The organism is Caloranaerobacter ferrireducens (genome assembly GCF_001730685.1).
Classification (GTDB): Bacteria; Bacillota; Clostridia; order Tissierellales; family Thermohalobacteraceae; genus Caloranaerobacter; species Caloranaerobacter ferrireducens.
Window position 1 is genome coordinate 461,371 of record NZ_MDJR01000001.1, and the last position, 115,343, is coordinate 576,713.

Genomic DNA, 115,343 nt, shown 5'->3' on the forward strand with positions numbered 1-115,343 from the left:
TGGTATAATGAAATTATTAATATCTAAGTAAGGATGATGGTTATGTTTGTGGATGTTGCAAAGATCTTTGTAAAAGGTGGAAATGGAGGACACGGAGCAGTTGCGTTCAGAAGAGAAAAGTATGAGCCATCTGGAGGACCAGCAGGTGGAGACGGTGGAGATGGTGGGAATGTTATTTTAGAAGTCGATGAGGGAATAAGGACATTAATGGATTTTAGATATAAACGTCATTATAAGGCAGAAAATGGTGAGAACGGAAAATCTAAAAAACAGTATGGTAAAAAAGGTAAAGATTTAATTTTAAAAGTTCCACCAGGCACTATAGTAAAAGATACAGAAACGGGTATTGTTATAGCAGATCTTACTAAAAAAGGAGAAAGATTTATTGTTGCAAAAGGAGGACGTGGTGGTAGAGGTAATGCTAAGTTTGCTACATCTACAAGACAGGCCCCTCGTTTTGCTGAAGCAGGTGAAAAGGGAGAAGAAAGATGGATAACATTAGAACTAAAACTTTTAGCAGATGTAGGATTAGTAGGATTCCCTAATGTAGGTAAGTCTACGTTGTTATCCACTTTAACTGATGCAAGACCTAAAATTGCAAATTATCATTTTACAACTTTGACACCTAATTTGGGTGTTGTTAGAATTTCAGATGATAATAGTTTTGTTATAGCAGATATTCCAGGTTTAATTGAAGGAGCACATATGGGTATAGGTTTAGGACATGAGTTTTTGAGACATGTTGAGAGAACGAGATTATTAGTTCACTTAATAGATGCATCTGGTTTAGAAGGAAGAGATCCAATTGAAGATTTTCATAAAATAAATGAGGAATTAAAAAAATATAGTCCTAAACTTGCAGACAAACCTCAAATTGTAGTTGCTAATAAAATGGATTTACCTCAGGCAAGAGAGAATTTTTCTAGGATTAAAGAAGAAATGGATAAACTTGGTTACGAATTAATTCCAATTTCTGCTGCTACTTCAAAGGGATTAGATGAGCTTAAGTATGCAATATGGAATAAACTTAAGGAAATTGGAGATCCAGAACCAATAGTTGAAGTTGTGGAAAATATTAATTTTTATGAATTAAATAAAAATAAAAATAAAGTTATTGTAAAGAAAGAGGGAGATAAATATATAGTAGAAGGAGATCCAATAGAGAAACTAATTAATTCAACTAATTTTGATGACTTAGATTCATTAAGGCATTTCCAAAAAGTTATGAGAAAGAGGGGAATCGTTGATGAATTGAAGAAGTTAGGAATAAAAGATGGTGAAATAGTTAGTATATGTGGTTATGAATTTGAATTTTTTGATTAAAGAGATGGAGGGGCAATAGAATAAATGGAGTGTTTTAACTGTGGAAATTGTAAGTTAAACGAATCAACATATTATTGTATAGCAAAAGGAGAAATAGTAATCAATTCTAATTACAAACCACAAGAGAAAGTTAGAAGTGGCTGGAAAAAAGGTAACAAAGATTATGAAATTCATAGAAGAAAGTCAAAGAAGGAAATAGAAGTATAAGGAGTGGTTTGGTGCTTACAGGCAGACAAAGAAGTTATTTAAAAAGTATAGCAAATGGTTTAGACCCAATTATTCAAATAGGTAAAAATGGTATATCTGAAAATTTAATAAAACAAATAGATGATGCTTTAGAAGCTAGAGAAATTATTAAAGTTAAAATTTTAAATAATAGTTTATTAGAAACAAAAGAGACAGCTAATGAAATTGCGAGATTAACTAATTCAGAGTTTGTACAGAGTATAGGAAATAAGTTCGTTTTATATAGAGAATCTAAAGAAAACAAAAAAATTGAGCTTCCATAAATATGAATAAATATATATAACCCTGGATAAAATATTGAAAAAACGGGAGGGTTATATATGGATAATAGAATGGATAAGAAAAATTACGTAAAGAAAAATACTGTTGCAGATAATGCAATAAAGGAAGCTCAAAATATTACAGGTGTTGTTGTAGGCGAGTTCCCAAATACACCTGGATTAATAAGTAAAAATATAGGAAACATGAATGACAGTGGAAAAGGGAGATTGGAATAATAAGCCAATCTCTTTGCTTTTTTATGAAAGGAGTGATAATATGGAAAAAAGAAATTTAAAACAATTAGAAAGGTTATTTGATAGTGGCTTCAAGTGTATAAAATATGAAGATGGAGAAAATGGCGAATTTAAGGCATATTTTAAGAATTTTGAAACGGAAAAAATAGATACAATAATTTCTAACGATAAAAATGAAATAACGAAGATGAAAGAGTTAATTGATGAAAATAGCTTGTATTAAAAAGGTACCTTTAATATGGTACCTTTTTTTTGTTTTTGAATAAGATATATTGAGAAGATATCATAAAAAGTTTAAAGGTGATGGTATGAGGAGATTTAAACAATATACTATAGAGCAAATTGAAATATTTTTAGATAAATATGAATTCAAAAGACAAATTTATGAAATACATTTTCATCATACGTGGAAACCAACTAAGAAAGATTATTTACAGGCGGAAGATAAAGAAAAGATTATTTTAGGCATGTGGAAATATCATACTGAGGTAAGAAGATTTACAGATATAGCACAACATTTTACTGTAGCACCAGATGGAACAATATGGGATGGAAGAGATTTGGAGAAAAGTCCTGCATCAATATATGGCAGAAATAATGGTGCAATATCTATTGAACATATTGGTAATTTTGATGAAGAGAAATTGGAAGGTATACAGTTAGAAGCAAGTATTAGACTAATTGCTGCAATAATTAAAAATATAAAAAATAAACAGGGTAGAGTACCAACTTTGGTATTTCATAGAGAATATAGTGATAAAACATGTCCAGGGCTTTTAGTTGATAAGGGCGAAATACTAAAACTTGTTAATGAAAGGTTGAAGTATTATGATATGCCATTTAAGGATGTAACTCCTGATATGTGGTCATATGAATATATTAAAAGGGCAGCAGAATTAGGCTTAATTAAAGGTGATGGTGAAGGTAATTTTAAACCTAAGGACTACTTGACTAGAGAACAAGGTGTAGCATTAATTATGAGATTATATGATTTGTTAAAGGGGGAAGATTAATGGAAACACTAATAATAATTGTAATAACATTTATAGCTGGAATTGCAGTTGCTAAGTTAATACCTTATATAAAAGATTTTAGAGTTACTTCTGAAGAAAAGGCAAAAGTACAAGAAATATTGATTGATACTGCTAAAAACATATTAGAAGTTGCTAATACAAAAGATAAAGAACAGCTTATATTGGCTATAACAAATATAACATATAGAGAACTTGAAAAAGAAAATATAAAAGGTTTTACTAAGAAAGATATTGAACTTATGGCTAGGATTATAGTAGATAAATTAGAAGCTTTATTTAAAACTAGGAATTAATATTCCTAGTTTTTGTTTATAATCCATAGGAAATTATACTCCTTATTAAACTGTAGATAAATTTATATATAATTTCCGTTTATGGATTTCAACAAAATTTTCCTTGATTTATTTAGATCAAAGATTTAGTTCAATAATTGCAATAAGAAATATTTGACTTATGTGTTTATTTAAAATAATATATAATATCATAACTTAAATAAGAGGTGTAACAAATGAATATTGATACACTTATTGAGTTAGCGCTTAAAAAAGAGAATAAAGGAAAAAGCATAGAATGTAAAAATCTTAAGAGAATTGGAATAATGGGAGGAACTTTTGATCCAATACATATAGGTCATTTAGTTATAGCAGAAGAAATTAGAAATGAGTTTAAATTAGATAAAGTGATTTTTATACCTGCAGGAAATCCTCCTCATAAAGATAATAAAAAAATAACTTCAGCTAGACACAGATATATAATGACGTTATTAGCTACACTTTCAAATCCTTATTTTGAAGTATCTACTATAGAAATAGAAAAGAAAGAAACTACATATACTATCGACACTATCAAAACATTAAGGAAAATATGCAATAATGTAGAGTTATACTTTATAACTGGAGCAGATTCTATTTTTGAACTTCATACTTGGAAAAATGTTGGTGAATTATTAAAGCTATGCAATTTTATAGCAGCAACTAGACCAGGATTTGAAATGGTTAAGCTTGAGAGGAAAATACAAGAAATAAAAAATGAATATGGTGTAAGTATTCATACTACGATGGTGACAGCTTTGCAAATATCATCTACTGAAATAAGGGCTAGAATAAGAGAAGGTAGAACTATTAAATATCTTTTGCCAGAAACGGTAGAGAAATATATTTATAAAAATAATTTGTATAGGTAAATAACTACAGGAGGGATGTATTATAATACACGAAATAAAGAAAAAGCTAAAATCCTATATTAATGAAGAAAGATTTATACATTCTATCGGGGTTATGGAAACAGCAGAAAAACTTGCTGATGTTTATGGATGTGATAAAAACAAAGCACGACTTGCTGGTTTGATTCATGATTGTGGGAAACTTAAGAATGATAGAGAATTATTGAAAATGGCATTTGAATTTGGTATAATTCTTGATGATGTCAAAGATGTTAATATTGCTTTACTTCATGCTCCTCTAGGTGCAGAAATAGCAAAAAATGAATTTGGGATTAAGGATTTGGAAATATTAAATGCAATAAGGTATCATACTACAGGTAAAGAAAATATGAGTCTATTAGAAAAAATTATTTATATAGCAGATTACATTGAACCTAATAGAGATTTTCCATCAGTAGAGGTATTGAGAGAATTAGCTTTTCTAGATTTAGATAAAGCAGTACTAATGGCAATGGATAATACGATAAAATATGTTGTAGATAATGGATGGATATTAGATATTGAAACTATAAAGGCAAGAAATTTTCTACTTAAGAAAATCCAAAGAGAAAGTTAATAAAATACATAGATTATAACAGCTAGGAGGTTTGAGGTAGTGACAAATATAGATAATAGAATATCAGTAATTTTAGAAGCCGCAGACAACAAAAAAGCTTTTGATATTAAACTTTTAGATATATCAAATATAACAACAATAGCAGATTATTTTATATTTGCAAGTGGTAATAATGAAAGACAGGTTATAGCGATAGCGGACGAAATTGAAGATAAAATGTATCAATTAGGATACGATGTAATCAGTAAAGAAGGGTATAGAGAGGGTAGATGGATACTACTTGATTTTGGCGATATAGTAGTGCATGTTTTTCATAAAGAAGACAGAGAATTTTATAATTTAGATAGATTGTGGATAGATGCTAAAGAAATAGATATTGACAATATAATCTAAATTTATCTATAATAGAGTAAATAGAATAAGGATTAAATAAAGAGTAGTAGGTAAATTAGGTTATTTCAGAGAGCCAGTGGTTGGTGTGAACTGGTATAACCGTTTACTGAACTTGCTTTATGTGAAAATGGTTGGTCTCCGTTATAGGACCTATGAGTGGGCTTACAAGCCAATTAGGGTGGTACCGCGGGATAACTTCTCGTCCCTAAGCAATTAGGGATTAGAAGTTTTTTTATTATATTATATAGTTTGTTATATAGGTATAGGTGTTAACTAGTAGCCTATAAGCTAAAAGTCATTAGCTGTCAGCAATTTTAGAATAAAAATTTTCAATAGTTTAAATAATAAAGGGTTAATTTGTTTCTTATTGTAGAAAAGAACAATAATGAAGGAGGGGTATGATGGCTTACAATTTTAGTAAAATCGAGAAAAAATGGCAAGAAATATGGGAAAGTAATAATGCTTTTAAAGCTAGTGAAGATGAAGCTCAAAAATACTATGTACTAGAAATGTTTCCTTATCCATCTGGTAAAATACATATGGGCCATGTACGCAACTATTCAATAGGTGATGTATTTGCAAGATTTAAGAGAATGAGAGGGTTTAACGTATTACATCCTATGGGTTGGGATGCGTTTGGTCTACCTGCTGAAAATGCGGCTATAAAACATGGTATACATCCTAACAAGTGGACATTAGAAAATATTGATGAAATGAAAAAACAACTAAAGAGATTAGGTCTTAGCTATGACTGGAATAGAGAAGTAACTACTTGTTTACCAGATTATTACAAATGGACACAGTGGTTCTTTATACAATTATATAAAAGAGGATTAGCTTATAAGAAAAAATCAGCTGTAAATTGGTGTCCTTCTTGTGAAACTGTATTGGCTAATGAACAGGTTGTTAACGGAGCTTGTGAAAGATGTGATACACCTGTTGGAAAAAAAGAATTAGAACAATGGTATTTTAAAATTACAGATTATGCAGAAAGATTACTTGAAGATATAAAAGAGCTTGATGGTTGGCCTGAGAAAGTTAAAATAATGCAGAAAAATTGGATTGGCAAGAGTGAAGGTGCTGAAATAGACTTTGAAATTAAAGATTTTGATAAAAAATTAAAGGTCTTCACTACTAGACCAGATACAATCTATGGCGTAACTTATATGGTAATGGCACCAGAACATCCATATATAAATGAATTAGTAAAAGGTACAGATTACGAAGAAGAAGTACTTGAATTCAAAAAGAAAATGGAATATATATCAGAAATTGACAGAACTTCAACAACTGCAGAAAAAGAAGGAGTTTTTATAGGAAGATACGCTGTAAATCCTGTTACTAAAGAAGAAATACCTATTTATATTGCCAATTATGTATTAATAGACTATGGAACTGGTGCTATTATGGCCGTACCAGGTCATGACCAAAGAGACTTTGAATTTGCTAAGAAATATAACATACCAATTAGACCTGTAATAAAACCAGTTGATGGAGATTTTGATGAGGATGATTTAAAAGAAGCATATACTGGCGAAGGTGTAATGATAAATTCTGATAAATTCAATGGTCTAGATAATAAAACTGCTAAAACCGAAATAACAAAATATATTGAAGAATTAGAAGTTGGAAAAGCTACTATAAATTACAGGCTTAGAGACTGGTTAATTTCAAGACAGAGATATTGGGGTACTCCAATACCTATAATATATTGTGATGACTGTGGGATAGTACCTGTTTCAGATGCTGATCTTCCAGTAAAGTTGCCAACAGATGTAGAATTTACAGGCAAAGGACAGTCGCCTTTAACTACAAGCAAGGAGTTTATGTACACTACTTGTCCGAAGTGTGGTAAAAAAGCAAGAAGAGAAACCGATACTATGGATACCTTTGTTGATTCATCATGGTATTTCTTAAGATATACTGATCCAAAGAATGAAAATGAACCATTCAATAAAGATAAAGCGAATTATTGGATGAAAGTAGATCAGTATATAGGTGGAGTAGAACATGCTATATTACACCTTCTATATTCTAGATTCTTTGTTAAGGTATTATATGACATGGGACTTTCACCTGTAAATGAACCTTTTAAAAATCTACTTACACAAGGTATGGTGCTTAAAGATGGGGCAAAAATGTCTAAATCTAAAGGCAATGTAGTAAGTCCAGAAGAAATAATTTCTAATTATGGTGCTGATACAGCAAGATTATTTGTATTATTTGCAGCTCCACCTGAAAGAGATTTAGAGTGGAGTGACCAAGGAGTAGAAGGATGTTATAGATTCTTAAACAGAGTATATAGGTTAGTAGAAGAGCTAAAAGAAGTATATAATAATAAGTGCGAAATTAATATTGATCAATTAAGTAAAGCTGATAAGAATTTAAGATATGTTTTACATTCTACAATTCAGAAGGTAACTATTGATGTAGAAGATAGATTTAACTTCAATACAGCTATAAGTAGCATTATGGAACTTGTTAATGAAATATATAAATATAAGGATAATGCAGAATCCAATGACTATAAGAATGCTATCCTAGCAGAAGCGATTGATAATTTAATATTATTACTAGCGCCTTTTGCTCCACATCTAGCTGAAGAACTTTGGAATTTAGTTGGCAATGAAGGAAGCGTACATCAACAAAAATGGCCTGAGTATGATGAAAAAGCTATAGTTAAAGATCAAATAACAGTAGTAATTCAAGTGAACGGAAAAGTGAGAGATAAAATCGAAGTTGATGCTAATATTGATAAGGAAAGCTTAGAAAAATTAGCATTAAATAGCGAAAGAGTTAAGAACTTTATAGAAGGTAAAGAAGTTAAAAAAGTTATAGTTGTACCTAAAAAATTAGTTAATATAGTTGCAAAATAACAAAATGGATTATAAAAAAACAATAAAGAGGAGGAGAGAAAATGGATAAAAAAGTAATTTCAACAGATAAGGCACCAAAAGCTATTGGACCATATTCTCAAGGAATAGTAGCAGGTAATATGATTTTTACATCAGGTCAATTAGCTATTAATCCAGAAACAGGTGAGCTTGTACAGGATGATATTCAGAAAGAAACTAGGCAAGCTTTAGAAAATTTAAAGGCTGTACTTAAAGAAGGTGGCGCAACTTTAAATGATGTAGTTAAAGTTACTCTATATATTAAAGATATGAATCAATTTAGTAAAATAAATGAAGTATATGAAGAGTATTTCTGTGAAAATAAACCAGCAAGATCTTGTATTGAAGTTGCTAGACTACCTAAGGATGGAAATGTTGAAGTTGAAGCAATTGCAATAATTTAATACAAAAAATATTAGAAGCTGCGTATTAAGCAGCTTCTAATATTTATAACGGTTACTATAGCTAAAAGTAATCTCTCTTCTTAATCTTCTTCTTTTTGCTCTCTTATATCTTTTATAACCAATAAATATTCTCCATATTATAAACATTACAATAAACCAAAACCACCATTTTTTAAATAATGATTTCCCATCTGTTGTTTCAACAACTCTTATAATTCCTTTTTGATTTATTTCCATTGCAGATACAATATTGGCAGCTGCAATTACTTCACCATCCAATTTATATTCTACCCTTCCAATTACTTGGTCTTTTGTAATTGGAGCAGTAATTTTATCAGGTAAAATTATATCTTTTACTATATCATTTTCTCTTCCTTTAGGAATTATAGAAAAAACAGATTTATTTATTATACCAGTAACAAAAGGCTTGTCCCCTTTTATAACATCAATATTTTTTATAAATTCATTTTTGAAAGATAATTGTTTTGTAGTAAAGTTATCAAAACCATAATTCAAAAGCTTATGTGTATCTACATAAACATTAGTTCCTACTGCATGAAGGACTACACTGATTAATCTTAAATTCCCTCTTTTTGCTGTTGCAACGAGGCATTGTTGTGCTACATATGTGTATCCTGTTTTAATCCCATCCGCTCCGTCATATTTTATATTTACTGTTTTACCATCTACAACTATTTTATTACCAGAGCCTGTTCCATATAGTAGTCTGTTAGCTGACTTCAAATATCTAGGCTCATCTTTTTTATTTGTAGGTGGTATTGTATATTTATAGTTCTTTACAATGCTTCTAAAAGTATCATTTTCCATTGCATATTTAGCCATCATTGCTAAGTCATACGCTGTAGTTGTATGGTTTTTATCTGGTAGTCCATGAGGATTTGTAAAATGAGTATTTTTAGCACCAATTTCTTTAGCTTTCTTATTCATTAAGTCGGCAAAATTTTGGGTAGAACCTGATATGTGCTTTGCAATTGCTGTTGCAGCGTCATTAGCAGATTCTATTAACAATGCATATAATAGGTCTTTTAAAGTTATCATTTCTCCAGGTTCTAATGCTATGTGGCTTCCACTAATTTCATAGGGCGTTTTATCATCAATAACTACTGTATCATCAAGATTTCCATACTCTAAAGCTAAAATTGCTGTCATAATTTTTGTAGTACTAGCTGGAAACATTGGTTTATGTGCATTTTTTTCATACAATATTTTACCAGTATTAGCATCGATTAATATAGCAGCTTCAGCCGAAATATCTAATTTTTTATTTGCGTAAGATAATGCAGGTATATTTATTAGTAAAAAGATGGTTACAAATAGTGCTATGATTTTTTTCACGTATATCACCTCTACTTGTGTTTTTTAATTACGTTTTAATCAACTATATTATAGTATAGCAGAAATTTTGTTCTTTTTTAAGGCATACGCTATTTTAAAATATATAATTTTACTTTTTAGGACTTTAGCAGTAGAGTTACATTGTAATATATGGGAAAAATGAAATATACAAAATAAAAAGGATTTTTTTAGAATATATAGAATAAGATATTATTAATTTAGTTTTTTAACAGTTAAATATAAAACATATATGATAGGAAATGGGGGATGTGGTTGTGAAAAAATTTCTTGTTTACCTATTAACTATAATTTTTATTTTATCAACATTAACGGGGTGTGGTGGTGTTACTAGTACAGACTCTGAAAAAATTGATAAAAGCATGACTGGAATGAGAGATTATTCTCATAAAGTATTGTATGGAGATGAAGTTGTAGTAGTTTATGGAACAATAGGCAGTAAACAAGATACTGCTGTTTTGTATAATTTAGCTAAGTCATATAGTCAGGGATTTCAAAAAGAAATTAGAGACAGATTTATTATTAAAAGTGATGTTGAAGTTAATGAAGATGATATAAAAAATAGGCATATCATTATATTAGGAAATCCTGAAACAAATCAACTTTTTGCAAAAATAAATGAAAAGCTTCCTATGAAAATAATAGATGGAAGTCTTGTAGTTGGTGATAAAGTCTTTAAAGATGAATCTGTTATTTTTAAGTATCTTATACCTAATCCTTTAAATAAGAAGAAATATTTGATTGTTAATGGAGCGTTGAATAAAAAATATATGCCTTACATTTTGTATGTAACAACACCTTCGAGAAACGCAGAATATGTTATTAAAGTAAATAAAAACGAAAAATATATAGGAATGTTTAATAAAACTGATACACAGTGGCTTATAAATAAGATTGGCGAAAATTCTTGGAAGGATGATTTTAAAACTAAAGAAAGTGAACATTTTATTTTCCATTATAGTCCGTTAAATGATAACGTAGAGAAAAATATTAATAAAATAATTGAAGAAAGAGAAAAGGCTTATGAAGAAATATCTAGTAAACTTAATATTAGTTATGATGAGAAGATAGATTACTATCTTTTCATGAGTGATAAAATAAAGCAAATTTATAAACAGTGGGATTTTGATTTTTGGCTAGGGAATATTTATGAAGTTTATAATAAAGAAAATAAAGATAGTTTTTATAAATATTTTATATATAAGGTATTGATAGATAAATCAGGATTACCATTAAGTAAATTTACACAATTAGGACTATATGGTGCTTTAGATATAGATTCAAAATATAGTGGGATAAATATTAAGGATGTTGTAAATTCTGATGATTATGTACCGTTAGAATATTTAACTACAGGTTTATTAATAGATCGTAGTTTTAACAGAGATATAGTTTATCCTGAAATATTTTCTTTTGCAAAGTACCTTGTAGACAAATACGGTTTTGATAAATATATGGAATACTACAAAACTAATTTATATGAAGAAACTGATAAAGCACTTTACAGTGTATATAAGAAGGAATTATATGAATTAGAAGGAGAATGGCTTGATTACATAGAAGGTATAGAGGGTGAAAATAGTGAAAAATAATTATAAATTTATAGTTTTAATTATAACTTTAATTATATTTTTAACAGGATGCGGGTCGTATATTGACCCGTATAATTTTAATAAAGATAATGCATACAAATATATAGCTGAACTTTCATCAGATAAGTATGAAGGAAGACTGCCTGGTACAGAAGGAAATAGAATGGCACAGGAGTATATAGCAAAAGAATTTGAAAAAATAGGACTTGAGCCAATAAATAGTAATGGGAGTTACTTTCAGACATTCAAGATTATTTCACCTTTTTTAAACAAACCAGTAAAATTTGAGGTTTTAGATAGAGAAGGTAATGTTATTAAGAGATATAAATTAAGAAAAGATTTTATTGAAAATACAAGAGACTACTCAAAAGGCGGTCAAGTTAGCGGCAAAATAAAATATATAGGTTCATTAGATGATATTGAAACAGGTAAAGATAATATAGTACTATTCTATGACGACTTAAGAGATTTGGAAAAAGCCAAAATGTTAGTTAAAAAAGGTGTTAAGGCTGTAATAAGACCAACAACTATGGATTTAAAAGGAAAAGAAAAAAATTTATTAATAAAAACTGTTTATATTGGGGAAAAGGCAGATAAAAAGGTCGAAGGTAAATTTATTGATATAGTAGTAAGACAAGAAGTATTTAAAGAATTAGTTGATTTTAGTAATAAAGGATATAGTGTAAATATAGATATTAATTTAGTGTTTAAAGAAGTAGAAGTTTCAAATGTAATAGGTTATATTCCAGGCAATGATGAAAAGCTAAAAAAAGAAGTTATTCTTATAAGTGCACATTTTGACCATATTGGTACTGACCCTGACGGTTCAGTATTTAATGGAGCTTTGGATAATGCTTCAGGAACTGGTATGCTTTTAGAGCTAGCTAGAGCTATAAAAGAAAGCGGGAAAAAGCCAAAGAGAACTATCGTTTTTGCAGCATTTAATGGGGAAGAGAGTGGACTTCAAGGGTCAAAATACTATGTATTTTCACGTCCATTTCCACTTATGGGTACTAAAGTTTTTAACATAGATATGATAGGCTCTAAAGAAAAAGTGAAACTTGAGATTGATACTTTTCCTTCGCAACAAAGAGGAACAGTAGGACAGCTTGTAAGTAGCGAACTAGTAGACAAAATAGCTCAGGTAGCAGAGAAACGCGGGATAGAGTGCAGTGTTGATTCATTTTCGAGTAATAGTGACCACTTAAGCTTTGATCTTAGAGGAGTTCCAGCTGTTACTATAACACATCCAGCTGACAATTTAATACATACCGTTGAAGATGATATTTCCAATATTGATAAGGAAAGATTAGGAGAAGCTGGAATGCTAATGCTTAGCTTAATAAATTATTTTGCTTTCAGTACAAAGGATATAAGCAAAAATGTTATTTCTAAAGAACAGTTATATGCATTAAAAACTATACCTATTTATTTTTCAGCTATTTTCTTAATAGGTCTAGTATTTATATTTGCAGTTAAGTCAATAAATAAAAATGAAAAGTTAAAAGAGAAGTTTAGTGGAAGACCAATATTTACATCAATCTTAATAGTGATAATGCTATTATCTATATTGATATACAATAGCAGCTATGAAGCAGAAGAAACAATTGCTGTAAAACCTCTTTCAAAACCTTGTGAAAATCAAGTAAAGGTTACAGGTGAAAATATTGAAAAAATATTAGATTTTCAAATTGATGATAATATTAATGTTTTAGTAAAAGATAAAAAAGGAATTAAAATTATTGTACTAGATAAAGATGGCAAAGTTAAAGATGAAAAGCTTTTAAAAATTCCTTATGAAAAAAATAATAAATATGTGTTAAACTCAAATAAAGTTTATTATGCTTATGAAAAAAATCTGTTTTGTTTGACTAATGAATCTGAAAGAGCAGAAAAAGTATTAGAAAACATAAATGATTTTACTATATTAGAAAATCAGGGTAAAAAGTATATCATTGTAAGTAGTGAAGATGAAATTATTGTAAAGTCTGAACAATGGGAAAAGAACATCAAAGATAAAAATATTTTAAACGTTTTAGCTCAAGTAGATTATAAAGACAGGATATTTATTTTATATAAGCAGAAGAATAAAGGGAATATTTTAATTAAATATGCTGCATTAAATGCTGATGGGGAACTTAGTAATCCAGTTAGACTATATACTTTAAAAGAGGATTCTCAGCTAGCTTTTGGAATAGATAAAGCTAAAGGGTATATATTTTTTAAAGAACAAGAGGATTATTACTATTTAACTTTTTACTTAAGCAATAGAAAGAACAACATAGTCAAAAAAGAAAAAATAGAGTTACACGATGCAGGAGGAGCTATAGCAGAAATTAAGGAAGTACCTACTATAGTTAATAATAAAGAAATAGATGGTATTGATTTATATATGAGTATAAATGCTGAAAATCACCTGGGTAAAAATTATATATATTTCCTAAGCTTTTTTAATGGGAAACTTAGAAAAACTGATTTAATTTACGAAACTAAGAATAATAAAGTAACAAATTCAGTTATAGATACTGATAAGAAAGACATATATATTGCTTGGTTAGAAGGTAAAAATAAAAATATTTTAAAGGTATCAAGTTCAAATGAGTATTTTGGATTTAACAGTTTTAAAAATGAATTTTTAGTAAGATCAAGCAGAATAATTAAAAACCTATTTTTAGCTTTTATTGTATTGCTGACAAAATTACATTGGGTAATACCAGGAGTTTTACTTTTGATATTATTTAAGATTTTTAAGAAGGATGAATGGCTAGCTAATGGTAAAGCTATTTATATAGCTGTTTCACTTAATTTTATCTGTCAGATTGCTACATTTAAAATGCCAAATTTGATAGGAATAAGTTATGAAAGTATAATAGTTACATTTTTTATAGGAATTATTGCATTAGGTTTAGTGTTGTTTTATAGATACGAAAAGGGCAAAGCTTCGTTTTTAAGATTATTTATAATATTTACAATTATAAACATGATATTTATTTCAACTTTATATGCACCATATACTCTAAAAGGTGGTTTGGAAAGACTAAATAGGACAGAGATGTTTAATAAAGAAGAATACTAAAATTATAGAAAAGATAATGTTAAAATGATATGAGGTGATTTAATGGTTTCCTTTACAAAAAAGGAACAAATAGTTATACTAATACTAGTTGTATGTATTATTTCAGTTGTTTCGATAAAATTAATAAGAAGTAATGAAATAAAGATAGATGAAGTAGGACAAGATATTAATAATATAGAAGATACAGAAAATGTTAATACTTCAGAAAAAAATATTGAAGAAGAAAATATAGATAAAACTATAATGGTTCATATAAGTGGTGAGGTTTATAGACCAGGGTTAGTTATTTTAAAAGAAGGCGATAGAGTTATAGATGCTGTTAATGCAGCAGGAGGATTAAAGGAAGAAGCAGATTTAGACAGAATAAATTTAGCTAAAAAACTTGTTGATGAAGAGAAGATATACATACCTAAAAAAGGTGAAGAAAGTTTTACTAGTAATTCTCAAGAAAACGTTGTAGCTAGTACAAATGTAAGTACTAGTAAAATAGATATAAATAATGCAAGTCTTAATGAACTTATGGATTTACCAGGTATAGGCAAGGTATTAGCAGGTAGAATTATCGAATATAGAACTAAGAATAGATTTAATGATATAGAAGAGATAAAAAATGTTTCTGGAATAGGAGAAAAGAAGTTTGAAGCAATAAGAGACTTAATAACAGTTAACTAGTTAGGAGGATAAAAATGGCAGAAACACTTAAAAGGCTTACTGAGTTAACTAGTAGTTCTGGCTGAGCTGCTAAAATAGGTCCTGAGACCTTGGCACAGGTTCTGTGTCAATTACCTAAAACGTATGATGATAACCTAATTGTAGGTATTGATACATCTGATGATGCTGCTGTATATAAAATTGATGAAAATACAGCTATAATTCAAACAGTTGATTTTTTTACACCAGTAGTAGATGATCCATATACTTTTGGGCAAATAGCAGCGACAAATTCATTAAGTGATGTATATGCTATGGGTGGAGAGCCAAAATTAGCTATGAATATAATTTGCTTTCCAAATTGCCTACCTCCTGAGGTTATGACAGAGATTTTAAAGGGAGGATATGATAAAGTTAAAGAGGCAAATGCACTTTTAGTTGGAGGACATACTGTAGAAGATAATGAACCAAAATATGGTCTATCAGTAACTGGTTTTATTCATCCAGATAAAGTAATAAAAAATTGTAATGCAAAAGCAGGCGATTTATTAGTTTTAACTAAACCAATAGGTTTAGGTATAATAAATACAGCTATCAAAGCACAGATGGCAGATCAAAAAACATACAACGAGGCAGTAAAGGTTATGACTACGCTAAACAAAATTGGAAAAGATGCTATGATGAAAGTCGGTGTAAATAGCTGTACTGATGTAACAGGTTTTGGTTTAATAGGTCATGCATTAGAAATGGCTTTAGGTAGTGATGTTACAATAAAAATATTTAGTAATAAAGTTCCTATTTTAGAAAGTGCGAAAGAGTATGCTAAAATGGGACTAATTCCAGAAGGGGCATATAAAAACAAAAGTTTTGTAAATGATAGAGCATACATCAATAAAAATATTAAAGAAGAAATAAAAGATATATTGTTTGATCCACAGACATCTGGAGGTCTTTTAATTTCAGTAGATAAAGCAAAAGCAGAGATGCTTATAAAAGAACTTGAAAATAATCCAGTAGATTATGCAATAATTGGAGAGGTTATTAGTAAAGGGAAATATCCAATAATAGTTGAATAAAGCTATAATATTTAGGAATGGATGGTGTATTATGAATAACAAAATCAACTTGTTTTCAATGCTTCCAAAAGTTGATGAATTATTATCTGATAATAAAATAAATAGTTTGATGGATGAAATGTCAAGGGAATATGTTATTGAAGCTATTAGAGAAGAACTAGATATTATTAGAGAAGGCATAAGAAATGGAAAATATAATGTAAATACTCTAAAAGAAGAGATAAAAAAATTACCTTTATACATAGCGAAAAGAGCAACTAATAAGGCTAAACCAAATCTTAAAAGAGTAATAAATGCAACAGGGGTAGTTATTCATACGAATCTTGGCAGGTCACTTATAAGTAAGAGTGTTCTTAATAACGTTGTTGAAGTTGCAAGTAATTATTCAAATTTAGAGTTTGATTTAGACAAAGGAATGCGAGGTTCTAGATATAGCCATATAGAAGAAATTCTTACTAAAATTACAGGTGCTGAAAGTGCATTAGTTGTAAATAACAATGCAGCTGCAGTAATGTTAGTTTTAAGTACATTGGCAAAGGATAAAGAGGTAATAGTTTCTAGAGGTGAGTTAGTGGAAATAGGTGGTTCTTTTAGAGTACCAGATGTAATGCTGCAAAGTGGTGCTAAGCTAGTTGATGTTGGCACAACTAATAAAACTCATCTATGGGACTATGAAAATGCTATAAATGAAGAAACAGCCGCACTATTAAAGGTTCATACAAGTAATTACAGAATCTTAGGATTTACTTCTAGTGTAGAATTAGATGAACTAGTTGAATTAGGGAAAAAATACGATATACCAGTAATTGAAGATTTAGGAAGTGGTGTTTTAGTCGACCTATCAAAGTATGGATTATGTTATGAACCTACAGTTCAAGATTCAATTAAAAAGGGCGTAGATGTTGTAACTTTTAGTGGAGATAAACTTTTAGGAGGACCACAAGCAGGAATTATAGTAGGTAAAAAGATTTATATTGACAGAATGAAAAAAAATCCACTAACTAGAGCGTTTAGAGTGGATAAATTTACCCTTGCAGCATTAGAGCCTACTCTTAGTCTTTATCTTGATGAAAATGAAGCTATCAAAAAAATTCCTACACTTAATATGATAACTATGTCTGAGGACGAGCTTAATGAAAAGGCTAAGATTCTTTTTGATAAAATAAAGGCAAATATTAATGATAAGTTAGAAATTAAAATAGTTGACCAGTTTTCACAAGTCGGAGGAGGTTCATTACCTCTTGAAAAATTACCGACTAAAGCGATTGAAATAAGCTCATGTTTAATAGGTACTTCTGAGCTTGAAAAAAGTCTTAGAATGTATGAAACCCCTATAATATCAAGAATATACAAAGATAAACTCTATTTAGATGTACGAACAATACATAAAAATGAATTTGATATAATTGCTACTGCATTAAAAGTTATAGCCGATAATTTATAAAGGGGTGTTTATATGAAAAACGTTATCATAGGTACTGCTGGACATATAGATCATGGAAAAACAACTCTAATCAAAGCATTGACAGGCAGAGAAACTGATAGATTAAAAGAAGAAAAAGAAAGAGGAATATCTATTGAGCTAGGTTTTACATATTTTGATTTGCCTAGTGGAAGACGAGCAGGAATTATTGATGTTCCAGGACATGAAAAATTTATTAAAAATATGCTAGCAGGCGTAATAGGTATGGATATTGTAATTTTGGTTGTGGCAGCAGACGAAGGTGTTATGCCTCAGACTAAAGAGCATCTAGATATATTGAATTTGCTAGATATTAAAAAAGGCTTAGTAGCAATTACTAAAGCTGATTTAGTAGATGAAGATTGGCTAAGTCTTGTAATAGATGATATAAATAATCAGCTTAAAGGTACTTTTTTGGAGAACAGTCCAGTTATACCTGTATCTTCAACAAAAGGAATAGGAATTCGTGAACTTATAGAAACTATAGATAAGCTTACAGAAGAAATAGAAGAAAGAGATATTACAGAAACTCCAAGGTTACCAGTTGATAGAGCTTTTACAATATCAGGTTTTGGAACAGTAGTAACTGGCACATTAATATCTGGTAAATTTAAAGAGGGAGATGAAGTTCAAATTTTCCCTGGAAATAAAACAAGTAGAATTAGATCTATACAGGTGCACGGTAAGAATACTAGTGAAGCTTATGCTGGTCAAAGGGTAGCAATAAATTTAGCTGGTATAAAGAAAAATGAAGTTGATAGGGGAAATGTAATAGCTCCTATAGGTTCTATGAAATCTACAATGATGTTAGATGTAAAACTACATTGTTTAAAAGATTCTAATAGAACTATAAAAAATCGTGCGAGATTGAGGTTATATCTAGGCACTAGCGAAATATTAACAAGAGCAGTATTACTTGATAGAGAAGAATTATATCCAGGAGAAAGTTGCTATGCTCAATTAAGGCTAGAAGAAGAAACAGTAGCTAAAAGAGGAGATAAATTTATTATTAGATTTTATTCACCTATGGAAACAATTGGAGGTGGAGAAATATTAGATTCAAATCCACCAAAAAGAAAGAGGTTTGACGAAGCTATAATAAAGGAATTTGAATTAAAAGAGAAAGGGAAGCCTATTGATATAGTTGAAAATTTTGTACATGAAAATAGCAGAGAGTTCCCTAGTATAACAGATATAGCAAAGAATACTGTTATTCCTCAGGATAAAATAGAATTACTAGTAAATGAATTACAAGAAAAAAATAAAGTAGTTAGATTTAGCTTATTAAATGATAAACACGTGATTCATAAGGATTATTTCTCTAAGCTTACTAAAGATGTTATTGAGGAATTAAATACATATCATAAAAATAACCCATTAAAATCAGGGATGCTAAAAGAGGAATTAAGAAGTAAATTACTAGGACATATTAAACCTAAACTAGGTGATTTGGTGATAAATAAATTGAGTGAAGATGGTATAATTAAAATTATATTTGATAAAGTTGCGTTAAAGGATTTTGTTCCTGAATTTAATGACTTGCAAAATGAAATAAAAAATCAGTTAGAAAGCATATATATAAATGGAAAGTATGCACCTCCTAAAAAAGATGAAGCAATATCTCAATTAAAATACAAGAAAGAAGAAGTTATACAAGTATATGATGCAATGATAGATCAAGGAATACTTGTTAAAGCAACTGATGAGATTGCATTTCATAAGAAAGTATATGATGAATGTCTAGAAAAACTTAAAAAGTTTATTGAAGATAATGGTTCAATAACGTTGTCTCAATTTAGGGATTTATTAGGAACTAGTAGAAAGTTTGCCGTAGCATTATTAGAAGATTTTGACAGAAAGAAGATTACTAAACGCATTGAAGATAAGAGAGTTTTACTGTAAAATAGATAAAAAGACAAAGAACAAAATCTTCGATTTAAATAAATTATATAAGGTAGATTTTGCCTATATCCATTACGGAAATTATATTTAAAATTATCCATAGTTTAATAAGAAATATAATTTCCTATGGATTATAAAAGAAGGATTTTTGATGAATTTTGTAGAATTACTTGAATACAGATTGATTATAAATAAACAATTTGAGGTGATAAGATGGGCAATCATATTTTAATAGTAGACGATGAGCCCTTAATGGTTAAAGGTTTAAAATATAGCTTGGAACAGGATGGATATAAAATAGATACTGCTTATGATGGTAATGAAGCTTTAAAAAAAGCATTAGACAATAGTTATGATTTAATCATACTAGATTTAATGCTTCCAGGAATTGATGGGCTCGAAGTATGTCAAAAAATTAGAGAAAAATCACAAGTACCTATTATTATGTTAACAGCTAAAGGTGAAGATATAAATAAAATTTTAGGACTTGAATATGGTGCTGATGATTATCTTACAAAACCTTTCAATATTTTAGAGTTAAAAGCAAGGATAAAGGCAATTCTTAGAAGAGTAGTAGCTAGAGAAACAAAAATAGGTGACCAAGTTATTAAAGTCGATAACTTTACAATAAATACTTTAGGTAGAAAAGTAACAGTAAGAGGAAAAGAAATTAATTTAACAGCAAAAGAATTTGACTTGCTTTTATTACTTGCTTCAAATCCAGGCAAAGTTTTCAGTAGAGAAGAGCTATTAGAAGTTATTTGGGGATATGAATATTTTGGTGATTTGAGAACTGTTGATGTGCATATAAGGAGATTAAGAGAAAAAATAGAGAAAAACTCCAGTCAGCCTGAATATATTTTAACCAAATGGGGAGTTGGTTACTATTTTAGGAACAGAGCATAAAAGAAAAAGATTTATCAGTATAAGGTGGAAGCTTGTATCCACCTATTTATTATTGGTATTAATGTCACAAATGATTATTAGTATTTTTATAAGTCAGAATATTCTAAACACCTATATACAAGAAAAACGTCAGGAAATATTAACTAAGTCTAATATTTTGTCTAATAGAATTAAGTTTTATTTGCCGAATAACAAAATTTTAGTATTAGATAATCTATTAAAAACGCTAGTAGAAAATTATAGTAAAGAAATTAAAGCAAGAATAATAATAGTTGATAAGGATAATATGGTTAAAAGTGATTCGAATAATGAGTTTGAAGGTTCTAGATTGTATCATTCCGAAATACAGAAAGCACTTGCAGGTATAAGTAATTCAAGTGTTTACAGTTTCAAAGAGTATGGACATGTTATGTATGTAGCAGTACCAATTATACTTGATGATGAAGTAATAGGTTCTACATTTGTATCAGTATCATTAAATGATATATATAATGTAGTTGATAGAATAAATAACAAACTGAGATTAATATCTTTAGCAAGTATAATTTTAGTAGCAGTAATGAGCTTTATATTTGCAGATTTTATAACAAAACCAATTTCAGAAATGACAAAAGCTATAACCAAAATGGCACAGGGGAATTTAGGGCAGAAAGTTGAAATTAAGACAAATGATGAATTTAAGCAGTTAGCTAATGCTTTTAATGTTATGAGTACTAAACTAAGTCAAGTTGATAAGCAGAGAAAAGATTTTGTAGCAAATGTTTCGCATGAATTAAGAACACCATTATCTTCTATTAAATTACTTTCTGAGTCTTTACTACATCAAAAAGAAGTGGATGCTTTGGTTTATAGAGAATTTTTACAGGATATAGATTCAGAAATAGACAGGTTGAATAGCATAATTGATGATTTGCTTATCTTAGTAGATTTGGACAAGGAAAAATTAACACTTGACTTTAAAACAACATATATTAACTTTTTGGTAGAAAAAATAATTGCTAGGCTTAAGCCTTTAGCTGATAATAAGAAAATTAGCTTGGATTATATTGAAAAGGAGAAAGTTCAGATAAAGGTAGATACTAATAAAATACAGCAAGCTGTAATAAATATTATTCATAATGCAATTAAATATACTCCTGAGGGAGGTAGAGTAGAGGTTAAGCTATATACTGAAGGAGACTATGTAGTGATTCGTGTTAAAGACAATGGGATAGGTATACCTAAGGAAAGTTTACCTCAAATTTTTGATAGATTTTATAGAGTTGACAAGGCTAGGTCAAGAAGTACTGGAGGTACTGGATTAGGATTATCAATTGCGTATCAAATAGTAAGTTTACATCAGGGAACTATAGATGTAGAAAGTGAATTAGGAAAGGGAAGTACATTTTATATTAAGATACCTATTGATTTAAACTTAGCTTAATTCGGAGGGTTAAGATGAAAAGTAAAATCTTAATATTAACTTTGATTTTTATTTTCTTTTTTACTGGTTGTAATGAAAATAAAATAATTTATGATGAGTCAAATAGTTACTTGCCTATTAATCCCTTTCCAGAAAAAAATATTCATAATATAACTCTCTATTTTCCAGATAAGGATTTAAACTATTTAGTTCCTGAAATTAGAGAGGTTGATATAAGAAACCAGCCGATTGAAAAAATAATTATTGAAGAATTGCTAAAAGGAACAAAAAATGAAGAATTAACCAGTTTAATACCTTCAGAAACAAGATTAATTTCAACTGATATTGTTGGGAAAGTTATATATTTGAATTTTTCAAAGGAACTATTAAAAGGAAGTATGAGTGAAAAAGAAGAGGCGTTAGTACTATATTCTATTATTAATTCAGCTGCACAGATTGAGAATGTGGATAAAGTACAGATACTTATAGAGGGTGAAGCTAGAGAAGTATTTTATAAATATTTTACTATTGATAAACCGAAAGAGCCTAGTTCATTAATTATCAATAATAAATATGTTAGTCCAATCAGTACAGTTATAGAATATTATGATAATATTATTAATCAAAACTATATTGAAGTTGCTAATTTGTTTCATATTAATGGAGACAAAAATATAAATTATTATACTATGAAATCTTATTTTCAAGACTATTATGGTAATATTTCAAAATATTTAGTGAAAGAATATAAAATAAATAATTATGATAAATTTGTAGATGTTTATGTAGTTTTAGAATTGTTCTATAACAACGATATGAATAAGAAAATTCATGAGCAGGAGTTTATCTTAATTTTAAGAAATGGTAGATTTAAAATTAATGAAATATTGAACAAAAACTTTCTTCTAAACATAAAGTAAAAAAACATTTTATTAAAATTAAAAGACTTTTTTATAGGTTTCCATGTGTTAGAGTAAAAAAGTACTTGAAAATATATTAAAAAGTAACTATAATTAATATTGCAGCAGTAATGGGGGTAGATGGCAGCTGGTGTTGCCTCTGGTCTTCAAAACCAGTACGGGGCGTTAGGAGCGTCCTGGGTGGGTTCGATTCCCACATATCCCCGCCATTAATTAATATTTAGAGAAGATATGCGGCATGAAAGTCGCTTTTTTTTATTTTTTGCATTTTTTGTTACATTCTTTGAATTTAATTTTGGGATTGGTATAATTATAGTAGTGAGGTATGGAAAATATATTCACATTTAAGTATAAATTGCTTATTGAAAGGGGATTTCCTATGAGATCAGGAAAAAATATAATGGTTTGTGTTACACAGCAAAAAACTTGTGAAAGATTAATAATGAAAGGATATAAGGCTGTAAGAAGCGATAATGATAAATTATTTGTAATACATGTAGTTAACGAAAAAGATAAGTTCTTGAATAATTCAAGTGATGGAGAGGCTTTAGAATATTTATTTAATGTTTCAAAAAAAGTAGGTGCTGATTTAACTGTATTAAGGTCAAAAGACGTAGTGAAAGCTATGGCTGATTTTGCTAAGAAGCACAATATTACTAATATTATTATGGGTGCTTCACCAGATAGTGATGATTTAAAAGATCATAAAATAGCCATGAAACTAAAGCAGATGTTACCATTTGTTGACTTTACTATTGTTTAGGAATAGTTGAATTAAACAAACTCTCTTGGGAATAATAAAAATGCTATAAGTAATATATATTTATCCAAGGGAGTGTTTTTATGGGAAAAAGACTAAATTTACTAGTATTCAGTGGTGATTATGATAAAGCTTTAGCTTCTTTAATTATTGCTAATGGTGCCAAGGATTTAGGTATAGATGTAACTATGTTTTTTGCATTTTGGGGCTTATTAGTTATAAGAGATCCAGATAAATTGGAATTTGAAAAGAAATCTTTTCTTCAAAAGATATTTAGTCTTTTTATACCAAAGGGAATTGAAAATTTGAGTTTATCAAAAATGAATATGGGTGGAATGGGACAGAAAATGTTAAAAAAGATGATGAAAGAAAGCAATAAACCACTACTTATTGATTTTTTAAATGGTGCTAGAAAAAAAGGGGTTAAATTCTATGGTTGTAAGTTATCACAAGAGGTAATGGGCTTTAAAAAAGAAGAATTAATACCAGAAGTAGAAATTATAGAAGTATATGAATATCTCAAAGATGCTTTAGAGTCAGATATACAATTATTCATATAAATTAAAGGTGGGGGACATTATGTCTTTTATTAAAAGAGCATCTACAGCTATAAAATATTTATTAGATGCAAAAGTTCCATTTTTAAAAAAGATATGGATTATATTAGGACTTATCTATTTAATTAGTCCAATCGATCTATTACCAGAACCAATATTAGGATTTGGTATAATTGATGATATCGTTTTGATAATGTACATTTTAGCTAAGCTAGCTAAGGATTTAGATGAATATATAAATAAAGAGAATAAAATAATAGAAAATGTCGAATATGAAGTTAAAGACGAAAAAGATTAAATATATTCATATTTGATGTCTAAAAACTGTGACAATTCATATAAAAAATGGTAAAATAGACATATAATCAATCGAAAGGAAGATTATATGTCGAGTAAAATATTTGAAAATCTTACCGTCATAGACATATATATTGAGAACAAATACCAGAAAATTTTAAGATGTAAAGGGAAAATTTCTGGTGAAGAGTATCTAGTAAATATTTTATTTGACAAGAGTTTATTTAAAAAAGAAGAACTAATTGTATTAAAAGAAGAATTTGATTTAGTAGAAAAGGTTGAAGAAACTGAAAAAGCTGTTTACATAATTACTAGACATGATGTCTATGAAGATATTTATGAACATATTCAAAAAAATAAAATTACACTTAGCAATCAAATTAATTATGCAACTTTAATTTTAGAGAAAATAAATAAGATTAAATATTTACCATTAGAAGTTATATCATCAGCTGTACAAAGTAACAATATTAAAGTAGATCAAAATAATAAATTGATTTTTACAGGACTAATAATTTTATCTGATGATAAACTTGTATCATATGGCCAAATCTTAAAAGATATTGCTAATTTATTACACATAATTTTTGACGGTAATGAAATTTCAAACGATAAAATATCTAAAGAAATACCACCAGATATACAGAAAATAATTGTAAAGTGTTTGGAAGAAAGATATGTAACTTTTGATGAAGTATTAAAAGATTTGAAATCATCTAAAATATATAGATTAATTAATCCAGAAAGAGAAGAAGGAAGAAAGATTCATTCTGTTAGAACAAATCTAAAGAAGAGAAAAATGAAATTCAAAATTAAGAAAAGTGCTCTTGTTCTAGGTATAATTGCACTTATGTTATTGCCATTTGCAGCTATTTCAATAGGCAAGATGATAAAGTTAAATAAAGAAACAAAAGTTACAATGAATGAAGAAATCACTATAGATGACTTAGAAGATAAAAGCGAAACACAAGAAAATAATATATTTGATCAATATGATATTGTAGATAAAGAAAGTGATGATACTTATGATGATGAAGAGCTTTTAAGTTACTTTGATGAGGAGATAATTAATTCATTAGGTGAAACAAATGTAGCGAGTATTTCTGAAGAAAAATTTTTCCGAGGTAGTTATTCGCTAAAGGTAAGTATTCCAGAAGGAAAAAATAATGATTTCTTAATAGGATTAGTTGATTTGAACAATGAAAAATTCGATTATCTAAAAAATAGGAATGTAGATATTTCTATGTGGATAAATTCTAATCAAACACAAGATGCTGTTATAACTTTGGAATTAACGAATAAAGATAAAATTCTCAGCAAGGTTAGTAAAAAAATATATATTATTAAAGATAACTGGACTCTATATAATTTAAATATAAATACAGATGCAGGAGAGTATATAAAGATTTATATTACCTCTGAAAAAGCAAGTGATATATGGATAGATTCATTTTCAGTAGAAATATTAAAGTAGGGCGTATTGCCCTACTTTATGTATTATTTAAGTTTATTTGCTAAATCACGTTCTGCTTGTTCTATCATTCTTCTAACCATGTATCCTCCTACATATCCTGCATATTTACCACCGTTTTTTAAAACTTCTCTTGTAATTGGGTCTATGTCTTCTCTTTCGTGTATTTTATCAAGACCTAGTTCGCTTGCAATTTCTAGTTTTAATTCCATTAAAGCTTGTCGCGCTTCTGGCGCAGGTCTATTTCTTCTTGCCATTTCAACAACTCCTTTCTTTTTTATTTATAGTTTTCCTAATATTTGTTTAATTAAATCATGATAAATTTACCAAATTATATATAAGACTTAAAACTGGACATACACAAAAATTTAGAATTACGAATAAATTATAAAATAGATATGATATGGACGAAAATGAATATCAATTGAAAAGGAGGATTATAATGAAAGGTAAAATCAAAAGAGTATTTCCAGGAGGTAATACTGCAAAAGGATTTTATTCGTACTACGACTATATAATAGAAGACGATGCAAACCGAATTTTTGTTGTAAAAGGTGGTCCAGGAGTAGGCAAGTCTTCTATGATGAAGAGAGTAGCTCAAGATTTATTAGAATTAGGTTATGATGTTGAATATCATCATTGTTCATCTGACAATAATTCTATTGATGGAATTGTTATTCCTGAGCTAAACGTAGCAATGATTGATGGTACAGCACCACATGTAGTTGACCCTAAAAACCCAGGAGCAGTAGATGAAATAATACATTTAGGTGACTACTGGGATGTAGACAAAATGGAAAAAAATAAAGAGAATGTATTAAAAACTAATAAAGAAGTAGGTAGATTATTTAGAACTGCATATAAATATTTAGAAGCAGCAAAACCTATATATGAAGACATAGTTGATAAAAATAGTGAAGCAATGGATTTTGGAAAAGTAAATATAGAAACTCAAAAATTGATTGAAGAAATATTTGGAGATATAAAAGTAAGTGAAAAACCAGGAAAAGATAGACATTTATTTGGTAGTGCATATACACCAAAAGGATGGGTAGAATTTACAGATACTATTTTGCAAGATGCAGAGAGAATATATTACATTAAAGGTGATATCGGTACAGGTAAGAGTACATTATTAGAAAGAGTATATAAAGAAGCACAGAGACGAGGATTAGATGTTGAAGTATATCATACACCACTTATACCAGAAAAAATAGAGACAGTATTTATCAAAGGTATAAATGTTGGATTAACAACTAGCGAAATGTTTAAAGATAAGAATAAAAAAGTTATAGATTTGAATAAATTCTTAGATATGAAGTTAATCGAAAAATATCAAAGCGAGCTTGAATATGATAAGGCAATAATGAATGATTTAATAGAAAATGCAATAAAGATTATTAAAAAAGCCAAAGAAACACATGACTTACTAGAAACAAACTATGTACCAAACATGAACTTTGATGAGGTAGAGAGAGCAAGAAAAGAGATAGTAAGAAGGATATTAAGATATAAAAATAGAAGAAGATAAAAGTTTTCACCAAGGGTATACTGCCCTTGGTGTTATTTTTTTAAATTCTTGATAAAATATTTATGAAATCAATTCAATATTTTACCTACTTTTTTGATTTGTGGTAATATATAGTTAAAGATTACAGAAGGACTATGGGCAGAGGAAATATGTTTACATTTTGATAGAGGATAAGTTCATATTAATGGAGGTTAAAATGTATAAAAATTTTTCTATATTAATTTTATACTTAGTAAGTATATACTTGATTTTTAGTGGATGTTCAGAGGAAAGATTTGAAAAAATACAGGATATTGTACAAATAAACTATAAAGATATAACAAAAATCTCATTTCATGATGGAAGAACTGGTGAGTTGATTGAAACAGAAGATAAAGAAAAAATAAATGAATTTCTAAAATACGTAAATAGTTATAAATTGAAAAAAAGTGAGCTTCAACTAGAACTTGATGGATACATTTATTATGCAGATTTTTATATTAATGATAAGAACATTTTAAGAATAACTTTTGTTAATCCATTAAATGTAAATGGTATTTCTTATGATATCATTGAATCTGAGCTTAATTTAGAGAAAATAGAAGATTTTGTCAAGTCAATAAAATAATAACAGATGTAAATGGCTATGGAGAGATTAAAATTTTTGTTCCTTATATGAAAAAATCAAATGAAGAAAGGGTGGAGTGTGATTAAAAAAAACATATATATTTTTCTAATGATATGGATAAGTAGTATTATGTTAGTGGGATGTGATAACTATGCTAAATTAACTTTTAAAGAAGATATAGACTTTATTAAGATACAGATTGGAGAAAAATATAAAAAGATTACTAATCCAAAGGATATTGATAATTTGATTTCTTTAATCGAAGAATCAAATTTAAGAAAAAGCAAAGAAAAACAAAACGTGATATATTATAAAATCAAAATATTTATTCATTCAAATACAAAAGCAGAATATGAGCAAATTACTGTGATTAAAGATATAATATTTTATAATGGCAACTATTATAAAAGTGAAAGCAATCTAGGGGAGCAGATTGAGAAGATTTATTCAAATGTGAATTATCCAGAGTTAATTGATAAAGATGAAGCTAAAAAAATTAAAACTAAGAAATTAAATAGAAGGAATTTATCATTACAAAAAGCTTTGGAAGGTTATTGGATTGACTTAAAAGGTAATGGTTTACATTTCAAGGATGGACGGTTATATCAAGGAGGATATGAGTTTAGGTATCTTATAAATTCTATAGATAGAAATGAAAATTACATACATATTTCAGTATTCGGAGTAAAAGGTTTCTTTGTGAAAGGGAAAAAGCTTTTTGATATGCATATAATCATAGATGGTACTAAAAACAATTTAAAACTTAAAAAAGATATGGTTGGAGGATATACATATAATTACAACATGATTTATGTTGATGATGAGAATTACAAACTTGGAACTTATGAATCTGATTTTTTTAGAGATTGAGACTAGGTATCAATGCTAGAAATTAAGTTGCGAAAGCTATGTATATATCAATGAAAGCGGGGGATTAAGATGGATATATCAATAAAAGAACTTAATGAGGATATGTTTACAATTACAGCAGAAATGATTACAGAATTATTGAATTATCATAGGAAATTAAATAATGCACCTAAGCAGTACTGGCATACACTTGAAGAAGGAAAAGAAACTTTAAAAGAATGGAGAAATACAGGAAGTGTTTATAATATCTTTTGTAATGGAGAAGTAATAGGGTTTTTCTATGTTAGATATGGTGGACAAAATGTAGCTTGGTTGGAAGACTTATATATAGTAGAAAGATATAGAGGAAAGGGTATAGGAAAATATGCTATGGCTAAATTAGACGAGATTATGACTGAAATAGGTATAGTTTCGATATTTGTTGATGTTATACCAAGAAATATAAGTGCGATAAAGTTTTATAGAGAATGTGGCTTTGACCATCTTAATATGATTCAATTAAGAAAAAACTATGATAAGAGGCTAGATAAAAAAGATGAAGTGCAAATTTTAGGGTTTAATTTAAAGAAATATTAAAATGTTTTTTAGAAATAACTAAATTATCTGTTCACAAAAATATGATTGATTATGTAATCACTATATATAGCAATGTGATATATTTTCTAAACATAGGAGGTTTTTAAGTTTTTATGATTAAATAGTACTTATAGCATAATACACGAAGCATGTAGTATATTGCAAGTATAAATATCGTTAAGATGTCACATGCTTTTATCATATTACAGAATATAATTTAATTTTATACGATTTTAAGCGTTAAAATAATTCTAAATTTCTGGCACTACGCTATTTAAACTGGGGGGGATTATGCAAAAACTGATTAAATACTTATTAAAAGAAGGATGTCCATCTATAAAATATCGAATAAAAAAAGAAATTTATGGTGAGTTAGATTCAAGACTGCAGCAGCATATATTGGATGACCAAGAAGTGAAAAAATTTATTAGTTTACAAAATGAAACTGGGTGGATAGATGAGGATTTTCACAGTGAAAAAGGAGTTGAAGCTGCTGTTAGGGTTTTTTTTGAGAAAGGTCTTGAAAGTGATTATCCGGCATACAATAAATTATTGTACGAATTAGAACAAAGAGATGCTACATTTGATAATGGTTGTTTGTATAGGGTTGGGAAGATTTTAGATAGCAAAGGATTTGGTGGTTCACAATTAATAAGAGCAACACTTTTTGCATATGCAGGTTTAGAAAATAGATTATTTGTAAGAAAGCAAATTGAAGAAGCATTAGATGTTTTTAGATATATTACAAATATTAATGCAATAAGTGAAATAACCGAAAAGTATAAGAATAAACTAGTTTTTTCAGAAGGAGTTATGTGGCCAAGCATATATCATCTTAGGCTTCTTGCACATACTAAAAACTGGCGAAATGAAAAAAATAAAAAGATGCTTGTTAATTCAATAAAAAAATTAATACAATTTTCTCCTATTCCTGAAATTAATGTACTTGAAAGATCTCAATTAATATCTCCAGCTTCATTTTGTATGAATAATTTCAATCCTAGTTTAGATAAATTAAAGGATAATGAATGGATGATGTGGTTTCATCGTATGGAGTTATTATCTAGATTAGGAGTAGTTACTGAGATTACAGAATTAAAACAACAAGTTGAAATTATTATAAAATTTATGGAAAAAAGTGACGGATTGTTTACAAAAAGAATGAATCATTATTATTTTAGAAAATGGGGACCTTATACAGGTTTGGCACTGGAAAAAGATTGGAGAACATCTAAAAGAAGAGTTAATGATTTGAGTTTCAGATGTTTATTAATTATTTTTTATTCTGGTATAAATTAAAATGAATTTTTAGGTGGAAAGGAATTTCAGAAAACAAAGGGAAACAAGGGGACGGTTCTATTGCAATGCAACCATTATCTAAGATGATGAAACGAATAGGTGTAAGTTATGTTTATTGATATAACTGAAAGTATGAAAGGAAAGAACATTTATTTCAGGATAGATAAAAAAGTGAGTCAGTAGAAGATGATAAATATTTATTGACAGTAATAAGATACATCCATCGAAATCCATTAAAAGCGGGAATAGTAGATAGTATAGACTAATATCAATGGAGTATCCATCATGAATATATAAAAAGTACGAATAAAGTAGTAGATACACAGTTAATACTTGGGATGTTTGTAGATAAAAAAACTAAATGATAAATAGGAACTTGAGACCATAAAACAACATTTAAGTATCCAATCGATAGAGGAAATTAAAAAAGTTGGATAAGGAAAAAAAGGGATGCCTGTTTAAGAAAAAGTGATAGAGGGATTATTAATAAGATAAATAGCAAGAATAACAGGATTTGCAGTAAATATTGTTGCAAAGACATGAAGAAACAAGAGAACCGTACCTTTGTATCTGTATCCCTTAAGATAAAATATGAAAGGAAGTGTAATAATGGGGGAGAAAATGTTTTTTTCAGAAAAGGACTTGTTTATGGTTTGCAAAGATAATCATGACAGTGAAAATAGGTTTATTGGTAAGAAGGATTTTATTCAATTGTCAGATGGAGAGAAAATAGACTTTTGGTTATTAGTAAAGTAAAAATTTAAAAGGAAATTTAATATTTTTTCCACCAAACGGTGGAAATATTTCATTTATGGTAAATCTATTTCACAGATTAAATTCAGAATGTTCACTAAATATTTATGCTTTTAACTATAGAGGTTATGGTAATAGCACAGGCAGTCCTTCAATCGAAAATATTTTAAAAGATGGAGAACAAGTTATTGAGAAAGTTTATAGTGTAGCTGATAAGTCTATTCCCACTATTTTAATGGGCTATTCATTAGGTTGCTTTACATGTTTGAATTCTTATAAGAGTTCAGTAATATATGACTGGATAAAAGGTTATATCTGTATATCTGCATTTTCTGGATTTGAAGATTTGGCTATGGTCTTTGGTGCTACAGGTAAGGATGTGGTGATTGACCCTAAATTAAAAAAATAGATAATCAAAAACCAGTTAGCAGAATAGATGTACCTATTTTATTTGTTCATGGGGCACAGGATAATTTCATACCTAAGTTCATGAGTGAAAAATTATATGAAATATGCCCATCCATTAATAAAAAATTATTGTTAATAGAAAATGCAGGACATAATAATATATTCAAAGATAATCATTTGGATAAAATTATCAATGAAATTAAACTAATGATTAAAAATATTAAAAATAAGAGACTATATAAGGAGTGAAAAGAATGATAAAAGAAAGAAAAGAAACATTTAATGAAATAGCAAAAGAATATGAAAAAATTAGACCTACATATCCAAAAGAATTATTTTATGACATAGTTGAATATTCGGGTATTAAAGAGGATGGTAAAATATTAGAAATAGGTTGTGGAACAGGTAAAGCAACACAAGGTTTTATAGATCTTGGTTATAAAAACATAACATGTATAGAACTAGGAAGTGAACTAGCAAAACTAACAAAAGAAAAGTTTAGAAAAGAATGTACAATAAAAGTATACAATTCATCTTTTGAAGAATGGGAGGAAGATGGAAGTGAATTTGATTTAGCAATATCTGCAACTGCCTTTCATTTTATAAACCCCGAAGTGGGATATCCTAAAGTAGCAAAATTATTAAATGAAAAAGGAACAATAGGTTTTTTCTGGACTATACACGTGCAATCATATGATAATTTATATTCAGATATAAGAAAATTATACAAAAGATATGCTTCTGATTTAGATGATACAAAAATGCCTACTCCTGAAGAAGTAATAAATCAGACTAAAGATACAATTCAAAGAACAAATTTATTTAAAGATTTAATGGTCAAAGAATATAATTGGGATGATTTTTATACATCCGATGAATATATTAGTTTACTAAATACCCACTCAAGGCACAGATTATTACCTGAAAATGATAGAGAAGCTTTATTTAATGGAATAAAAGATATTATAGAAAAATATGGTGGTAATATTAGGAAGAAACAATTAGTAGCTTTATTTCTAGCAAAAAAATTATAATAAAAAGCATATAACATAGACTCACAGTAATAGGTATAATATTAGAACTGTATATAAATATTTAGAAGCAACAAGACTTATATAAAGACATAGTACATAAAATAGTGAAGCAATAGATTTTGGAAAAGTTAATATAGAAACTAAAGAATTGAGCGAAGAAATATTTGAAGGTATTAAAGTAAGTGAAGAACCAGGAAAAGATAGACATTAATTTGGTAGTGCATATACTCCAAAAAGGATGGGTAGAATTTACAGTTATTATTTTACAAGAAGCAGAAAAAATATATTACATTAAAGGTGATATCGGTACAGGTAAGAGTACATTATACTAAATATGAACTTTGATAAAGTAAAAAGAGCAAGAAAAGAGAGTTTATGAAAATATTAAGATATAAAAATAGAAGAAGATAATAGTTTTACGCCAAGGGTTATATTGCTCTTGGTTTTATTTTTTGTTGCTGTATTTTTAAACGTTTAAAGATTTTAGCGTAACCGAAAAATTTTCACGGTTGTATATATTTATAAGGAAGGAGGGATTAATATGGCTAATATTTATATCTGGTTTAAAAAAAGAGAGGAAAGGAGACAATTTCTAAAGAAATTATTAGAGAGGAACGTAAAAACAGATAACGGAAATGCGAGTAAAAAGCAAAAATCAAATGAAAAAGTAACTGTTGATAAGTATTTAGATATGATGGAACAAGGTAAAACTAAGAGTCCATATTATAACATTTATAAGAAATATTATTACGGAATAACACATGAGGTCAAATATAAACTATCACCATATGATCCTGTAGAAGTGTTTAAAAGAGGTTTTAGAAGTATCTATTATCAAAATTCTTATATGCATAGACCAGGTAAATGGTTGGTTATAAAACTTAGAAATACGAAAATAGCTTATGATACTAGAGAATGGATTATTAACAATATACCAGAAGAAAGAATCGGGACAAATGTACCTATACCTAAGGAGGTATATTCGAAGTGGAAACTTGAAGAGGTTGAAAAAATATTAGATTATATAGAAAATAATAAACTAAATAAGGAAAAAAGAAAAGATATACTAAAAAGATGTATGAAATTGTTAAAAGAGGTTTTAGAGGATTCACAAAATCTGTTTAAAGGGGATAAAATATACCTTTGGGAGAAATTAGGATATGCTTTTTATAACTTAGTAGAACTTAAATTAATGGAAGAGTGTCTTAGAACTCAAGCTAAGCTTCAGCCAGGAAATGCTGATGCTTTTTTGAATATTGGGGTATTTTATGAAAATTATGGTTTTATTCAGAAAGCAATAAATATTTATTTAGAGGGTCTGCAAATAGAGCCAAATAATGAATATATATATTATAATTTATCAGCTATGCTTATAGATGAAGGATATTGGGATTATGCTGAAAAGATTATTGATGAATCATTGAAAATAAAATCAGATACAGAAATTAATTACAAACTAAAAGGAGACATAAGTTTTTATAAAAAAGATTATAAAATGGCTCTGCAGTGCTATGAAAAAGTTTTTAGTAAACTAAAGAATAAGGAAATACAGAAATTTATTCTGGAATCAATTAACAACTATATTTTAGCATGTAAAGAATTAGAATTAAAAGATAAATTAAAATTAATTATAGAAGAAGTGTATAACTATGACATTAAAGATGCTAATACGTATATACAGTTAGCTGATGCATGTATAAATATATTAAAAGATTACGAAAAAGGTATTTTATTTGCACAAAGAGCAATAGAAAAATCATCTGATAGAATTGAAGCTTATAAAATTTTAATTGATTGTTATACTCAATTAAAAGAAGATAATAAAGTGGAATGGTTTAAGAAGAAAATGAAACAAATAATCAAGAAAAATAGTAAAATTAATCATAGAGTAAGAAAATATAATGGTAAGGTAATTAAATTATCTGTAATAAAGTTTTTTAAAAGTATTGATAAGTTAAGAGAAGAATTGATAGAAGAAGTCATGAAAGATAAAGGAATATCTAGAGAAGAAGCAGAGAGGATTATAGATTACTTTTTTTAATTTAATATATATGTAATTTACTATAAATTAGAAAAACATAACTAAAAAGCAACTGATAAGAAGGAGGGCAATAATGCAATTTAAATTTAAATTGGCGCATAAAATAATATTATATGTTCCGTTGAAATATGGAGATGGAAAGAATATACCAGATGAAATAACAGATAGTATATTAAAAAAATCAATAGATAAATTAACCAATATTAGTACTGGTTTTACAGTAATAGAGGGTAGAGGTTTTTGGAAAACTAAGGAAAACAAAATGAATGATATGAAAACTAAAATAATTATTATTTATGTAAATGAATTAGAAGAAGCAACTAAAGTAATTTACGATTTAGCATTATGGATAAAGAAAGAAACTATATCAGAGTCAATATGTTTTGAAATAGATAATTCATTATACTTTGTATAAATTAAGTGAAAAAAAGTATATTGTTATGCCGCTATATAATAAAAAAGCGTTTACTATATAATTTATTATATAGTAGACGCTCTTTTGCTAATTAAGAAAAGATATATGCATAAAAATTTTTGTGGATATAAGACAAAATATTTTTTTCATATATTCTAATAGGATTTATATTTGCAATTCTAGAAATTTAAATAGAAGATTTGTTTTAAAGGGAGTTAAACTTTATGATGTTTATTGATAATAGAGATATACAATCAATGAAAATTGAAGAAGTAGTTAAGCGTATAATTAATTTTAATAAATGTTTAAATGATTTTTGGTCAAATGCACATGGTTGGGCTCCATTAGAGGCAGCACAATTACTAAGTAAATCTCGACTTGATTGGCAAGTTTCATTATCAAAGTGTCTTAAGTTGTGGATACAAAATAATAATGAGGATATAGAAAATGAAAGTGGTAGATTAATTTTGGCTTGGGCTAATTTAGGAAGTTTGGTAGAAGGAACTATGAAATTATTTCTTTCAATATTTTATAAGGATTATAAAGATGATATAGATGCAATAAGAAAGGGTGATAAGTTAATAGATCCAGATGTATTGGATTTAGAAAGAATGAGGCATTTTTTTAAGAAAAGAATATGGGAAGAAAATTATAAATGGGACGAATGGGTTTTACATGTACAACATAGACGCAATGCTATTCATGCTTATAGAAATCGGGAAATTGGAACTTTTGAAGAGTATTATAAGGACTTAAGGAATTATTTGTTGTTTTTAAGATATCATAATGAAAGATTTCCATATCCAGATGAAGTTAATATTCCTAGATTTTAAAGCATAATTAGGGGGAGGAACTTATATGGAATTAAGAAAAAATACAGTTTACTTGGTTGAGAGTCCTACAGATACAACAGTATTATTAGCTGCAGGTGCAGTATATAATAAAGAAACGGGATACGTTGAGTGGTGGGATACAGTAAGAGGAAGAATGAAAAAAGTTGAGAGAATTTTATGTAATACAGAGGATGAATTCAAATTTACTAATGGAGAAAATATTTATATATTTACCAAATTAACTCTTGAAAATTTTAAGAAAAAAGTTCGTGATAAGGTAGTATTTGGAGAGAATTTAGAATTTAGTAGTGACGTAGAGTTGCAAGAATTTTATTTAAATAATTTTTAGAATTGACTAGACTAACGGCAAAATATTAGAATATAATAGAGTAAATAATAAAGCAATTAATTTTGGAGGTTTATTTATGTTTAGCAAAGTAGAAGCAGTAATATTTGATTTGGATGGCACTATTGTAGATTCAATGTGGATTTGGGAACAAATCGATATAGATTTTTTGGCTAAAAGAGGTATTAAGCTACCTGAAGATTTGCAGAAAGCTATCGAAGGAATGAGTTTCACAGAAACAGCAATATATTTTAAAAATAGGTTTAATCTAAAAGAATCAATTGAAGAAATAAAAGAAGAATGGAATGCTATGGCTTATGATTTTTATAAGAACAGAGTTCCATTAAAAAAAGGTGTAAAGGAGTTTATAGAGTATCTTAAACAAAAAGGTACAAAATTAGGTATTGGAACAAGTAATTCTAGAGAATTAGCAACAGAAGTATTGAAAACTCATAATATACTTCATTACTTTGACACTATAAGAACATCCTGTGAAGTCGAAAAAGGCAAGCCACATCCTGATGTTTTTCTAAAGGTAGCTGAAGATTTAAAGGTAAATCCTAGGGACTGTTTAGTTTTTGAAGACACTTATGCCGGGGTATTAGCTGCTAAAAGAGCAGGAATGAAGGTTTTTGCTGTTGCAGATGAGTTTTCTTTTCCATATAAAGATGAGATTTGTAGCTTAGCAGATAAATATATAAAAGACTTTAAAGAAATTGCTTAGGATAAAAAAGCTAAGCGGCTAGCAGTTAGTTAGCCGCTTTTTAAATTAATTTATATCAATTTTTCTTATACCATCTTTTCCTTCTTTAATTTTCGGAAGAGTTATCTTTAATACTCCATTTTCATATTTAGCCTTTATTTCATCTTCTTTTACATTTTGAAGTCTAAAAGTTCTTTGTAAAGTTCCATATCTACGTTCTCTTCTAATATAACCTTCTTTTTCTTCGTTGATTATATCTTTTCTATTTGCTTTAATAGTTATATAACCATTGTTAACTGTAATATCAATTTGATCTTTTGAAAAGCCAGGCATATCAGCTTCTATAATATATTCTTTATCAGTTTCTCTTATATCTGCTCTCATTGATAATCCACTGGTGTTAAAAAAATCAGGTGAACTTAAGAAAAAATCATCATCAAAGAAATTTTTAATAAAGCTTCTCATATGATTTCTTCTTCTATTATAAGGCGTTAAGTTAGGCATAACTTTAACCTCCTTATAAACTTATGGTTTGTATTTCTTCTATATATTTTATACAAAATTTTGTAAATTAGTCACATAAACAATGGATAATCACGGAAAAACAGATTTTACTTGGAAAGAAAAATAATTAATAAAAGATGATAACTATATTATTTTAGTCTATAATTATACTTAAGAAATATAAGGGATGGATTATAATGAACTCTGTAAATCATATAAAAATTTCAGTTCGTAATTTAGTAAGCTTTGTTTTTAAAACTGGAGATATTATAAATATTATTAAAGGTAAGAATAGAGCTGTTGAAGGGACAAAAGCTCATAAAAGAGTACGTTTGATGAGAGATGAAGATTATCAAAGTGAAGTTCCTTTGAAACATATTGTTAATTATAATGATACTTTAATTGAGATTAGTGGTAGAATTGATGGGTTATATAAAAGTGATGATAAAGTTGTAATTGAAGAGATTAAATCAACTTATATTGATATACATAATGAAAATTTTAAATACAATAGTTTACACTTAGCTCAAGCTAAAATATATGCTTATTTCTATTGTTTAGAAAACAATATTAATAGCATTTCAATACAACTAACATATTTTCAAATTGATAAAGAAAAGTATAAAAGCTTTTTCTTTGATATTGGATTTAAAGAGTTAGAAGATTTCTTTAACAGTATAATGGATTATTTTATAAAACATTATGAAAACTATTGGAATTGGATAAAAATAAGAGATGCTTCTTTAAATGAACTAAAATTTCCTTTCGATTCATTCAGAAGAGGTCAAAGAAAACTTGCAGTGGGTGTATATAGATCAATATTAAACCATCATAAATTATTTGTGTGTGCACCAACAGGTATAGGTAAGACTATGGGGACTATATTTCCAGCTTTAAAGGCAATGGGAGAAGGAATTTGTTCAAAAATATTTTATTTAACTGCAAAAAATACAACTTCTACTGTTGTTGAAAATAGTCTAGAAATATTAAGAAGTAATGGATTGAAGCTAAAAAGCATTGTGATAACTGCCAAAGATAAGATATGTCCGATGGAAGAAACTAATTGCAATCCAGAATACTGTGAACTAGCAAGAGGATATTTTGATAAAATTGATAAAGCCATTTTAGATATTTTTAACGAAGATGATTTTAGCAGGGATATTATTGAAAAATATGCATATAAGCATAAAATATGCCCTTTTGAGTTTTCATTAGATTTGTCTGAATGGGCTGATATTGTTATATGTGATTATAATTATGCATTTAACCCACGAGTACAATTAAAGCGTTTCTTTTATGACAATTATGATAAGTATGTGTTTTTAGTTGATGAAGCACATAATTTAGTAGATAGAGCAAGAGAAATGTTTTCAGCTGAGATAAATAAGAGTAAGTTTTTAGAATTAAAAAGAAAGACTAAGGATGTATCAAATGAAATATTTGAAATTACAAAAACAATTAATTCTAGTTTAATTAAGCTTAGAAAAGAATGTAAGAATTCTGAAAAGAAATATTTAGTAAAAGATAATAAACCTGTAGAAATATACAAATTGTTAAAAACTTTTATAGATATAGTTGAAAAGAATTTACATCAAGTTAAAAATGAAGTTTTTTTCAATGATTTATTAGAGCAGTATTTTGAAGCCATAAATTTTATAAGAATTTATGAACTGTATTCTGAAAAGTATGTTACTTATTTGGCGAATTCAAAGAAGGATTTTAAAGTTAAGCTAATGTGTTTAGACCCTTCTGAGAATTTAAATAAAATTACAAAAAGAGCTCGTTCATGTATATTTTTTTCTGCTAGTTTGATACCTATTAAATACTTTTTTGAATTATTAGGAGGAGATATTGAAGATAAAATATTGCTATTAGAATCTCCTTTTCCAAAAGATAATTTTTCTCTATTAATAAATGATACGATTTCTACTAAATACAGTAAAAGAGAATTATACTATCATGAAGTTGCTAAACTTATTAAAAGCTTAATAACAAAGAAAACAGGAAATTATATTGTATTTTTTCCATCTTATGAATATATGGATAAAGTTTATGAAATATTTGCAGACAAAGATAATAGCTTTGATATTGTTAAACAGATAAAAGATATGCAAGAGTTCGATAGAATAGAATTTTTAAGTTTATTTACACCTAATAAGGAAAGGACTTTGCTAGGATTTGCAGTTATGGGAGGAATATTTGGAGAAGGTATTGATTTAGTTGGAGATAGATTAAATGGAGTTATTATAGTTGGTGTAGGGCTTCCGCAGCTGTCTTCTGAAAGGGAGATTTTACGGTTTTATTATAACAAGCTTAAAGGTAATGGCTTTCACTATGCTTATATTTATCCTGGTTTTAATAGAGTTATCCAAGCTGCAGGAAGATTAATTAGAACAGAGTCAGATAGAGGAATAATTTTGCTAATAGACGAAAGATTTACAACTAGAGTATATAAAAAATTAATGCCGGTTGAGTGGAATAACTATTGTATCGTAAAAAATATAAAAGAACTTGAAGACAAAGTTTTTAAATTTTGGTACAAATAACAAGAATTCAAATAAAATTACAGTTATTAAAAGGGAATGTTATGATTTTGAAGAATAAATATATATTTCCCTTAGATGAAAGAGGTGATTTTATGGAACTAAGATTTATTTTAGGACGAGCAGGTAGTGGAAAAACTTATCAAATTTTTAAAGAGATAAAAGATAGAATATTAAGTGGTACAAATAATAAATTGATTTTACTTGTTCCAGAGCAATTTACCCTACAAACAGAGTATGATTTTATTACTAAAATGGATATGCCAGGAATTATAGATCTTGAAATACTTAGTTTTGAAAGACTTACTTATAAAGTATTTAGCCAAGTTGGTGGATTAAAAAAGGTAGAAATAAACGAGCTTGGTAAAACAATGATTTTAAGAAGGTTATTTGAGAAAAACTCAAAGGATTTAATATTATATAATAAGGCTTCAAAGCAGGATGGCTTTATTTCTGATTTTTGTGCACTTATTAAAGACTTTAAAAGAAATGAGATAACACCTGAACTGCTTAGAGATAAAATAGATTTATTTCAGGAGAATAATATTTTAAATAAAAAGTTAAAAGACATTACTTATATGTATGAAAAGTTTAATGAATTTATGAAACGTAAAGAGTATTTTGATGAAGAAGATAAACTTGATTTACTTATAGAAAATATAGATAAAACTTCATTTTTAGAAGGTGCAGAAATTTGGATAGATGGTTTCGATGTTTTTACCAGTCAAGAATATCATATTTTAGAAAAACTGCTTGAAAAAGCTTCAAGATTAAATATAGCTTTAACACTAGATTTAGATGATTTTGCTAGAGATTATGATGTTTTTGCACCTACTAGAAAAACCTATGATATATTATCTAATAAAATAGCTAAAAAAGCAAAAACTTCAACTACGTATGTTAGAAGAGATTTAAAATTAGCAAAAAGCCCTGAATTGGTATATTTAGAAGGTGAATTTTTTTCTTATCCATATAAAAAATATAGAGATGAAGTTTCTAGCTTAAAGATTTTTAAAGCTACAAATCCATATACAGAAGTTGAATATTTAGCTTCAGAAATTATTTCACTTGTAAGAGATAAGGGGTATAGATGGAAAGACATAGCGGTAGTACCATCTTCGATTGATGAATATGGAATGATTATAAAAAGAGTATTCTCTGAATATAAAATACCTTATTTTATTGATGAAAAGAGAAGTATATTAAATAATCCGATAGTCAAACTTATATTAACATCATTAGATATAATCATTAGAAATTTTAAATATGAAGATGTATTCAACTTTATAAAGACAGGTTTCACAAATCTAGATAAGAGTGAATATGAAGAGCTAGAAAATTACGTTTTGAGTTATGGTATAGAAGGTGATAAATGGTTTGATGATTTTACTTATGGCGAAGAAGAATATGATTTAGTTTTTATAAATGAAATTCGTAAGAAGTTTATAGATCCTTTTGTAAAATTTAATGATGAAATGAAAAAAAGAAGGAAGGTCAGCGATAAAACTAAAGTATTATTTGAGTTTTTAATGGAAATAAATATCGAAGAAAAACTTGAAGAGAGAATACAAGTATTAAAAGAAGCAGGCGAACTTGAACAAGTAAACGAAAATACGCAGATATGGAACATAGTCATAGAAGTGTTTGATCAATTAGTTGAAATGCTAGATGACACAATAATAAGCATTAAAGATTATAAAAAGATTTTAGAAGCTGGATTTGGAGAGTATGAGGTGGGGATTTTACCACCTACTATTGATAAAGTACTTGTTGGTAATTTAGAAAGATCTAGAAGCCATGATATAAAAGCATTGCTTATGATTGGCGTAAATGATGGTTTGCTGCCATCTGCATATAGAGAAGAAGGAATATTGACAGAAGAAGATAAAATTACAATGAAACAAGTCTCTATTCAAGTTAATAATGATATAGATTCAAGAATTCAAGAAGAGAGATTTTCAGTTTATAAATCAATAGCTAAACCAACTGAATACTTATGGGTAAGTTATCCGATAGCTGATATAGAAGGTAAAGCTTTAAGACCATCAGTATATATAGAGAGATTTAAAAGATTATTTCCAAATATAGTTGAGTTTAGCGATATAACAAAGGAAAATGAGAAAAATATAGATTTAATATCGATGCCTGAATCTACTTATAAATATCTGATAGAAAGCTTAAGAGGATATTTAGATGGAGATAATTTAGATGATATATGGTGGGAAGTATATGACTGGTATTTTAATAATAATGAATGGAAAGAAAGATTAAAAAATCTGATAGATGGGCTTTCTTTCGATAATCAAGAAAGCTACATAGGAGAAAAAAAGGCAAAAGCGCTTTATGCTGCGCCGTTTAAGTCTAGCATATCAAGACTGGAGAAATTTGTTAACTGTCCATTTTCACATTTTGTAAATTTTGGATTAAAGCCTAAAGAGAGAAAAGAATTTAAAATAAAAGCTCCTGATATGGGTAGATTATTTCACTCTTCTATAGAAGTATTTGCTAAAAAACTCAAAGAGAGGAATGTTTCATGGAAAGATTTAGACAAAGAGCAGTGTGATAATTTAGTAGATATGGTAATCGATGAGCTAGTACCTGAGTTTGAGAACAACTTACTTCAAAGTACTCACAGATATAAATATTTAGTAAAAAAATTGAAAAGAATTAGTAAACGAGCTGCATGGACTTTAACTGAACATTTGAGAAGTGGAGAATTTAACCCTCTAAAATATGAATTAGAATTTGCTGATAAGTATAATAGTGAAATTCCACCAATTATTATTCAATTACCAAATGGAGAAGAAATTAAACTTGAAGGTAGAATTGATAGAATAGATATGTATAAAGATTCAGATGGAAATTACGTAAAGATAATAGATTATAAATCAGGAAATAAAAAATTCAGCTTATCAGATGTCTATTATGGACTGCAGATACAGTTAATAGTTTATCTAGATGCGATTTTAGAAAACAAAGACAAGCTAGTTAAAGACGAATTATATCCTGGTGGTGTTTTTTACTTTAGAATAGATGATCCTCTAGTTAATGGCGAAGGTATTGAAGAAGCTGAAATAGAAAATGAAATAATGAAAAAGTTAAAGTTAGATGGAATTATTTTAAAAGATGTTAAAGTAGTTAAAGCAATGGATAGAGATATTGAACAAAACGGAAAATCTATGATTATTCCAGCTACTTTAAATAAAAGTGGTGAAATAGGAAAAAGGTCTTCAGCACTTTCTAAAGAAGAGTTGACATCGCTTATAAAACACGTACGTAATCTTATTGCTGAAATTGCCATTGAAATTCTCAAAGGTAATATTAAGATTGAGCCTTGTAAAATAGGTGACTTTACATCTTGTAAATACTGTCAGTATATTTCTATTTGTCAGTTTGATACGAAATTCGAAAACAATAGCTATAGAAATATAAAAAAATTGACTAACGAAGAAGTATTAGAAAAAATAGCAGAGGAAAGTAGAGGTGAACAAAATGCCTAGTTGGACCTCTGACCAATTAAGTGCGATTAAGTTAAGAGATAGAAACTTATTAGTATCAGCAGCTGCTGGTTCTGGAAAAACTGCTGTGTTAGTTGAGAGAATAATTAGAATAATAACTGAAGATAAGGTAGATATAGATAAACTTTTGATAGTTACGTTTACAAATGCTGCAGCTGGAGAAATGAGAGAAAGAATTTTAGATGCATTGACAAAAAAGCTAGAAGAAAATGGTGAAGATGAATATATAAGAAAACAGATTTCTTTATTAAATAAGGCTTCAATAATGACTTTACATTCTTTTTGTAGAGATGTTGTAAAGAGAAACTTTCATTTGGTTGATATTGATCATAGGTTTAGAATTGGTGATGAAACAGAATTGAGTATTATTAGACAGGAAGTTTTAGATGAGATTCTAGAGAAAGAGTATGAAAAAGAGAACGAATATTTTATAAAACTTGTTGAAGGATATGGAAGAGATAAAGAAGATATAAAACTTAGAGAGCTAATATTAAGAGTATACTATTTTATTCAGAGTAAACCGTATCCAGAGAGATGGTTAAAAGAAAGTATCGAAATGTTTAATGTAGATAAGGAAGAATTAGAAAAAGGTAAGTGGATTAAAACTATAAAAGATATTTTATATATTGAGCTTGATGGTGCTAAGCATATGATAAATAAAGCTATTGAAATCTGCAGAAAAATAAACGGTCCAGTTGAGTATTTAGAAGCTTTATATGATGATATGCAAAATATAGATTCACTTGAAAAAAGTTTGTCAAAAAGTTTACAGAACTTTTTTGATGAGATAAATAGTATAAAACACAAAAAATTAAAGTCTATAAGAGGAAATAGAAAACTTGAAGTAGATGAAGAAAAAGTTGAAAAGGTAAAAAAATTAAGAAATGATTATAAAAAAATAATTGATTCTATAAAAAATAAAATGATAACTAATGATATAGAAGCTAATGCCAGATATCTGAAAGAAGTTTATCCTATATTGAAATACCTTTATAAAATAGTTGTAGATTTTGGAGAAATGTATAAAAACAGAAAATTAGAAAGAAGTCTTCTTGATTTTAATGATTTGGAACATTATACGTTAAAAATACTGGAAAATGAAGACGTAAAAAGGGAATACCAGAATAAGTTTCGATATATTTTTGTTGATGAGTACCAAGACAGCAACATTGTACAAGAAACTATATTAAACTGTATAAAAAGAGATAATAATTTATTTTTAGTAGGAGACGTAAAACAAAGTATATACAGATTTAGATTAGCTGATCCTAATCTTTTTATAGAAAAATACGATACTTTTTCAAAAAATATGGAAGATATTAACGTAAGAATAGATTTGTCTAAAAACTTCAGAAGTAGACAAGAGATATTGGAAGGCATAAATTATATTTTCAAAAAAATAATGTCAAAGAGGCTTGGAGAAATAGACTATACAGAAGATGCTTATTTATATAAAGGATTAGATTTTGGAGATATTTGGGATCCAAGTATAGAAATAAATATTGTTGAGAAAGATGCATCTGAACTTGATATTGATGAAGAGCTTGAAGAATTAACTGATATAGAAGTTGAAGCCAATATAATCGCTTCGAAAATAAAAGAACTTATAGGTAAAAAGACGTATGACCCTAAAGAGCAGAAGTTCAGAGATATAATGTATAAAGATATTGTAATTTTATTAAGAGCAACTAAAAATTGGGCTTCAATTTTTACTGAAATATTGTTGAAAGAGGGAATTCCAGTATATTCTGATGATAATACTGGTTATTTTGAAGCCTTAGAAATTAAGATTTTTATAAATTTACTTAAATTGATTGACAATAAAAGGCAGGACTTACCTTTATTAAGTATAATGAGGTCACCTATCGCTAATTTTTCAATAGACGATTTGATTGCCATTAGATTAAATAAAAGAGAAGGAGCTTTTTATAAGGCTTTAGAGGAATATATATTTGCAAAAGATGATGAACTAAAGCATAGATTAGTGAAATTTATTGAAAAACTGGATAAATGGGCTGAAGAAGCTAAGTTTATGAAACTTGACGAATTTATATGGAAATTATTAAGAGAAACTAATTTTTATTATTTTGTAGGTTCTATGCCAGGGGGAAAACAGAGACAAGCTAATCTAAGAATTTTAGTTGATAGGGCAAGTCAATTTGAAAAGACATCAATTAATGGTCTCTTTAATTTTATCAGATTTATAGATAAGCTAACAAAAAGTAGTGGAGACATGTCAGCAGCAAAAACTATTGGAGAAAATGAAAATGTTGTAAGAATTATGAGTATACACAAGAGCAAAGGGCTTGAATTCCCAGTAGTAATATGTGCTGGATTGGGAAAAAAGTTTAATCTGATGGATACTAGAGAAGATATTTTGCTTCACAAAGATTTAGGAATAGGACCTAAGTTTATAGATTTAGATAAGAGAATTTATTTAGAAACTCTACCTTTGACAGCTATGAAAGAAAAAATGAAACTAGAAAGCCTATCAGAAGAAATGCGAGTGCTTTATGTAGCACTGACACGTGCTGTAGATAAGCTTATCCTATTAGGTTCAGTCAAAAATATTAATAATAGAAGTTTAAAGTGGTGTGATGGCACAAATCTTTATAATTTAACAAAATCTGGTTGTTATTTAGATTGGATAATGAGTGCTCTATCAGAGCATAAAGATGGATTATTAATTCATCAGTTAGCTGGTTTAGAAACTGATATGAATACATTAGATAACCATATTTCAAAATGGAAAATAAATATTATAGATAGAAGCAACATTTTGATGGAAAAAAGTGACGAGCTCATAAAACGTAAAGAAATATTAGAAAAGCTTAAATGTTTCAGATTGGAAAAAGCTTCTGAATACAGAGATGTTATTGACTTAAGGTTTAATTGGAAGTATAAGTTTAAAGAGGCTGTTGAGATACCTTCTAAGCTTTCTGTTACAGATATAAAGAATCTTTCTTTTAAAGACATTAAGGATGCAGTCATGAAAACACCGTCATTAATTAAGAAACCTAGATTTTTAGAAAGTAAAAAAGGTTTTACAAAAGCTGAAAAAGGTACAATAATGCATTTTATAATGCAGCATTTATCATTTAATGCTGATATAGACGAGCAATATATTAGGCAGCAAATAGATGATATGACCGAAAGAGAATTACTAACTAAAGAAGAAGCTAAAATTATTGATATATCTAAGATTTTAAACTTTTTTAAAAGTAATATTGGACGGCGTATTATAGCAGCAGAAAAGCTGTATAAAGAAGTTCCTTTTGTACTTAGGAAGAAAGCTAAAGAAGTTATTAAAGATGTAAGCAGTTGTGATGAAGAATTGCTGATACAAGGGGTAATAGACTGTTATTTTGAAGAAGAAAATGAACTTGTATTAGTAGATTACAAAACAGACTTTGTGTATAACGATTATTTAGAAAATATAATTAAGAAATATAAAGTTCAAATTGAACTGTATAAAGAGGCTTTAGAAAAAATAACGGGTAAAAAAGTAAAAGAAAGCTATCTTTATCTATTTGAGCTTGATAAGGAGGTAAGAGTAATATGAGGATCCTCCACACATCAGATTGGCACTTGGGTAAGTACTTAGAAAATTATAGCCGATTAGATGAGCAGGAGAAATTTATTGATGATTTAGTAGGAATAGTAAACGAAAAAGAAGTTGATTTAATCATTATAGCAGGAGATATTTATGATAATAGTAATCCACCTGCAAGAGCTGAAAAGCTTTTTTATGATGCTTTAAAGAGATTATCAAGAGGTGGAGAGAGAATTGTATTAGTAATTGCAGGAAACCATGATAGTCCAGAAAGACTTATTGCAGCAAATTCTTTGGCAACAGAGCAGGGAATTATTTTGTTAGGAAAGCCAAATAGTACAGTTGAAACTGGTATAGTAGGAAAACATAAAGTTATAAATTCTTGTGAAGGGTGCTTAGAACTTGAAATAAAAGGTGAAAAAATAGTAATCATAACTCTTCCTTATCCTAGTGAACAGAGGTTAAATGAAGTTTTAGGGGATATGTTAGATGAAAATGAAATGCAGAAAAGTTATTCAAATAAGGTAGGAGAGATATTCGAAAATCTATCTAAATACTTTAGAGATGATACTATAAATATTGCAGTAAGTCATATTTTTGTGGCAGGAGGAGATACTTCAGATTCAGAAAGACCAATACAGTTAGGTGGAGGTCTTACTGTTGATATAGATAAACTTCCATTTAAAGCACAATATGTAGCTCTAGGGCATCTTCATAAACCACAAAAAGTTAAATCTGAAAAAATAAAAGCGCATTATTCAGGTTCTCCTATACAATACAGCAGAAGTGAAATAGGATACAGCAAATGTGTATATATAATTGATGTTAAACCTAAACAAGAGCCAAATATAGAAGAAGTATACTTAAAAAACTATAAACCTATAGAAGTATGGAAGGTAAATGGGATAGAAGAAGCAATAAAGAAATGCGAAGAAAATAAAGATAGAGAAGTATGGGCATATTTAGAAATTGTTACTGATAAAGTTATTTCAAAATCAGAAATTAGAGAAATTAAAAAGATAAAACCTGATATATTAAGTATTATTCCTATAATAAAAGATAAAGTTGAAGCGATAGAAGAGTTTGAGAATTATAGTGAGAGAGATATAGTAGAGTTATTTACTGAATTTTATATAAGAGAGAAAAATGTAGAGCCTAGTGAGGATTTGATAAAGCTTTTCACGAGAATAATTTATGAAGAAGGTGACGAAGATGAAACCTATTCTTCTTAGTATTTCAGGATTAAATAGCTTTATAGAAGAGCAGACTATAGATTTTTCGAAACTAACAGAAAAAGGATTGTTTGGGATATTCGGTCCAACGGGTAGTGGAAAATCTACTATTTTAGATGCTATAACTATAGCACTTTATGGGCAGATATCAAGAGGAACAAAGGAGTTTATAAATACAGATTGTGAGAAATTAAATGTAAGTTTTATATTTGAAGTTGGATGTGGACACTCAAGAAAGCGAATAAGAGTAGATAGACAACTTAAAAAGAGTGATAGCGGAACTAGGACTACATTAGCAAGATTATGTTATTTAGATGAGAATGGGAACGAAACTAATGTAATAGATAAAGTTTCTGATATTAATGAGGAAATAATTAAGCTGATTGGATTAAATCATAGTGATTTTATAAGGTCGGTTGTATTGCCGCAAGGACGGTTTAGTGACTTTTTAAAATTAACTGGTAGTGAAAGACGTAATATGCTAGAAAGAATACTAGGTTTAGAAAAATATGGGACAGATTTGACTAATAGGGTTAAAAAAGCAAGAAAAGAGGAAGAGGCAAAATTAAACGTTATACAAGGCCAGTTAAACAAATATGAAGATGTTAATGAAGAAAACCTAAAGCAATTAAAAGAAGGATTAAGAGAAATAGAGAAAGAAGAAATAAAATTAAAAGAAGAAAATGAAAAGTTAGATAAAGAGTATGAAAAACTAAGTAAAATATGGGATTTACAAGTAGATTTAAAAAAATACAAGGAAATAAAAGAAAAATTAAAGCTTAAAAAAGAAGAGATTGAATTAAAAAGAGAAAAGTATTTAAAAGGCAAAAAGGCACAAGGATTAAAACCGTATATAAATAATTTAGATAAGACACTAGAAGAGATTAATAAAAATGAGCAGGAATTAAAAAAATTAGAGTTAAGCTTACAAAAAGTTTTGAAAGAAAAAGAAATTTTAGAAAAAGAATATACACAAGTAAGCTTAAGGAAGGATAAAGAACTACCAAGCCTTATAGAAAAGGAAACAGAATTAAAAAATGTAGTTGAGTTACATAAAAGAAACGAAAAGCTAATTTTGGAAAGAAATAAACTTAGAGAAGAATATTTGAAATTAAAAAAAGTATTTGATTTATATGAAAAAGCATTAGAAGATTTAAAATTAAAAGAAGAAAAGAAGAATAAAGAACTTATAAAAATAGAAGAGAAAATGTCAACTATAAAGGTAAGTAGTGAATTTAGAGATAAAGTGATAAAAGGCTTGGAACTTGAAAAAAAATATATAGAATTAGGTAAAAAAATAAATGAATTAGAAGAGAAAAACAAAAAACTAAAGAAGGATACAGTTTTTAACCAAAAAAAATTAAAAGAAATAGAAAAATTACTAAATGAAAAGAAAGAAAAATATAAAATTTACGAAAACAAAATAAAAGAGCTTGAGGCTAATAAGCCGAAAGACACTAAATCTTTACTAGATGAAGCAAAGATGATAGAAAATCTGCAGAAGAAAGAAAGAGTTTTAAGAGAATTAAATGGACTGAAAGGGCAAAAACAAAATATTGAAAAAGAAATCAAAGCTTTCAAAGAAAAATTAAATATAGTAGAACAAAAGATGGATATTCTAAAAAAAGAGATTGACGAATTAGAGTTAATAAGTCATATGAATGATATAGTTGTTAGTTTAAAAGAAGGAGATCCTTGTCCTGTATGTGGTTCTTTACATCATCCTAAAAAAGCAGATGTAGTTGATGTGTCTGAAATTAAGAGTATAAAAGAAAATAAATTGGAACTTGAAAAAACACAAAAAGAATTAAATCTTAAAATAGAAAAATTAAATTCTGAACTTTATAAGCTTATAGCAAAAGAAGAGAACTTAACTGAAGAAATGCAAAAACTAGATGAATTAATTAAAGATATAAATTTAGAAAATATTAAGCAAGAAATAGAAAATCGAAAAAGAGATTTAGAAAAGAATGAATCATATTTAAAGAAATGGAACGAGGAACATGAAGAATATAGGAAAAAGGTAGATGAAATAAAAGAAAATTTAAATAATCTTGAGAAAGAAAAAGCAGTTTTATTAGAAACTATTAGAAAAGATAATGAATCAATTAAAGAAACTTTTAGAGAATTAGAAGCTAACAAAGAAGAATATAGTAGGATAGAAGAGAAATATAAAGAAGTTAAAAATACTTTAAAAATTAAAAGTTTTATTAGTACATCTGAAGAGATTAAGAAAAAAGATTCAGAGTATGAAGAATTAGAAAATAATGCTAAGAGAATAAGAGAGTCAATTAAAGAAATATCAGATGAAATGAAAAAGTTAAATGATGAACTTAGTAAGATTAATAATGAAATGAATTTAATAAAGAGAGATGGTCAAAATTTAAAATCAAAAATAGAGGAAAATGAGGCTAAGATTCAAGAAGTTTCGCCAAGTAAAAATCCTTTACTATACCTAGATGAAGTAAGAAAACTAAAAGAAGATATTATTAAAAAAGAAGAAGAGATTAGAAATAATTTGAAAGAAAAGGAAAAAACACTAAAAGATTTACAGCTTAATATGGAGGGGTTACTGAAAACAGTTAAGACTCTAAAAGATACAGAAAATAATATTAAAAATGAGCTAACAGTTGTTATGAATAATTTAGGGTTTAAAACTATTGATGAAATAAGGTCAAGCTATATTGATAAAGATAAATTAGAACAATTAGAAAAAGAGATAAATGATTATGATGATGAAGTAAAAAAAGTTAATGATAATATAAAAAGAGTTGAAACTGAATTAAATGGTGAAACTTTAAGTGAAGACGAGTGGAATAACTTTATTGAAAATAGAAAAAGAAAAAAAGAAGCTTATAGCGAAATAATAGAGAAGTTAGGTATGAGAAGAGAAAAAATTAGGAAAATGGAAGAAGAAATAATTGAGGTCAAAAAGTTAGAGAAAGAACTTAAAGGTATTATGAAAAAAGTTGATATGCTAAATGAAATTTCAGATCTCATAAAAGGGAATAGATTTGTTGAATATGTTGCAATAAGTCATTTAAAGTATATTGCTAGAGAAGCTTCAAAGAGATTGATGGAGATAACTAATAATAGGTATAGTTTAGAACTTGATAGCAAAGGTAACTTTGTCATATGTGATAATTATAATGGTGGTGTAAAAAGAGATGTAAATACACTTTCTGGTGGAGAAACTTTTATGACTTCACTATCTTTAGCTTTAGCTTTATCAACGCAAATACAGCTAAAAGGAAATACATCTATAGAATTTTTCTTTTTAGACGAGGGATTTGGTACCCTTGACAGTAGTATTTTAGATGTAGTTATGACTTCGCTAGAGAAACTTCAAAAAGAAAAGTTATCAGTAGGAATAATAAGTCATGTTGATGAACTAAAAGATAGAGTGCCTGTTAAATTAATTGTTGAGCCAGCAATATCAGGTGTTTCAGGAACTAAAGTAAAAATAGAATATAGTTAAAATTATTTAAAATATTTAATAAAGGATACAGAGTATTTTTGGAGAAATATATTGTTAAATATTTTGATTGAGGATGGTGGAATTATGGAGCAAAAGTTTTTTGTAGATAATAGAAAAAAACTTATGAATAAGGTTGAAAATGATTCTATTGTTATTCTATTTTCAGGCGATGCCCCTTATCGCAGTGCAGATCAGAAGTATCCTTATACACCTAATAGGAATTTTTATTACTTAACTGGATTAGAAAGAGAAAACTTTATTCTTTGTATGGTTAAAAAGAATGATAAAGTTGAGGAAGCACTGTTCATAGAAAAATCTAATCCTAAGTTAGAAAAATGGATTGGTAAAAAGATGACTAAAGATGAAGCTGAAAAGATATCAGGCATTAAGAACATTCAGTTTAAAGAAGATTTTCAAGAATTCCTAACAATGAATATAGTAAGAAATAATATTTCTGTATTTTACTTGGATTTAGAGCGTAGAGAATGGAATTTAAATACAAATCCAGCTGTTAATTTTGCAAATGAAGTAAGAGAAAGATATCCATATATTAATATAAAAAACATTTATAATGATATTTGCGATTTAAGAACTATTAAACAGAAAGATGAAATAGAAAAGATAAAGAAAGCAGTTAATATTACTAAGGAAGGTCTTGAAAATGTATTGAAAAACTTAAAGTCTGGTATGATGGAATATCAAGTTGAAGCATATTTCGATTTTAAAGTAAAATCTTTAGGTGCTAAGAACTTAGCTTTTAAAACAATAGCTGCTTCTGGGGTTAATGGTACAATACTTCATTATGAACAAAATAACTGTAAAATAGCTGATAATTCTCTAATATTATTTGATTTAGGTGTAGAATATGAAAATTATTGTTCTGATATAAGTAGAACTTATCCTGCTAATGGTAAATTTACTGAAAGACAAAAGCAAATTTATAATATTGTATTAGAGGCACAGTTGGAAACTATTAAAGCTATAAAACCTGGTGTACCTATAAAGAAATTAAATGAAATTACAAAAGATGTATTAATTAGAGAATGCAAAAAAATAGGTTTAATAAAAGAAGATAGTGAAATAGTTAAGTACTACTATCATGGAGTAAGCCATTATTTAGGGCTTGATACACATGATGTAGGTAGTTATGAAAGAGAATTAGAACCAGGAATGGTTTTAACAGTAGAACCAGGTCTGTACATTGAAGAAGAGGGAATAGGTATAAGAATTGAAGATGATGTTTTAGTAACAGAAGATGGTTGTGAAGTTTTATCAAAAGATATTATTAAAACAGTAGAGGAAATAGAAGAGTTTATGAAGAAATAGATAAGGGGGCGTATGCTCCCTTGATTTTATTTTAAAAACTTTATGGAGGTTTTTTATGAGAAAAGGAAAGGTTGTTTTGTTAATTTTTATTGTATTAATGTTGATTACTATTGTATCTTGCAATAGTATTGACAAAGTTAAAGTAGAAAAGGGTTTAATTAATGATAAGAATATAGAGAATAAAAAGATAAGTCAAACTGATGAATTACCAGTAAAAAAAGAAAATAGTTTTATATTTCCAAATAGTCATATTGAAAAGTTAACAGAACAACAATTACGAGGATTGTCACATGAGATTCTTGAATATGCTAGAAATGAAATTTTTGCACGAAAAGGCCATATATTTAAAAAAGAAAAGTATAGAAATTATTTTGCTAAAAAAAGTTGGTATAAACCGACAACTATCGTAGAATTTAGTAGTTTAAATAGTATTGAGAAATATAATGTAAAATTCATTAAATTCTTTGAGGATTTGTATAGTAAGTCTCTTGAAAAACATGAAAATTATAAAACTAATTATGATGTCTATCGATGCAATAAAGAAGTAAATGTAGATATTAATGGTGATGGCAAAACAGAGAGAATTTTATTCAAGCTGGAAAATATGAATAGTTATAAACTTTATATCAACGATTTAGTGATAGAAGGGGAACTAGTCTATTCTAGCAAATACTTTGCTATAGTTGATATTGATAAGAATGATAACTTCAAGGAGATTATAATAAGTGATTATGGACCTAGTGATGATTATATATCGTATTTCTATTATTTTGATGGAGAAGACATTATCAAAATGGGAAATACAGAAGGGTTATTCGAATATGGTATAAAAATAGACGGTACAGACAAGTTTTCAGCAAGAACTAGGGGAAAGATACTACAGACTTGGTTTTTTGATAAATATTATACTTTAACAAAAGAGCATAAATTAGTTGAAATACCTCAAAACATCTATATTACTGATTATGATGTGTTTGTGAAAAAACCAATAAAGTTATTAAGAAATAGGAACAATAGTGATGATTATTTTGTTTTGCATGAAGGACAGAAAGCTACTATAGTTGGAACTGATGATAAAGAATGGTGTTTAGTTGAAACTTCTACAGGTGAAAGAGGATGGTTTGCAGTAGATAAATTTTCGATTATACGAAGTGAAGGGTTAGATGCTTATAAAATATTTGCAGGCTTATGTTACGCTGATTAAATAATGAGAACGACATAAATTATACAACAAATATAAAAAGGACCAATAAAGGGAAAAGTTGACATGGAATGTTTTTTTTATATAATTATTTATAACGATATGTGAAAAACAAAAATAAAGATAATAACAATAGCTATTGTAAAAATAAAATATGAAATTAGTATTAATTTAGGGGGAGTATATGAATAAAAGAATATTTTTGTTTATATTAATTATTTCAATCTTATTAACGATGGGCTGTACAAACAAAGATATATTGACTAATAGCGAGCAAAAAACAGATATAAAAAAGACTGTTGAGTATCTTGCTTCAGAAAAATTTAAAGGCAGATTAACTGGAACAGAAAGTAATAAAGAAGTAGAAAGATTTTTAGCTGAAAGCTTAGAAAAAATTGGTTTAAAAGAATATAAAGACAATAGTTTTTTTGTGCCATACAAACATAATTTTTATAATCCAAAAAAACAAAAATTCGTTATGGTTTTAGAGTTTGATAATAATACAAAAGAAGAGCTAATATATGGCAAAGATTTTTTACCTCAAAATATGATTGCTAATTTAACTATAGAGGGTATTTCAACATCCGATATAAACTATAAAAATATTCAAAATTCAGTTGTAGTATTAGATAATTCAGCTGATTTACAAAAAATATTTAACAAAGCCAAAGCAGCTTTAATAAAGAAAAAAATTTTTGACAAATATATAGTTGTCAGAGATAGCGGCTTTCCAATAATTCAAATAAGTGAAAGAGTATATGATTTGATAAAGGATAGAAATTGCAAAGTGAAAGTAAAATACAATTTAAAGAAAGAGGAAATCGAAGCAAATAATATTGTTGGTATAGTCAAAGGAGAAAATAGTAAAAATGCATTAATTATTTCAGCTCACTTTGATCATGTAGGAACTGCCGCTGATAAAGTATATTATGGAGCTGTCGATAACTGTTCTGGAATAGCAGTACTGTTGAATATAGCTGAAAAATTAACTGAATATTCAAAGAATAATAAATTAGATTATGATATAGTTATATGTGCATTTAACGGTGAAGAATCTAATTTGCAGGGTAGTAGAGCTTTTGTAAATGAAATATTAAATGGATATAATAAAATCTATAATATAAATATTGACAGTATAGGAAGCAAAAATAGGGACAAGCTGCTTATAACAGGGGATAGTGCAGTAAGTAGCTATCTTATAGATGATATTGATAAATTCTTTACTCAAAATGGTTATCAGTGTCAAATTGAAACAGAAGGTGCATATGTTAGCGACCATATTTCTTTTTCAGAAAAAAATATACCGTCTGTTAATTTAAGTGATTCAAATATTAGAAATATACATACACAAAGAGATACATCTGATAAAATAGACTTTGAATATTTGAATAACATAAGCGATACGCTTTTCAATTATATAATTTTAAGTGTGGAAAAATTATTTAATATAAAAGATATTGAAGAGAATTCCAGTGATGAACGTAATCAAAAGAATTTGGAAGAAATTAGTTTTGAAAATGATGAAGAGAGAGAAATAACAGAGAAGTTAAAAAAGGAAAAAGAAAAATTAAAATTTGGTCAGTATAAGCTTGTTAATATAGATGATAAGATATATTTAGTACATAAAGGAAAGGAAACATTTAGTGATATTGAGGAAATAAACAAGATTTTTCCAGATTTTAAAATACTAAAAAACATTGATAATTACGAGTTTAAATCAGCGACTGTGGTAATTGATACTTTACCTATAAAAATGTCAGAGCATATAATAGGTCAAATATATGAAGATAAAGAATTATCTAGCGATAGGATAAGATTTTTTTCATTCAACTACTTAAATAAAGCAGATGAAAATGACTTTATTGAAATAAGTGTTAAAATTCAAAATGAAAACTATGGATATATAAATAGTTTTTTTGATGAAAATCAAATAAAGAGAAAGCAGATTGTTGTGAATGGCCAAACTTTTGATATATTGTATAGCAAAGATTTAAAACATATTGTTTTTGTTGAAACCCAATATATCAAAAATAATAAAGCTTATATTATAGGTATAGGAAAGTATCAAAAAACAACTGCTAAAATAAAAGGTGAAACTAAAATTGTTAATAAAATTAATTGGACTAATGATTCTCTAGAAGATGTAATAGATTTTCTTAAGAAAATAAATATAGATAATTTAGCAATTTAAAAATTCATAAATTAATTATTTGGAATTAGGTGGAGCTTATATATTTGAAACTTAATTTCAAATTTTAGCACCACCTATTCTCCCTTTGAATGAGCTATTCTTGCACATGCAGCTGCTACAATGCCACCAACTAAATCATCTAAAAAAGTATTGACTTTATCAGTAGTTTTACCAAGTTTATCTAATTTGCCTATAATTCCAAATTTCATCTTATCTATATACCCATAGTTAGTAAAACCTATTGAACCATAGACATTTGTTATGCTTAGCGCCAATATTTCATCTATACCATATAATGGCTCATCTTTTTTTATCATGGACAGTAAAGGTTCTTCTAATAAATTTTTTTCAGCTAAAATATCAAGCTGTATTCCAGTTAATATTGCATTTTGCACTTCACGTTTAGATAATACTTTTTCAATGTTAAAAATTGCAGTTTCTATAGAAATATCTGCATAGTCTTTTTGTAGTTCGTAGACAAGCTTAGCCATCTCTTCAATAGTAACTCCTCTTTCTTTAAGCATTTTTTTAACTATTTCTTTCAAAATAAAACCCCCTAAATAGATTCATAATATATATTTTATGCAGTATTTTCTGATTGTATTAACTAATATCTAATTATGTTATAATTTTATTTAGAAAATTTTAGGGGGAATATAAATGAGTAAATTATTTTTCTTTAATGGGAAAATTTTAACTATGGAAGATGACTATAAAGAAGTTGAAAGTGTAGTAATAGAAGATAATAAAATAAATTTTTGTGGTAGTTACAAGGAAGGTAAAAAGCTTATTAATAAAGATACTAAATGTATAGACCTTAAAGGGAGAACTCTCTTACCTGGTTTTAATGATAGTCATATGCATTTAATTAGCTACGGTTTATCAAAGTATAAAGTAGACTTGTCTAATGCTGATTCTATATCATATATGCAGAGGGCTCTAAAAGAGTTTGTTAATAATGAAAAAGTTAAAGTTTTTAAAGAATGGGTATTAGGTCAGGGATGGAATCAAGAAAACTTTATTGAAGGTAGATTGCCTAATAAAGATGATATAGATAAAGTAATTGATGACAGACCTGTATTTTTATCAAGGGCTTGTTACCATATATGTGTAGTTAATTCAATGGCTTTAAAACTTGCTGGAATAACTAAAGAAACTAAGGACCCTGAAGGTGGGAAAATAGATAGAGACCCTATAACAGGCGAGCCTACAGGAATACTTAGGGAAAATGCCGTATATTTAGTTTATAATCTTATACCTTTCACAGAAGACATAGGAGAGATAAAAGAAATAATTCAATCAGCTATAAATGATGCTAATAAGGTAGGAATTACTTCAATACAAACAGATGATTTTTCGCATTTAAAATCATATAAAAAGATTTTAGATGCTTATCAAGAATTGAAAAATGAGGAAAAACTTAATGCAAGGATAAATTTTCAAATGCTACTAGATACAAAAGATAAATTAATTGATTTTTTAAAGTTAAACAAAAAAACTTGTGATGGAGACGAATTTGTTAGGTTTGGACCGCTAAAGCTTTTAGCAGACGGGTCTTTAGGTTCTAGAACAGCGGCATTAGAAGAACCTTATAGTGATGATATTAAAGCTAAAGGTGTGTTAATATATACTACTAAAGAAATAGAGGAAATACTTACTTTAGCACATGTAAATGGTCTTCAGCTAGCAGTACATACAATAGGGGATAGAGCTATGAGACAAGTGCTTGAAGTATATTCTAAACTAAATGAAATGCATTATAGACAAGATGCTAGATTTAGACTGATTCACTGCCAAATAGCATCTAAAGATATAATAAGGAAATTTAAGAAACTTAATGTTATTGCAGATATACAACCTGTTTTTATAAAGACAGATATGCAAATTGCAGAGAAAAGGGTAGGAAAAGAAAGGTTAAGGTATAGTTATGCATGGAAGACTATGTACAATGAAGGTGTATTTTTAGCTGGAGGTTCTGATGCACCTGTTGAATCATTTAATCCTCTTTATGGTATTTATTGTGCAGTAACTAGAAAAGACTTAAATGGCAATCCAGAAGATGGCTGGTGTCCAGATGAAAAATTAGATTTATATACAGCATTAAAGCTATTTACAATAAATCCTGCTTATTGCACATTTGAGGAAAATATAAAAGGGTCTATAAAAGTAGGGAAGCTAGCTGATTTAGTTGTTTTGTCTGAAGACATAACTAAAATACCGTTGGATAAAATTAAAGATGTTAAAGTTGATATGACAGTATTAAACGGAAAAGTAATATTTAGCAGAAATTAAAGCGGTGTAAAATTAGCACCGCTTTAATTAATCAAGCTTATATTCCATATGATATTTTTCAGCTAAAGTTACAATTTCATTTTTATATTTATCCATATATTCTTTTGACTTTTTTAGAAGGTCGCTTGATTTTAGAAGCAATTCATTGTCTTTTTCTTCAATCCCTTTTTGTAATAGTTTTAGTGCTTTTAACTGATATTTTGCTCCTTCGATATAGAGGTTATGTATCTCTTTTAATTCTTTAGTTTTAGGAGATATTTTCATTAATTGATTCAAGAAATCTTCATATGTTGGAATTATTTCATCTTTTAAAGTTGAATAGAATGTACTATAAGTATAGTCATTATTAGAAATTAGATTGTTATATTTTTCAAGAGCATTATTTTCTATTTCAACCACTGGAGGAAGTTCTGCATTTACATAGTTAAATAAATCTCGTTTATTCTGATTTATACATCCAGTCAGCATAAGAACAATAATTAAAATTATAATACCAAAACGTTTCATAAGAACCTCCTTACTTTAAATTTAGCAATTTTAAATTATTGCTATTTATGTATTTAATTTTACCATTTTTATCAATGATTTTATAGTACTTATCAGATAAATCTAGATAATAATCTGCAAATTGATCTGAACTTTCAATAATTCCTACAACTTCATTATCTTTGGTAATACCTTCACCTTGAATAAAATACTTATATTTGTCGCTCCAAAAATAATCTAACTCTAAGTTTTTTTCTTTTATTAAAATAAATTTTTCTGGTATAGAATCTACATTTGATTCTTCGCTTTTAAAAATTTGAATAATCTTAGACGCTTTAATATGTAAGTCTAGATTTTCATCTGTTATTTGTTCAATACTTCCATATTCAACAAGTTTATACCATTTAGGATTTTTAAGTTTTGGTTTTGTCCATTTTTCATAGAAGTATCCTTCGTAGTTAGTAGAAAATCTGAATACTTCTTCATAGGAACTATTTCTTTTAGTAAAAAATCTTGTGTATTTATCATAGAAAAATGCACCGATGTTTTCTTCTAATTCTTCATCAACTATAATAAATATCAGATTTTTGGGTTTATATCTTAAAGTACTGACATTATCAATATAGGCAAGATTTTCTATTTTATCTACATAAACATATCCATCATTATATTTTTTATATATTCCAATTACGCCTAAGTCTTTTGAGATATTAAGAGCAATAATCAAGTCTTCTTCTTCATTATCTACTACGTCGGCAGGATAAATTTTTACTTCGATATAGTCGATATAATCTAGCCAATTGTCATATCCTAAATCTTTTAGGACAATTTTTTTAATTTTGTTTTGAGCATCTTTTTTTAGTTTTTCGTCATTTGAAAAAAAGTTATCAACTAATTTTTCTGAAATATTACTACTTATCAAAAGTATTTCATTAAAAGTTGTTTTTACAACAGAAGCATTATAGTATTGCTGACCAATAAAAGTTGCGATTATAAATAATATTAAAATTAGGAAGGAAATAGCTCCTTTTTTCATCTTTTCACCACCTTTAGTACTTTCTATAAATGATAAAAAAGAGAGTTATTGACAAATTATAAAAATAATATTATAATTAATACACTGCTTTAAACAAATCTAAATATTTCTTTTCAAAGTACCTAATCTATGAACCCTACTAAGTCCATATAACCCTTTATGGTAAATATTATTTAATATGTTTTTCATATATTCTAATAAATAGCTATATAAGAGGGTTATTTTATATAGTTAAATAACCTATTTCACTTATGCCTCGAAAACAATTAAGAATATTTAAAATTTTCAGACAAGAAGAGGGAGGGAGGATAAACTATGAATCAATTAAAAGAAAAGAGAGAAATTTCATTAAAGAGGGCGGCTGAGTTAAAATCAAGGATTGATGATTATTTAGAGGTTAGAGAGTCTATACCTAGAGGTCTTTATATGCAGGATAAATTTGAGGAATTAAAAAAGAAGATATTAGATGTGCTCGGTGGAACACAGGAAGATTGGAATGACTATAAATGGCAATTATCTAATAGGATAACGGATGTTGAAACTTTAAGTAAAATATTAAATTTAACTGAAAAGGAAAAGAAAGAAATTGAGGAAGTCGGCAAAAGATATAGATGGGCTATATCACCTTACTACGCAAGCTTGATGGACCCTGATGATAGATTTGATCCGATAAGGCTTATGGCTATACCTATCTTTGCAGAATTGGCAGGTGATAGCGGTGAAAGCGATCCTATGGGAGAAGAATATACAAATCCTGCAGGTAGTATAACAAGAAGATATCCTGACCGTTTGATTATTAACGTTACTAATGAGTGTGCTATGTATTGCAGACACTGCCAAAGAAGGAGAAATATCGGACAAAAAGATGAACACAAATCTACTGCTGTTATAGAAGAATCAATTAAGTATATTAGAGAAAATAAAGAAATTAGAGATGTACTTATTACAGGGGGAGACCCTCTTACACTACCTGATCATAGATTAGAATGGGTACTAAAAGAGTTAAGAGCAATTCCTCACGTTGAAATAATAAGAATTGGTTCAAGGACCCCAGTAACTATGCCGCAAAGAATTACTGATGAGTTAGTAAATATGTTAAAGAAATACCATCCAATATATCTAAATACTCATTTTAATCATCCAAAAGAAGTAACTGAAGAAGCTAAAAAAGCTTGTGAAAAGTTGGCAAATGCAGGTATACCTTTAGGTAACCAAGCAGTTCTATTAAACGGTATTAATAATGATAAATTTGTTATGAGAGCTTTAAATCATGAATTATTGAAAATAAGAGTTAAGCCGTATTATATATTCCATGCTAAACATGTAATTGGTACATTACATTTTAATACTTCTGTGGATGATGGGTTGGAAATTATGGAATATTTGAGAGGCTATACTTCAGGTATGGCTATACCGACTTATATTATAAATGCACCTAAAGGGCAAGGTAAAACGCCTATATTACCGCAGTATTTAATTTCTAGAGGTAAGGATTACTGTATGATAAGAACATGGGAAGGTAAAGTAATAAAATATGAAAACCATCCAACAAAAGATATTAGAGAAATATTAAGTTAATATAGTTTTTAAGACTAAAAAAAGGAGCATTTTGCTCCTTTTTCTAATACTCTTCCATTTCTGATTCGTCACCATATTCATCTACAAAATCATCGTCAAAAAATTTACTATACTCTTCTTCTAAGATATCATCCAATTCTCCATTTTGTAGATTTTCAAGTTTTTCAATTACAAAATTGTAAGAATCAATTAGTCCCTCATTATCAAAAATTTCACTTATTTCTTCTAACGTTTCTATAGCAATATGTATTATATCGGAAAGGTCATTGACTTCAATACCTGACTCTTCATATTCTTTTTCGGAGATGAGGTTTGATATTAATTCTAGGGCTTGTTCAACGTCATTATTATTGCTGTAGTAAATTTCGTCATATAGTCTGTTTAGTTCGTTAACTTGTATTTTATTCTTATCCATCTAGAAACCTCCCTGTTTTTTATTTATAATATATATGTGTTTACTGCATTATATGAATGATAAGTTATATTATTCCATGAAAAATTTAGCTTAATTCGGGGATTTTGTTAACTAGCAATTCAATTTTAAATCATTAACAAACTAATTTCAATACCTAAATTAATTTTAATCTCTGGAGGGGTTCGAAATGAAAAAATTTGAATACAAAATTGAAAATTTTAAAACACATGGAGCTGTAAAATTAGTATTAACACCTGAACATGAGAAAAAAATGAATGAGCTAGGAGAGCAAGGTTGGGAGTTAGTATCAATGAATAGTATTCTTAATGGTAGAAATTTTATAGCTGTATTTAAAAGAGAAAAGTTAACTTAGGGTGATGATATAGATGTTTAAAAGTGAAATCTTAGAAAAAGGGTTAGGACAATTATATATCTATATAGGAATAGTGATACTTACTTTTGCTCTAAAAAGATATGGAAGAAAAAAATATAAATAGTAAATTTAACCCCCTCTTTAAATATAAGTAGTAAAGAATATTAGTTATTTCAGATTCTTTATGAAAAATTATGCTTTTGTTTTTCGTTTTATAATTTGACGAATAGCGAATGACTAATGACTAACGACGATAATTTAAGGAGGGGGTCAATTTGAAAATATGTGTTGATGCTGGACATGGTGGAAGAGATTTTGGAGCTGTAGGATATGGCTTAAGTGAAAAAGATATAAATTTAGATATTTCTACTAGGTTTGAAAAATTGCTAAAGAAAAAGGGTTATGAAGTAGTAATGACTAGAAGAAAAGATATTACTTTATCGCCAAAAGAAAGGGTTAAAAAAATAAATGGTTTGGAATGTGATTTAGTAATATCAATACACAACAACGGTTCAAATAACAATAAAGCTAATGGTTGTGAAGTAATTTATCCTTATAAATCATTAATAGGGGAAAAGCTAAGCAGAGATATTTTGTTTAATATCTCAAGTTTGGGTTTTTCTGCTCGAAGGGTATACTATAGATTAAATAATAGAGGGAAAGATTATTACTACATTATAAGAGAAATAGAGACATTGTCTATAATAGTAGAGTGTGCATTTATGACTAACTACAAAGATAATATGTTGTTAAGGCAAGATTTTATAAGAAAGCGTATAGCAGAAGCTATAGCTAAAGCTGTAATTAGATACAATAACTTTTTTAAAACCTCCTTCATATTATAATGTAAAAGTATAAAGGAGGTTTGCTATGGATTTTCAAGCTTATGATATTTCTGTTGTTCCTTTAATAATGTTTTTGACTAAGCTAGCTCAGGATTTAGGTTTACCTAAAAAGTTTTGTCCTTTGGTATCTTTGATTTTAGGCATAATTATTGGCATAGCTTACTTTGCACCTAACAATATTCTGAAAGGAATAATAATAGGAATTTTCTTAGCAGCTTCATCAGTAGGTTTTTATAGTGGAACTAAGAATGTATATCAAGGATATAAGCTAAAAAGTAGCAAGAAGAGTAAGAGTAAAAGGAAAAATAATAATAAAACATAAAAAATGTAACGGTACAATAACAATACAATTTCTTAAATCCTCCCTTGACTACCGATACAATTTTGATATAATTATATTAAAGAACAATACATTACATTAATAGGGGGGACTTTTCTTGCAAAACAATAGTATAAAAAAATTAACTTATGGTGGATTAATGATAGCTCTTGTTTTTGTAGCTACAGCTATTATACCTCAAATTCCAGTTCCTTTTACTGAAGGTTACATACATGCTGGAGATAGCATGATTTTTGTAGCTGCGATTTTATTAGGCTGGAAATATGGTGCTATAGCAGGAGGTTTAGGTTCTTCTTTAGCTGATATATATCTAGGATATACACATTGGGCAATTCCGACTTTGATTATTAAAGGAATAATGGGAGCGATAGTAGGTTTTATAGTTAAAGATATAGAAGAAGGTAGTTTAGCAAAAGTTAAAAAGTTTTTAACAGTTATTATAGGTGGCGGATGGGTATTCTTTGGTGTAGCTTTAAAGAATTATTTAGCTGTTAAGTTAGGAAATTTACAAACTTCTGAACTTGCAAACTATTTAGTTGAAAAATTTGATTTAAAAGGTATTAGTGAATTACAAGCATTGGTAGATAAAGTACAAACTTCATTGTTAGTTGCTATTATTTTAATCCCATTATTCGTTATTGTTTTAAGTTTAATACTAAAGAGACAAGGAAAAGAAATGATTAGTGTGAGTAATCTTATGGGGATGACTTTAGCTGGATTATGGATGGTTATAGGATATTATATAGCTGGAGGAATTTTGAAGGGAAACATGATAGTTCCTATTTTCAGTGTACCAGCTAATATTCTGCAATTTGTTGGAGGCTTAATAATTGCTTATCCTGTTGTTTTAGGACTAAAAAGAACAAAATATATTAAAAATATCTAGAAGTCTCAGGGTTTACAGCCTGAGACTTTTTCTTTATACTTATAATCATAAAATAGATAAGGAAGAATAAAATAAGAGTAGCTTTATATTGGGAGGGATTAGATGAAATTAACGGTATTAGGCAATAATGGACCTTATCCTAGACCAGGAGGAGCCTGTTCAGGATATTTGCTTGAAACTGACAATAAAAGAATTTTGATCGACTGCGGGAATGGAGTACTATCTAGATTGCTTAAAATATGCAGTATTAAGGACATTGATATTATCATACTTACTCATTTACATAGTGACCATATAAGTGATATTATGGTCATGAAATATGCAATAGGTGTTAATAAAATGAAAGGCAAATATAATATAACTATACCTTTATATGTACCTACTGATGACTACGAAATGGTAAAAAGGCTTAATTATAATAATTCGTTCAATATAATTCCGATAGAAGAAAATACTATTATCAATTTGGGAGATATTGAGATTACTTTTAGAAGGATGAAACATCCAATTAAGACTTTTGCTGTTAAAGTAAGAAAAGGTGGAAAAACTTTTGTATATTCATCAGATACTTCATACAATGAATCTTTAATAGATTTTTCGAAAAATGCTGATTTGCTGCTTTGTGAAGCGGGAATACTTGAAGAAGATAGAGAAGATAATGCTCCACATTTATCTGCTAAACAGGCTGGTGAGATTGGTAAAAAAGCGGGAGTAAAAAGGTTAATATTGACTCACTTCTGGCCAGAATATAATTTAGAAAGAGTAAAGATAGAAGCTAGTCAAACATTTGATTCAATCTTAGAACTTAGTCAGGAGATGAAAGCTTATTATATTTAAAATAAGAAAAAAGAGGATTAGAGATTTGCTCTAATCCTCAAAATTTTATGCCCCAAAATCTTTCTTCTTCTAGAAGAACTTTTTGAGTTAATCCGTTATTTTGTAAATTTGAAATTATATTTTTATGATGAGGAGTTTCTATAAATTTAATACCCAAGAGCATTGCCAAACAAAATCCTAAGAGTATCAAATCAACCAATGTTCTATTCTGTTTTAACATAAATATTCCTCCTAGATATAAAATACTATCAAGTATGCTGTAGAGATTAAAATAGATATAATCATAATGGGGAAACCAACTTTAATAAAATCTATAAATGTAAGCCTATATTTTGTTTTTTCCAACATACCAGCAACAATTACATTAGCTGATGCACCAACTAAGCTACCGTTTCCTCCTAAGCAAGCACCTAAAGCTAAAGCCCACCAAAGAGGGATAACGTTAATATTTGACATAGCTCCAATACTTTTTATTAATGGAATCATTGTTGCAACAAAAGGAATATTATCAATGAATGCTGAAGCAATAGCAGATACCCAAATAATCATTAAAGTAGTTAGGAAAAGATTACCTTTTGTTAAGAAAACTACTTTTTCTGCTATGGCTTCTATAATACCAACTTCCTCTAGAGCACCAACTAGAATAAATAGTCCTGCGAAGAAAAAAATAGTAGTCCATTCTAATTCAATTAAAATTTCTTCTGGATTTATTTTACTTAAAACTAGTAACACAGAAGCACCTATAAGTGCTACTGTAGCTGATTCAAATTCGAAAATTTGATGTAATGTAAAGCCTATTATAGTTAGTCCTAAGACTATTAAACTTTTTCTAAGTAGAGCATAGTCTTTTATAGCTTTATATTCATCAAAATCCATTATATGCTTTTTGTGTTCTTCATCGACACTAAGCTCTTTACCATATATTAATTTTAATATAAAAATTACAACTATAAAGATAATTACTACTACTGGACCTAAATTAAAAAGAAAATCAAGAAAACCTAAACCAGTTGCGCTACCAATCATAATGTTGGGAGGGTCACCAATTAATGTAGCTGTTCCACCAATATTTGCAGAAAGTATTTCAGGTAGTAAGAATGGTATTGGATTAAGATTTAATGTGTCAGTAATAACTAAAGTAACTGGTGCAATTAATAGAACTGTAGTTACATTATCTAAAAGTGCTGATGAAATAGCAGTTATTATTGAAAAGGATAAAATAATTTTCCACGGATCGCCTTTAGCTAACTTTGCTGATTTAATAGCAATATATTGAAATACTCCCGTTCGTTTAGTTATAGTTACAATAATCATCATGCCGATTAATAATCCTATCGTATTAAAATCGATAGATTCAAAGGCGTATTCCTGACTGATTACTTTAAGACCTAGCATTATTGCTGCACCTAATAGTGCAACTGCAGTTCTGTTAATTTTTTCAGAAATAATGAAAGCATAAGTTAATATAAATACAATCGCAGCGATATAAACATGAGAATTTGTTAGCATATCAACAACTCCTTTTAAATATGTACACACGAATATTATTTTACTCCTATATTAGAATAATTTAAAATCTTATTTGTAACTCTGACATGTTAAATTAACTAATATTTCATTATTATTTTAGAATATCTCCAAAATTCATACTTATACTAATTATTTTGAAAATTCAAAAAACGGCCAAAGGCCGTTTTGTAACTAAAGAGTTTCTGGATCTTTTTTAAAATAAACTCTTTTACAGTTATTTTTAGCTTCTTTGATAATGTCTTGTATTTCTTTAATTTTAGATTTTATTGAATCAGCACATTCACGTGGTACGTTATAATAAAGGTAAAGGTCTTCAAAATTTCTAATGGTTTTGCTCATTTCTTTATTTATTTCAACAAATAAATCGAATACTCTAGAGTTTTTTGCATTTTTGAATTGCTCGATATCGATTTTTATTGTTTCAATTACATCTTCTTCACTTTTAAAAGTACCTGCAGGTTCAGGATAAGGTTCTATCCTTTCCAAAAAATATTTATTATTTTTATTAACGTTATATACATATGAAATCTTTGTTCCATCTAAATCAAATGTAACATAGCACATATAAGAGTTTATCACATCAATCTTAGCTCCCATTTGCGTAAGTATCATATCATGCCTATTTACTTCTGCTTTCATATATCTTCTCATAAATAGTACCTCCTTAATAAACTTAAAATAATTATACCACAATTTTGAAAATTAGAAACATTTAACAAAAAAATTTTTAAAATGATATAATTATTTTAAGTATATTTTAATGGGGTTTTAGTATGAAAAGACCATTTTCTTATATTTTATTTCCGTATATCTTTGGAATTTATCTTAGCTTTAAATTTCATATTACAACAAAGTTGTTACTTATAGGTTTATTGTTTTCTGTGGTTTTGTTTATATTATCAATTTTAAAAGAGAAGGTGTTTATATTTTCCTTGATTTTATTAGTTTTTTTTACTGGATATTATAATGCTAATAGCATAATAAATGAAGATAAACTAGATTTTTTGTATGATAATAGAGTAGAATATACAGGTATAATTAAAAAAGAAATTACTAAAAATCCTTCATATTCAAAATATGTATTAATTGCTGATTATACTAAAATTAATGGAACTACTTATCATATAAAAGAAAAAGTATTGTTAAATATTAATGGAAAAAAGGCTTTTAAAGAAGGAGATAAAGTAAAAGGAGTTGGAGTTGTAAAGAGACCTAAGGCAAATACAAATCCGAGGTTGTTTAATTACAGACTTTACTTGAAGACACAAAATATAAATTTAATAATATATTCAAAAGATTATTCAATTTATTTATTATCTAGAAATAACTTGAATTTTTTCGAGTATAATGCTCAAATAATTCGAAAAACATTCTTAAATGTACTAGATACAACATTGTCAGAAGAAAATAGTTCAATAATTAAATCAATTATTTTGGGAGAAAGTTCGTATTTAGATAAAAATACACTTAATAGCTTTAGAGAGATGGGAATTTCTCATGTATTAGCAGTATCTGGTCTTCATATAGGAATAATTTCAGCTTTTTTTCTTTTTATTTTTGCTATATTACGACTAGATAAAAGATTGTCTACGATTATTACAATAATATTAATTTGGAGTTATGGTTACATAGTAGAATTTCCTCCATCAGTATTAAGAGCTTCAATTATTTTTACAGTACTAATGATTTCTAATTTGAATTTTAGAAGATATGATGTAGTAAACGGTATTTTATTTGGGGCTTTTATTTTACTTATTTTTAAGCCACTATGGATTTTTAATATAGGTTTTCAACTATCATTTGTATCAGCTTTATTATTAGTATTGTTTACAAAAAGAATAGAATTGCTATTAAAGTTAAATAACAAAATTGGAAAGCTGATATCTCCTGTTTTAGCAGTGCAAATTGGCATATTGCCACTACTAGCATATCATTTTAATAATATATCTTTAATAGCAATAATAACTAATCTAGTTTTAGTTCCAATATTATCTTTTTCAGTTATAGGAGGGTTTATTTTAATTTTTGTTTCTTATCTTAATATAAATATTGCTTTATTTTTAGGAGCATTATTGAATACAATTTTGAATTTAACTAGATTTGTAATGAATTTTTTTGATATGTTTCCATATAAAGCATTAACACTACCTCAGCCGTCATTTGAGAGTATTATTTACTATTATCTCGCCGTATTTATACTTTTGAGTTATATAAAACTTGATTTGCTATCTGTGAAGATTAAGAAAGCTTTTTTGATAAGTACTTTATTTACTATACTATTGATAGTATTCTATATTACTTTACAAAATAATGTAGAAATAGAATTTCTAGATGTTGGACAAGGTGATTGTAGCTTGATTAACCTTAATAACGAAAAATTTTTCTTAATAGATACTGGTGGTTCACTTACAGGTGAATTCGACATTGGTGAAAATATACTTTATCCGTATTTAGTTAAAAAGGGTATTTTTACTTTGGATGGAGTTTTTATATCTCATTTTCACGAAGACCATTGTGAAGCTTTACTAAAATTAATTGAAAGACTTAAAATAAAAAATATATTTATATCATATGAAAATATACAGAATGACCTTTATTTAGATATTATTAAAAAAGCAGCAGAAAAAGATATACCAGTTAAAATATTAACTAGAGGTGATAAAATAAAGGTAACTAAAAGTGTATCTTTTGAAGTTTTATATCCTAATAAAGATATAAATAAAAGTAGATATGAAAATGAGAACAACTTGTCTATGGTATTGCTTCTAGAGGTATATGGGAAAAAAGTTTTGTTTACTGGAGATATAGAATCGGAAGTGGAAAAAATAGTGTCAAGTCAAAACAATATAGACATAGATATTCTTAAAATACCTCATCATGGTAGTAATACATCTTCAACTGAAGAATTTTTAAAATCAGTTAAACCTGAATATGGTATTATAAGTGTAGGTATCAACTATTTTGGACATCCTAGTGAAGAAGTGCTAAAAAGATATAAAAAACATAATATAAAAATTTATAGAACTGATAAAGATGGGTTAGTTACAATACAAATCACACCAAGCAAATATAAGATATATGGGTTTATTAGTAATTAAAACTTTAAGACCAAGGGAGTGTTACTATGAGTTATAGACAAATTTTAAATGATATTCAAAATAATGATTTAAAAAGAGTTTATCTTATATATGGTAAGGAAAACTATTTAATTGATTGGATAATAAATGAGATAAAAGAAAAATATATAGATAAAAGTTTTGAGTCTCTTAATTACGTGTATTTAGATGGAAAAGAAGTAAGTGTAGATTCAATTATAAATGCCTGTGAGACGCTACCTTTTATGTCAGATAAAAAAATTGTAATTATAGAGAACTTAATATTTTTAACAGGTGGAAAACTAGGTAGCAAAGAAGATGAGCAGCGTTTAAATGAATATATTTCTAAGATAAGCAGTTTCACTTGTTTAATTTTTGTTGTTAGAGAAGAGAAGATTGATAACAGAAAAAAGCTAGTTAAAAATATAAAAAATGTTGGTATGGTTGTTGAATTATCAAAAATAAAAGGAGACGATTTAATTAAATGGGTATCTAAGCTATTTAGTAAATATAATAAAAAGATAACAAAAAATGATATTTTACATTTTATTGAAAATACAGGGTATTTAGAGTTTAGTAGTAATAAGACACTTTATGATTTGGAAAATGAAATTATAAAAATATGTAATTATTTAGGGGATAGAAAGAAAGTTGAGATTGAAGATATAGATAAAATTCTGATTCGAAGTCTTGAAAATAATATTTTTAAATTAGTTGATTCAGTTGGTCAAAAAAGGACAGATAGGGCACTAACACTTTTAAATGAGATGATATTAAATAATGAACCAATACAGTTGATTTTACATATGGTTATCAAACAAATTAGACTTTTATTTATGACAAAACTTTTAGAAGGAAAAGGGTATAGTCAAGGTGTTATTGCACAAAAGCTAGGAGTTCAGAATTTTGTAGTAAAAAAATTGATTGAACAAAGCAGGAATTTTAGAATTGAAGAATTACAAAGTGCATTTGAAAGATGTTTAAAAGTAGATGAAAGTATTAAAAAAGGTGAAATAGAGAGTAGGCTAGCACTTGAAATGTTGATTGTTGAGTTTTCAAGAAGTATTTAAAAGTTTTCAAAAAAAAATAATTCGGGCTTTTGCCCGAAGTATAAGTGCTACATATTTAATTAAACAGCTTCATTTAATCTCTTAGCTAAACGGCTAACCTTTCTTGAAGCTGCATTTTTATGAATAGTCCCTTTTGCAGCAGCTCTATAAAGCTTTTTCTCAACTAATCTAAGTAAGCTTTTAGCTTCTTCAATATTTCCGCTTTCTAATGCTTCATTAAACTTTCTGATGTAAGTCTTGATTTCTGACTTTCTTCTTCTATTTATAGCAGTTCTTTTTTCTATAACTTTAATTCTCTTCTTAGCTGATTTAATATTTGCCATAGGTTCACCCCCTTCAAATGCAATTGACAAATGATATTTTACCATGAACATATATAAATTGCAAGAAAAATATGTTATTTCTTTTATTCCCATGTATCAATGAAATTATGCAGTCAAAGAGATAAATTTGAAAACAAAAATAAGAATAAATAATTTAATAAAGAGTTAACATAAAGATACTACTATATATAAAGGTGGTGTCAAAATGCTACAAATAAGAACTGACTTGGCTATTGAAGCGAGAGAGTTATATAAAGAAAAGAATAATGTTGAAGTATCTGGAGTTGAAGTTGAGAGAGAGGAAAAAGAGAATTATACAATAACAAGAGTAAAAATAGTTAATGAATATGGAGCAAATCAAATGGGGAAACCAATAGGTAATTATATTACTATTGAAGCACCAGCATTAAAAAAAGCTGATCAGGATTTAAAAGATGAAATTAGTAAAGTATTAGCTAAAGAACTTAAGGCTTTACACAAACTTGATAAAAGTAATAAAACTTTAGTTGTAGGTTTGGGTAACTGGAATGTAACTCCTGATGCTTTGGGTCCGAAAGTAGTAGATAAAATTTTGGTTACAAGACATTACTTTGAGGCTTACAAAAAGACTGAAGATGAAACAATGGCAAATGTTTCAGCTATTTCTCCAGGTGTAATGGGACTTACTGGGATTGAAACAGGAGAAATAATAAAGGGGGTTGTTGAAAAGATTAAACCAGATTTAGTTATAGCTGTAGATGCATTAGCATCTAGAAAAATGGAAAGAGTAAGCAGTACTATCCAAATTTCTGATACAGGAATTAGTCCTGGTTCTGGTGTGGGAAATAAAAGGAAAGGTTTAAATAAAGAATATCTGGGTGTCCCAGTTATAGCGATAGGTGTACCAACTGTAGTTGATGCTGCAACAATGGTAAATGATACTATTGATATGATAGTAGGTGAAATGAAAAAACAGGCTAAGGTTGGCAGTAATTTTTATTCTATGCTAGAAGAGATGGAAAGTGAAGATAAATATCAATTAATTAAAGAAGTATTAAATCCTTATATGGGAAATGTTATGGTTACACCAAAAGAAGTTGATGATTTGATTAACGACCTTTCACAAGTAATTGCAAATGGATTAAATATCTCATTGCATCCAGGAATTGATTTAAAAGATGTAAATAGGTATTTAAATTAGCGATTTAAGCTTAGGCTTAGGTCGCTTTTTTCTATCATAATAGCAAAAATTATGGAATATAATTTCATATAGCAGTCTAACATTAGAGAAGTATAGGGGAGTGTTACCTATGAGGCTTAGGATCTATAAAGACAAGGGGATTTGGTATATTATAATAGCTATTTTGTGTTTAGTATTGTTTTTCGTCGGCTTTAGAATAATTTCTAAGCTTTCAAACGATTTTGCCAAAGACGATAATGAAGAAGTTGTAGAGGCATTTAACTATATTTCCCACTATAATGGAGAAAATGAAAATAGTTTAGACAAAATAAATACTACTGATTTATTTAGTGTAGAGAATGAAGAACATTATTTAAAAATTGATGGCGTAGATAATTTTTTTTTGAAAATAATCATTAATTCTAATTCATATATGAAGGTTATGTATTATCAAAAATATAAAAATAGCTCTGATAAGGGTTTTGTTAGTGAATTGTTAAATAGTTTAAAATCATATTTTCAAATGACATCTTTTTTGAAAGCTCAGATAGAATCAATTTTAAATAAAGAAGAAGATATTACTCCTGTAAATAATTTAAATTATTTTAGTACAAATGAAACGAAAGATAATGAAAATCAAAATATTGCTAAGCAGCCAGTTGGTTCGAATGAAGATGGAGAAGTAAAGATAAAGGAAGATATAATATTTATTGAGGACCCTTTCGAGACAAATGAAGGAGATATTTTAACGGATAAAAATATAGAACTAAAAATGGTAAAAAAATTAAAAGTTAATAAAGAAAAACCATATATACTTATATATCATACACATGGAACTGAGGCATATTTGCCTATAAGAACAAATAGATTTCATACGACAAAAAGGGATTATAATGTTATAAAGATAGGTGATATTATAACAGAGGTACTTAAAGAAAAAGGTCATAATGTTAAGCATATTGATATCTATCATGATATACCTTCATATAATCAATCATATACAAGATCTTTATCAACGGTTAAGGAGATTATAAATAAAGATAAAAATATAAAGATAATTTTTGATATACATAGAGATGGTATTCCAGAAGATGCAAGCTATATTAAAAAGGCTTTAGCTCAGAGCAAGGTTAAAATTAACGGTGTTGATGTTGCTACTTATACATTTGTTATTGGTCCTGAAAATCCAAATAAAGATGAAATATTAAATTTCGCTAAATATATAAAAGAAGTTTCTGACAAGATGTATCCTGGATTATGTAAGGGAATTGTAATAAAACCTTATGGTAAATTTAATCAATATGTAAAAGATCATTATGCATTAATAGAAGTTGGTAGCAATTTAAATACAATTGAAGAAGCCAAAAGATCAGCAAAACTTATAGGAAATGTTTTAGATATGGCATTAAGAGGTATTATTGAATAGATTTTAAGTTCTTTTTTTTTTAGAATAAAAGTGCTATAATAATGTATGTGCTGATTTGGAGGTGTTTACATGAGTGAAGAAGCTAAAAAGGAAATACTAGAATGGATAAAAAGTATATTATTTGCTGTTGTTATAGCTATAATAATTAAAACTTTTATTTTCAATACTACATATGTTCTTGGTTATTCAATGTATCCGACTCTACATGAAGGCGACAGATTGTTTACGAATAAACTGATATATATTATAGGAGAACCGAAAAGAGGAGACATAGTTGTACTTAAAGCACCAGATGTACCAGATAAAGATTACATAAAACGTGTGGTAGCTGTTGAAAATGATGAGATAAAAATAGTAGATGGCAAGGTATATATTAATGGAAAAGTGCTAGATGAATATTATTTGAAAGGTAGTTTGTATACTCATGGTAATATAGATTTGAAGGTTCCTGAAGGTTATGTGTTTGTGTTAGGTGATAATAGAAAGTTAGGTGCAAGTAAAGATAGTAGGTATTTTGGACCAGTACCTGTAAAGCTTATTAAAGGTAAAGCAGTATTTAGGTATTATCCTTTTGATAGTAGATTTGGATCATTGTATAAATAGGTATAAATATTTTTAACTTTGTCCATAATAATCTTGGTGATTATTATGAGAACAAGGCTTGAAAAATTAAATGAAAGAAAGCTTAGACGTAAGATAAGACAAAGAAAAAGATTGGCGATTTTATTGGTTACTTTGATTTTATTCATTGGACTTAGAATCGTTGACCAATCTTTTATCGAACTTTTGCAAATAGAAGATGAGAAACTGTTTGAATACAGTTATTTTAATGGTATATATAAAATACAATTAATGGGAAATATCTATAACATAAAGAAATCTGATATTGATATGTACTATAAGAAATATAAAACTATAGTATTAAATTATGTTAATCGAATAAGAGATTTAATAGTAGGATTTAAAAAAAATGAGCCGGGCTTAAGCCCGGTGTTTTAGTATGTTAACGTTTTATTAATTTATACTTTTAACACATTATATATTATGTTATAATTGTTTAGAATTACTTCCATGTTATGAGGAGGATAGATATGCCGAAAGATAGACAGAAAAGAGTAAGAAATTTTTCTATAATAGCTCATATAGATCATGGTAAATCAACATTAGCCGATAGATTGATAGAGAAGACAGGCCTTCTTACTGAAAGAGAGATGAAGGACCAAATATTAGATAATATGGATTTAGAGCGTGAAAGAGGAATTACAATAAAATTACAAACTACAAGATTAATCTATAAGGCTAAAGATGGCGAAGAGTACATCTTAAATCTTATAGATACACCAGGTCATGTCGATTTTAACTATGAGGTATCAAGAAGTTTAGCTGCTTGTGAAGGTGCTCTTTTAGTAGTTGATGCAGCACAAGGCGTTGAGGCACAAACTTTAGCAAATGTTTATTTAGCATTAGAACAAGATTTAGAGATAATACCTGTTATTAATAAAATAGACTTACCAAGTGCAAGACCAGAAGAAGTAAAAAGAGAAATAGAAGAGGTAATAGGATTAGATTGTGAAGATGCACCTATGATATCAGCTAAGGAAGGACTAAATATAGAGGATGTATTAGAAAGTATCGTAAAGAAAATACCAGCACCTACAGGAGATATTAATGCTCCATTGAAAGCTTTGATATTTGATTCATATTATGATAGCTATAAAGGCGTTATAACTTATATAAGAGTAGTTGAAGGAAGTATAAAGCCAGGTATGAAAATAAAAATGATGGCAACGGGTAAAACTTTTGAAGTTAATGAGGTTGGTATATTTGCACCTAATCAAGTGCCAGTTAAAGAATTAAATGCTGGAGATGTTGGTTATGTTGCTGCAAGTATAAAAAATGTTAGAGATGCAAGAGTTGGAGATACGATAACAGATGCACAAAATCCAACTGAAAAGCCGCTGCCAGGCTATAAGAAAGTTACACCTATGGTATACTGTGGGGTATATCCAGCTGAGGGTGAAGACTATAATAACGTTAAAGATGCATTAGAAAAACTACAAGTAAATGATGCTGCATTAGTGTTTGAGCCTGAGACATCTGCAGCATTGGGTTTTGGATTTAGATGTGGATTTTTAGGATTATTGCATATGGAAATTATTCAGGAAAGATTAGAAAGAGAATTTAATTTAAATATTGTTACTACAGCTCCTAGTGTTATTTATAAGGTAATGAAAAAAGATGGAGAAATGCTGACTATTCAAAATCCAACAAACTTGCCACCAGTGGCTGAAATAGAGTATATGGAAGAGCCGATAGTTGAAGCTTCAATTATGACACCTACTGACTATGTTGGAGCTGTAATGGAATTATGTCAGTCAAGAAGAGGAATATTTAAGAATATGGAATATTTAGATCAATCAAGAGTAGTAATGCATTATGATTTACCATTAAATGAAGTAATTTACGACTTTTTTGATGCACTTAAATCAAAAACAAAAGGATATGCCTCTTTTGATTATGAGCTTAAGGGATATCAGAAATCAGATTTAGTTAAATTAGATATTTTAATCAACAAAGAGCTTGTTGATGCATTTTCTATAATAGTTCATAGAGATAAGGCTTATGAAAGAGCTAGAAGTATAGTTGAAAAGTTAAAGGACGTTATACCGAGACATTTATTTGCTGTTCCAATTCAGGCAGCGATTGGTTCAAAAGTAATTGCTAGAGAAACTATCAAAGCATTAAGAAAAGATGTTCTTGCAAAATGTTATGGTGGGGACGTATCAAGAAAGAAAAAACTATTGCAGAAACAAAAAGAAGGTAAAAAACGAATGAGACAATTAGGTAATGTTGAAGTACCTCAGGAAGCCTTTTTAGCAGTATTGAAGTTTGATGATAAATAAAATTATATATGAAAATAACATTCATGCGAAAGAATTTACTTTTATTTTCATATATTTTGAAAGATTTACTTTGTTAACAAATAGGCACACTTTAGTAGTGTGCCTTAAAATTTAATTAAAGGAGAATTAATTATGAATGAATTAGGATTATACATTCATATACCATTTTGTGTAAGCAAATGTTTTTATTGTGATTTTAATTCATATACAGATAAATCATATATTATTGAAGATTATATAAAATATTTAAAGAAAGAAATAGATTTGTATTCGGTTGAATTAAAAGATTATAAAGTTAAAACAATATTTATTGGAGGTGGAACCCCTTCTAGTATAGATAGCAAATATATCTGTGATATTGTAAATCATGTTTATAAAAAGTTTGATCTTTCTATGTTAATTGAATTTACAATAGAAGCAAATCCGAAAACGTTAAATAAATATAAATTAAATGATTATAAAAACTTGGGAATAAACAGAATAAGTTTAGGTTTGCAGTCTTTCAATGATAATTTATTAAAGAGTATAGGACGAATTCATACTGCTAGAGATTTTTTAGAAAGCTATGATTTAATAAGAAAGTTTGGTTTTGATAATGTTAATATAGATGTAATGTTTAATTTGCCAGGACAGACAATAAAAGATGTTGTTGATACATTGAAAAAAGTTATTGCACTAAAAACAGAACATATTTCATTTTATAGTTTAAAAATAGAAGAAGGGACATTGTTTTATAAACTATATAATGAATCTAGATTAAACTTACCTGATGAAGATATAGAAAGGGATATGTATTATAAGGGAATAGAATTATTAGAAGATAACAATTTTATACATTATGAAATATCTAATTTCGCCAAACCTGGTTATGAATGTAAGCACAACTTAATATATTGGAATGTAAAACCTTATCTTGGATTAGGATTATCTGCTCATTCTAATATAAGCAGTAAAAGATGGAGCAATTTTGGAGATTTTAAGCAGTATTTTAAGTGTTTAAGTGAAGATAGTTTGCCTGTTGAAGAAAGTGAAAAAATAGATATAGAAATGGAAATAGCAGAATTTATGATATTAGGATTAAGATTAATTAAAGGGATAAGAAAACAAGACTTTAAAAATAGATTCGGGTTAAACGTAGAAAATGTGTATGGCAGACAGTTAAAAAGTTTAGAAGATAAAGATTTAATAGAAAATAAAGAAGAATATATTAGGTTAACAAAAAGAGGAATCGATTTATCCAACTTAGTTTTTGTAGAATTACTCCCTTAGCTTGCTTATTAATTAGCAACTATCAACTACTGACTAATAACTATCGACTAATTAACACAAAGGTATTGACAAATTTTAAAATCAGTGATAATTTAAAAACATAAGATTAGCACTCGATAGGGTAGAGTGCTAATAAAAATGACAAGTTTTACAAATTACAAAATTTAGGCTTTCTATAACTAATTGAGGTGGTATGTATGATGTTAAATGATAGAAAGCTTAAAATCCTACAGGCAATAATTCACAGCTATATTACAAATGCTGAGCCAGTAGGGTCAAGAACTATTGCGAAAAAATATAATCTGGGAGTTAGTTCAGCAACTATACGAAATGAAATGTCAGATTTAGAGGAATTGGGCTATTTATTACAGCCTCATACTTCAGCGGGAAGAATACCATCTGATAAAGCATACAGACTATATGTGGACAATTTGATGCAGATAAAGAAAATTACAGAAGAAGAAAGAAAAAAAATAAAACTGGGCTTACTTAAAGAAATAAGAGAAATAGAACAAGTTATACAAAATGCAGCTAAGATTTTATCTAAACTTACAAATTATACATCTTTAGCAATTGCTCCTCAAATCAAAAGAAGTAAATTAAAGAGAATACAGCTAATACCTATAGATGAACATAAAGTATTAGTTGTTATGGTTACAGATACAGGAATAGTTAAAAATACAGTATTCAGAATTGAAAATGGCATAAAAGAGGAACAATTAGAAAAAATCACTAATTATCTAAATAGCAGATTAAAAGGATGTTCAATAGAAGATATAAGTAAGAATATTGAAACAGAGCTTGTAAAAGAGATGTATAGTTTAAAAAATACGATAAAAGATATTTTACCATTAATAAACCAATCAATAGATGGTATGTATGAGGTAGATTTGTTTGCAGATGGTGTAACTAACATATTTAATTTTCCAGAGTATAATGATATTGCGAAAGCAAAAAGCTTTATATCATTTATAGAAAATAAGGAATCTGTAGTTGATATGCTTTTAAAGAGTGGATTCCATGACATTGAGATTACTATTGGTAGTGAAAACTGTTATGAAGCAGTAAGTAACTGTAGTTTGATTACTGCAACATACAGCTTAAATGGCAAAACAATAGGAAAAATAGGTGTAATTGGACCTACAAGAATGGATTATTCAAAAGTGGTTTCTGTTGTCAAATCAATAGCTTTTGATTTAAATGAGATTTTGAAAAACTATTTTACATTATAAGGGTGTGAGATTTTATCTTGCACCCAATGTATTGAATAGAATATATATTTATGAATATTGAAAAGAGGTGAAATATATGGAAAAAGATCAGCATGAACAAGAAGTTACAAAAGAACAGGTACATAATGAAGAAAAAGATACGGAAAATGAAGAAAAAGATGCTAATGATGTTAGAGAAGAATCAAAAGAAGATAATATAGATGAAATAAAAGCAAAGCTAGAAGGTAAAATGAAAGAATTAGAAGAATTAAATAATAGATTTTTAAGATTGCAAGCAGACTTTTTAAATTATAAAAAAAGAGTAGAAAAAGAGAAAGAATCAATATATGCTTATGCATCTGAAGAGTTAATATGTCAAGTATTACCTGTGATAGACAATTTGGAAAGAGCATTAGATTCAGTTAATGATAGACAGAAAGAAGATAGTTTTTATAAAGGTGTAGAAATGGTTTACAAACAATTACTAGATATACTTAAAAAGAGTGGTTTAGAAGAGATAAAGGCGATAGGCGAGAAATTTGACCCTAATCTACATCATGGAGTTGCACAAGAAGAATCAAGTGAACATGAAGAAGATACAATAATAGAGGTATACCAAAAAGGATATAAATTAAAAGATAAAGTCATTAGACCAAGTATGGTAAAAATATCAAAATAACTTGAAAGGGAGGAGAAGACTATGGGTAAAATAATAGGTATCGATTTAGGTACAACAAACTCCTGTGTTGCTGTTATTGAAGGAGGAGAGCCTGTAGTTATACCAAATGCTGAAGGAAATAGAACTACACCTTCAATTGTAGCTTTTACAAAAAATGGAGAAAGACTAGTTGGTGAAACTGCAAAAAGACAAGCAATTACAAATCCAGATAGAACAATAATTTCAATAAAGAGACATATGGGTACAGATCATAAAGTAAATATTGATGGAAAAGAGTATACACCTCAAGATATTTCTGCTATGATTCTTCAAAAACTTAAAGCAGATGCTGAAAGTTATCTTGGAGAGCCAGTTACAGATGCAGTAATAACTGTTCCTGCATATTTTACAGACAGTCAAAGACAAGCAACAAAAGATGCAGGTAGAATAGCAGGTTTAAATGTAAGAAGAATTATAAACGAACCAACAGCTGCATCACTTGCGTATGGTTTAGATAAAGGTGATGAACAGCAAAAAATATTAGTATTTGACTTAGGTGGAGGTACATTTGACGTATCAATATTAGAAATTGGAGATGGAGTATTTGAAGTTATTGCAACAAGTGGTAACAACCATCTAGGTGGAGATGATTTTGACCAAGCAATTATAGATTATCTAGCAGAAGAATTCAAAAAAGAACACGGAATAGATTTAAGAAATGATAAAATGGCTCTACAAAGATTAAAAGAAGCAGCAGAAAAAGCTAAAAAAGAATTATCAAGTGTTATGACAACAAATATAAATCTTCCATTTATTACCGCTACACAAGATGGTCCTAAACATTTAAATATGGATTTAACAAGAGCTAAGTTTGAAGAATTAACAGCTCATCTTGTAGAAAAAACTATAGAACCTACTAAGAGAGCATTAGCTGATGCTAATTTATCACCATCAGATATAGATAAAGTTATTTTAGTAGGTGGTTCAACAAGAATACCAGCTGTTCAAAGAGCTATTAAGAATTTAATTGGTAAAGAACCTCATAAGGGAATAAATCCTGATGAATGTGTAGCTATTGGTGCAGCGATTCAGGCAGGAGTTTTAAGTGGAGAAGTTAAAGACTTATTATTACTTGATGTAACTCCACTATCACTAGGTATCGAAACTTTAGGTGGGGTATTTACTAAACTAATAGAAAGAAATACAACAATACCTACTAAGAAGAGTCAAATATTCTCAACTGCAGCAGATAATCAGACAGCTGTTGACATTCATGTTTTACAAGGTGAAAGACCAATGGCTAAAGACAATACAACATTAGGTAGATTCCAATTAACTGGTATACCTCCAGCACCAAGAGGAGTACCACAAATAGAGGTTACTTTCGATATAGATGCAAATGGTATAGTTCATGTTTCAGCAAAAGATTTAGGAACAGGTAAAGAGCAAAAAATTACTATAACAGCATCAACAAACTTAACTGAAGAAGAAATACAAAGGAAGATAAAAGAAGCTGAAAAGTATGCAGAAGAAGATAAGAAGAAAAAAGAAGCTGTTGAAGTAAGAAATAATGCTGATTCAATGGTATATCAAACAGAGAAAATATTAAACGAACTAGGAGATAAAGTAAGTGAAGATGAAAAGTCTAAAGTTAAAGCTAAATTAGATGAATTAAAGAAAGCATTGGAAGGCGATAATATAGAAGAAATTAAGAAGAAAACTGAGGAATTAACTAACGAATTCCATGCATTATCACAAAAAATGTATCAGCAGGCATCACAGCAATATGGAGCTCAGGCTGGGCAGCAAGAAAATAACCAACAAAATGGAAAGAAAGATGAAAATGTAGTTGATGCTGACTATGAAGTTGTAGATGATGATAAATAAATAAACCAAAGCTAAATCCTCTGGATTTAGCTTTGGTTTTTGATGTTGAAAGGTGGTGAAAGAATGAGCAAGAGAGATTACTACGAAATATTAGGTGTTAGCAAAAATGCATCGGAGCAAGAAATCAAGAAAGCATATAGAAAATTAGCCAAAAAATATCATCCAGACCTAAATCCAGGGGATAAAGAAGCTGAACAAAAATTTAAAGAAATAAATGAAGCTTATGAAGTATTAAGCGACTCAGAAAAAAGAGCGAGATACGATAGATTTGGTCATGCAGGTGTAAATGGTAATGCAGCAGGAGGATTTGGTCAAGGTTTTGGTGGTTTTGAAGGCTTTGGTGGATTTGGTGATATATTTGATGATATTTTTGAAGCTTTTGGTGGAGGTTTTTCACGAAGAAGAAAAGCAGGACCTAAAAGAGGTGCTGATTTAAAATATACACTAGATTTAGAATTCGAAGAAGCAGCTTTTGGTGTTGAAAAGGAAATAAAGATAAGACGAACAGAGAACTGTTCGGTATGTCATGGGACAGGTGCTAAACCAGGTACTAATAAAATAACTTGTCCGAAGTGTAATGGTACAGGAGAAATAAGATACGCTCACAATACACCTTTTGGTCAGTTTGTGAATGTAAGAACTTGTGATAGATGTCATGGAACAGGAGAAATTGTAGAAGTACCATGTTCAAATTGTGGAGGAACTGGTAAAGAACGCCGTTTGAAAAAAATAAATATAAAAATACCGGCAGGGGTAGATACAGGTTCAGTGATACCTCTCAGAGGAGAAGGAGAGCCAGGTGAAAAAGGTGGTCCTCCAGGGGATTTATATGTTTATATAAATGTGTTACCTCATGAAATTTTTGAACGTGAAGGAAATGATGTTATTTGTGAAATACCAATTACTTTTGTACAGGCAGCATTAGGAGCTACTATTGAAGTTCCAACACTTGATGGAAAAGTAAGATATAATATACCAGAAGGAACACAAACAGGTACAATTTTTAGATTGAAAAATAAAGGTATTCCATATATCAGAGGTAACGGTAGAGGAGACCAGTATGTTAAGGTGAAAGTACAAGTACCAAAGAAATTAAACGAGAAGCAAAAACAGATTTTAAGAGAGTTTGCAAAGGCTACTGGTGATACTGTTCATGAACATAAAAAAGGATTTTTCGATAAAGTAAAAGATGCTTTCGGAGGTTAAAATCACTCCATATTCAGTGGAGTGATTTACTTTTGTATTTTTGCTGGTTTTTTTTAGTTTAATAGGGTATAATAAAGTGGAAATAAAGAAGATTAAATAATAAAGGATGTGGGGCTAAAATGAAGTGGATTGAGGTCCAGATTAAAACCACTACGGAAGCAGTTGAGGTTGTATCGAATATTTTATATGAAGCTGGAGTAGGTGGGTTAGTCATTGAAGATCCCAATGATTTAGTATTCCAAAACAAAAATGAAGGAGATTGGGATTATATAGACCCTACTTTAGTGGAACAGAACTTTGAAGGAGTAATTGTTAAAGGATATTTACCAGAAAGTGAAGATTTAATAGACAAAATAGAGCTAATAAAACAGAATGTTGAAAAAATACCGCAATACAATTTGGACAAGGGGTTAGGAGAAGTTACAACATCAGAAGTTTATGAAAAAGACTGGGCCAATTCATGGAAAAAGTATTATAAACCAAAGAAAATAGGAGAGAAAATAGTTGTTAAACCTTCATGGGAAAACTACGAGAAGAAGCCAGAAGATATCGTAATAGAGCTTGACCCTGGTATGGCTTTTGGTACAGGAACTCATGAAACAACTATAATGTGCATAAAACAATTAGAAAAATATGTTCATCAGCATGATATAGTCTTTGATATAGGTTGTGGTACTGGTATATTGTCAATTGCAGCTGCTAAGCTTGGAGCAATAAGTACTATAGGAATAGATTTAGATGAAGTATCTGTTAAAGTAGCTAAAGAAAATGTTAGGAAAAATGGAGTTGCTAACACTGTTCAGATTAGAAAAGGCAATCTCTTGGATGTAGTTGACGGAAGGGCTAATGTTATTGTTGCTAATATAATTGCTGAAGTTATTGTAAAGCTTGCAGAAGTTGTTCCTAAATTCTTGTTAGAGGATGGAGTTTTTATAGCTTCTGGAATAATATTAGATAAAATAAATGATGTTAAAGCTGCTTTAGATAAGAATGGTTTAGAAGTAATTGATGAAATGAAAATGGGAGAATGGGCATGTCTAGTATCTAGATTTAAAGAGGGATCAGAGGATGCATAAATTCTTTGTAGATAAAAAAGACATTGTAGAAAATAAAATAATTATTAAAGGTGAAGATGTCAAACATATAAAAAATGTATTAAGGCTAGATATTGGTGAAATTATAAATGTATCAAACTGTGAAGGTGAAGAATATCTAGCAGAGATAACGGAAATAGAAAAAGATTATGTAGTAGCAGTTATCAAAGAAGAGTTTGAATCGAAAAGTGAACCTCCAATACAGATTATACTTTATCAAGGATTACCAAAATCTTCGAAGATGGATTTGATTATTCAAAAGGCAACTGAATTAGGGGTTGTTGAAATAGTACCATTAATAACAAAAAGAACAGTAGTTAAGGTTGAAGGTGAAAAAAAGGAATTAAAAAAACTAGAAAGATGGAAGCGCATTGCAAAAGAGGCGTCTAAACAGTGTAAAAGAGGGATTATACCTGTTGTTAATAAGATAATGACCTTTAATGAGATGATTAATAGATTGAAAGATGAAGAATTTATTTTAGTTCCTTATGAAAATGAATTGAAAATTGGACTAAAAGATATATTAAGAACTTATAAAAAAGGTAAAATTAATATAATAATAGGGCCAGAAGGTGGTTTTGAAGAAGAAGAAATAGAAAAACTAAAAGGAATTAATTCTCATATAATTTCTTTGGGACCTAGAATTTTAAGAACAGAAACTGCAGGATTTACTACTATATCCGTAGTTATGTATGAGCTTGGAGATTTAGGAGTGATTTAGATGAAAACCGTTGCCTTTTATACTTTGGGCTGTAAAGTTAATCAGTATGAAACAGAAGCAATGGCTGAGCTTTTTCAAAAAAATGGCTATACTGTTGTGAATGCCGAAGATAAAGCAGATGTTTATGTTATAAATACTTGCACAGTTACAAATCTTGGTGATAGGAAGTCAAGACAATTTATAAGAAGGGCAAAGAGAATAAATAGAGAAGCTGTTGTAGCTGTTGTTGGATGTTATGTGCAAGTTTCACCTGATGAAGTATTTAAAATTGAAGATGTAGATTTAGTTATTGGTACAAGTGACAAGAATAAAATAGTAAAGCTATGTGAAGAGGTTAAAGAAAAGAATAAACGCATGAAAATTGTTGAAGATATAATGAAAGTAAGAGAATTTGAAGAAATGTCTATAGATGAAGTGAAAGGTAAAACTAGAGCTTTTATAAAAATACAGGAAGGATGTAATCAATATTGCTCATATTGCATAATACCTTATGCAAGAGGTCCTGTAAGAAGCAGAAATTTAGGAAATATTATAAAAGAAGTAGAAAAGCTTAGTCGAAGAGGCTTTAAAGAGATTGTTTTAACAGGAATACATGTAGCATCATATGGAAAAGATTTAGGTGATATGAGATTAATAGATGTTATTGAAGCTATACACGATATTAATGGTATAGAAAGAATAAGATTAAGTTCATTAGAGCCTACAATAATAACAGAAGATTTTATGAACAGACTAAGTAAACTTCCGAAAGTATGCGACCATTTTCACTTATCACTGCAAAGTGGAAGTAATACAGTATTAAAAAGAATGAACAGAAAATATACAACTGAAGAGTATTTAAGTATTGTTAAGCTTATAAGAAAATATATGCCTGATGTAGGCTTGACGACCGATATAATAGTGGGATTTCCAGGCGAAACGGATGAGGAGTTTGAAGAAACATATAATTTTGTCAAAGAAGTAGGTTTTTCAAGAATTCATGTTTTTAAATACTCTCCAAGAGAAGGTACACCTGCGGCAAAATTTAAAAATCAAGTAGATGGTACAGTCAAAACAGAACGAAGCAGAAAATTAATAGAACTAGGTGAAAAACTTAATAAGACTTTTAATGAAAGATTTGTAGGTAAAATAATGGATGTTTTATTTGAAGAAGAAGTTAAAGGACAACCTGGACTAATGGAAGGATATACGACAAATTATATTCGAGTTGAGGCTAAAGGAGATATTTCAATTGAAGGGAAAATACTGCCTGTTAAAATGAATAGAATATCAGGTGAAAATTTAATAGGTGAAATTGTAAACAAATAGAGGATTTTTAACAATATTGTTGAATATATAATTAAGGCAGTAAGGAGGTGAACAGAGTGTCTGATTGTATCTTTTGTAAGATAGTTAATGGAGAAATTCCTAGCAAGAAAGTATATGAAGATGATAAAGTGTTAGCATTTGAAGATATTGATCCTCAAGCACCTGTTCATATACTAGTAATACCAAAAGAGCATATACCTTCAATTAAAGATATAAACGAAGATAATATAGAGGTTATAAGTCATATACATTTGGTTATAAAAAGATTAGCAAAAGAAAAAGGAATAGATCAAGATGGGTTTAGGATAGTGAATAACTGTGGTGAAAAGGGAGGACAGACTGTAGGTCATTTGCATTACCATTTATTAGGTGGAAGACACTTAATGTGGCCTCCAGGTTAAAATATTTGTTGCATAAAACTGCTATTTAATGTATAATAATCTAGTGCCGAATTCTACTTACTGCGTTGTTACTTAGGAACTGTAGCAGTGGGAGAGGGGAGGGAAGAAGCAGATGACACAGGTAAGAGTTAAAGAGAACGAATCACTAGATAGTGCTCTTAGAAGATTTAAAAGACAATGTGCTATCGCTGGCGTTCTTTCTGAAGTGAGAAAGAGAGAACATTATGAAAAGCCTAGCGTAAGACGTAAAAAGAAAGCTGAAGCAGCTAGAAGAAAAAATAAGAAAAGAAGATAAGAGGTGATTCAATGTCCTTTAAGGAGAGGTTAATGGCAGATTTAAAAGCCTCTATGAAAAACAAGGATAAGATCCGCAAGGATGTTATTACAATGGTAAGAGCTGCTATTAAACAAAAAGAAGTAGATGAAAGAATTGAATTAAGTGATGAGGATATTATAGAACTTATCGCTAAACAGGTTAAGCAAAAGAAAGATGCTTTAAAGGACTTTGAAAAAGGTGGAAGACAAGACCTTGTAGAACTTACCCAAAAAGAAATTGACATATTAATGGAATATCTGCCTGAGCAACTTTCAGAAGATGAAATTGATGAAATAGTTAAAGCTGCTATAGAAGAAATCGGCGCTAGTACTATGAAAGACATGGGAAAAGTAATGTCTTATGTAATGCCAAAAGTAAAAGGTAGAGCTGATGGAAGCTTAGTTAATAAGATTGTTAGACAATATTTAAAATAGATTAAAAACCTGGATACTTAAGTATCCAGGTTTTTTGTATGAAAAAATTAAGAATAGTTAACATGAATGTTAAGGAATATTAAAATAGGAAAAACGAAATAAAAAAGGATTTATTTAACATAAATAGAATAAAGTTATTAATAAATAAAAGCTATAATTATCTATTTTGTTTTTTAAATTTAATTTTTATAATAACTTAACAGAACTAATTTATATGCTAGGGGGATTAAGATGAAAAGAGTAATTACTATAATCTTATGTTTAATGCTGTTATTATCATTAAATGGATGTACTTCTGCAAAAGATAGTTCAAATGTAAAAAATAAAGAAATAACAATACTTATAGACAGTAATTCGTATCACGATTTAAAGTTTAATGCACCTGTTTTTAATGCGTATAAACAGAAGTTTGAGAGAGAAAAAGGAATAAAAGTAAATTTTGATGTGATAGATGTAAAAAATAAGGAATATGAAAACAAATTGAGATCTAAATTATATTTAAAAGACGGACCTACTCTAATATATGTATCTCCATGGTCTTTTTGTGGTTCTTTAATAAAAACAGGAATAGCTTTAAAAGTAGATGATAAATTAAAAAACTACGCAAAGATATATGATAGCATTAAGGATGAAAACAAATGTTTTATTCCAATAAGTATGTATCATTATCCTATAGCATTGAATAGAAAGGTTTTTAAAAAGTTGGGGATAGAAGAACCAGGATTAGATTGGACTAGAGAAGATTATTTTAGAATAAGAGAAAAATGGTTAACTGAAGAGCCTCAGAATTTCACACCATATTTGTTTAGAGAACTCATGTGGAATATTATGGAGGAATTGGAAGTATACGATTCTAAAAATAATAAAGTTAATATTGATAAATCAAAAGTAATAGGATACATAAAGAAATTGAAAGATGAGCTGCATTCTGGTAAGTATATTCTAAAGGACAGTTATACATTTGAAAATTATTATAGAATGTTTTATGAGATAGAATCAAAAGAATATAAGGAAGCAAAAGAAATGACTTTATATAATGATACAGATAGTATAAGAAGACAATTTTACTATAGAAATGCATTGAATTCCCTTGGAAATAGTGTTGAAATGGATATTGGTGAACATATTGTTTTACCACAGGTTGTTGATGAATTTAAAAAATTAGTATTATGGGGATTTATTGTTAATAGAAATGGAAAAAATATTGATTTAGGTTTAGAGTTCTTAAATTGGCTGTTGAGTGATGAAGTACAGTTAGAGATATTCAAAAAGAAGCGTGATTATCCTGTAAATAAAGATATAGAAGATGAAATCGAGAAAATAGAAAAAGATAATAATATAAATGAGAAATCTATTGCTTTAAGAAAATATTTATTAACTAAGATAAAAAATGGAGACTATAAGTCATTAAAAAATTATAGCGATAAGTATTTAGTTATAAGATCAGAATTGACTAATAATATAATAAAGTTTGTTTTTGCAGATAAAGATTATACAGATGAAGAGATAACTGAAGAAATGAAAAAATTAGAAGACAAATTAAATATGTGGTTAAATGAGTAAGAATTAAAGATAAATTAATTAATCGTTAAAGAAGGGAGAATAACAATGGTGAAAGCAGGATTAGTATTAGAAGGCGGTGGAATGAGAGGTTGTTATACTTCAGGAGTTTTAGATTTTTTCATGGAAAAGGATTTATATTTCCCTTATATTATAGGAGTTTCTGCGGGGGCATGTAATGCCTCGTCTTATATTTCAAGGCAAAAAGGTAGAAGTATAAAGATTAATCTTGATTATGCTAAGGATGATAGATATATAAGCTATAAAAATTTAATAACAAAAGGAAGTATTTTTGGTATGGATTTTATATTCAATGAAATACCAAATAAACTTATACCATTTGATTTTGAAACTTTTAATAAAGCAAAAGAAAAATTTATTATAGTAGCTACTGATTGCAAAACTGGACAACCTGTATATTTTGATAAAGACGAATGTGAAGATGTGATTAAAGCTATCAAGGCTTCTAGTAGTTTACCATTTGTAGCTCCAATTGTTGAAATGGAAGGGAAATTTTTATTAGATGGAGGAATAGCAGATCCTCTTCCTATAAAAAAGTCAATAGAAGATGGAAATAAAAAGAATGTGATTGTTCTAACCAGAAATAGAGGATATAGAAAAAGTCCTTTTAAGTTGAAAAAATTATTAAAGATTATATATTCTGAATATCCTGGGATAATAGATGCAATGCTTAATAGATATAAAATATATAATAATACACTTGAATATATTGAAAAATTAGAATCAGAAAAAAAGGTTTTTGTAATTAGACCCACTAAAGATATGAAAGTAGATAGAATTGAAAGAGATGTAAATAAACTAAAAGAATTATATGAGATGGGATATGAGGATGCAAGAAGATGTTATGACGAAATGATGGACTGGATTTGTGACAAATAGAAAATCTAAGAATTAAAACAATATTTAAGAGGTGGGTTTTTGTGAAAAGAATTATATTTATACTTTTATCTGTATTATTGTTTTTAGTTAGCTGTACAGACGAAACTACACCAAAACTTGAACAAAATGCACAGAAAGAAATAACAATATTAATACAAGAGCCAATCAATCCAATCATAGAAAGCTATAAATTCAAATTCGAAAAATCAAAGGGTGTAAAAGTTAAATTCGATATAATAGATGCAAATACATTAGTTGACTACATAAAAAAACTAAACATAAAGCTGTATTTAAAGAATGGCCCAACTCTTATCTATTTACCTCAGTTGATTTTTTATCACAACTATATAGAAAGCGGTGCTGCATTAGAAGTTACAGATAAAATTACTAATCTTGAAAAGATATACGATAGTTTAAAAGAAGAAAAAGTTTACTATGTTCCTATTGGGATGTGCTATGTTGCGAAAATATTAAATAAAAGCATATTAGATGAAATAAATGTTAAAGAACCTAATCTTGACTGGACTAAAGATGATTACTTAAAGATTAAAGAAAAATGGTTATCTAAGAAGCCAAGATATTTTACCTTTGTAGATTACAATGAAATTGTTAAAGGACCTTTATATAATCTAAAAATAATAGACAAAGATAATAAGATTAATATAAATAACTCAAAAATTAAAGAATTTATAAAAAATACAAGAGAAAAAATATTTTCAGGCAAATATATTTTAAAAGATTATTCTTATGAAAATTACTACAAGATTTTTATAGAAGGTATAAATACAATAGAATATCAAAGAGCTTTAAGATTTTTTAAACTTGTAGATAAAGAAATTCTAGTTCAGATTTTAAGAATAAATGCATTAGAAACAAAACGAGTAAGTGAAATGATAGATAAAGATGATGTAGTAATACTTCCAGAAGTAATTAACGAAAAAAACAATTTTTTTACCTGGGGTTTTATAGTAAATAAGAATGGTAAAAACACAGATTTAGGGATAGAGTTTATTAATGGTTTATTAAGTGATGAAGTACAGCTTTCTATGTATAGTAATGGTAAATTGTTTGGAGGGTTTTATCCGGTAAATAAAAACATTGAAACTGAAATAGATAAAATAGATGCGAATTATAATTATAACAAGAAAGCTGTAGAGCTGAAAAAATTTATATTAGAAAAAATAAAAAAGGGTGAAATAAAACCTCGTAATTGTAAGAATAGAATACACCAAGAACTCTATGATATGCTTCATAGAGATTTATTTGAATTTATCTTTGCAGATAATCCTTATACAGATGAAGAGTTGAGTAGGGAACTACAGAAATTAGAGGATAAATATAATATGTGGTTAAATGAATAAAGATTACACGTATTTTTGTAACACATATGAAATTATTATAATTTACTAAAAATGTGAGAGAACTAGAACTTGACAATAAAAGAATTTCTTTTCTTAAATGAGGTGATCGGATGAAAAAAGCTGTATCAATTGTCTTATTTATTTTATTATCTATTTCAATAGTTGGCTGTTCAATAAAAACGGACAAAGAAGTAAATAGAAAGGAAATGAAAGAAATCAGCATTATAATTAGAGATAAATATTTTAAAAATACCAAGATGATGCTAGAAAAATACAAATATAAATTTGAAAGAGAAAAAGGAATCAAAGTAAAATATGAGGTAATAACTGCAAGTAATTATGATGACTACATTAAAAAAGTTAATATAAAATTGCATGAGAAAGAAGGTCCGACACTAATATTTATCACTAGTGGTGAAAACTATTTAAATTTTATAGAAAGAGGAATAGCACTAGATGTTAAAAATAAAATACCAAATTTTGAAAAAGTTTATGAAAGTCTTAAAGTAAATAACAATTTTATTGTACCTTTTGGTATGTATTCAAGCCCTATAGCTTTAAACAGAAATGTATTAAAGGAATTAAATATTCAAGAACCTTCTCTTGATTGGACAAGGCAGGATTATTTAGAAATAAAAGAAAAATGGTTGTCACAAGAACCAAGATATTTTACAAGTGAAATGTATAAAGAATTGATTTGGAGTGTGTTAGATGATTTAGAAATTATAGATGCAGAAAATAATAAAGTTAATGTTAATAACAAAAAGGTTATCGAATATATAAAAAGTTTAAGAAATGAAATCTTCTCTGGTAAATATATTTTAAATAAAAATTATACATATGAAAATTATTATAAAATGTTTTTTCTTAAGGATTCAGAAGAATACAAAGAAGCAATGAAATTGCAGAAATATTTTGATAGTCAAAACTTAAGAAGAGTTTATTATATGAAAGATGCATTAAAATCATTAAAAAATGATATTGATATGGATATAAACGATATTATTGTTTTACCTCAAGTTTTATATGATGAAATGTTTGTTCAAGTTAATGGATTTATAGTAAATAAAAACGGGAAAAATATTCAGCTTGGACTTGAATTTTTAAATTATTTACTAAATGATGAAAATCAATTAGAAATGTACAGGACTAAAAGCAATCCTTATCCAGTAAACAAAGAAATAGAAGAAAAAATTGAAGAAATAGAGAAGGCTAATGATGTCAATGAAAAATCTGTAGAATTGCGAAAATATATCTTAGAGCAATTAAAAAATGGAAGATATAAACCATTTAAACATCAAAAAAGAATTTATTATGATATAAAGAAGTCGATAATATCTGAATTTACGAAATTTATCTTTGCAGATGAACCTTATACAGATGAAGAGTTAAGTAGAGAATTACAGAAATTAGAGGATAAATTAAATATGTGGCTAAATGAATAATTTATCATAAGTATTATTATGCAATAACAAAGGGGTAATTTATTAGATGATGATTATATCGATTATAGTTTTTTTCGTATTTTTATTTATTTTAACAATGATAATTAAGTTACAAAAACAAGTATATTTTGGAGTTATTGCAATCTTTTTGTTTTTAATCATTGGGCTAATATATTTAGAAAGTAATACTGTATCTATAAAAAGCTTTTTAAAAGGAAAGCAGTGTATAGAACAATCTAACCAAAGATATATTGAAGATTTTATGTTTATTTATAAAAGTATTAAAGAAGGATATTCATATCTAGAAGAAAAACAGGAAAAGTATGGATTCGATTGGGAAGATTTGAAAAATGAGACATTAGAAGAAGTTATGTCTTGTAAAGATGATAAAACATTTTTTAGAATTATTACTAAATTTTTAGCAAATTTACATGATGGTCACACATATGTCATGCAACCTTTAAATTCAGTTAAAGCTTTACCAATAATCATCGAAAAAATACAGGATAAATTTGTAGTAAGTAAAACATATTTTGATAAGTATCCTAAAATTAAGAAAGGATATGAAGTTGTATCAATTAATGGTATAAAATTAAAAGAAATAATTGAAACATCTGAAAAGTATATTACAGGTTCAACTGAAAGACAAGCTGAAAAGAAAAGGCTGATACATATCTATGAAACTTTGAATTTCTTTATCGAAAAGAATATTGATTATACTAAGAAAGCAAAACTGCTTTTAAAAGATGTGAGCGGAAATTTGATCGAAGTGAAAGTGGAATGGATTAGTTATAGTGATTATTACAAATTATATTTAGGAGATGTACCTAAACTTGAGGTTAAATGGTTAGATGAGGATAAAAAAATAGCTTATCTGGCTATTAGATCATTTGCAGTAGAAGGTAATAATGAATTTCTTGAATTTATTGATAAAGTGTTTAAGGATTATAGTGAAATGAAAGGTTTTGTTATAGACATTAGAAGTAATCAAGGTGGTTTGAGTTACTTTCCAAATTATTTAATTAGGTATTTAATAGACAGTCCAATAGCGGATTTAAAATATAGATTTAAATTATCCCAAGCTTTTCATAAACTTTATTATATGGGTAGTGTTTTTAATGGAGTAGAAGGTTATACCGAATGGATAGATGATGGTTTAATAAAACCTAAGTCGAATAACGTAGCAGATATACCCAAGATATTACTTATAGATGAGCTTACATTTAGTGCTGCAGATAGACTAGCTTCAATTATAGCTGATTATGAAATAGCAACGATAGTTGGAGAAAATGGTACAGGTGGGGGAAGTGGAGAGCCGATAAGAACAAAACTTCCTAATACTAGGTGGTATTTTTCATATTCAGCAATGCAAATAAAACGTAAAAATGAAGCTTTAATAGAAGGAAATGGAGTAGAGCCGAATATTCTCGTTAAAAGAAATTTTGATGATTTTATAGAGAATCAAGATACAGTTTTAAAAAAAGCTATTGAAATAATTGAAAACGAAATTGAATATTAAAGTATTTAGGATTATTAAGGTGGGGGTATGAAGATGAAAAGAGTAATTGCTATGCTTTTATGTTTAATACTATTATTATCGGCAAATGGATGTACTACTGTAAAGGATAGTACAAATGTCGATAATCAAGGTAATAAAGGTAAGGAAATTACAATATTAATAGATAATTATTTCTATTCTAAAATTAAATTTGCATTTAATACTTTAGATTTATATAAACGTAAATTTGAAAGAGAAAAAGGAGTAAAGGTAAATTTTGATGTGATAGATATAAGTGATTATGAAAAATACCAGAAAAAGTTAAATTCAAAATTATATTTAAAAGATGGACCTGCGTTAATATATGTTTCAATATGGGATTTTTATAAACCTTTAACTGAAAAAGGTATTGCTTTAAAAGTAAAAGATAAATTAAAAAATTATGAAAAGATATATGACAGTGTTAAAGATGAAGAAGGTTTTTTTGTACCAATAGGTATGTATCATTATCCTATAACTTTGAATAGAAAGGTATTTGAACAATTAGGGATAGAAGAACCAGGTTTAGATTGGACTAGAGAAGATTATTTTAATATCAGAGAAAAATGGTTAACAAATGAGCCAAGAAATTTTACATCGATTTTATATAAAGAGCTTGTGGCAAATATTATGGAAGAGTTGGATATATATGATATTAAAAACAATAAAGTTAATATTAATAACTCTAGAGTTATAGAATACATAAAGAATTTGAGGGATGAAATACATTCTGGTAAATATATTTTGAAAAATAACTATACATTTGAAAATTATTATAAAATGCTATTTGTGAAAGAATCAGAGGAATATAAGGAAGCAAATGAATCGTATTGGTATAATGACACTGACAATTTAAGAAGGAGATTTTATGATAAAAATGCAATGAAGTCTCTTCGTATTGGTGTTGATATGGATATTGATGATTATATTATATTACCGCAGGTGATTTATGAATTAGAAAAACTTAGAGTATGGGGATTTATTGTAAACAAAAATGGGAAAAATGTTGATTTAGGTTTAGAATTTATAGATGGTTTATTAAGTGATGAAGTTCAGCTAGAAATGTTTAGAGAAAAGTATGATTATTCTTATCCTGTAAATAAAGATATAGAAGAAAAAATTGAGGAAATAGAAAAAGCTAACTATGTAAATGAAAAAGCAGTTGCATTAAGGAAGTATATACTAACAAGAATAAAGAATGGTGCTTATAAGTCATCAAATGAATATGGTAAGATGTATAAAATTATAAAGGAAGAATTACAAAGTTTATATTTGCAGATGAACCTTATTCAGATGAAGCGTTGAGTAGAGAATTACAGAGATTAGAAGATAAATTAAATATGTGGTTGAATGAGTAATCAGTTGATATTTAAAAATTAGGAGAGTGGCTTACTTGTATAAAAATTTAAAAAGATTGAGTTTTGCAATAATGATATTATTAATAATTGGTATTTATATAAATATAAATAAAAACGCTAACATGATGAGCTTTCAAGATGATGCAAAAAGTGAAATTACTATAGTTGTTTGGAATAAAGTACTAGAAACAGAAATTCCTAGCTTTATAAGTATATTAGATTATTACATACCTAAATTTAAAGAAGAGAATAATGTGGAAGTTAGATATGAAATTGTATATGCAAATACTTATGAGGATTATATAAGAAAAAGAAATTTAAAATTGTATCAAAAAAATGGACCTACTTTAATACCGATTGTACGAAATGAGATAAATGAAAAAATATTGGAACGATATGTGAAAAGTGGAGTAGCATTAGAACTTACAGATAAAATATCTTATTTGAGTAAGATATACGATGGTCTAAAAGAAGAAAAAGTTTATTATGTACCCATTGGGATGTCATATACTGCTATGGTGCTTAATAAAAACTTGTTAGATGAATTAGTAATAGAAGAACCTAATTTTGATTGGACAAAGGAAGATTATCTAAGCATTAAAGAGAGGTGGCTTTCTTTAGAACCTAGGCATTTTACAAAGAGAGATTATATTGATATCGTAAAAGGACCATTGTATGAACTAAAGTTAATAGATGATAATAATAGGATAAAATTAAATACTTTAGAGGTTAAGAATTTTATAAAAAATGCTAGAAGTAAGATATTTTCAGATAGTTATATATTAAACAAGGATTTCTCATATGAGGATTACTATAAAATTTTTGTTGAAGGTATAGTTACGCCTGAATGGGAAAAAGCGATGAGATTTTATAAAGGTATAGAAAGAGAATGTTTAGTTTTAACATTAGGGGTAAATATTTTTGAAACGCAGCAAATAAGTGAAAAAATAGACAAAGGAAACGTATCAATTCTTCCAGAAGTAATAAAAGGAAACAATATTTTTTATACATGGGGTTTTATAGTAAATAAACATGGTAAAAACGTAGAAAAAGGCATTGAATTTGTTAATGGATTATTAAATGATGATATTCAGTTTTTAATGTATAATGATGGAGCACTAACTGGTGGTTTTTATCCGGTGAACAAAGACATACAAAATAAAATAGAAAAGTTGGATATTAAATATAGTTACAACGAAAAGGCTGTTAAATTGAAAATGTATATATTATATAGGTTGAGAAAATGTAATATAAAACCCTATTCTCTTGATACTATAGCGCAAAGAGAACTTTATGATATGATTCATAAAGATTTATTTAAATTTATATTTACTGATGAACCTTATTCAGATGAAAAGCTAAGTAGAGAGTTGCAGAAATTAGAAGATAAATTAAATATGTGGTTAAATGAATAAAGCTTACATTATTTCTCATTCAAATGAAACCAAAACCATTAGAAATAATTTGCTATCATTACATAAAGATATAGAGTAGTATAATGAGAAGAGCGATAGAGAGTGCTGTAAAAATAAGAGAATTTGTTTGTTTTAAATAAAGTAAAACAGTCCGTATCTAAAAGGACTGTTTTTATTTAAATGAATAAGCAACTTATCATATTTTTGTCTTAAGTGATTCTTCTAGTATTTCTTTTGCTTTATTTGAATAATTATAAGCTTCTTTATAATTTTCTTCCAAAGAGTATAGTTCAGATAAATAAGTATATACATCATAAAGCTTATTATATTTTTTACTTTCTATTGCCAGTTTTTCAGCTTCAAATAGATATTTTTTTGCTTTTTCAATTTTATTAGTTGAAAGATAAGCTTTGCCTAGATTTTTAAAAAAGTCAGCTTTATCATTTATTGAAACTACTTCTATATCAATCTTCTCTGCATATTCTATAGCTTTTGAGTAAGCGCCTTCTTTGACTAAACTTCCAAAAATACTTATTCTTATGTCATTTATTTTTATATTATCATTAATACTTTCGAAATATTTTATAGCAGTATTTAAAATTGACCTACCTTTTTCGTAATTACCATACAAGATGTAAAAATTCCCTAAATTCTTCTGACAAGAAGCTTTATAATGAGAATGCTCTAGAAAATCGAAAAACTTTAAAGCCTTTTTAGTATGATATATAGCTTTAGATAAATTGTTTTGAAATTTATAAACTAACCCTAAAAGCATATGTATTTCTCCTGTATTATAAAAACATTTATTTGATTCTGAAATTTCTAGAGTATATGAAAGCGCAGTAATAGCTTCAATATGTTTTTCTTGTTTAGCTAGTGCATATCCTAAAGAGTAATATAATTTTATTTCAAAAAGTACATCATATATATTGGATTTTTCATAATAGTCCAATGCTATCTTTACACTTTCTTCTGTTTCTTTATGATCATCATTTTTGTGATATATATAACTTAAGTCAAAGTAAGATTTTGCCAAATAATAATAGTTTTTATGTTTTTTTAAAATATCTATACAGTCATGAATATATTTTTTAGCTTTAGCTAATTTTCCTACATTTTTATAACAGTTAGATAAAATATAGAGTATTCTGCCATAGTAAATATCATATGTATTTATTAACGAGTTAGCAATAATATTTTCAATATAATTGATGCATTTATCATATTCTTTGTTTTTTAATAAAAATGAAGAATGTTCGAAAATTACTTCTGTATTACTTCTTTCTTTATGATTTATATTAACTAAACTTTCTAAGAAGTAAGAAATCGGTTTGTCTAGTCTTTTAGCTAAGTATTCTAAAGTTTTTATAGAAGGTTTAGCTATATCATTTTCTATTTTACTAAGCATATTTCTAGTTATAAAATCTCCAGCCACTTCTTTCTGTGTAAGATTTTTTTCTAATCGTGCTTTTTTTATTTTTTGTCCAAGACTAAGATTATTCATATAAGATTGACACCACCTATAAGTGAATTAAATTCACTTTCATTATATCAAAGCATGTGAGTAAGTGCAATTTTATTCTTAATAAATTAATCCAACTATATATTTTAAAAATTAATAGTAATTTCAATACTGTCATAATATGTCGAACGAAAATTGTTGACTTTCATTAAGAAGAATGCAAAAATAAAAGTGAATAAAATTTACATTAAGTGAAATATATTACTTATTAGGGGGGGAGAGACAAAATGAAAAACCTTTTAAGAAAAGTGATAATATTTGTTTTTATGAATGTAATTATTTTAATAAATTCAATTATTTTTTATCCAGAAGTTGCGATGTGCGACGATGAGTGGCCTGTATACCCAAATGTGAGAATAGAGAAAAGTGTATCAAACGTAAATTTGTAAATTTAAGTTATAAATAATTGAAATAATAAACTATGTCAAATAAAACATTATACAATAAAATTCATATAAATAACAAATGATTACAAAAGTAATAATTATCTATTTCTTTTTAGTATAAAAATTTATTAGTCTATGATGTCATGGTGGACTTAAGTCAATATTTTGGACATAAAAAAGGTTAAAATTTAAGAAGCAGGTTTAAATCCTCAAATTATTTTAGAGTTATATATTTTATACTGTCAGGTATCTTTATTATTAAACTAAATGAGTTTATTGTTTTACTAACAAAAAATAACATTATGTAGTCAATAAAGCATTTCTGTTTTTGTAATAACAATGTTTGTTACTGCAAGGATAATCATATACGTTTTTTTGTGAAAGGAGGGAAGATTATAATGGAAATAATTAGGAAAGCAAGTAGACAGGTTGACTCATCTTATGTTCAACCTGACGGTTTTAAATGCGAATTAAATATATGTATAGTGTACTAAAATCTTTAATTATTATTACTTAATCAATTGATAATTGAATTTAAGTTTATATTTTAAATTAATGATTATTCTTGTGGTATTAAAAAAGAAACAACAGTTCATTCTTTATAAAGAATGAACTGTTGTTTCTAATATATCGAAGAGGAGTGTTAAAATGGGCTATAAGAAATCTAGGTATAATATCATTAATGATATAGAAAATGGAGATTCGTTAATATTTAATTCCTTTACAGGGGCATTTGGTATTTTAAAACACAATGTTAAGCGTGTGTATGAAAGAATTGAAAATATAGATGTTGATAATTTGGATAATGATGTAAAAAAACATATCAGCGTAATGATTGAAAATGGCTTTATTATTGATGATGATATTGATGAGTTAGGAATAATTAAACTTAAAGAAAATATTCTTAGATATAGTGATAAATTTACAAAGTATTTAACTATTGTTCCAACAATGGATTGTAATATGATATGTCAATATTGCTTTGAGTCAAAGGGAAAAAATATAAAAATGACAAAAGAAACAATGGATTTGGTTGTAGAATTTACTAGGAAATTTATTGATGGAGCACAAAGGCTTGATGTTACATGGTTTGGAGGCGAACCATTATTAGAAAAGGAGATAATCCAGGAACTTTCATTTAGGTTAATTGACTTATGTAAAGCAGCTAATATACCGTATAAAGCATCAGTTGTTACAAATGGGGTATTGCTTGATTATGAAACAGCACTTGTGCTATCGGAAAAATGTTTAGTAAAAGATGTACAAATTACTATAGACGGTACAAAAGAAGTTCATGATAAAAGACGGAAATTAAAAAGTGGAGAGAGTAGTTTTGATATTATAACGAGCAATATTGATTCGATAAAGGATTTATTCAACATATCAATACGAGTTAATGTAGATAAGACTAACTATGAAAACATGCAAACTTTAATAGAATATTTTGTAAGAGAAAAGAAATGGATTAATCAAGATCAAAATAATATGTTAATTTATTTTGATCTTGTTACTGCTGATAAAAATTTACCAAATACTCATTATAGATCTAAATGTTTTAATTGGATAGAATTTGCTAATATTATTACTGAATTTAATCAAAAAATATGTGAGTTAGGGCATGCAAAATATATAGAATCATTTTATCCTATACCAAAAGAAGCTATATGTATGGCTATATCTAAAAATCATTATATTATTCATCCATCTGGCGATTTATATAAATGTTGGGAAGTGCTTGGTGACGAAAAGTATAAAGTTGGAAGTCTTGCTGAAGGTGTTAAATATAATAAAGTTCATACACAATTTTTAACTTATACAACACCTGATAAGTGTTATGAGTGTGATAAATTGCCTATATGTCATGGTGGGTGTGTACTCAAAAGAATGTTAAATACCTATAAAGATAACTGTGATTATCGTGGGTTAACCTATAAAAACATACTAGAAATAGTATATGAAAATTACAAAAAACAGAAAGATGCTATTTAAAATAAAAAAGTATACAGAAGCTTTTAGTTTATTTTTAAATTATGATTTATTAATTTTCAAGAAAGAGATGTGTGTTGAGTGGGTTTTTAAAGATAAACTATGGATAAAATTAACAATGCTGATTTGTATGGGGCAAGGAATATATGTATATTAAGCAATTATTAAGCAATGGAAAAGCACAGCAAAATTATAAAAAGGAGGGAAAAAACGTTGGCTTACGAAAAAACTGTGCAATCCTATTAAAGCAGAAAGTGACTTCGAGTTTGTAGATTAATAAAATCTGCATAATAGGAGTATTTGGATAAGGTCTATAAAATTATAAAAACTTATAGGTATGTGTTGTTTTCTATAAGGTTTTAGTAGATATAAGCCAACGGAAGAGATGGTTGTACTTAAGTATCTATATCCTTATATAAAAAAATATAAAGTGAGAGTTGTATTTTTTGTACTTTTTAGTCTTTTAGCGTGGGGAGCTAATTTAGGAATACCATATATAATTTCTAAATTTTTAGATTCGGTTATATATTTTAATAGTAAACAATCAATTTACAACTTTACTAAAATTTTTATATTGATTTGTGCTATAGAAGTGGTATCAAAATATTATAAAGCTATTTTAAAGGAATATTTGGAGATTAAAATAGCATATGATATAAATTTTTCAATAACAGAGCATATTAAACGATTACCTATTACATTTTTTAAAAATATAGATTCTGTATATTTAACAGAGAGAGTCAAAAATGATTGTTTTGGTATAGTAGTTTTTATGGGTACCTATTTATTAGATTTAATTATTAAAATATTGACTTTAATTGTTGTAATATATTTTATTATGAGTTTTAATATTAGTGTTGCTATAAGGATGTTATGGTTAATTCCATTATTTATCGTAATATATAGATTATTTAAAAAACCAATTCTATCATCTTATTCTGAATATATAGAAGATAGCAATAAATTTACAGATTTAATGGCCTATCAGATACAAAATATTAAATTTATAAAAATCAATTCCTGGTTTGAAGAAATGAAGAATGATATATTGAAAAGATTTGATTCGTTGTTTTATAGGACGTTGAAGTTTAAAAAAGTCAATGAATTAAGTATAAGTATTGAAAGTTTGGTTAATCATATAGGCATATTGATACTTCTTTATTATGGCGGTATGGAAATTTTGAGAGGGAAATTAACTATAGGTGAATTTATTATGATAAACACCTATTTTGGTTTATTACTTGAAAGTTCGAGTTATATATTAAGGTTTGCAGCTCAATACCAAACTGCTTTGGTTTCTTATGGTAGGTTACAAGAAATACTAAATAATGAAATTGAACATAATGGAGATAGGGTGATTGATTCTATTGAAGTAGTAACTTTTGAAAATGTGTCTTTTGGATACAACAATAACAGGAAGATATTAGATAATTTTAATTTTACTTTTTGTAAGGGTAATATTTACTGTTTGTTTGGGGAAAATGGTTCTGGAAAAAGTACTTTTGTAAATCTGTTAACAGGAATAATTAACAATTATGAAGGCAGTATTAAATACAATGGTATTGATATTAAGAATTTAGATATGTACAAGATTAGAAAGAAACTTGTAGGAGTAACGGAGCAAGAACCGAGGTTATTGAAAAAATCTATAGTGGACAATATAATATATGGATTACCCTATAGGGATGATGTAAAAATAAAAGAGTGGTGCAAAAGAATCAATATTTATGACTTTATTGAGAGTTTGCCTTCTGGTTTTGAAACAATTATAGAAGAAGAATCAAATAACTTGTCTGGTGGTGAAAAACAAAAAATTTCGATTGTAAGAACTTTAGTAAAAGATAGCGATATGCTAATATTTGACGAACCAACTTCTGCATTAGATAGAGAAAGTATTGATAAATTAAAAAATGTGATATTGGATATTAAAGATGAAAAGATTATTTTTATTATATCTCATGATAGAGAATTTGCTAGTATAAGTGATAAAATAATACACTTTTCAAATGAATTGAATTGCAATAAATTTGTTGGTTCGATGTATTAAGTTTTCATAATCGAGTAGGGGATAGATGAATTAATTCATCTATCCCCTACTCGATTAGTAATTCGACTTTTGAAATTGCCTATCTAAAATAATCAACTATGAGGATGAAAAGAGTAATTATTATAATCTTATGTTTAATATTATTACTTTCGACAAATGGATGTACTTCCATAAAAAATAGTATAAATGTTGAAAGTTCGGGAAGTAAGGAAATTACAATATTAATAGGTAGTAACTCCTATAAATACTTAAAATCAGACTTTTCAGTCTTTAATACGTATAAACAAAAGTTTGAGAGAGAAAAAGGAATAAAAGTAAAATTTGATGTGATAGATATAAGGAATAAGAATTATAAAAACAAGGTAGTATCTAAATTATATCTAGAAAATGGACCTACTTTGATATATATATCACCATTTGATTCATATAAATCTTTAATTGAAAAAGGAATAGCTCTAAAAATTGACGATAAATTGAAAAACTATGACAAGATATATGATAGTATTAAGGATACAGATGGCAGCTTCATACCGATAGTTATGTGTCATTATCCTATAGTATTAAATAGAGAAGTCTTTAAAAAGTTAGAAATAGAAGAACCAGGTTTGGACTGGACTAGAGAAGACTATTTTAGAATAAGAGAAAAATGGTTAGCTCAAGAACCTCAAAATTTTACACCATATTTATTTATTGAACTTATAGGGAATGTGATGGAAGAATTACATGTATATGATTCAAAAAACAATAAAGTTAATATTAATAACTCTAAAGTTATAGAATATATAAAGAATTTAAGATATGAAGTATATTCTGGTAAATATATTCTAAAAGACAATTATACATTTGAAAATTATTACAAAATGTTTTATGTAGCAGAATCAAATGAATATAAGGAAGTAAGGGAAACGTCTTTATATAATGATACGGATAATATAAGAAGATGGTACTACTATAAAAATGCATTGAAATCTCTTGGGAATGATATTGATATGGTCATTAATGATTATATTATCCTACCGCAGGTTGTTGATGAAAATAACAAACTTATATTATGGGGATTTGTTGTTAATAAAAAAGGAAAGAATGTTGATTTGGGATTGGAATTTTTAAATGGTTTGTTATGTGATGAGGTACAGTTAGAAATCTTTAGAGACAAAGGCAGTCTTTTCTATCCTGTAAATAAAGATATAGAAGAAAAATTGAGGAAATAGAAAAAGCTAACTATGTAAATGAAAAAGCAGTTGCATTAAGGAAGTATATACTAACAAGAATAAAGAATGGTGCTTATAAGTCATCAAATGAATATGGTAAGATGTATAAAATTATAAAGGAAGAATTAATAAAAGAAATGACAAAGTTTATATTTGCAGATGAACCTTATTCAGATGAAAAGCTAAGTAGAGAATTACAGGGATTAGAAGATAAATTAAATATGTGGTTGAATGAGTGATTATAAGGTGATGTGTAATAAATGTTAAAAAATAGTAATAATCACTTTGGGAGGAAGGATTATTTTTACAATAATAGAATTATATAATAAATTGAGAATAAGTTATCAAATTTAAAAATTAAGGTAGTTTTAATACATTTGAAAAATTCAAAATATTCAAACTTGAACGAAAGTAGAACTTGAGGTGGGGTATGTTAAAAAAACTAAGAAAATCTAAAGGTTTTTTATTTATATTACCGAGTTTAATAGGTTTTTCAATATTATACGTTATTCCTTTTATTGGGGGGTTAAAATATTCCGTAAGCAGAAGTGGTTTTGATGATACTTTTGTTGCATTTAAGAACTATAACGATGTGTTTAAGAGCAATGCATTTAATTTAGCACTAAAGAATACAGCATTATTTATGGGTATCGCTATACCACTCATTATTATTATTTCTTTTATATTAGCTTTAATAATTTATGAAATAAAAGCACCAAATTTTATAAAACTATTTATTATACTTCCTATGGCGATACCTTCAGGTACAGTAGCTGGTTTCTTCAGAAAAGTATTCGGATTTGGAGGATTTAATCTGATAGATACAGAGTATGCAATGATAGTAGTAATATTAATATTTATCTGGAGAAATACGGGTTATAACCTAATAATATATCTAGCTGGACTGTCTCAACTAAGAAAAGAAATAATAGAAGCTTCTATGATTGATGGAGCAAACTATTTTCAAAGGTTATGGCATATTATCATTCCACTTATTACACCTACGACAGTATTTGTTGGAATAGTAACTATAATCAATTCATTTAAAGTATTTAAAGATATATTTATACTACAAGGAAGCTATCCAAACCCTAAAATATATATGTTACAGCATTATATGAACAACAAATTTAGAGACCTTCAGTATGAGAAACTAACATCTGCAGCTTATGTATTTGCAATAGTAATATTTGCTTTTGCTTTCTTATTATTCCTTCTTGATAAAAAGCATGCAAAAAGAGTAGGTGAAAGCTAAATGAAAAGAATACTGCTTGTACTAATTTTTTTAATATCTCTTTTATACATATTTCCAATAATATATACATTTACGAACTCTTTTATGACAGAAAATCAGATTAATACTGAAAATGTACATATTATTCCTGATGAATTTAATTTGCAACAGTATTATTCTATTGTAACTAATAAAGCAGAATATTTTAAATTCTTTATGAACTCTGTCAAGTTAACGGTAATTATAATAGCTGGTCAAATAGTAATAGGAATTTTTGCAGCATTTGCTTTTGCTAAGATGGAGTTTCCTGGAAGAGATTTAATATTTGTAATATATATTTTAGCAGTATTACTTCCATTTCAAGTTACTTTAGTACCTAATTATCTTGTATTAGACAAAATACATAGAGTGTTGAATATAAAAATACTCGATACACATATGGCAATTATTTTACCAGGTATTTTTTCATCATTTGGAGTTTTTCTATTAAGACAGTTTGTAAGAGGCATACCTAATGATGTAATTGAAGCGGCAAGGATTGATGGAGCAGGGTATGGAAGAATTTTATTCAAAGTAGTTTTACCTTTGATAAAACCTGCAGTTTTTTCACTGGTTGTTCTTACTTTTATAGATAATTGGAACCTAATTGAACAGGCTATTATTTTTATAGATACTCCTTCTAAGCTGCCGTTATCAGTGTTTTTAGAGAATATTTACTATGATGATTATAAAGTTTTTTATGCTGGTGCTGTGCTTTACATTGTTCCTGCTTTATTAATATTTATTAAAGGTGAAGAGTATCTGAAAGAGGGTTTGACAATAGGGGGAATGAAGTAATGGAAAATAGAGTGATTAAAGCGACAAAAAATATAGTAGTAAGTTTTTTCGCTCTTGTATTTATAATGGGCTTTTTTTCAAAATCAATAGTTAATTTATTCTTACCAAAAGTTCAAGCTGTAACTGCTATGAAGGGTTCATTTGAAAGAAGTGTTGAACTTGAAGGTACTATAGAACCAAGAGAAATATATAAAGTAAGGCTTGGTAGTAGTGTAATCATAGATGAATATTTTGTTAAAATAGGACAAGAAGTAAAAGTGGGTGATCCTATTTTTAAAATAAATAATGAATATGGTTTCAAGAGAGAAGATGATCAAATAGAAGACCTTAAGCTTTTACTAGAAAAGGAAGAGCTTAGATTAGAAAGATTAAAAAGTGATTCGTTCATTATAGATGAGAAGAATATTAAAATATTAGAAGATAAAATACAATCTCAAAAAAATGAGATTTTAAAGTTAGAAAAGCTATATGAATCAGGTGCGGTAAATTATTCAACATTAGAACGAAGTAAAGAGAGCCTTAAAGAATTAGAAAATAATCTAGAAATTAAAAAGTTGTTACTTGAAGAAAAGAAAAAGGAGAATTTATTAGAAATTAAAGAAGTAGAAAATAATATAAAACAGCTCAAAAACAAAATATCTGAAATTGAGAAGAAAAAGAAATTTTATGCTAAGGTTGGAGATGACGGAATTTACTATTCAGATGTTGATGGTGTTATTTTAAGCATAAATCAAGCGAACAGGATACTAGGTAAAGATACTACAATTGTTGAAATTGGTAAAGTGAACGGGTATGATTCAGTAAAACTTGTAGCTTATGTACCTGATAAGTATTATTATTTTGTTAAAAATGCAGTAAGAATTAATATAGAAACACAAAATAAAAAGTTTGTTCCCGAAAGTGCGAAGATTGTAAATGTAAGTGAAGTAGCAGAGAACAAATTGATAGAAATTGAAGCTGTATTTGAAGATGAAGCCCAAGGAGTTCCTGTGTTAGGGCAAAAACTGCAAGGAAAAATTTCAAAAAAATACAAGAAAGAAAATACTATTCCAAAGGCTGCTGTTGTTCCGTATGATGGATATGGTGCAGGTAAAGAAGGATATGTTTATGTAATAGAAGAGAAAAAAGGTATTTTAGGTACTGAATATATTGCACGAAAAGTAGATGTAACAATGTTGGTGGTTGGAGATAATCAAGTTTGTGTAAGAGGTCTTGAAACATTTGAAAAGCCTAGGGTAATTACAAATTTGTCATATAAGATTAAGGATGGAGTGAAAGTACATCTATGGGAATAAGAAAAGTTATTCTATTAGCTTTGATAGTAGTGTTATCTTTCAGTTCATATATGTATTTGAAAGAAAAGTATAACCCTATGGCTGTAGAATTAAGGTTTAGAGGAGATTTGGAAAAAGAAGAGTTTCAAAAGATTAAAAAAGGACTATATCTGAATGTTTATTCAGTAAACTATTCAATGAGATATAAACAACATACTCTTGTAATGACAACTGGGATGGATACTCAGTTAATTGACATACCGATTATTCATGGCGAGTTTATAACAGATTCAGAAAGAAAAGTTGCAGTGATAGGGGATAAAGTAGCAGATTTTTATTTTAAAGTAGAAGATGCTATTGGAAAGAGAATAAAAATATTTGAAAATGAATATGAAGTAATAGGTATTGTTAAAAATAGTGATGTTATTTATATACCATTTAATAAAAAATTTTTTAAATTAGACTGGGATAAAAAGATATTCAGATATGTATCTTATGATAAAAATGTGTCCTATTTTAAAATCGATAAAGTAGTTAGTCAGCTTTCAGCTTTAGGACTAGATGTATATGATATTGTTGTTTATAAAGAAAAGATATATGGATATATAAATGTAATAATTTTTGCTATTCTATATGTATTATTTGATTTTGCTATGAAACTATACAGACGTATAAAAAGGGAAAGTATTACTTTGCTTCAAGGGTATATGGAAAAAAGAAGAATCAAAGAATGGTATGAATATATTTTAGAAGAGAAGAAAGGCATATTAAAGATTTTAGCGCATTCTACTACATTTGCTTTTATGGTTATAGGAATATTTAAGATGATACCGTATTTAACTATTTCTCCTTCAAGTATTCCTGACAATATATTTTCTTTATACAGTATTTTGAGAGTTCTTAAATACAAATATAGTAATCTTATATTACATCTTAATAACGGTTATAGTGAAATAATGATAGATGTAATAATAATCAATACAATTTTTTTATTAATAATTGCAGGAATAGCATTAAATATAGCGTTAAAAAAGGTAAAGCAAGGAAAATCTTTCTAATCTGTTTTGGAAGTTGAATTTCAGGGTATATACGAAACATATTAATAACTGTTATGTTATAATTTAACAAAGGGAGGTGAAAAATTGAAGTTAAGAAAGATAGTAGCTTTTTTTATTTTATTAGTTTTAGTATTAGGTTCAATTTCAGCATATTCAGATAAAGGAAATGATGTATATGTAATACCAGTAAAGGGGGAGATAAATAAGGCTACTTACCAGTTCGTAAAGACACAGGTTGAAGAAGTTTCTAAATACCGACCTGCTGCCATAATATTTGAAATAGATACATATGGTGGCTTTATAGATAAGGCTATAGATATTAAGGATGTGATTGTAAATATTGATATACCGACTATTTCATTTGTAAATACTAAAGCGGAGTCCGCTGGAGTTCTTATTACTATAGCTGGAGAGAAAATAGTTATGGCAGAAGGTTCTACTATAGGTTCTGCTGAAACAATACCGAATACAGAAAAAATTATGTCAATGTGGGTAAGTACTCTAAAAACTGTTGCAGAACAAAGGGGAAAAGATAAAGAACTGGTAGCTGCTATGGCTGATAAGGATATTGAAATAAAAGGAATAGTAAAAAAAGGAGAGTTATTAAATCTAAACTATAAAGAAGCTAAGCAATTGGGATTTGCTGATTATATATCTAATGATTATGATGATATGTTGAATTATTTTAATATTGATTACAATAAAGTTATAAAGATAGATACTGATTTAAGAACAAATATAGCCAAATATCTAACTAATCCATATGTAGGTATACTACTTATTTCACTTGGATTTTTAGGTTTTGTTATTGAGATGTTTACACCAGGTTTTGGTGTAGGTGGAACGTTGAGTTTAATTTCATTTTCATTATACTTTGGAGGGAATATTATAGCAGGCAACTCTGGATGGGGTGTAGTTATAATATTTTTAGCTGGTATAGCTTTGTTGCTAATAGAAGCTGCTATACCTGGTTTTGGTGTACCAGGAATAGGTGGGATAATTTGTATCATCATAAGTATAGTATTGACTTCTGGCTCTATAGAAAGTGCAGTAGTCTCATTAGGCATAGCTATCATATTGACAGTCTTGGTTACTGTACTTTTGGTGAGGTATGGTCAAAGAAGTCCTTATTTAGACAAGATAGTATTGAAAACGAAGCAGAATAATGAAAAAGGTTATGTAGGTGTTGAGTCTAAGACAGAATATGTAGGTAAGGAAGGAGTAGCCATATCTTTACTTAGACCAGCTGGAATTATAGATATAGAAGGAAATAGAATTGATGCTGTTTCTGAAGGTGCTTTTATAGAAAAGGGATCTAGAGTTAAAGTGATTAAGGTCGAAGGACCAAGAGTTGTTGTTAGGAAAATATAATTTTTAAGGAGGGCGTTTTAATGACAGGTTTTGCTTCAATAATTATTATTGCTGTTATAGTTATTTTCTTTTTAACGATATTTTTTAGTTTTGTACCTGTGGGTCTTTGGATTACAGCTTATTTTTCAGGAGTAAGAATAGGGATTTTTACACTTGTAGGTATGAGACTTAGGAGAGTTATACCTTCTAGAATTGTAAATCCAATGATTAAAGCTACAAAAGCTGGATTGGATTTGGGAGTTGATAAGCTTGAAGCTCACTACTTAGCAGGTGGGGATGTAAATAGTGTCGTTGATGCTTTAATTGCAGCACAAAGAGCAAATATTCCATTAGAATTCGAGAGAGCTGCAGCTATAGATTTAGCGGGTAGAAATGTTTTAGAAGCTGTACAGGTTAGTGTTAATCCTAAAGTAATTGAGACACCAAAGGTTTCAGCTGTTGCGAAAAATGGTATAGAAGTTATGGTTAAAGCTAGAGTTACAGTTAGAGCAAATATAGAGAGATTAGTCGGTGGTGCAGGTGAAGAAACTATTATAGCGAGAGTAGGAGAGGGTATAGTTACAACTGTAGGTAGTGCTGCTACTCATAAAGAAGTATTAGAAAACCCTGATAGAATATCTCAGACTGTTCTTGAAAAAGGACTTGATGCAGGTACTGCATTCGAAATATTATCTATAGATATAGCTGATGTAGATGTTGGTAGAAATATAGGTGCTAAACTTCAAACAGATCAAGCTGAAGCAGATAAGAGAATAGCTCAGGCTAAAGCAGAGGAAAGAAGAGCTATGGCTGTTGCAAGAGAGCAGGAAATGAAAGCTGAAGTACAATCTATGAGAGCTAAAGTAGTTGAAGCTGAAGCAGAGGTACCATTGGCATTGGCTAAAGCTTTAAGAGAAGGAAAGCTTGGCGTAATGGATTATTATAATATGAAAAATATTTTAGCAGATACAAGTATGAGAGATGCTATAGCAAAGATGAGCAAAACAGACGAAAAAGATAATCCTACAAATAAGTAACAATTTGAGGATGTGTTAATATGGAATTTTTTGCAGGTATTCTAAAAGTTGCATTTATAATGGTGATACCATTAATATTAAAGAGTATGTCTGATAAAGAAAAAATAAATAGGGAAAGAAAGAATAATAGAGGTTATTATGAAAATCAGATACCTAAACGAAATATACAGCATGACACACAGACTATACATGAAGAATATATTGAAATGAATGAAATAGAATATATTGATTTTGCTAATGAAGAATATTCTGAAGCAATCCAAAAAACTGAGACTTATGTTGAAGAAATTAAGAAAAAAGATAAAGAAAAGCTGGAGAAAAAAATAGATGATATCATTAAACAAAATGAAATAAATGATAAACCTGTATTTACAATAGATTTTAACTCAGATGATATAGTCAAAGGTATAATTATGTCTGAGATATTATCAAAACCAAAAAGTTTAAGATAAAAGTTGCGGGCAATTTGCCCGCAATTTTTTTCTTAAGGGTTTTTAAATAAAATTAAATTCTTGATAGTTATTAGTCTATTGACTATTAATTTTCGAAAAGCGAATAGCGAACGACGAATAGCCAGTTACAGTACCAAGTACCCAGTACCTAGTATCCAGTACCCAACACCTAAATATTTGTAATACATGTATAATAACTAGCATAACTTTTTTATATAAGGAGGGCTTTTTGTGAAAAGAAAGGTAGATGATATTAAATCGACCATATCAGAAATACTAGAACTACCAAAAGACATAGTTCTGGATTTGCCTAAGATTACATTGATAGGCAATTTACAAATATATATAGAGAATCATAAAGGAATTATTGAATACAGTAAACAAAGAATTCGTATTAATACAAATATTGGTATACTAAGGATTATTGGAAAGGATTTAACAATCAGGACTATTGTTACTGAAGAAGTTATAGTAGTGGGGGAAATTGAAATAGTTGAATTTGTAAGCTGAGAGGTGTAGTCAATGCTAGTTATAAGAATATGGAATTATTTTCGTGGATATGTTATTATTAAGATTGAAGGACTTACTTTGGAGAGATTTATTAATCTTTCTATAGCTAAGGGAATATATTTATGGGATATTGTAAGATATGATTACACAACTTTAGAAGCAAAAGTAGGATTGAAAGGTTTTAAGGCTTTGAGGGAAGTAGTGAGAAAAGTTGGCTGTAGAGTCTACATTATTGAGAAAAAGGGCTTCCCTTTTTTAGTCCATAAATTAAAGTACAGAAAGATGTTAGCATTTGGATTTGCTATAGCAGTAGGTATAATAGTTTTTTTAACTTCTTTCATCTGGGAAATTGAGGTAATAGGTAACAAGAATATAGATAGCAAACTTATAATTGATTATTTAGCAAAAATGGATGTTAAGCCAGGGATTTCAAAGTCAGAAGTAGATATACCTGAATTGAAGAGAAGCATACTAAGGGATATTGAAAATATATCATTTGTTAATATGGAGATAATAGGCACAAAACTTTTAGTTGAGGTTAAGGAGAGAGATATAATACCACCTGCTATAAAAGAAGATGTACCATGTAATATTGTTGCTAAGAAAAAAGCAGTTATTGTAAAAGTTATAGCTAAAAATGGAAAAAGTGTTGTGGAAAAGGGTGATATTGTAAAGAAGGGTCAGGTTTTAATTTCAGGTATAATTGAAGATGAAAAACTTGAAAATCCTTTATTAGTACATTCTGATGGTACTGTTTTAGGGAAAACATTGTATATTAAAGAGTTAGAAGAACCTATTATAAAAAAAGTTGAGGAAGAAACAGGTAATTATTACTTGGTTAGAGAAATTAAAGTAGGTAATTATAGTTTGCTTTTAAATAATAAAGAAATACCTTATAAAAATTATATTGAAGATAAAAAAAGTAAAAAATTAATCAGGATTTTAGGTCATGAATTGCCTTTAGAAATTGTAGTTCATAAATATAAAGAAGTTGAAATTATTAAGGTAAAACAAAATGTCGAGGCGTTAAAGAAAATGCAATCTGTAAAAGGTGTACAAATGATAATGGACGAATTACCTGAAGGCGCAAAAGTTGTAGCAAAAGATGTTAATTATTCTATTGAAGATAATGTTCTTATTACTAGAGTTAGTATTGAAGTAATTGAAGAGATTGGTGAGAAACAGAAAATACATTAGTTTAAAATACAATAATAGTTGGGAGGATAAGATTGGAAAGAGAAATATTTGAAAAAAGGGTTAAAGTAGAAGATAACGATTTTATAATGGAACTTTATGGCAATCTTGATGAAAATATTAAAATTATAGAAAAAGAGTTTGGTGTTGATATTGTATCTAGACAGGGCGAGATAAGAATTATTGGTCAAGAGCCTAATATTTCTATTGCTGAGAAATTAATATCAAAATTAATAGAAATGATAAAGAGTGAAGGTAGGTTAACTAAACAAAGAATAAGATATGCAATACAGCTAATATATGAAGGAAACGAGGATAAGATTAAGGAGCTTTTAGATGAAACTATATGTATTACAGCAAGTGGTAAGAGTATTAAGCCGAAAACTTTAGGGCAGAAAAGATATATTAATGCTATTAAAGAAAATGATGTAGTTTTTTGTATTGGACCTGCTGGTACAGGTAAGACATATTTGGCTATGGCTATGGCAACAACTGCCTTTAAAAATAAAGAAGTAAATAGAATAATACTAACTAGACCAGCTGTTGAAGCAGGAGAAAAATTGGGATTTTTACCTGGAGATTTGCAAGACAAAGTAGATCCATATTTAAGACCTTTATACGATGCACTTTTTGATATATTAGGTGCTGAAACATATATGAAGTATATGGAAAAAGGACTTATTGAAGTAGCACCATTGGCTTATATGAGAGGTAGAACATTAGATTCTTCCTTTATAATACTAGATGAAGCACAAAATACTACTCCAGAACAGATGAAGATGTTTTTGACTAGATTAGGCTTTGGATCAAAAGCAATAATAACTGGAGATATTACACAAATAGATTTGCCTAATGGAAAACCTTCTGGTTTAAAACAAGTATCACAGATATTAGAAGGTATTAAGGGTATAGAGTTCATTTATTTAGGTAAACAAGACGTTGTTAGACATCAATTAGTTCAAAGGATTATAGAGGCATATGATAAATTTGAGAATAGAAAGAAACAAAAATAATTAATACGTATGGAGGGAATTCCATGCTAGATGCTAATAAGGAAAGGTTGGACAAACTTTTTGCCAGCCCTATATTAAAAATTTTTAAAAACCAACTTGTAAAACAAATATTTATTGCTTTAGTATTTACTGTATTACTCTTGTTAATAGTGGTAGATAGTATAGCACCAGAAAAAATTAGTGTGAGTGTTGGAGATATTGCTCCAGTTGATATAATAGCTACTAAAGATATAGTAGATGAGATAACAACAAATCAGTTGAAAGAGAAAGCTATAGATAATGTTGAACCAAGACATAAGATAGACCCAACAATTCAAGTAAAAGTAAAAAATGAAATAAAACAGTTTTTTGAGCTTGTTTATAACTTGAAAAGTTATGAAGATTTAAATATTAATATGAAAATTTCCTTGCTTAAACAGCAGTCAAATATTAATTTATCTGAGAATGACTATTCAGCAATTATGAGTGCTGACAAGGAAAAGTTAAAAATGCTTGAGAGCAATATATATGATATAGTAGCACAAATTATGGGAACAGGTATAAAAGAGGAAGAATTAGAGTA

Annotated in this window: 109 protein-coding genes, 1 tRNA gene and 1 other annotated feature (1 of these 111 running past the window's edge); of the genes, 98 read left to right on the forward strand and 12 right to left on the reverse strand. The window is 27.9% G+C overall.

All coding sequences use genetic code 11. From position 1 onward, the window contains the following. Nucleotides 1-42 precede the first annotated feature (42 nt). The 12 genes from obgE to BFN48_RS02285 all read left to right on the forward strand — a co-directional run bounded on the left by obgE (nt 43) and on the right by BFN48_RS02285 (nt 8,587). Nucleotides 43-1,323: a GTPase ObgE gene (obgE, locus tag BFN48_RS02235; protein ID WP_069649238.1), complete on the forward strand. Its 1,281-nt coding sequence runs from the start codon at nt 43-45 to the stop codon at nt 1,321-1,323. Between the two features lie 24 nt (nt 1,324-1,347). Next, entirely contained in the window at nt 1,348-1,530 is a 183-nt protein-coding gene (locus BFN48_RS02240) for a hypothetical protein (protein ID WP_069649239.1), read from the forward strand. Between the two features lie 11 nt (nt 1,531-1,541). After that, nucleotides 1,542-1,832 (forward strand): ribosome assembly RNA-binding protein YhbY, encoded by a 291-nt coding sequence (gene yhbY, locus BFN48_RS02245; protein ID WP_069649240.1) that lies wholly within the window; start codon nt 1,542-1,544, stop codon nt 1,830-1,832. A gap of 57 nt (nt 1,833-1,889) precedes the next feature. Further along, on the forward strand, nt 1,890-2,066 hold the full coding sequence (locus BFN48_RS12325; RefSeq protein ID WP_176718791.1) for a hypothetical protein: 177 nt from the start codon (nt 1,890-1,892) through the stop codon (nt 2,064-2,066). Between the two features lie 40 nt (nt 2,067-2,106). Next, nucleotides 2,107-2,307: a hypothetical protein gene (locus BFN48_RS02250; RefSeq protein WP_069649241.1), complete on the forward strand. Its 201-nt coding sequence runs from the start codon at nt 2,107-2,109 to the stop codon at nt 2,305-2,307. 85 nt (nt 2,308-2,392) lie between these two features. Continuing rightward, on the forward strand, nt 2,393-3,097 hold the full coding sequence (locus tag BFN48_RS12555) for an S-layer homology domain-containing protein (protein ID WP_069649242.1): 705 nt from the start codon (nt 2,393-2,395) through the stop codon (nt 3,095-3,097). Beyond that, nucleotides 3,097-3,411, forward strand: a complete 315-nt coding sequence (locus tag BFN48_RS02260) for a hypothetical protein (RefSeq protein WP_069649243.1) — start codon at nt 3,097-3,099, stop codon at nt 3,409-3,411. The genes BFN48_RS12555 and BFN48_RS02260 overlap by 1 nt, the downstream gene beginning before the upstream one ends. 215 nt (nt 3,412-3,626) lie before the next feature. Further along, complete coding sequence (gene nadD / locus BFN48_RS02265) at nt 3,627-4,301, forward strand: nicotinate-nucleotide adenylyltransferase (RefSeq protein WP_083238742.1); 675 nt, start codon at nt 3,627-3,629, stop codon at nt 4,299-4,301. 58 nt (nt 4,302-4,359) lie between these two features. Next, on the forward strand, nt 4,360-4,896 hold the full coding sequence (gene yqeK, locus BFN48_RS02270; RefSeq protein ID WP_278287300.1) for a bis(5'-nucleosyl)-tetraphosphatase (symmetrical) YqeK: 537 nt from the start codon (nt 4,360-4,362) through the stop codon (nt 4,894-4,896). 39 nt (nt 4,897-4,935) lie between these two features. Then, on the forward strand, nt 4,936-5,289 hold the full coding sequence (gene rsfS / locus BFN48_RS02275) for a ribosome silencing factor (RefSeq protein WP_069649245.1): 354 nt from the start codon (nt 4,936-4,938) through the stop codon (nt 5,287-5,289). A 30-nt stretch (nt 5,290-5,319) separates the two neighbouring features. Beyond that, nucleotides 5,320-5,499, forward strand: a binding site (T-box leader). Nucleotides 5,500-5,690: 191 nt separating this feature from the next. Further along, nucleotides 5,691-8,165, forward strand: coding sequence for a leucine--tRNA ligase (gene leuS / locus BFN48_RS02280; RefSeq protein ID WP_069649246.1), 2,475 nt, complete (start codon nt 5,691-5,693; stop codon nt 8,163-8,165). A gap of 41 nt (nt 8,166-8,206) precedes the next feature. After that, a complete protein-coding gene (locus BFN48_RS02285) occupies nt 8,207-8,587 on the forward strand; it encodes a RidA family protein (RefSeq protein WP_069649247.1) in 381 nt (126 codons plus the stop codon). 36 nt (nt 8,588-8,623) lie between these two features. On the opposite strand, the gene BFN48_RS02290 is transcribed toward BFN48_RS02285, so the two are convergent. Continuing rightward, nucleotides 8,624-9,943 (reverse strand): D-alanyl-D-alanine carboxypeptidase family protein, encoded by a 1,320-nt coding sequence (locus BFN48_RS02290; RefSeq protein ID WP_069649248.1) that lies wholly within the window; start codon nt 9,941-9,943, stop codon nt 8,624-8,626. A 275-nt stretch (nt 9,944-10,218) separates the two neighbouring features. Here BFN48_RS02290 and BFN48_RS02295 point away from each other — a divergent pair, with 275 nt between their 5' ends. From BFN48_RS02295 to BFN48_RS02360, 14 genes are all read left to right on the forward strand, one after another. Further along, on the forward strand, nt 10,219-11,553 hold the full coding sequence (locus BFN48_RS02295; RefSeq protein WP_069649249.1) for a gluzincin family metallopeptidase: 1,335 nt from the start codon (nt 10,219-10,221) through the stop codon (nt 11,551-11,553). Next, complete coding sequence (locus BFN48_RS02300) at nt 11,534-14,629, forward strand: M28 family metallopeptidase (protein WP_069649250.1); 3,096 nt, start codon at nt 11,534-11,536, stop codon at nt 14,627-14,629. The genes BFN48_RS02295 and BFN48_RS02300 overlap by 20 nt, the downstream gene beginning before the upstream one ends. 42 nt (nt 14,630-14,671) lie before the next feature. Beyond that, a complete protein-coding gene (locus BFN48_RS02305) occupies nt 14,672-15,301 on the forward strand; it encodes a helix-hairpin-helix domain-containing protein (protein WP_069649251.1) in 630 nt (209 codons plus the stop codon). A gap of 14 nt (nt 15,302-15,315) precedes the next feature. After that, nucleotides 15,316-16,356, forward strand: coding sequence for a selenide, water dikinase SelD (selD, locus tag BFN48_RS02310; RefSeq protein WP_083238744.1), 1,041 nt, complete (start codon nt 15,316-15,318; stop codon nt 16,354-16,356). Nucleotides 16,357-16,387: 31 nt separating this feature from the next. Beyond that, nucleotides 16,388-17,800, forward strand: a complete 1,413-nt coding sequence (selA, locus tag BFN48_RS02315; RefSeq protein WP_069649723.1) for an L-seryl-tRNA(Sec) selenium transferase — start codon at nt 16,388-16,390, stop codon at nt 17,798-17,800. Between the two features lie 12 nt (nt 17,801-17,812). After that, entirely contained in the window at nt 17,813-19,720 is a 1,908-nt protein-coding gene (gene selB, locus BFN48_RS02320; protein WP_069649253.1) for a selenocysteine-specific translation elongation factor, read from the forward strand. A gap of 213 nt (nt 19,721-19,933) precedes the next feature. Then, nucleotides 19,934-20,626 carry a response regulator transcription factor gene (locus BFN48_RS02325; RefSeq protein WP_069649254.1) on the forward strand — a complete coding sequence of 231 codons (693 nt, stop codon included), beginning with the start codon at nt 19,934-19,936 and terminating at the stop codon, nt 20,624-20,626. Between the two features lie 61 nt (nt 20,627-20,687). Beyond that, the gene (locus BFN48_RS02330; RefSeq protein ID WP_242863195.1) at nt 20,688-22,049 is read left to right on the forward strand and encodes a sensor histidine kinase; all 1,362 of its coding nucleotides are present in this window, start codon (nt 20,688-20,690) and stop codon (nt 22,047-22,049) included. Nucleotides 22,050-22,063: 14 nt separating this feature from the next. Continuing rightward, nucleotides 22,064-22,948: a GerMN domain-containing protein gene (locus BFN48_RS02335; protein WP_069649255.1), complete on the forward strand. Its 885-nt coding sequence runs from the start codon at nt 22,064-22,066 to the stop codon at nt 22,946-22,948. A gap of 112 nt (nt 22,949-23,060) precedes the next feature. Then, nucleotides 23,061-23,157, forward strand: a tRNA-Sec gene (locus BFN48_RS02340). A gap of 170 nt (nt 23,158-23,327) precedes the next feature. Next, on the forward strand, nt 23,328-23,711 hold the full coding sequence (locus BFN48_RS02345; protein WP_069649256.1) for a universal stress protein: 384 nt from the start codon (nt 23,328-23,330) through the stop codon (nt 23,709-23,711). Between the two features lie 80 nt (nt 23,712-23,791). Then, nucleotides 23,792-24,268 (forward strand): DsrE/DsrF/DrsH-like family protein, encoded by a 477-nt coding sequence (locus BFN48_RS02350; protein WP_069649257.1) that lies wholly within the window; start codon nt 23,792-23,794, stop codon nt 24,266-24,268. A gap of 19 nt (nt 24,269-24,287) precedes the next feature. Continuing rightward, complete coding sequence (locus BFN48_RS02355) at nt 24,288-24,563, forward strand: YkvA family protein (protein WP_069649258.1); 276 nt, start codon at nt 24,288-24,290, stop codon at nt 24,561-24,563. Between the two features lie 87 nt (nt 24,564-24,650). Continuing rightward, on the forward strand, nt 24,651-26,036 hold the full coding sequence (locus BFN48_RS02360; RefSeq protein ID WP_069649259.1) for a hypothetical protein: 1,386 nt from the start codon (nt 24,651-24,653) through the stop codon (nt 26,034-26,036). Nucleotides 26,037-26,059: 23 nt separating this feature from the next. On the opposite strand, the gene BFN48_RS02365 is transcribed toward BFN48_RS02360, so the two are convergent. Further along, on the reverse strand, nt 26,060-26,290 hold the full coding sequence (locus BFN48_RS02365; RefSeq protein ID WP_054869943.1) for an alpha/beta-type small acid-soluble spore protein: 231 nt from the start codon (nt 26,288-26,290) through the stop codon (nt 26,060-26,062). Between the two features lie 185 nt (nt 26,291-26,475). Between BFN48_RS02365 and BFN48_RS02370 the strand changes: the two genes are divergently transcribed. From BFN48_RS02370 to BFN48_RS02425, 15 genes are all read left to right on the forward strand, one after another. After that, nucleotides 26,476-27,564, forward strand: a complete 1,089-nt coding sequence (locus BFN48_RS02370) for a PRK06851 family protein (RefSeq protein WP_069649260.1) — start codon at nt 26,476-26,478, stop codon at nt 27,562-27,564. Nucleotides 27,565-27,760: 196 nt separating this feature from the next. Then, on the forward strand, nt 27,761-28,171 hold the full coding sequence (locus BFN48_RS02375) for a hypothetical protein (RefSeq protein ID WP_069649261.1): 411 nt from the start codon (nt 27,761-27,763) through the stop codon (nt 28,169-28,171). A 60-nt stretch (nt 28,172-28,231) separates the two neighbouring features. After that, nucleotides 28,232-29,041: a hypothetical protein gene (locus BFN48_RS02380; protein ID WP_176718792.1), complete on the forward strand. Its 810-nt coding sequence runs from the start codon at nt 28,232-28,234 to the stop codon at nt 29,039-29,041. A gap of 69 nt (nt 29,042-29,110) precedes the next feature. Continuing rightward, nucleotides 29,111-29,617 carry a GNAT family N-acetyltransferase gene (locus BFN48_RS02385; RefSeq protein ID WP_069649263.1) on the forward strand — a complete coding sequence of 169 codons (507 nt, stop codon included), beginning with the start codon at nt 29,111-29,113 and terminating at the stop codon, nt 29,615-29,617. A gap of 291 nt (nt 29,618-29,908) precedes the next feature. Beyond that, on the forward strand, nt 29,909-30,916 hold the full coding sequence (locus BFN48_RS02390; RefSeq protein WP_069649264.1) for a hypothetical protein: 1,008 nt from the start codon (nt 29,909-29,911) through the stop codon (nt 30,914-30,916). A 621-nt stretch (nt 30,917-31,537) separates the two neighbouring features. Further along, nucleotides 31,538-31,672 carry a hypothetical protein gene (locus BFN48_RS12750; protein WP_278287286.1) on the forward strand — a complete coding sequence of 45 codons (135 nt, stop codon included), beginning with the start codon at nt 31,538-31,540 and terminating at the stop codon, nt 31,670-31,672. Between the two features lie 19 nt (nt 31,673-31,691). Then, complete coding sequence (locus tag BFN48_RS02395) at nt 31,692-32,078, forward strand: alpha/beta hydrolase family protein (RefSeq protein WP_479722812.1); 387 nt, start codon at nt 31,692-31,694, stop codon at nt 32,076-32,078. Then, nucleotides 32,075-32,326 (forward strand): alpha/beta fold hydrolase, encoded by a 252-nt coding sequence (locus tag BFN48_RS12895; RefSeq protein WP_423230239.1) that lies wholly within the window; start codon nt 32,075-32,077, stop codon nt 32,324-32,326. The genes BFN48_RS02395 and BFN48_RS12895 overlap by 4 nt, the downstream gene beginning before the upstream one ends. A 5-nt stretch (nt 32,327-32,331) precedes the next feature. Beyond that, complete coding sequence (locus tag BFN48_RS02400) at nt 32,332-33,111, forward strand: methyltransferase domain-containing protein (RefSeq protein WP_069649266.1); 780 nt, start codon at nt 32,332-32,334, stop codon at nt 33,109-33,111. A 182-nt stretch (nt 33,112-33,293) separates the two neighbouring features. Further along, a complete protein-coding gene (locus BFN48_RS12340) occupies nt 33,294-33,443 on the forward strand; it encodes a hypothetical protein (protein ID WP_176718793.1) in 150 nt (49 codons plus the stop codon). 209 nt (nt 33,444-33,652) lie between these two features. Then, the gene (locus BFN48_RS02405) at nt 33,653-35,152 is read left to right on the forward strand and encodes a tetratricopeptide repeat protein (protein ID WP_069649267.1); all 1,500 of its coding nucleotides are present in this window, start codon (nt 33,653-33,655) and stop codon (nt 35,150-35,152) included. Nucleotides 35,153-35,225: 73 nt separating this feature from the next. Beyond that, on the forward strand, nt 35,226-35,567 hold the full coding sequence (locus tag BFN48_RS02410) for a DUF3574 domain-containing protein (RefSeq protein WP_069649268.1): 342 nt from the start codon (nt 35,226-35,228) through the stop codon (nt 35,565-35,567). Nucleotides 35,568-35,791: 224 nt separating this feature from the next. After that, nucleotides 35,792-36,400 (forward strand): hypothetical protein, encoded by a 609-nt coding sequence (locus tag BFN48_RS02415; protein ID WP_083238745.1) that lies wholly within the window; start codon nt 35,792-35,794, stop codon nt 36,398-36,400. A 25-nt stretch (nt 36,401-36,425) separates the two neighbouring features. Next, nucleotides 36,426-36,749: a hypothetical protein gene (locus tag BFN48_RS02420; protein ID WP_069649269.1), complete on the forward strand. Its 324-nt coding sequence runs from the start codon at nt 36,426-36,428 to the stop codon at nt 36,747-36,749. A gap of 76 nt (nt 36,750-36,825) precedes the next feature. Then, complete coding sequence (locus tag BFN48_RS02425) at nt 36,826-37,470, forward strand: HAD family hydrolase (RefSeq protein WP_069649270.1); 645 nt, start codon at nt 36,826-36,828, stop codon at nt 37,468-37,470. 45 nt (nt 37,471-37,515) lie between these two features. Here the strand turns inward: BFN48_RS02425 and BFN48_RS02430 are convergent, their stop codons facing one another. After that, nucleotides 37,516-37,953, reverse strand: a complete 438-nt coding sequence (locus BFN48_RS02430; RefSeq protein ID WP_069649271.1) for an Hsp20/alpha crystallin family protein — start codon at nt 37,951-37,953, stop codon at nt 37,516-37,518. A 197-nt stretch (nt 37,954-38,150) separates the two neighbouring features. Between BFN48_RS02430 and BFN48_RS02435 the strand changes: the two genes are divergently transcribed. From BFN48_RS02435 to BFN48_RS02470, 8 genes are all read left to right on the forward strand, one after another. Beyond that, entirely contained in the window at nt 38,151-40,499 is a 2,349-nt protein-coding gene (locus tag BFN48_RS02435) for an ATP-dependent DNA helicase (RefSeq protein ID WP_069649272.1), read from the forward strand. 92 nt (nt 40,500-40,591) lie between these two features. Further along, a complete protein-coding gene (addB, locus tag BFN48_RS02440; RefSeq protein WP_069649726.1) occupies nt 40,592-43,996 on the forward strand; it encodes a helicase-exonuclease AddAB subunit AddB in 3,405 nt (1,134 codons plus the stop codon). Beyond that, entirely contained in the window at nt 43,989-47,576 is a 3,588-nt protein-coding gene (gene addA / locus BFN48_RS02445) for a helicase-exonuclease AddAB subunit AddA (RefSeq protein WP_069649273.1), read from the forward strand. The genes addB and addA overlap by 8 nt, the downstream gene beginning before the upstream one ends. Further along, entirely contained in the window at nt 47,573-48,799 is a 1,227-nt protein-coding gene (locus BFN48_RS02450) for an exonuclease SbcCD subunit D (RefSeq protein WP_069649274.1), read from the forward strand. The genes addA and BFN48_RS02450 overlap by 4 nt, the downstream gene beginning before the upstream one ends. Further along, a complete protein-coding gene (locus BFN48_RS02455; RefSeq protein WP_083238746.1) occupies nt 48,762-52,277 on the forward strand; it encodes an SbcC/MukB-like Walker B domain-containing protein in 3,516 nt (1,171 codons plus the stop codon). The genes BFN48_RS02450 and BFN48_RS02455 overlap by 38 nt, the downstream gene beginning before the upstream one ends. Before the next feature lie 51 nt (nt 52,278-52,328). Beyond that, nucleotides 52,329-53,603, forward strand: coding sequence for an aminopeptidase P family protein (locus tag BFN48_RS02460; RefSeq protein WP_278287287.1), 1,275 nt, complete (start codon nt 52,329-52,331; stop codon nt 53,601-53,603). A 55-nt stretch (nt 53,604-53,658) separates the two neighbouring features. Continuing rightward, nucleotides 53,659-54,807 (forward strand): YARHG domain-containing protein, encoded by a 1,149-nt coding sequence (locus BFN48_RS02465; protein WP_069649276.1) that lies wholly within the window; start codon nt 53,659-53,661, stop codon nt 54,805-54,807. 181 nt (nt 54,808-54,988) lie between these two features. Beyond that, nucleotides 54,989-56,995, forward strand: a complete 2,007-nt coding sequence (locus BFN48_RS02470) for a M28 family metallopeptidase (protein ID WP_069649277.1) — start codon at nt 54,989-54,991, stop codon at nt 56,993-56,995. Between the two features lie 74 nt (nt 56,996-57,069). Here BFN48_RS02470 and BFN48_RS02475 read toward each other — a convergent pair whose 3' ends face one another. Further along, nucleotides 57,070-57,519: a phosphatidylglycerophosphatase A family protein gene (locus BFN48_RS02475; protein ID WP_207644693.1), complete on the reverse strand. Its 450-nt coding sequence runs from the start codon at nt 57,517-57,519 to the stop codon at nt 57,070-57,072. Between the two features lie 136 nt (nt 57,520-57,655). Between BFN48_RS02475 and BFN48_RS02480 the strand changes: the two genes are divergently transcribed. Continuing rightward, on the forward strand, nt 57,656-59,287 hold the full coding sequence (locus BFN48_RS02480) for an amidohydrolase (RefSeq protein WP_069649279.1): 1,632 nt from the start codon (nt 57,656-57,658) through the stop codon (nt 59,285-59,287). Between the two features lie 27 nt (nt 59,288-59,314). Here BFN48_RS02480 and BFN48_RS02485 read toward each other — a convergent pair whose 3' ends face one another. Together BFN48_RS02485 and BFN48_RS02490 are read right to left on the reverse strand one after the other, a co-directional pair. Next, nucleotides 59,315-59,794 (reverse strand): hypothetical protein, encoded by a 480-nt coding sequence (locus BFN48_RS02485; RefSeq protein WP_069649280.1) that lies wholly within the window; start codon nt 59,792-59,794, stop codon nt 59,315-59,317. A gap of 10 nt (nt 59,795-59,804) precedes the next feature. Further along, nucleotides 59,805-60,809 carry a hypothetical protein gene (locus tag BFN48_RS02490; RefSeq protein WP_069649281.1) on the reverse strand — a complete coding sequence of 335 codons (1,005 nt, stop codon included), beginning with the start codon at nt 60,807-60,809 and terminating at the stop codon, nt 59,805-59,807. A 315-nt stretch (nt 60,810-61,124) separates the two neighbouring features. On the opposite strand from BFN48_RS02490, the gene eam reads away from it, so the two are divergent. Next, nucleotides 61,125-62,387, forward strand: coding sequence for a glutamate 2,3-aminomutase (gene eam, locus BFN48_RS02495; RefSeq protein ID WP_069649282.1), 1,263 nt, complete (start codon nt 61,125-61,127; stop codon nt 62,385-62,387). Nucleotides 62,388-62,430: 43 nt separating this feature from the next. Here the strand turns inward: eam and BFN48_RS02500 are convergent, their stop codons facing one another. Continuing rightward, the gene (locus BFN48_RS02500) at nt 62,431-62,802 is read right to left on the reverse strand and encodes a hypothetical protein (RefSeq protein WP_069649283.1); all 372 of its coding nucleotides are present in this window, start codon (nt 62,800-62,802) and stop codon (nt 62,431-62,433) included. A gap of 187 nt (nt 62,803-62,989) precedes the next feature. Here BFN48_RS02500 and BFN48_RS02505 point away from each other — a divergent pair, with 187 nt between their 5' ends. From BFN48_RS02505 to BFN48_RS02525, 5 genes are all read left to right on the forward strand, one after another. Next, entirely contained in the window at nt 62,990-63,175 is a 186-nt protein-coding gene (locus BFN48_RS02505; RefSeq protein WP_069649284.1) for a DUF4177 domain-containing protein, read from the forward strand. 275 nt (nt 63,176-63,450) lie between these two features. Continuing rightward, nucleotides 63,451-64,020, forward strand: coding sequence for an N-acetylmuramoyl-L-alanine amidase family protein (locus tag BFN48_RS02510; protein ID WP_069649285.1), 570 nt, complete (start codon nt 63,451-63,453; stop codon nt 64,018-64,020). Nucleotides 64,021-64,045: 25 nt separating this feature from the next. Continuing rightward, the gene (locus tag BFN48_RS02515; protein ID WP_069649286.1) at nt 64,046-64,342 is read left to right on the forward strand and encodes a hypothetical protein; all 297 of its coding nucleotides are present in this window, start codon (nt 64,046-64,048) and stop codon (nt 64,340-64,342) included. A 115-nt stretch (nt 64,343-64,457) separates the two neighbouring features. Continuing rightward, nucleotides 64,458-65,246: an ECF transporter S component gene (locus BFN48_RS02520; protein WP_069649287.1), complete on the forward strand. Its 789-nt coding sequence runs from the start codon at nt 64,458-64,460 to the stop codon at nt 65,244-65,246. Nucleotides 65,247-65,348: 102 nt separating this feature from the next. Beyond that, a complete protein-coding gene (locus BFN48_RS02525; RefSeq protein ID WP_069649288.1) occupies nt 65,349-66,083 on the forward strand; it encodes an MBL fold metallo-hydrolase in 735 nt (244 codons plus the stop codon). Nucleotides 66,084-66,120: 37 nt separating this feature from the next. On the opposite strand, the gene BFN48_RS02530 is transcribed toward BFN48_RS02525, so the two are convergent. The 3 genes from BFN48_RS02530 to BFN48_RS02540 all read right to left on the reverse strand — a co-directional run bounded on the left by BFN48_RS02530 (nt 66,121) and on the right by BFN48_RS02540 (nt 68,264). Further along, complete coding sequence (locus BFN48_RS02530) at nt 66,121-66,303, reverse strand: hypothetical protein (RefSeq protein ID WP_069649289.1); 183 nt, start codon at nt 66,301-66,303, stop codon at nt 66,121-66,123. Between the two features lie 11 nt (nt 66,304-66,314). Next, a complete protein-coding gene (locus BFN48_RS02535) occupies nt 66,315-67,592 on the reverse strand; it encodes an ArsB/NhaD family transporter (protein WP_069649290.1) in 1,278 nt (425 codons plus the stop codon). Nucleotides 67,593-67,784: 192 nt separating this feature from the next. Continuing rightward, on the reverse strand, nt 67,785-68,264 hold the full coding sequence (locus tag BFN48_RS02540; protein ID WP_069649291.1) for an ROK family protein: 480 nt from the start codon (nt 68,262-68,264) through the stop codon (nt 67,785-67,787). 122 nt (nt 68,265-68,386) lie between these two features. Between BFN48_RS02540 and BFN48_RS02545 the strand changes: the two genes are divergently transcribed. Together BFN48_RS02545 and holA are read left to right on the forward strand one after the other, a co-directional pair. After that, complete coding sequence (locus BFN48_RS02545) at nt 68,387-70,711, forward strand: DNA internalization-related competence protein ComEC/Rec2 (protein WP_069649292.1); 2,325 nt, start codon at nt 68,387-68,389, stop codon at nt 70,709-70,711. Nucleotides 70,712-70,737: 26 nt separating this feature from the next. Continuing rightward, entirely contained in the window at nt 70,738-71,778 is a 1,041-nt protein-coding gene (holA, locus tag BFN48_RS02550; RefSeq protein WP_069649293.1) for a DNA polymerase III subunit delta, read from the forward strand. 59 nt (nt 71,779-71,837) lie between these two features. Here the strand turns inward: holA and rpsT are convergent, their stop codons facing one another. Then, entirely contained in the window at nt 71,838-72,101 is a 264-nt protein-coding gene (gene rpsT, locus BFN48_RS02555; protein WP_069649294.1) for a 30S ribosomal protein S20, read from the reverse strand. 205 nt (nt 72,102-72,306) lie between these two features. On the opposite strand from rpsT, the gene gpr reads away from it, so the two are divergent. The 23 genes from gpr to BFN48_RS02670 all read left to right on the forward strand — a co-directional run bounded on the left by gpr (nt 72,307) and on the right by BFN48_RS02670 (nt 97,670). Next, on the forward strand, nt 72,307-73,281 hold the full coding sequence (gene gpr, locus BFN48_RS02560) for a GPR endopeptidase (RefSeq protein ID WP_069649295.1): 975 nt from the start codon (nt 72,307-72,309) through the stop codon (nt 73,279-73,281). A 109-nt stretch (nt 73,282-73,390) separates the two neighbouring features. Then, a complete protein-coding gene (gene spoIIP, locus BFN48_RS02565) occupies nt 73,391-74,686 on the forward strand; it encodes a stage II sporulation protein P (protein WP_069649296.1) in 1,296 nt (431 codons plus the stop codon). Nucleotides 74,687-74,755: 69 nt separating this feature from the next. Then, on the forward strand, nt 74,756-75,289 hold the full coding sequence (gene lepB / locus BFN48_RS02570) for a signal peptidase I (protein WP_069649297.1): 534 nt from the start codon (nt 74,756-74,758) through the stop codon (nt 75,287-75,289). A gap of 36 nt (nt 75,290-75,325) precedes the next feature. Next, complete coding sequence (locus BFN48_RS02575) at nt 75,326-75,685, forward strand: hypothetical protein (protein ID WP_176718794.1); 360 nt, start codon at nt 75,326-75,328, stop codon at nt 75,683-75,685. Nucleotides 75,686-75,777: 92 nt separating this feature from the next. Then, nucleotides 75,778-77,589 (forward strand): translation elongation factor 4, encoded by a 1,812-nt coding sequence (gene lepA, locus BFN48_RS02580; protein WP_069649299.1) that lies wholly within the window; start codon nt 75,778-75,780, stop codon nt 77,587-77,589. A gap of 132 nt (nt 77,590-77,721) precedes the next feature. After that, nucleotides 77,722-78,858, forward strand: a complete 1,137-nt coding sequence (gene hemW, locus BFN48_RS02585; protein WP_069649300.1) for a radical SAM family heme chaperone HemW — start codon at nt 77,722-77,724, stop codon at nt 78,856-78,858. 200 nt (nt 78,859-79,058) lie between these two features. After that, a complete protein-coding gene (gene hrcA / locus BFN48_RS02590; RefSeq protein ID WP_242863196.1) occupies nt 79,059-80,090 on the forward strand; it encodes a heat-inducible transcriptional repressor HrcA in 1,032 nt (343 codons plus the stop codon). A 76-nt stretch (nt 80,091-80,166) separates the two neighbouring features. Continuing rightward, nucleotides 80,167-80,748 carry a nucleotide exchange factor GrpE gene (grpE, locus tag BFN48_RS02595; protein WP_069649302.1) on the forward strand — a complete coding sequence of 194 codons (582 nt, stop codon included), beginning with the start codon at nt 80,167-80,169 and terminating at the stop codon, nt 80,746-80,748. 21 nt (nt 80,749-80,769) lie between these two features. Further along, the gene (gene dnaK, locus BFN48_RS02600) at nt 80,770-82,614 is read left to right on the forward strand and encodes a molecular chaperone DnaK (RefSeq protein ID WP_069649303.1); all 1,845 of its coding nucleotides are present in this window, start codon (nt 80,770-80,772) and stop codon (nt 82,612-82,614) included. Nucleotides 82,615-82,677: 63 nt separating this feature from the next. Then, nucleotides 82,678-83,820 carry a molecular chaperone DnaJ gene (gene dnaJ, locus BFN48_RS02605; protein ID WP_069649304.1) on the forward strand — a complete coding sequence of 381 codons (1,143 nt, stop codon included), beginning with the start codon at nt 82,678-82,680 and terminating at the stop codon, nt 83,818-83,820. A gap of 119 nt (nt 83,821-83,939) precedes the next feature. Further along, the gene (gene prmA / locus BFN48_RS02610; protein ID WP_069649305.1) at nt 83,940-84,896 is read left to right on the forward strand and encodes a 50S ribosomal protein L11 methyltransferase; all 957 of its coding nucleotides are present in this window, start codon (nt 83,940-83,942) and stop codon (nt 84,894-84,896) included. Further along, on the forward strand, nt 84,889-85,635 hold the full coding sequence (locus BFN48_RS02615) for a 16S rRNA (uracil(1498)-N(3))-methyltransferase (protein ID WP_069649306.1): 747 nt from the start codon (nt 84,889-84,891) through the stop codon (nt 85,633-85,635). The genes prmA and BFN48_RS02615 overlap by 8 nt, the downstream gene beginning before the upstream one ends. Then, entirely contained in the window at nt 85,636-86,943 is a 1,308-nt protein-coding gene (gene mtaB / locus BFN48_RS02620) for a tRNA (N(6)-L-threonylcarbamoyladenosine(37)-C(2))-methylthiotransferase MtaB (protein ID WP_069649307.1), read from the forward strand. 56 nt (nt 86,944-86,999) lie between these two features. Beyond that, entirely contained in the window at nt 87,000-87,344 is a 345-nt protein-coding gene (locus tag BFN48_RS02625) for a histidine triad nucleotide-binding protein (RefSeq protein ID WP_069649308.1), read from the forward strand. A 112-nt stretch (nt 87,345-87,456) separates the two neighbouring features. Beyond that, entirely contained in the window at nt 87,457-87,639 is a 183-nt protein-coding gene (gene rpsU, locus BFN48_RS02630) for a 30S ribosomal protein S21 (RefSeq protein ID WP_035161487.1), read from the forward strand. Between the two features lie 11 nt (nt 87,640-87,650). Further along, nucleotides 87,651-88,094, forward strand: coding sequence for a GatB/YqeY domain-containing protein (locus BFN48_RS02635; RefSeq protein WP_069649309.1), 444 nt, complete (start codon nt 87,651-87,653; stop codon nt 88,092-88,094). Nucleotides 88,095-88,325: 231 nt separating this feature from the next. After that, nucleotides 88,326-89,657, forward strand: coding sequence for an ABC transporter substrate-binding protein (locus tag BFN48_RS02640; protein WP_069649310.1), 1,332 nt, complete (start codon nt 88,326-88,328; stop codon nt 89,655-89,657). 45 nt (nt 89,658-89,702) lie between these two features. After that, complete coding sequence (locus BFN48_RS02645; RefSeq protein ID WP_069649311.1) at nt 89,703-90,554, forward strand: patatin-like phospholipase family protein; 852 nt, start codon at nt 89,703-89,705, stop codon at nt 90,552-90,554. Between the two features lie 41 nt (nt 90,555-90,595). Further along, the gene (locus tag BFN48_RS02650; RefSeq protein ID WP_069649312.1) at nt 90,596-91,915 is read left to right on the forward strand and encodes an ABC transporter substrate-binding protein; all 1,320 of its coding nucleotides are present in this window, start codon (nt 90,596-90,598) and stop codon (nt 91,913-91,915) included. A 110-nt stretch (nt 91,916-92,025) separates the two neighbouring features. Next, nucleotides 92,026-93,360, forward strand: coding sequence for an extracellular solute-binding protein (locus BFN48_RS02655; RefSeq protein WP_069649313.1), 1,335 nt, complete (start codon nt 92,026-92,028; stop codon nt 93,358-93,360). Between the two features lie 97 nt (nt 93,361-93,457). Continuing rightward, on the forward strand, nt 93,458-94,879 hold the full coding sequence (locus BFN48_RS02660) for a S41 family peptidase (protein ID WP_176718795.1): 1,422 nt from the start codon (nt 93,458-93,460) through the stop codon (nt 94,877-94,879). A gap of 33 nt (nt 94,880-94,912) precedes the next feature. Further along, entirely contained in the window at nt 94,913-96,202 is a 1,290-nt protein-coding gene (locus BFN48_RS02665) for an extracellular solute-binding protein (protein ID WP_069649315.1), read from the forward strand. Between the two features lie 88 nt (nt 96,203-96,290). Then, entirely contained in the window at nt 96,291-97,670 is a 1,380-nt protein-coding gene (locus BFN48_RS02670) for an extracellular solute-binding protein (protein ID WP_069649316.1), read from the forward strand. A 196-nt stretch (nt 97,671-97,866) separates the two neighbouring features. Here BFN48_RS02670 and BFN48_RS02675 read toward each other — a convergent pair whose 3' ends face one another. After that, on the reverse strand, nt 97,867-99,174 hold the full coding sequence (locus BFN48_RS02675) for a helix-turn-helix domain-containing protein (RefSeq protein ID WP_069649317.1): 1,308 nt from the start codon (nt 99,172-99,174) through the stop codon (nt 97,867-97,869). Between the two features lie 245 nt (nt 99,175-99,419). On the opposite strand from BFN48_RS02675, the gene BFN48_RS12345 reads away from it, so the two are divergent. The 17 genes from BFN48_RS12345 to BFN48_RS02750 form a co-directional block, all read left to right on the forward strand. Beyond that, on the forward strand, nt 99,420-99,581 hold the full coding sequence (locus BFN48_RS12345; protein WP_176718796.1) for a hypothetical protein: 162 nt from the start codon (nt 99,420-99,422) through the stop codon (nt 99,579-99,581). Between the two features lie 645 nt (nt 99,582-100,226). Continuing rightward, a complete protein-coding gene (locus BFN48_RS02680; RefSeq protein ID WP_069649318.1) occupies nt 100,227-101,567 on the forward strand; it encodes a radical SAM/SPASM domain-containing protein in 1,341 nt (446 codons plus the stop codon). Beyond that, the gene (locus BFN48_RS12350) at nt 101,557-101,721 is read left to right on the forward strand and encodes a hypothetical protein (RefSeq protein WP_176718797.1); all 165 of its coding nucleotides are present in this window, start codon (nt 101,557-101,559) and stop codon (nt 101,719-101,721) included. Before BFN48_RS02680 ends, BFN48_RS12350 begins: the two co-directional genes overlap by 11 nt. Before the next feature lie 228 nt (nt 101,722-101,949). Beyond that, on the forward strand, nt 101,950-103,611 hold the full coding sequence (locus tag BFN48_RS02690) for an ABC transporter ATP-binding protein (RefSeq protein ID WP_069649320.1): 1,662 nt from the start codon (nt 101,950-101,952) through the stop codon (nt 103,609-103,611). A 104-nt stretch (nt 103,612-103,715) separates the two neighbouring features. After that, nucleotides 103,716-104,822, forward strand: coding sequence for an extracellular solute-binding protein (locus tag BFN48_RS02695; protein WP_069649321.1), 1,107 nt, complete (start codon nt 103,716-103,718; stop codon nt 104,820-104,822). Nucleotides 104,823-104,923: 101 nt separating this feature from the next. Further along, nucleotides 104,924-105,061 carry a hypothetical protein gene (locus BFN48_RS12355; RefSeq protein WP_176718798.1) on the forward strand — a complete coding sequence of 46 codons (138 nt, stop codon included), beginning with the start codon at nt 104,924-104,926 and terminating at the stop codon, nt 105,059-105,061. Nucleotides 105,062-105,252: 191 nt separating this feature from the next. Beyond that, the gene (locus BFN48_RS02700; protein ID WP_069649322.1) at nt 105,253-106,077 is read left to right on the forward strand and encodes a carbohydrate ABC transporter permease; all 825 of its coding nucleotides are present in this window, start codon (nt 105,253-105,255) and stop codon (nt 106,075-106,077) included. Between the two features lie 84 nt (nt 106,078-106,161). Further along, on the forward strand, nt 106,162-106,893 hold the full coding sequence (locus BFN48_RS02705) for a carbohydrate ABC transporter permease (protein WP_176718799.1): 732 nt from the start codon (nt 106,162-106,164) through the stop codon (nt 106,891-106,893). Further along, nucleotides 106,893-108,188 carry an efflux RND transporter periplasmic adaptor subunit gene (locus BFN48_RS02710; protein WP_069649324.1) on the forward strand — a complete coding sequence of 432 codons (1,296 nt, stop codon included), beginning with the start codon at nt 106,893-106,895 and terminating at the stop codon, nt 108,186-108,188. Before BFN48_RS02705 ends, BFN48_RS02710 begins: the two co-directional genes overlap by 1 nt. Next, complete coding sequence (locus BFN48_RS02715) at nt 108,179-109,225, forward strand: ABC transporter permease (protein WP_069649325.1); 1,047 nt, start codon at nt 108,179-108,181, stop codon at nt 109,223-109,225. The genes BFN48_RS02710 and BFN48_RS02715 overlap by 10 nt, the downstream gene beginning before the upstream one ends. 84 nt (nt 109,226-109,309) lie before the next feature. Next, the gene (locus BFN48_RS02720; RefSeq protein ID WP_069649326.1) at nt 109,310-110,596 is read left to right on the forward strand and encodes an NfeD family protein; all 1,287 of its coding nucleotides are present in this window, start codon (nt 109,310-109,312) and stop codon (nt 110,594-110,596) included. A 20-nt stretch (nt 110,597-110,616) separates the two neighbouring features. Then, on the forward strand, nt 110,617-111,612 hold the full coding sequence (gene floA / locus BFN48_RS02725; RefSeq protein ID WP_069649327.1) for a flotillin-like protein FloA: 996 nt from the start codon (nt 110,617-110,619) through the stop codon (nt 111,610-111,612). Nucleotides 111,613-111,632: 20 nt separating this feature from the next. Beyond that, nucleotides 111,633-112,064, forward strand: coding sequence for a hypothetical protein (locus tag BFN48_RS02730; RefSeq protein ID WP_069649328.1), 432 nt, complete (start codon nt 111,633-111,635; stop codon nt 112,062-112,064). Between the two features lie 231 nt (nt 112,065-112,295). Then, on the forward strand, nt 112,296-112,574 hold the full coding sequence (yqfC, locus tag BFN48_RS02735; RefSeq protein WP_069649329.1) for a sporulation protein YqfC: 279 nt from the start codon (nt 112,296-112,298) through the stop codon (nt 112,572-112,574). A gap of 12 nt (nt 112,575-112,586) precedes the next feature. Beyond that, entirely contained in the window at nt 112,587-113,771 is a 1,185-nt protein-coding gene (gene yqfD / locus BFN48_RS02740; RefSeq protein WP_069649330.1) for a sporulation protein YqfD, read from the forward strand. A gap of 86 nt (nt 113,772-113,857) precedes the next feature. Further along, nucleotides 113,858-114,781 (forward strand): PhoH family protein, encoded by a 924-nt coding sequence (locus BFN48_RS02745; RefSeq protein WP_069649728.1) that lies wholly within the window; start codon nt 113,858-113,860, stop codon nt 114,779-114,781. A 23-nt stretch (nt 114,782-114,804) separates the two neighbouring features. Continuing rightward, a protein-coding gene (locus BFN48_RS02750; RefSeq protein WP_069649331.1) for an HD family phosphohydrolase crosses the window boundary here: on the forward strand, nt 114,805-115,343 show its start. It continues 1,579 nt past the right edge of the window; the window shows 539 of its 2,118 coding nt (coding positions 1-539); the start codon lies at nt 114,805-114,807; the stop codon falls past the right edge of the window.

Coding starts and splice junctions, on each gene's coding strand:
- obgE (WP_069649238.1), top strand. CDS start 43: ATGTTTGTGGATGTTGCAAAGATCTTTGTAAAAGGTGGAAATGGAGGA.
- BFN48_RS02240 (WP_069649239.1), top strand. CDS start 1,348: ATGGAGTGTTTTAACTGTGGAAATTGTAAGTTAAACGAATCAACATAT.
- BFN48_RS12325 (WP_176718791.1), top strand. CDS start 1,890: ATGGATAATAGAATGGATAAGAAAAATTACGTAAAGAAAAATACTGTT.
- BFN48_RS02250 (WP_069649241.1), top strand. CDS start 2,107: ATGGAAAAAAGAAATTTAAAACAATTAGAAAGGTTATTTGATAGTGGC.
- BFN48_RS12555 (WP_069649242.1), top strand. CDS start 2,393: ATGAGGAGATTTAAACAATATACTATAGAGCAAATTGAAATATTTTTA.
- BFN48_RS02260 (WP_069649243.1), top strand. CDS start 3,097: ATGGAAACACTAATAATAATTGTAATAACATTTATAGCTGGAATTGCA.
- nadD (WP_083238742.1), top strand. CDS start 3,627: ATGAATATTGATACACTTATTGAGTTAGCGCTTAAAAAAGAGAATAAA.
- leuS (WP_069649246.1), top strand. CDS start 5,691: ATGGCTTACAATTTTAGTAAAATCGAGAAAAAATGGCAAGAAATATGG.
- BFN48_RS02285 (WP_069649247.1), top strand. CDS start 8,207: ATGGATAAAAAAGTAATTTCAACAGATAAGGCACCAAAAGCTATTGGA.
- BFN48_RS02305 (WP_069649251.1), top strand. CDS start 14,672: ATGGTTTCCTTTACAAAAAAGGAACAAATAGTTATACTAATACTAGTT.
- selA (WP_069649723.1), top strand. CDS start 16,388: ATGAATAACAAAATCAACTTGTTTTCAATGCTTCCAAAAGTTGATGAA.
- selB (WP_069649253.1), top strand. CDS start 17,813: ATGAAAAACGTTATCATAGGTACTGCTGGACATATAGATCATGGAAAA.
- BFN48_RS02325 (WP_069649254.1), top strand. CDS start 19,934: ATGGGCAATCATATTTTAATAGTAGACGATGAGCCCTTAATGGTTAAA.
- BFN48_RS02330 (WP_242863195.1), top strand. CDS start 20,688: ATGTCACAAATGATTATTAGTATTTTTATAAGTCAGAATATTCTAAAC.
- BFN48_RS02335 (WP_069649255.1), top strand. CDS start 22,064: ATGAAAAGTAAAATCTTAATATTAACTTTGATTTTTATTTTCTTTTTT.
- BFN48_RS02345 (WP_069649256.1), top strand. CDS start 23,328: ATGAGATCAGGAAAAAATATAATGGTTTGTGTTACACAGCAAAAAACT.
- BFN48_RS02350 (WP_069649257.1), top strand. CDS start 23,792: ATGGGAAAAAGACTAAATTTACTAGTATTCAGTGGTGATTATGATAAA.
- BFN48_RS02355 (WP_069649258.1), top strand. CDS start 24,288: ATGTCTTTTATTAAAAGAGCATCTACAGCTATAAAATATTTATTAGAT.
- BFN48_RS02360 (WP_069649259.1), top strand. CDS start 24,651: ATGTCGAGTAAAATATTTGAAAATCTTACCGTCATAGACATATATATT.
- BFN48_RS02365 (WP_054869943.1), bottom strand. CDS start 26,290: ATGGCAAGAAGAAATAGACCTGCGCCAGAAGCGCGACAAGCTTTAATG.
- BFN48_RS02370 (WP_069649260.1), top strand. CDS start 26,476: ATGAAAGGTAAAATCAAAAGAGTATTTCCAGGAGGTAATACTGCAAAA.
- BFN48_RS02375 (WP_069649261.1), top strand. CDS start 27,761: ATGTATAAAAATTTTTCTATATTAATTTTATACTTAGTAAGTATATAC.
- BFN48_RS02380 (WP_176718792.1), top strand. CDS start 28,232: ATGAAGAAAGGGTGGAGTGTGATTAAAAAAAACATATATATTTTTCTA.
- BFN48_RS02385 (WP_069649263.1), top strand. CDS start 29,111: ATGGATATATCAATAAAAGAACTTAATGAGGATATGTTTACAATTACA.
- BFN48_RS02390 (WP_069649264.1), top strand. CDS start 29,909: ATGCAAAAACTGATTAAATACTTATTAAAAGAAGGATGTCCATCTATA.
- BFN48_RS12750 (WP_278287286.1), top strand. CDS start 31,538: ATGTTTTTTTCAGAAAAGGACTTGTTTATGGTTTGCAAAGATAATCAT.
- BFN48_RS02400 (WP_069649266.1), top strand. CDS start 32,332: ATGATAAAAGAAAGAAAAGAAACATTTAATGAAATAGCAAAAGAATAT.
- BFN48_RS02405 (WP_069649267.1), top strand. CDS start 33,653: ATGGCTAATATTTATATCTGGTTTAAAAAAAGAGAGGAAAGGAGACAA.
- BFN48_RS02410 (WP_069649268.1), top strand. CDS start 35,226: ATGCAATTTAAATTTAAATTGGCGCATAAAATAATATTATATGTTCCG.
- BFN48_RS02415 (WP_083238745.1), top strand. CDS start 35,792: ATGATGTTTATTGATAATAGAGATATACAATCAATGAAAATTGAAGAA.
- BFN48_RS02420 (WP_069649269.1), top strand. CDS start 36,426: ATGGAATTAAGAAAAAATACAGTTTACTTGGTTGAGAGTCCTACAGAT.
- BFN48_RS02425 (WP_069649270.1), top strand. CDS start 36,826: ATGTTTAGCAAAGTAGAAGCAGTAATATTTGATTTGGATGGCACTATT.
- BFN48_RS02430 (WP_069649271.1), bottom strand. CDS start 37,953: ATGCCTAACTTAACGCCTTATAATAGAAGAAGAAATCATATGAGAAGC.
- BFN48_RS02435 (WP_069649272.1), top strand. CDS start 38,151: ATGAACTCTGTAAATCATATAAAAATTTCAGTTCGTAATTTAGTAAGC.
- addB (WP_069649726.1), top strand. CDS start 40,592: ATGGAACTAAGATTTATTTTAGGACGAGCAGGTAGTGGAAAAACTTAT.
- addA (WP_069649273.1), top strand. CDS start 43,989: ATGCCTAGTTGGACCTCTGACCAATTAAGTGCGATTAAGTTAAGAGAT.
- BFN48_RS02450 (WP_069649274.1), top strand. CDS start 47,573: ATGAGGATCCTCCACACATCAGATTGGCACTTGGGTAAGTACTTAGAA.
- BFN48_RS02455 (WP_083238746.1), top strand. CDS start 48,762: ATGAAGAAGGTGACGAAGATGAAACCTATTCTTCTTAGTATTTCAGGA.
- BFN48_RS02465 (WP_069649276.1), top strand. CDS start 53,659: ATGAGAAAAGGAAAGGTTGTTTTGTTAATTTTTATTGTATTAATGTTG.
- BFN48_RS02470 (WP_069649277.1), top strand. CDS start 54,989: ATGAATAAAAGAATATTTTTGTTTATATTAATTATTTCAATCTTATTA.
- BFN48_RS02475 (WP_207644693.1), bottom strand. CDS start 57,519: ATGCTTAAAGAAAGAGGAGTTACTATTGAAGAGATGGCTAAGCTTGTC.
- BFN48_RS02480 (WP_069649279.1), top strand. CDS start 57,656: ATGAGTAAATTATTTTTCTTTAATGGGAAAATTTTAACTATGGAAGAT.
- BFN48_RS02485 (WP_069649280.1), bottom strand. CDS start 59,794: ATGAAACGTTTTGGTATTATAATTTTAATTATTGTTCTTATGCTGACT.
- BFN48_RS02490 (WP_069649281.1), bottom strand. CDS start 60,809: ATGAAAAAAGGAGCTATTTCCTTCCTAATTTTAATATTATTTATAATC.
- eam (WP_069649282.1), top strand. CDS start 61,125: ATGAATCAATTAAAAGAAAAGAGAGAAATTTCATTAAAGAGGGCGGCT.
- BFN48_RS02500 (WP_069649283.1), bottom strand. CDS start 62,802: ATGGATAAGAATAAAATACAAGTTAACGAACTAAACAGACTATATGAC.
- BFN48_RS02505 (WP_069649284.1), top strand. CDS start 62,990: ATGAAAAAATTTGAATACAAAATTGAAAATTTTAAAACACATGGAGCT.
- BFN48_RS02515 (WP_069649286.1), top strand. CDS start 64,046: ATGGATTTTCAAGCTTATGATATTTCTGTTGTTCCTTTAATAATGTTT.
- BFN48_RS02525 (WP_069649288.1), top strand. CDS start 65,349: ATGAAATTAACGGTATTAGGCAATAATGGACCTTATCCTAGACCAGGA.
- BFN48_RS02530 (WP_069649289.1), bottom strand. CDS start 66,303: ATGTTAAAACAGAATAGAACATTGGTTGATTTGATACTCTTAGGATTT.
- BFN48_RS02535 (WP_069649290.1), bottom strand. CDS start 67,592: ATGCTAACAAATTCTCATGTTTATATCGCTGCGATTGTATTTATATTA.
- BFN48_RS02540 (WP_069649291.1), bottom strand. CDS start 68,264: ATGAGAAGATATATGAAAGCAGAAGTAAATAGGCATGATATGATACTT.
- BFN48_RS02545 (WP_069649292.1), top strand. CDS start 68,387: ATGAAAAGACCATTTTCTTATATTTTATTTCCGTATATCTTTGGAATT.
- holA (WP_069649293.1), top strand. CDS start 70,738: ATGAGTTATAGACAAATTTTAAATGATATTCAAAATAATGATTTAAAA.
- rpsT (WP_069649294.1), bottom strand. CDS start 72,101: ATGGCAAATATTAAATCAGCTAAGAAGAGAATTAAAGTTATAGAAAAA.
- gpr (WP_069649295.1), top strand. CDS start 72,307: ATGCTACAAATAAGAACTGACTTGGCTATTGAAGCGAGAGAGTTATAT.
- spoIIP (WP_069649296.1), top strand. CDS start 73,391: ATGAGGCTTAGGATCTATAAAGACAAGGGGATTTGGTATATTATAATA.
- lepB (WP_069649297.1), top strand. CDS start 74,756: ATGAGTGAAGAAGCTAAAAAGGAAATACTAGAATGGATAAAAAGTATA.
- lepA (WP_069649299.1), top strand. CDS start 75,778: ATGCCGAAAGATAGACAGAAAAGAGTAAGAAATTTTTCTATAATAGCT.
- hemW (WP_069649300.1), top strand. CDS start 77,722: ATGAATGAATTAGGATTATACATTCATATACCATTTTGTGTAAGCAAA.
- hrcA (WP_242863196.1), top strand. CDS start 79,059: ATGTTAAATGATAGAAAGCTTAAAATCCTACAGGCAATAATTCACAGC.
- grpE (WP_069649302.1), top strand. CDS start 80,167: ATGGAAAAAGATCAGCATGAACAAGAAGTTACAAAAGAACAGGTACAT.
- dnaK (WP_069649303.1), top strand. CDS start 80,770: ATGGGTAAAATAATAGGTATCGATTTAGGTACAACAAACTCCTGTGTT.
- dnaJ (WP_069649304.1), top strand. CDS start 82,678: ATGAGCAAGAGAGATTACTACGAAATATTAGGTGTTAGCAAAAATGCA.
- prmA (WP_069649305.1), top strand. CDS start 83,940: ATGAAGTGGATTGAGGTCCAGATTAAAACCACTACGGAAGCAGTTGAG.
- BFN48_RS02615 (WP_069649306.1), top strand. CDS start 84,889: ATGCATAAATTCTTTGTAGATAAAAAAGACATTGTAGAAAATAAAATA.
- mtaB (WP_069649307.1), top strand. CDS start 85,636: ATGAAAACCGTTGCCTTTTATACTTTGGGCTGTAAAGTTAATCAGTAT.
- rpsU (WP_035161487.1), top strand. CDS start 87,457: ATGACACAGGTAAGAGTTAAAGAGAACGAATCACTAGATAGTGCTCTT.
- BFN48_RS02635 (WP_069649309.1), top strand. CDS start 87,651: ATGTCCTTTAAGGAGAGGTTAATGGCAGATTTAAAAGCCTCTATGAAA.
- BFN48_RS02640 (WP_069649310.1), top strand. CDS start 88,326: ATGAAAAGAGTAATTACTATAATCTTATGTTTAATGCTGTTATTATCA.
- BFN48_RS02645 (WP_069649311.1), top strand. CDS start 89,703: ATGGTGAAAGCAGGATTAGTATTAGAAGGCGGTGGAATGAGAGGTTGT.
- BFN48_RS02655 (WP_069649313.1), top strand. CDS start 92,026: ATGAAAAAAGCTGTATCAATTGTCTTATTTATTTTATTATCTATTTCA.
- BFN48_RS02660 (WP_176718795.1), top strand. CDS start 93,458: ATGATAATTAAGTTACAAAAACAAGTATATTTTGGAGTTATTGCAATC.
- BFN48_RS02665 (WP_069649315.1), top strand. CDS start 94,913: ATGAAAAGAGTAATTGCTATGCTTTTATGTTTAATACTATTATTATCG.
- BFN48_RS02675 (WP_069649317.1), bottom strand. CDS start 99,174: ATGAATAATCTTAGTCTTGGACAAAAAATAAAAAAAGCACGATTAGAA.
- BFN48_RS12345 (WP_176718796.1), top strand. CDS start 99,420: ATGAAAAACCTTTTAAGAAAAGTGATAATATTTGTTTTTATGAATGTA.
- BFN48_RS02680 (WP_069649318.1), top strand. CDS start 100,227: ATGGGCTATAAGAAATCTAGGTATAATATCATTAATGATATAGAAAAT.
- BFN48_RS12350 (WP_176718797.1), top strand. CDS start 101,557: ATGCTATTTAAAATAAAAAAGTATACAGAAGCTTTTAGTTTATTTTTA.
- BFN48_RS02690 (WP_069649320.1), top strand. CDS start 101,950: ATGGTTGTACTTAAGTATCTATATCCTTATATAAAAAAATATAAAGTG.
- BFN48_RS02695 (WP_069649321.1), top strand. CDS start 103,716: ATGAAAAGAGTAATTATTATAATCTTATGTTTAATATTATTACTTTCG.
- BFN48_RS12355 (WP_176718798.1), top strand. CDS start 104,924: ATGTATAAAATTATAAAGGAAGAATTAATAAAAGAAATGACAAAGTTT.
- BFN48_RS02700 (WP_069649322.1), top strand. CDS start 105,253: ATGTTAAAAAAACTAAGAAAATCTAAAGGTTTTTTATTTATATTACCG.
- BFN48_RS02705 (WP_176718799.1), top strand. CDS start 106,162: ATGACAGAAAATCAGATTAATACTGAAAATGTACATATTATTCCTGAT.
- BFN48_RS02710 (WP_069649324.1), top strand. CDS start 106,893: ATGGAAAATAGAGTGATTAAAGCGACAAAAAATATAGTAGTAAGTTTT.
- BFN48_RS02715 (WP_069649325.1), top strand. CDS start 108,179: ATGGGAATAAGAAAAGTTATTCTATTAGCTTTGATAGTAGTGTTATCT.
- floA (WP_069649327.1), top strand. CDS start 110,617: ATGACAGGTTTTGCTTCAATAATTATTATTGCTGTTATAGTTATTTTC.
- BFN48_RS02730 (WP_069649328.1), top strand. CDS start 111,633: ATGGAATTTTTTGCAGGTATTCTAAAAGTTGCATTTATAATGGTGATA.
- yqfD (WP_069649330.1), top strand. CDS start 112,587: ATGCTAGTTATAAGAATATGGAATTATTTTCGTGGATATGTTATTATT.
- BFN48_RS02745 (WP_069649728.1), top strand. CDS start 113,858: ATGGAACTTTATGGCAATCTTGATGAAAATATTAAAATTATAGAAAAA.